We start from the raw sequence: 115,343 nt of genomic DNA on the forward strand, positions 1-115,343 counted from the left end.
ACCCTCTCGGGCTTTCCTCCGGGCGCTTCCCTTCGGTCTTGCGTTTCCGACTCTATCAGACTCTTTCGTGTCCGATTCCCAGTCGAAGTGGGATTGGTTTACCTTCCAGATCTCCGCTTTCGCGTTTATCTTTCCGGCGACTCCGACATTATCAGATCTCTCCGGGTCGGAATTCCGCCTCCCTTTCGGGAACAGGCACCCCGGCACACAAGTACTGCGGGTTCCCGTCAGGCGGAGCCGTAAACGTACTGGAGCGGGGCTGCCCGATGCAAATCGGGGAGCCCCGCTCCTGTCACTCCGTCAGACCTCGACGACGACGGGCAGGATCATCGGGCGCCGGCGGTAGTTGTCGGACACCCACTTGCCCACCGTGCGGCGGATGAGTTGCTGCACCTGGTGGGGCTCCAGGACGCCGTCCTGGGCCGACTTGCTCAGAGCCTCGTCGATCTTCGGGATCACGCCGGTGAACGCCGAGTCGTCGATGCCGGAGCCGCGGGCGTGGATGTTCGGGCCGCCCACGATCTTGCCGGTCGTGCTGTCCACGACCATGAAGACCGAGATGATGCCCTCCTCGCCGAGGATGCGGCGGTCCTTGAGATGGACCTCGGTGACGTCGCCGACCGAGAGGCCGTCGACGTACACGTAACCGGCCTGGACCTTGCCGACGATCTTGGCGACTCCGTCGACCAAGTCGACCACCACGCCGTCCTCGGCGATGACCACGCGGTCCTTGGGTACGCCGGTCAGGGCGCCCAGCTCGGCGTTGGCACGCAAGTGGCGCCATTCGCCGTGGACCGGCATCAGGTTCTTCGGCTTGCAGATGTTGTAGAAGTACAGGAGCTCGCCCGCCGAGGCGTGGCCGGAGACGTGCACCTTGGCGTTGCCCTTGTGGACGACGTTCGCTCCCCATCGGCTCAGCCCGTTGATCACGCGGAAGACCGCGTTCTCGTTGCCCGGGATGAGAGACGAGGCCAGGATCACCGTGTCGCCCGGGACGATCCGGATCTGGTGATCGCGGTTGGCCATGCGCGAGAGCGCGGCCATCGGCTCACCCTGCGAACCCGTGCAGATCAGCACGACTTCGTGGTCCGGCAGGTCGTCGAGGGTCTTGACGTCCACGACCAGGCCCGCGGGGACCTTGAGATAGCCCAGGTCGCGGGCGATGCCCATGTTCCTGACCATCGACCGGCCCACGAACGCGACGCGCCTGCCGTACTCGTGCGCCGCGTCCAGGATCTGCTGGATGCGGTGCACGTGGCTGGCGAAGCTGGCCACGATGATGCGCTTCTGGGCGTTCGCGAAGACCGTACGCAGGACGTTGGAGATGTCCCGCTCCGGCGGGACGAAGCCCGGAACCTCCGCGTTGGTCGAGTCGGAGAGCAGGATGTCGATGCCCTCCTCCCCCAGCTTGGCGAAGGTCGGCAGGTCCGTGAGGCGCCGGTCCAGCGGGAGCTGGTCCATCTTGAAGTCGCCGGTGTGGACAGCCATGCCGGCAGGCGTACGGATCGCGACGGCCAAGGCGTCCGGGATCGAGTGGTTGACCGCGACGAATTCGCAGTCGAATGGACCGATGCGCTCGCGGTGGCCCTCCGACACCTCCAGGGTGTACGGACGGATCCGGTGCTCCTGGAGCTTCGCCTCGATCAGGGCGAGCGTCAGCTTGGAGCCGATCAGCGGGATGTCGGGCTTCTCACGGAGCAGGAAGGGGACGCCGCCGATGTGGTCCTCGTGGCCGTGCGTGAGCACGATGCCTTCGATGTCGTCGAGACGGTCCCTGATGGACGAGAAGTCCGGCAGGATCAGGTCGATTCCCGGCTGCTCCTCCTCGGGGAAGAGGACGCCGCAGTCGACGATGAGCAGTCGGCCGCCGTACTCGAAGACGGTCATGTTGCGGCCGATTTCGCCGAGACCACCGAGTGGGGTGATGCGGAGGCCGCCCTTGGGCAGCTTCGGCGGGGGGCCGAGTTCAGGATGCGGATGGCTCAAAAGACTCTCCTCACCACACGCGCCACGTACCTGCTTCAGGCACGTGGCGCGCATGCATTCGTGCACTTGCTGTCGTCTGCGTTGTTGCCTATTCAGTTGTGAAGTCTGTGGTTACAGCTCTACCCCGCCGGCCGCCAGGTCGATCTTGAGCTGAGCCGTCTCCTCGGCGGTGAGCTCCACCATCGGGAGCCTCAGCGGGCCCGCCGGGAGGCCCTGGAGGGCCAGCGCCGCCTTGGTGGTGATCACGCCCTGGGTGCGGAACATACCGGTGAAGACGGGGAGCAGCTTCTGGTGGATCTCGGTGGCCTTCTGGACGTCACCGCTGAGGTGCGCCTCCAGGAGAGCGCGCAGGTCCGGCGTGACCACATGGCCCACCACGGAGACGAAGCCGACGGCGCCGACGGAGAGCAGCGGAAGGTTGAGCATGTCGTCACCGGAGTACCAGGCGAGGCCGCTGCGGGCGATGGCCCAGCTGGCGCGACCCAGGTCGCCCTTGGCGTCCTTGTTGGCGACGATCCGCGGGTGCTCGGCGAGCCGGACGATGGTCTCGGTGTTGATCGGGACGCCGCTGCGGCCGGGGATGTCGTACAGCATGACCGGCAGCCCGGTTGCGTCGGCGATCGCCGTGAAGTGCCGGAGGAGACCCTCCTGCGGAGGCTTGTTGTAGTACGGCGTCACCGCGAGGAGGCCGTGGGCGCCGGTCCGTTCGGCCGTACGGGCCAGCTCGATGCTGTGGTGGGTGTCGTTGGTCCCGATGCCTGCGACGACGTGGGCCCGGTCTCCGACGGCCTCCAGTACGGCTCGTACGAGGTCGTTTTTCTCCACGTCGCTGGTGGTCGGGGACTCGCCGGTGGTGCCGTTGATGATCAGGCCGTCGTTGCCTGCGTCCACCAGATGGGCGGCGAGCCGCTGAGCGCCGTCGAGGTCGAGTGCGCCGTCCGCCGTGAAGGGCGTGACCATAGCGGTGAGGACCCGCCCGAAGGGGGTCTGCGGAGTGGAGATCGGAGCCATGGGTAACACGCTACTCGCTGCTCAGCGCGTGGTGCCCCCTCGGGGGACCGAAGCGGTGGAGCCCGACACTGCCTGCTCGGGGGTTCAAGCAGTGCCGGGTCCGTTTGATCAGCCTAGATGAACTTCTCGAAAGCTCGCAATACGGACACTTCGCGGGGCCCGTCCGTACATCTGTGCCCTACGGGGCCACTCGGCCGTTGTTGTTGAACGCCGTGTACGTGAGGGGCATGAGCTTGGCCCAGTGCTCTTCCATCTTCTCGCCCACCATCTCGATCTCCCGCTGCGGGAAGGACGGGACGGTCGCCTGGTCGTGCTGCGTCCGCAGGCCGAGGAAGTGCATCAGCGAGCGGGCGTTGCATGTGGCGTACATCGACGAGAAGAGGCCGACGGGGAGGACGGCGCGGGCCACTTCGCGGGCCACGCCCGCGGCCAGCATCTCCTGGTACGCCTCGTACGCCTGACGGTACGAGTCCTCCATCACACGGGTGGTGAGCTGCTGCTGCTCCGGGGTCCCGTCCACGAAGACGTACTTTCCGGGCCTGCCCTCCTGGACGAGCTTGCGGTCCTCGCCCGGTACGTAGAAGACGGGCTGCAACTCGCGGTAGCGGCCGGACTCCTCGTTGTACGACCAGCCCACGCGGTGTCGCATGAACTCGCGGAAGACGAAGATGGGGGCGCTGATGAAGAAGGTCATCGAATTGTGCTCGAAGGGGCTGCCGTGGCGGTCCCGCATCAGGTAGTTGATGAGCCCTTTGGAGCGCTCCGGGTCCTTGGCCAGCTCTTCGAGGGACTGCTCTCCGGCCGTGGAGACCCGGGCGGCCCACAGCACGTCGGAGTCACCGGCGGTGTGCTTCACGAGTTCGACGGTGACGTCGCTGCGGAAGCTGGGCTTCGGGTCTGAGGCGGGGGTCTCGCTCACCGGCGGGGTCCTTCCAGTTGCATCGCTCGGGCGGCGCCCACTCTAGACCAACTTTTTCCGGCCGAAATCGGGCACCATTTGGGCCTTTTGCTCGTCTGTCCTGGTAACACCGGACCCCGTATCGCATGAGTGACCCCCTCCATGTTCCGCCGGCGAGAGCCCGTCCCGTTCGCCTTCGTCGCCGAGGCCGCCCGATTTCGCAGCAACGTCACTCCGCCACCGCGAGGGCGTGCCACGAAGTCGCAGATCGCCGGCCGCACGCTGATCGGACTGACGGTGGTGGCGGGACTGGCCGGATCTCTGCTGTTCGGACTGCCGGCGCTCGAATCGCCACAGGCACCGAGCAGGACCCAGCAGTCGGAGGCGTCCGACGGGCACTGACTCGTCCGGCCCCCTGGGGTGGTCGGTCTCCGGAGGGCTGGGTAGCCTCACCGGGCACAGCCCCATCGAGTGTGCTTGTGAGTGAGGACCAGCCGTGCCCCTGCCCTTCCTGACGGCCGACCGCGCGTTCGGCGCGGACGCCGAGAGCCCGGACGATGCCGCGCTGCCGTTCGACGACCACGACCACGACCACGACTACTGGCGGCGCCCCTACCGGCCCGGTCCCTGGCGGGTGGCGGCGGCGGCGGTGCTGCTGCTTCTGACCTCGTTCATGCTGCTGGCGACGATGATCATCGCTTTCGCGGGCGCGCTGGCCGGCGCCGGCGTGTGTCTGGGGGCCGCGGCCGCCGTCATCGGCTGCGCGCTGCGGCTGTTGCGCATGGGCGTGTGGGTGAGCCGGCACGGACTGCGCCAGGTGGGGTTCTTCGCGACGACGACCCTGCGGTGGGATCAGATCACCGGCGTACGCACGGTCCAGCAGCCGGTGCGGTGGCTCGGCCTGCCGCGCACCGTGCAGGGACAGGCCCTGGTCGTCGAGCAGCACGGCGGTGAGCAGCTGCCCGCACTGCTCACCGATCACAACGCGGACTTCCTGCAGCGCCCCGAGGCCTTCGACCGGGCGGCCGACACCGTGGAGGCGTGGGGCGCCGAGTACGGCCTCTGAGTCCGGCTGCCGGGCGCTTCAGGCCCGTACCGGCCGTCCGTCGTGCAGTGCGATCGCCCGCTGCATCGCCTTGCGGGCGCGCGGGGTGTCCCGCGCGTCGTGGTAGGCGATGGCGAGGCGGAACCACGAGCGCCAGTCGTCCGGGGCGTCCTCCGTCTCCGCGCGGCGCTTGGCGAACACGGCGTCGGCGGAGTCGCGGTCGATACGCCCGCCCGGGGTACGGGCCAACTCGTCCACGGGCAGGCCGCCTTCGGCCTCCAGCTCCTGCGCCAGCCTGTTCGCCTTGCGGGCGAACTGGGTGCTGTGCCAGAGGAACCAGCAGCCGATCAGCGGCAGGACGAGCACCGAGACACCGAAGGCGATGGTGAGCGGGGTGCCCTGCTCGATGAGAAGGACACCGCGGCTGCCGACCAGGACGAAGTAGACGACCAGGACGGCGGCCAGGCCGAAGTAAGTGATCTTTGCGCGCATGACTGTCCGGACCGTCAGTTCAGATCGAGGAAGTGTTCCAGGCCGAAGGTGAGGCCCGGAGTCGACACCACGCGGCGCGCGCCGAGCAGGATGCCCGGCATGAAGCTGCTGTGGTGCAGGGAGTCGTGTCGGATGGTGAGTGTCTCGCCCTCGCCACCGAGGAGGACCTCCTGGTGGGCGAGGAGGCCGCGCAGCCGGATGGCGTGCACCGGGATGCCGTCGACGTCCGCGCCGCGGGCGCCGTCCAGCGCGGTGACCGTGGCGTCCGGCTGAGGGGCACAGCCCGCTTCGGCGCGCGCCTCGGCGATGAGCTGGGCGGTGCGGGTGGCGGTGCCGGACGGAGCGTCGGCCTTGTTGGGGTGGTGCAGTTCGACGACCTCGACTGACTCGAAGTAACGGGCCGCCTGCTGGGCGAACTTCATGGTGAGGACCGCGCCGATGGAGAAGTTGGGCGCGATGAGGACCCCGGTCCGCGGGGACGCGTCGAGCGAGGTGCGCAGGTGGGCAAGGCGCTCGTCGGTCCAGCCGGTGGTGCCGACGACCGCGTGGATGCCGTGGCGGACGCAGAAGTCGAGGTTGCCCATCACCGAGGCGGGGGTGGTCAGCTCGATCACGACCTGGGCGCCGGCGTCCACCAGCGTCTCCAGTTTGTCGCCGCGGCCGAGGGCTGCGACGAGTTCCATGTCCTCGGCGGCCTCGACGGCGCGTACCGCCTCGGAGCCGATACGGCCCTGGGCGCCGAGAACCGCCACCCGCAGCTTGCTGCTCATGCTCGTGCTTCCTTCGTTTCCGGGTTCCGGGCGGTCGTGGCGGTCCGCGCCCCGCGGCACCGGAGGCCGCAGGGGCGGGCCGTCAGGCCACCGCTTCGTGCAGGCGGTCGGCCTGCTTGTCCTTCAGCGGGCCGATGACCGAGAGGGAGGGCTGCCGCCCCAGTACATCCTGAGCGACCGCGGTGACCTCCTCCGGGGTCACCGCAGCTATCCGGGCGAGCATGTCGTCGACCGACATCTGCTCGCCCCAGCACAGTTCGCTCTTGCCGATGCGGTTCATCAGCGCACCGGTGTCCTCCAGGCCGAGGACCGTGGATCCGGAGAGCTGACCGACGGCACGGTCCATCTCCTCGTCGGAGAGTCCGTCGGAGGCGACCCGGTCGAGTTCGTCGCGGCAGATCTTCAGTACGTCGTGGACCTGGCTGGGGCGACAGCCGGCGTAGACCCCGAAGAGCCCGCAGTCGGCGAAGCCCGAGGTGTACGAGTAGACGCTGTAGGCGAGGCCGCGCTTCTCCCGTACCTCCTGGAAGAGGCGGGAGCTCATACCGCCGCCGAGGGCCGTGTTGAGCACGCCGAGCGCCCAGCGGCGGTCGTCGGTGCGGGCCAGGCCGGGCATGCCGAGGACCACGTGGGCCTGCTCGGTCTTGCGGTTGAGCAGGTCGACCCGGCCGGCGGTCCGGATGGCGCGCGTGCCCTCGCGCGGGGTGCGCGGCGTGGCGTCCGTACGGCTGAGGGCGCCGGCCTTCTCGAACGCGGCGCGCACCTGGCGTACCACCGTGGCGTGGTCGACGTTGCCGGCGGCCGCGACGACCAGGTGCGTGGGGTCGTAGTGCTTCTTGTAGAAGCGGCGGATGCGGTCCGCGTTCAGCACGTTGACGGTGTCGACCGTGCCGAGTACCGGGCGGCCGAGGGGGGTGTCGCCGAGCATGGTGTGCGCGAACAGGTCGTGCACGCAGTCGCCCGGGTCGTCCTCGGTCATGGCGATCTCTTCGAGGATGACGCCGCGCTCGGCGTCGACGTCCTCTTCGAGGATCAGGGAGCCGGTCAGCATGTCGCAGACCACGTCGATGGCGAGCGGCAGGTCGGTGTCCAGTACACGTGCGTAGTAGCAGGTGTATTCCTTCGCCGTGAAGGCGTTCATCTCGCCGCCCACCGCGTCTATCGCAGCGGAGATGTCGAGGGCGCTGCGCTCGCGCGTGCCCTTGAAGAGGAGGTGTTCGAGGTAGTGCGTGGCGCCGTTCAGCGACGGCGTCTCGTCGCGGGAGCCGACGTGCGCCCAGATGCCGAAGGTCGCGGAGCGCACCGTGGGCAGCGTCTCGGTGACGATGCGCAGCCCGCCCGGGAGCGTGGTCCGGCGGACGGTGCCGACGCCGTCGCGGCCCTTGAGGAGGGTTTGGGTACGGGCGACGGCCCGCACCTCCGAGGAGGTGCGGGCCGTCGCCCGTGAGCTACGGGACGTCACTTGGCAGCGTCGTCCTTCGTGTCGTCCTCGGCGGCCTCTTCGCCCTCGATCACGGGGATCAGGGAGAGCTTGCCGCGCTGGTCGATCTCGGCGATCTCGACCTGCACCTTGGAGCCGATTGCGAGCACGTCCTCGACGTTCTCCACGCGCTTGCCACCGGCGAGCTTGCGGATCTGCGAGATGTGCAGCAGGCCGTCCTTGCCCGGGAGCAGGGACACGAACGCACCGAAGGTGGTGGTCTTGACGACCGTACCCAGGTAGCGCTCGCCGACCTCCGGCATGGTCGGGTTGGCGATGCTGTTGATCGTGGCGCGGGCGGCCTCGGCCTGCGAGCCCTGAGCGGCACCGATGTAGATGGTGCCGTCGTCCTCGATCGTGATGTCGGCGCCGGTGTCCTCCTGGATCTGGTTGATCATCTTGCCCTTGGGGCCGATGACCTCACCGATCTTGTCCACCGGGATCTTGACGGTGATGATCCGCGGGGCGTTCGGGGACATCTCGTCCGGGACGTCGATGGCCTCGTTCATCACATCGAGGATGTGGAGGCGGGCGTCGCGGGCCTGCTTCAGCGCGGCGGCCAGGACCGAGGCGGGGATTCCGTCGAGCTTGGTGTCGAGCTGGAGCGCGGTGACGAAGGTCTTGGTACCGGCGACCTTGAAGTCCATGTCACCGAAGGCGTCTTCCGCACCGAGGATGTCGGTGAGGGCGACGTAGTGGGTCTTGCCGTCGATCTCCTCGGAGATCAGACCCATGGCGATACCGGCGACGGGGGCCTTGAGCGGCACACCGGCGTTCAGCAGCGACATGGTGGAGGCACAGACCGAACCCATGGACGTCGAGCCGTTGGAGCCCAGCGCCTCGGAGACCTGGCGGATGGCGTACGGGAACTCCTCGCGCGTCGGCAGCACCGGCACGATGGCGCGCTCGGCGAGCGCACCGTGGCCGATCTCGCGGCGCTTCGGCGAACCGACGCGGCCGGTCTCACCGACGGAGTACGGCGGGAAGTTGTAGTTGTGCATGTAGCGCTTGCGGGTCACCGGGGAAAGGGTGTCCAGCTGCTGCTCCATGCGGAGCATGTTGAGGGTGGTGACACCCAGGATCTGGGTCTCGCCACGCTCGAACAGCGCCGAGCCGTGCACGCGCGGGATGGCCTCGACCTCGGCGGCGAGCGTACGGATGTCCGTGACGCCACGGCCGTCGATGCGGACCTTGTCCTTGATGACGCGCTCGCGGACCAGCTTCTTGGTCAGCGCGCGGTAGGCACCGGAGATCTCCTTCTCGCGGCCCTCGAACTGCGGGAGCAGCTTCTCGGCGGCGAGCTCCTTGACGCGGTCCAGCTCGGTCTCGCGCTCCTGCTTGCCGGGGATGGTGAGCGCCTGCGAGAGCTCGTCCTTGACGGCTGCGGTCAGCGCCTCCAGGACGTCGTCCTGGTAGTCGAGGAAGACCGGGAATTCGCCGGTGGGCTTGGCGGCCTTGGCGGCGAGGTCCGACTGGGCCTTGCACAGTGCCTTGATAAAGGGCTTCGCGGCCTCGAGACCGGCGGCGACGATCTCCTCGGTCGGCGCCTCGGCGCCGCCCTTGACGAGCTCGATGGTCTTCTCTGTGGCCTCGGCTTCGACCATCATGATCGCGACGTCGCCGTCCTCGAGCACGCGACCCGCGACCACCATGTCGAAGACGGCGTCCTCGAGCTCGGTATGCGTCGGGAAGGCGACCCACTGGCCCTTGATCAGGGCGACACGGGTGCCGCCGATCGGGCCGGAGAAGGGCAGGCCGGCCAGCTGCGTGGAGCAGGAGGCGGCGTTGATCGCGACCACGTCGTAGAGGTGGTCGGGGTTGAGCGCCATGATCGTCTCGACGATCTGGATCTCGTTCCGCAGGCCCTTCTTGAAGGACGGGCGCAGCGGGCGGTCGATCAGGCGGCAGGTGAGGATCGCGTCCTCGGAGGGCCGGCCCTCACGTCGGAAGAAGGAGCCGGGGATCTTCCCGACTGCGTACATCCGCTCCTCGACGTCCACCGTCAGAGGGAAGAAGTCGAGCTGGTCCTTGGGCTTCTTGGAAGCGGTGGTGGCAGACAGGACCATGGTCTCGTCGTCCAGGTAGGCCACGGCGGAGCCGGCGGCCTGACGGGCCAGACGGCCCGTCTCGAAGCGGATGGTGCGGGTGCCGAAGGAACCGTTGTCGATAACGGCCTCGGCGTAGTGGGTCTCGTTCTCCACTAGCGTTCTCTCCTCGTCTTCGTCCCTCACCCGTGTGGCGGGGGACGGTGGCGGAGAAGCGCTCCTTGTGTGCGGGCCGGTCTTCGATCGAAGCACCCGGGAGGTGGTCTTCCGGGGGCCACTACCGAGGACCGGCGGCGATGGAGGGCGCTCCTCCTCTTCGGTTGTGCGTATGTGACCAGACTACTTAGGGTCCGGTACGTCTCGCACGTACAGCAAAGGGAGCGGCCCCCTTGGTGTGGGAACCGCTCCCTTCACGGCGTCTTACTTGGCGCCCGCCGCGCCGCGGCGGATGCCGAGGCGCTCGACCAGCGCACGGAAGCGCTGGATGTCCTTCTTGGCCAGGTACTGCAGCAGGCGGCGGCGCTGGCCGACCAGGATCAGCAGACCACGGCGGGAGTGGTGGTCGTGCTTGTGGGTCTTGAGGTGCTCGGTCAGGTCCGAGATACGGCGGGAGAGCATCGCGACCTGGACCTCGGGGGAGCCGGTGTCGCCCTCCTTGGTGCCGAACTCGGTCATGATCTGCTTCTTCGTAGCGGCGTCGAGCGACACGCGTACTCCTCTTGGTCTTCGTATGGCCACCGAGTGCCCCAGGTCGAATTCTCTGGGGATCTTCCGTTACTCGGGAGGCGGGGTCCGCTGGGCGCAGCTCCCAGATACTCCGGGAACGCGTACACAAACGGCCGTCACACAGCGTACCAGCCTGCCGGACCGCGGCTGACCGCCCGGGCGGTCAGCCGCTGGTGAGCGAGCGCGCCGCGTTGAAGACGTCGAGGACGGCGAGGCAGAGCGGCACCAGGGAGAGCAGTACGGCGCCCTCGGCGAGGTCGAGGAGGCGGCCCCAGAACGGGGAGAGGCCCTTCCTCGGGATGATCAGCCCGATGGCGGTGAGCAGCGCGGCTCCGGCGGCGACGGCCGAGGAGAGCCATATCGTACGGATGTCCAGGGCGCCGCGGTCGCCGAAGCGGACGAGTTCGACCAGCAGGCCGGCCGGCGGATTGAGGGAGAGGCCGAGGATCAGCAGGCCGATCGCGGAGATGCCGGCCACCAGTACACAGGTGACCTGCGAGGTGTAGCGGAAGAGACGGGCGCGCAGCAGCATCGCGAGGCCTGTGACGAGGGCGAGGACCTGGCCCCAGATGTTGTGGGAGAAGCCGAGGACGGCGGCGCTGCCGACGACGACCGCCGCGCTGCCGCCGACCAGGCCGAGCAGCATCTCGTGGCCGCGGCGGGCCTGGGCCGCGATGCGGTCGGCGTCGACGGGCTGGGCCTCCGGGGTCTCGTCCGGGTCGGCGTTGAAGTCGTCCCCGGCAGCGCTGCGCGGGGAGGCGTAGCCGATGGGCAGCCGCGCGAAGCGTGCGGAGAGGCCGGGAAGGAAGGCGACCAGGCCGATCGCCACGGGGGCGCAGACGGCGGCGGTCGCGGTGGCCGAGGCTTCGGTGAGGATCGCGACGAACGTCGCCAGGGTGCCCGCCGTCGCGAGGAAGGTGGCGGCGACGAAGGGGGCGTCCCCGCTGGGGGTGAGCGCGACGAGGGCGACCGAGGCGAGCAGGACGCAGACGCAGCCGAGCAGGAACTGCAGCCGTCCGGGTCCGTGGCCCGCGTCGGGGCCGATGATCCCGGAGCCGGCGATGAGCAGGTGGGGCAGGCCGCCGAGGCCGAGGGCGACGGCGCTGGCGCGGTCGGCGTAGACCCGGGCCCGTACGCCGGCGAAGGCGGTCAGCAGTACACCGGCGGCGCCCGCGATGATGCCGGGCAGTCCGTGCATGTCGTGGCGGACCGGGTCGGCGAACCAGAGCACGAAGCCCATGAGGACGAGCAGCAGAACGCCGCCGACGAGGCCGGCGCCGCGCAGCAGGTCGTCGCTCCACAGGTGGCGGTCGCGTACGACGGCGGAGGCGACGGCGTCTGAGACGTCGTCGAAGACCGCGGGCGGCAGCGACTCGGCGAACGGGCGCAGGCTGAGCACTTCGCCGTCCAGGACCTGGTGGGCGACGAGCGTGCGCGCCCCGTCGAGGACCGTGCCGTCGCGGCGCACCAGGTGGTATCCGGTGGGTGTGCCCGCGGGCTGGGTCTGGCCGGTCAGCCGCAGTATCTCCGGGTAGACGTCGGCGACGGCGATGTCCTCCGGGAGGGCGACGTCGATACGGCTGTCGGGCGCTACGACAGTGACCCTGCAGAAGCCGGTCGCTGCGGTCGTACTCACCTGATGGACCCCCTGATTCGCGGTTGCGCACAATGCGCGCGCCACCCTACCGGGAGGGGTGACTGCGGTCTGCAAGTAGGATCGCCGTCGCGCGGACGGAAGTCCGCCAACAAGCAGTCACGGGGGCGCCGGTGAAGGCGAGCCGTCCGTATTCGAGGGATTGATGCTCCGGTGAGCCAGATCGTCGTCAAACGCCCGCCGCGGTCCCTGCCGCCCGAAGTGCCTTCGGAAGAGCTGCAACTTGAGGCTCCTCCGGAACTGCCGCGCGGGCAGCAGGAAGGCATGCTGATGCAGATCCTGCCGGTGCTCGGCATGGGCTCGTCGGTGGTCTTCTTCTTCTCTCCGCAGGCACCGCCCTTCATGCGCATCATGGGCGTGGTGATGCTGTTCTCGACCGTTGCGATGGTCGTCGCGCAGATCGTCAGATTCCGTCGGGGTACGCAGGGGCAAATGGCTGATGTCCGCCGCGACTACCTCAAATACCTGTCGCAGACGCGTCGTCAGGTTCGCAGGACCGCCCGTGCGCAGCGCGACGCGCAGCTCTATCTGCACCCCGCCCCCGAACAGCTGTGGTCAGTCGTCGCCGAGGGCAGCAGGGTGTGGGAACGGCGGGTGGGTGACAAGGACTTCGGGCAGGCACGGCTCGGGCTCGGTGCCCAGCAGCTGGCCACCCCGCTGATCGCACCGGACACCGCTCCGGTGGACGAACTGGAGCCGCTCAGCGCCGGCGCAATGCAGCAGTTCCTCGCGGTGCACGGCTCGCTCGACGGGCTGCCGGTGGCCGTCTCGATGCGCGCCTTCTACCACGTGACGGTGTCCGGGGAGGCGGAGTCGGCCCAGTCGTCGGCGCGCGCTCTGGTGGCCCAACTCGTCACGCTGCACTCCCCCGAGGACCTGATGGTCGCGGTGGTGGCGGCGCCCGGCGCGGTTGAGCGCTGGGACTGGACCAAGTGGCTGCCGCACACGCAGCTGCCCGGCCAGGTGGACGGCGCAGGGTCCAAGCGGCTGTTCGGCGACGACCTCGGCGAGCTGCAGCAAATGCTGGGCAGCCGGCTCGACGGGCGGCCGCGGTTCAGCCGGGACGCTCAGCCGGTGCTGGACCAGCCGCACCTGATCGTGGTGCTCGACGGCGGGATGGTTCCGCCCGACTCGGCGTTCGCCGCCCCCGAAGGGCTGCAGGGCGTCACCATCGTGGAGGTGGTCTCCGGCGATCTGGACGAGCCGCGCGGCGGTCTGTCCGTGGTGGTCCGGCCGGGCCGGCTGCGGCTCGAGTCGGGCGCCGGGGTCGCGTACGAGGGCGTACCGGACGGACTGTCGCTGCCGGCGGCCGAGGCGCTCGCCCGGCAGCTGGCGCCGCTGCGCACGGGTGGGGGCGACGACGACGAACCGCTGCTCGCCAACCTGGACTTCACGGACCTGCTGAACCTGGGCGACGCGGGCTCGATCGACGTCTCCCGTACCTGGCGGCCACGGTCGACGGGCGAGCGGTTGCGGGTGCCGATCGGTGTCGGCGAGGACGGCCAGCCCGTGATGCTCGACCTCAAGGAAGCCGCCCAGGAGGGCATGGGCCCGCACGGGCTGTGTGTCGGTGCGACCGGTTCCGGCAAGTCGGAGCTGCTGCGCACGCTGGTGCTCGGCCTGGCGGTCACCCACACCTCGGAGACCCTCAACTTCGTCCTCGCGGACTTCAAGGGAGGTGCGACCTTCACCGGCATGTCGCACATGCCGCACGTCGCCGCGGTCATCACCAACCTGGCCGACGACCTGACGCTCGTGGACCGCATGGGCGACTCGATTCGCGGTGAGCTTCAGCGCAGGCAGGAACTGCTCCGGTCGGCGGGCAACTACGCGAACATTCACGACTACGAGAAGGCGCGCGCCGCGGGTGCCCCGCTGGAGCCGTTGGCCTCGCTCGTCCTGGTGATCGACGAGTTCAGCGAACTCCTCACCGCCAAGCCGGACTTCATCGACATGTTCATTCAGATCGGCCGCATCGGCCGGTCCCTCGGCGTGCATCTGCTGCTCGCCTCGCAGCGCCTGGAGGAGGGCAAGCTGCGCGGCCTGGACACGTATCTCTCGTATCGGATCGGTCTGCGCACCTTCTCGGCCGCCGAGTCGCGCACGGCGATCGGTGTACCGGACGCGTACCACCTGCCCTCGGTGCCGGGCTCCGGCTACCTGAAGTTCGGTACGGAGCAGATGACCCGCTTCAAGGCGGCCTACGTCTCCGGTACGTACCGGACGGGCGGCCCCGACCTCTCGGTCGGGCAGTTCCCGGTCGAGCGGCGGCCCGCGGTGTTCACGGCCGCGCCGGTTCCGGTCGTGTACGCGGCGCCGGACCCCGCGCATCTGACCGCCGCGGCCCGCGCGGAGGACGACGCGCTCGCGGACACGGTGCTGGACGTAATCGTGCGGCGGCTGGAGGGCCAGGGCGTGCCCGCCCACCAGGTGTGGCTTCCGCCGCTGGAAGAGGCGCCGACGCTGGACCAGTTGCTTCCGGCCCTTACGCCGACCGCGGAGCGTGGGCTGCACGCGGACGGCTACACGCGTCCGGGCGGTCTGGTCGTACCGCTGGGTCTGATCGACAAGCCGTTCGAGCAGCGGCGCGAGGTGCTCTACCGGGACTTCTCGGGTGCGGCCGGCCACATGATGGTCATCGGCGGCCCGCAGTCCGGCAAGTCGACGCTCCTGCGGACGCTGGTCTCGTCGTTCGCCCTCACCCACACCCCGAGTGAAGTGCAGTTCTACGGGCTGGACTTCGGTGGTGGCGGGCTGACGGCCGTGGCCGATCTGCCGCACGTGGGCGGGGTCGCGTCACGCCTGGATCCGGAGCGGGTCCGCCGTACGGTCGCGGAGGTCGCGGGAGTACTCAACCGGCGTGAGGAGTTCTTCCGCGCCAACGGCATCGACTCCATCGCGACCTACCGGCGGCGCCGGGCGGCGGGTGAACTGCCGGGCGAGGCGTGGGGGGACGTCTTCCTGGTCATCGACGGCTGGGGCGCGTTCAAGAACGACTACGACATGCTCGAAGCAGTCGTGTCCGACATAGCGAGCCGAGGTCTGGGCTACGGCATCCACGTCGTGCTCTCGGCCTCGCGCTACATGGAGGTCCGGGCGGCGCTCAAGGACCAGATGCTGGGGCGGCTCGAACTGCGGCTGGGAGACGTCATGGACTCCGAGTTCGACCGCCGGGTCGCGGCGAACGTGCCGGCCGGAGTGCCGGGACGCGGGCAGGTGCCGGAGAAGCTGCACTTCATGGGTGCGTTGCCGCGCATCGACTCGGTCAGCCGGGCCGACGACCTGTCCGAGGGCACGGCGCAGTTCGTGCAGGCGGTCAAGGGCAACTGGACGGGGCCCTCGGCGCCGACGGTGCGGCTCCTGCCCCGCAAGCTGCCGGCCGAGCAGCTGCCGAAGGGCTTCGAGTTCCCGCAGCACGGCGTCGCGATCGGTATCGACGAGACGAACCTGGAGCCGGTCTTCGTCGACTTCGAGACCGATCCCTTCTTCCTCGTCTTCGGCGAGAGCGAGTCGGGCAAGACCTCGCTGCTGCGGCTGATCGCCAAGCAGATCACTGAGCGGTACACGCCGGACCAGGCGCGGATCGTGGTCGGCGACTACCGGCGCACCATGCTGGAGGCCGTACCTCCGGAGCACCTGCTGGAGTACGCGCCGATGGCTTCGGCGATGCAGATGCACATGGATGCCATCAACACGGTGATGACCAAGCGGGCCCCCAAGCCCGACATCACCCCGCAGCAGCTGCGGGACCGCAGCTGGTGGACCGGACCGCAGCTCTTCGTGATCGTCGATGACTACGAGCTGGTCGCCACGAACTCCGGTAACCCGCTCGCGGTCCTGGTCGAGAACCTGCCGTTCGCGCGGGACGTGGGCATCCGGTTCATCATCGCGCGGAGTTCGGCGGGCGCTTCGCGCTCGATGTACGAGGCGTTCATGCAGCGGGTCAAGGAGCTGGGTGCGCAGGGCGTGGTCCTGTCCGGCGACCGGAACGAGGGCGACATCCTGGGCAGCGTACGGGCGCGTCCGATGCCTCCCGGCCGCGGCACATTCGTCTCGCGCAAGCGCGGAACGCCGCTGGTGCAGCTGGGCTGGCTGCCGGACCGGTGAGCGCAGGGCGTTGACCTGCGGATCCGGGGGCCGCTCTGCGAAGCTGGCCCCCGGACATCTGGAAAGGATCCTCAACTGATGGCTGATGCACGCGAGAAGGAAGAGCTGTACGCCCTGGACATCTCGGGGGTCGAGTGGCTCAGCGCGCCCGGCGCGTCCGAGGACGAGGAGCGGGTCGAGATCGCCTACCTGCCGGCCGGCGCGGTGGCCATGCGGTCGTCCGCAGACCCGGGCACGGTGCTGCGGTACACGGAGGCCGAGTGGCGGGCCTTCGTACTCGGGGCGCGGGACGGCGAGTTCGACCTCAAGTAGCGGTGCCGGACAAGCATCACGAGGTACGCGAAAGGGTGGTTGCCCGGGGACGGGCAACCACCCTTGCTTTGTCCGTGGTGGGCCGGACTCAGAGCATGCGGAAGCGGGCGGCGTTGCCCTTGTCGGTGTCCTGGTAGCCGACGACCGACTGGTCGAGAAGCTGCGCGATCTGCAGGAGCTTGGCGTTCATCCCGGACATCTCCGTGGTCAGGTCCCGCTGGATCTCGATGTAGGCCAGCTTGGCCTCACCTTCCCAGTTCTCGGCGGTGGCCTTGACCTTGGCCATCAGGTCGTCGAGCCACTGGCTGAGCTGCTGACCCGTCAGACGGACGTCCGAGGCCGCCGTGGTCACGGTGTCGTAGTTGACCGCAGTGGTCATGTTCTCTCCTTCTTCGTGGGGTTCAGGGACAGGGCCGGGGTGGCTCAGGCCATGCCGAGAATCTTGCTCTCGCCGGCGCGGGTGTCGTCCAGCCGGCGCAGCTCGGCGATGCGCTGCTGCTCTTCCTCCGTGAACCCCTTCGAGCTCATCCGCATGGTCTCCTCGAGCTCGACAAGGCGGACCTGAATCTTCCGCGCGTGCTCGTTCACGCCGCGCTGCAGGGTGTCGTACTCCTTGCCCGCCGCGCCCTTCCAGCCGGCCTGAATCCGGTCGACGACCGAGTTGAGGGCACGGATGCGGTCGTCGAGCTTCTGCTGGAGGCTGTCGATCTCCCCGGCAAGGCCATCGTGATCGGAGGTGGTTACGTTGAGGTTTGGAGTCGCCATCTTTCCTCCTGTTGTCGGTAGCGACCGGGGTCGCTACTGAGGTTGTCGAGGACTTGCCGGCAGAGCCGGTCCCCCGTGTTGCGGATCACTCACGTGATACTACGAGTCACTCTAACCACTCGGAGTGACAGTTCCAACTGCAAAGCCTCGTACGAGACTTGGCTCACGGACAGGCCGCTGCGACGCAGCCCGGGAGGGCGGATCAGCGCCCTCCGAGGGCGATTGCGACGGGCATTTTGTCGAGACCGGGGCCCACGTTCGGCTCGGAGGGGCCGTACACCGTGGGGGCGCCGGAGTAGAGCCGGCCGTGCTCGTACGCCATCTCCGTGGAGCGGGGCGTCAGCAGCATCCCCACGTCCTGGAGATCCGGCGCCGTGAGCAGGACCTTCTCCTTACCGGTGGCGGGGTCGATGCTCAGGACCGCGCCCGGAACGTCCCCCACGAGCTGCTCGTTCTTCCGGCGCCCCGTCTCGAACACGACCGCGGTCAGGCCGTCGTCCGTGACATGACGCGCAGCGGCACACACCACACCGGAAAGCGGTATTTTCCACACCTGCTTGCCCCTCTCGGCCCGGTAACCCACCACCTCGCTGTCCAGAGTCTTGGCGAATGTCCGCTCGGTCGCCCATGTGCCCGGCGATTGCGTCACTTCGGCCACGGGCAGCCGCGGGGAGGCGATCCGGTACAGCAGTTCGCCCCGGGAGTTGGCAGGCGACTTCTCCACGGTCTCCCGCACACCACCGGAATTGGCTCCCGCCGTCGGAGCCTTCTCCTCCGTCCCCGCGGCGCCGCCTCCGCCGTCGCGTTCCCAGAGCAGCCACCCGCCACCGCACAGTCCCGCGATCAGCACGAGCGCGAGTCACACTGCACCAGAACCGTCCGGCGTCTGCCGCCGCGCTCCGGCGGCGGCGGGACGACCGGGCCGGGCGCCGTCGGCGGCAGCGGCCGAGAACGTCGGGGGCGGAGGGCCGAAACTCAACTCAGGGCCCCTCAGTCGGTGGTGCGACGCCGGCGGCGGGAGTCGCGGATCACGATGGCCGTGCCCGCGATCACCGCGACCAGGACGACGCCGATGCCCAGCACGTACGTCGCGTAACGCTCGTCGCGCTCCTGGGCGGTCTCGGTCATGGCCAGATGGGCGGCCTCCGGGGCTGGCGGTCTGGCAGGGCCCGGGTCCGGTGTCGGCGACTGCTTGGGGGTCTCGTCGCCGGTGAGGGCACGCACCGGGTCCACGACCCCCCAGCCGACGAAGTTGTCGTGGCCGTTGATGGAACGCTCCGCCGTCTGCTCGATCTGGGCGATGATCTGGGGCGGGGTCCAGTCCGGGTGCTTGGCCTTGATCAGGGCCGCGACACCGGAGACGTACGGCGCGGAGAAGCTGGTTCCGTTGTCGACGCACTGGCCGTTGCCGGGCACGGTCGAGACCATGTCGACGCCGGGCGCGGCGACCCCGACGAACGCGCCGGACTGCGAGAACTCCGCACGCTCGTTGTTGCGGTCGGATGAGGCGACGGCGAGCACGCCGTCGAATGCCGCCGGATAGGTGTTCTTCTGCTTGCCGTCCAGGCCGTCGTTACCGGCCGAGGCGACCACCAGCACGTCCTGGTCGATGGCCTTCTTCACCGCCAGCGCGAGCCGCGACGTGGCCGACAGCGGCTTGGTCGTGTCCTGCGAGATGTTGATGATGTCGGCCTTCTTGGCCAGCGCGTGCTCGATGGCCTCGGCCATCGTCTTGTCGTTGCCGCTGTTCTTCTCGTCGTTCTGCCGGATCGGGATGATCGTGGCCTCGGGTGCGAGCCCGACGAATCCGGTGCCCGCGCGCGGCCGGGCCGCGATGAGGCCGGCGACCTTGGTGCCGTGGCCGACCTCGTCGTCCGTGCCGTCCCCGCCCTTGGTGAGGAAGTCCCGGCCCGCGGAGGCGTCGACCGCGCCCTTGAGCTGGACGTTGACGTTGTCGACGCCGGTGTCGATGACCGCGACGCGTACGCCCTTGCCCTTGGTGTCCTGCCAGAGTTCGTCGAGCAGGACGCGCTGGAGCGCCCAGGGGCGGCCCTCCAGCTGCTTCTTCATCGGGAAGGTGCACTCCCCGCCGCCGTCGAGACGAGCGCGCGGGCCGTTGTCCTGCGCGCTCGACGGCGGCGCTGCCGCGAGACCGGCCAGTGCGAGGCCGGCGGCGAGCAGAGCGGTCTTCTGGGTCAACACGTGTGGTCCTCTCCCCCGTGAGACGGTGCGCTGCGGCGCGGTCACGAGCCCTGGGGCTGGCGGGCGCTGTTGGTGTCGAGGCGCGGGCCCTTCGCCAGGAACTCCGACCAGGTGATGGGCACGAGAACGGGGAGGACCTTCTCGTATCCGAGCCGGATTTGCGCCTCGCTGGGCTCGGGCCGGCCGTCCCGCTGCTTCTCCTGGTCGCCCGCGCCGATGTCCGACTGCTCGGCGTCGCTGTCGCCGTTCGCCTGTACGGCGTACCTGAGTCCGGTGTCGGTCACCAGGAAGAGGGAGCCGTCGGGCCGGGTCTGGTTGCCCTGGACCTGCGTGTACAGCAGGCCGGTTCCGGGGGTCACATAGGTGCTGGTGCCGGTGGCGGTGATCTCCGCCGGGTACTTCGGCCCCGCCCATGTGCTCAGCGTCGTACGGCCCTTGTCGTCGACCTTGCGCAGCACGCTGCAGACCGTGTCCCGGTCGCCGCCTCCGGCGGCGGAGTTGACCTGTACAGCCCTGCGCTCGGGCCACTTGAGGCCACCGGCGAACGTCTCGCCGTCCGGCCGGAAGTCCTGGAGGTCGACGTCGCGCGCCTTGCCTTCCATGTCCAGCGTCTTCGTGGCCGGAGAGGTGATGATCAGCCGCGCGGTGAACTCCGAGACGGGCTGCACCTTGCCCTGGAGTACGACGTAGTGCTGCGGTCCGGAACCGGTCTCGGTCTTCAGAACCATTCCGACCTTGTTCTCGTCCGCCGAGAGCTGTCCCTGGATACCGGCGTCCGCCCCGACCGTGCCGGGGAGTCGGGGGAAGGAGACCGGACTGCCGGTGTGCAGGGTGGCCAGCCAGTCGTCGGTGACCGACTGCGGCTCCTCGTTGCCGACGAGCGCGAGCGTCAGGGTCTCCTGCTCGGCCGGCGCACCGCCGATCGCATACTTGGTCCCGGCCGCGTCCACGAGGTAGCGGGCCTTGTTCTGCCCCTGGACGTACAGGACTTCGCCGTCCTTCAGCCGCTGCGTGCCGTCGACCCTGCCCGCCTCACGGTCGGCGAACACGAACGTCGCCTTCTGAACGGTCTTGCCCTGGCCGCCCGGCTGCTGGCAGACCGCCCATCGCTTGGCCTTGCCGGCGTCCTTCTCCCCGGGCAACCGGTCCGGGGCGTACGGGATACCGAGGATCGGGCCGCGCGGGGGCTTGCCGGCGTCCAGGATGTCGTCGCTGACCTGGATCACGGCGAACTGCCTCGGGTTGAGCAGCAATCGCGCCGAAGCGAGGTTCAGCACGGGGTGGAGCAGGGTCTTCTTGTTCTTGCCCTTGCCGGTGGAGAGCACGACGTATCGGGTGGTCGAGTTCTTGCCGACGATCACCTTGGTGCCGGGTGCGGCCCAGTCCTTGGGGGCCTTGGGCTTGAACATGCCCCAGGCGCCGAAGCCGGCCATCACGAGGGTGGCGACGATCACGCTGGGGACGACGGCACGCATCGCGCGCGGCGCCCCCTCTTCCGTGCCAGATGGTGAAGGCTGCAGAAACGCGGCCACCGTGCGCTTCTTCGCAAAGGTGTACGCGTTGAGCTCATCCCGCCGTGATGCCATGAGTGCCTGTTTCTCCCCGCGCGGCCCCAATAGTGAGCACAGCCCCGGGCCTTGGTTGTCGGACCGGCCCCCTACTATGCCTGTTGACGGTCGGCCGTTGCGGGGCGGGTAGGGTGATCCCGCCGCCAAAGCCCTTGTCGTACGGGTTGATCGGGATGAATTCGGGCCTTGTGAACTATTGGGGCCTCTTGACTACGGGGGGTGCCTTCGGGATGGCTACCGCGACGCAGACACGGGCGCGGCCCGCCGCATCCGCGACACCCCAGGGTCCCGCCGCGCCTCATCTCAAGGCGCGCCCCGGCCACTTCGGATCGTTCCGATTGCAACAGTTCGTCTTGATCGAGGCGGCCGCCGCGCTGCTGCTCGTGGCCTGGGTGCTCGACCCTCTGCTGCTCGTTCCGGCCGGTGTGATCGCCGCTGTCCTCGTGCTGTTGGCCGTCGTACGGCGGCACCACCGCTCCCTTCCCGAATGGCTGGGCACCGCCCTCGTCCTGCGGGCACGCCGCCGCCGGGCCGCCGGGTTCGTCGTCCCCGCCGGTACGGAGCCGGGGCTCGCCCCGGTGGTGGAGTGCGACCCGGCGCTGCGTACGTACACCTTCAGCGACCGCGAGCGCAGGCCCGTGGGCATGATCGGCGACGGCACATTCCTCACGGCCGTCGTGCAGGTGGAGACGGACGCGACCGCCCTGCGGCCCGATCGCGCCGCCCGGCCGCTTCCGGTCGGCCTGGTGCGGGACGTGCTGGAGGTCGACGGCATCGTGCTGGAGTCCGCGCAGATCGTCCAGCACACCCAGCCCGCTCCCGCACCCCACCTGCCCGAGCAGTCGGTGGCCGCGCGCAACTACGCCCCGCTGCAGGCCCAGACGGGCTCGCCGGCGGTGCGTCTCACCTGGATCGCCCTCAAACTCGACCCTGAGCTGTGCCCGGAAGCCGTGGGGGCGCGGGGCGGCGGGTTCGGCGGGGCGCAGCGCTGTGTGGTGCGTACGGCAGACCAGTTGGCGAGCCGGCTGACGGGTGCCGGGTTCCGGGCGACGGTTCTGACCGAGCAGGAACTGACGGCGGCGGTCGCGACTTCGTCGTGCGCCAATCCGATGGCGATCACCCAGGCGGGCCGCACCGAGACGCAGGCCCGGCGCACGGAGGAGACCTCGCGTACCTGGCGCTGCGACGACCGCAGGCACACCACGTACTGGGTCGGCCGATGGCCGCAGTTGGGCAACGGCGGTGCGCCGATGCCGCAGCTCGTCGCGCTGCTGACCTCGATTCCCGCGCTGGCCACGACGTTCAGCCTCACGCTCGGCCGAGGTGACCGCCAGGAGGTGACGGTCACCGGCCACGTGCGTATCACCGGTCGTAGCGACGAGGAGCTGGTGACCGCGCGCCGCGAACTGGAGCGCACCGCCCGGGGCGTGAAGACGGGGTTGGTCCGGCTCGACCGCGAGCAGCTGCCCGGCGTGCTCGCCACTCTGCCGCTCGGGGGAGCCCGCTGATGTCCCTGCCCACGACACCGAACCCGGCGCAGAACCGGGCAGCCAACCGCGCGGCCAACCGCGCACCAGCCCCACCGACGGGCAAGGCGCGCCTCGGGTTCGGGCTGATCGGCCCGCGCCGCGACCGGCACGCCGTCTCCGTGGACCAGCTGTCCGTACTGGCGCTGCCCGTCGGCGACGACGGTGTGGTGATCGGCGTCGACGCTGAGGGCCGGCCGGGCGTGCTGGGCATCAACCGGCCGACGCCGTACGACATCACGTTGATCGGCGGGCTGTGGACGGCACAGGTGCTGGCGCTCCGCGCGGCGGCCACCGGTGCGCGGGTGGCCGTCGAGACCGGCCGGGCGCAGGCCTGGGTCGGCCTCGCCCAGGCCGCGGGCGGCGGCCAGCCGTGCATGACGCTCCACGAGGTCGGCCGGGTACCCCCGCAGGGGGCGTCGGCCGGCAGCCCGGTACTCGTCGTGCGCGACTGCGGTATGCGGCCCCCGCGCGGGCGGGTTGTGGCCGGGCCCTGGCAGTCCGTGCTGACCCTGCTGCCATATCTGAGCCCGGTGGCACCGCGGTTGCTGGAGCAGGCCGGGCTGGTGGGCGTCCAGCGGGTCTCGCCCGACGAGGCCGCGCAGATCGGCCGCATCATGAACCTGCCGCGGGTGGAGACCGACGCGCTGTCGACACTGGCCGACGGAGTCACGCTGTGGTGCAACGCCCGCGACCGGCAGTTCGTGATGACGCAGGCCACCGACGCCGAGACCGGATTGTTGGGCGCAGCCCGCAGGATGGACTGAACTGTCCGTTCTTAGTGGGGAGATGTCTAGGACTGACCGCTTTGCCGTGCACTTTGGGCCGCGAGGGCGTCAGTTGATGGCATCTTGATGGCATGACGTGACGCAAGGGACAGCCGATCGCGGACCGCCGGGCCTGCCGGAGCGGTGCGCATGATGATTAGTCTGGGTCCGGGCGCCGCGTCAGAACCTTCGGGCAGGGCAGCAGCGTCCCAAGGGGGAGAGCCGGGCGGATCGGACGAAGGATCGGACGCCCCCACCCACGACGGCACAAGGGTGCTCGACCACACCAGGAGGCAAAGTGAACGGCGATCGGAACGAGATCCGCGGGGGATGGAACACACCCGCCGACGATCAGTCCGACGCGGATCCCGCCGAAATGACGGGTGAGTTCACCATCGACTACACCCCGCCGGCCTGGTACACCCAGAACGCCGCGGGCAGTGCGTCGGGCGGGACGGGTACGGGGGCGCAGGGCCAGGTGTCCCCGCCGCCGCCGGCCGGGTCTCCGGTGGCCGTACCCGGGCTGCCGGCCGGAAGCGGCTTTGAGCCCCACTGGGCCCCCACGGCTCCGGCGTCGGCGCTCCCTGCCGCGCCGTCCGTACCTGCGGCGGCTCAGGCGCCCGAGCCGACGGCCGCGGCCGATGGCGAGCTCGAGAGCGGGGCGACCATGCGGTTCTCGCCGGCCGCGCTGAGGCGGGAGATGGAGGCGCACACGCCCCCGGAGTCCGATGCCGCGCAGGCTCCGGTGACGGACTCGGGGCAGGCGCCCGCGTCGGCCCAGGTGGCAGACCCTGCCCCGGCTCCGGGGGCAGACCCTGCGCCCGCTCCGGAGACTGGTTCTGGGCAGGCCCCTGTGGCAGGGGCCGCGTCGGCTCCAGCGGCAGTGCCTGGGCCACAGCACGTGGCGGAGCCTGCGTCGGCCCCCGTTGCGGCGCCCGAGGTGGCTCCGGCGGCCGAGCCCGCGTCAGCCCCGGTGGCAGGCGCTGCGGAGCCGGCGGATGACGCCGAGGCCGATGTCAGTCCCGCTGCCGAACCTTCCGACGCGCAGAACACCGAGGACACCGACGGTGGTGCCGACGAGCCCGTGGCAGTCGCTGCGGAAGCGGACACGCACCAGGCCGACGGCGCGCCCACCGCACGGCCGGACGGTGACGAACCCGTGGCCGTCGCCGCCGGTGCGACCGGGCGCGGTCCCGAGCCCACTCCCGGTGAGCCCGCCGCCGATACTGCTCGTACGGCCGATACGCCTGACGCCGCTGACGGTGCCCGCGACGAAGCACCAGCGGCGGAGGTCGACGAGAGCTCCGACGAGCCGTCCGATGCCGTCCCCACCGACGAACCGCAGGACGCCGTCCCCAGCGACGCCCCGCCCGCCGCGGCGCAGCCATGGTCTCCCCCGCCGGTCCAGCAGGGCGCGCTGCCGCCGCTGCCGCCCGCCTTCCATCCGGCGGCAGGAGACGCGCAGACCTGCCCGCCCCTCCCGCACCCCGCGGCACCCACAGCCGCGCCGCAGTGGCCGGCGTCGGCGCCCGGCCACCAGCAGGCGGCGCCCGCGGCCCAGGCGCCCGGCGGCTACGGCTTCCCGCAGGCCGGCCACCACGCACCTGCCCCGCAGGACGGTTACGGCTTCCCGCCCCCGGGGCCCAACAGCCCCGCTCCTCAGAACGCCCTCCCGCAGTCCGCCGCGCCCGCCGCCCCTGCCCCCGCGCCGCAGGGCTACGGATTCCCGCAGCCCGGTGCCCACGCACCGATGCCCACGCCGCAGCCGCAGGACGGGTACGGCTTCCCGCAGGCCGGGCCCAACAGTCCTGCCGCGCAGGACGCCTCCTCGCAGTCCGCCGCGCCGGCCGCCCCTGCCCCCGCGCCGCAGCCGCAGGTGCAGCCGCAGAACGGGTACGGCTTCCCGCAGGCCCAGCATCCGCAGGGCGGTTACGGGTTCCCCCAGCCGCAGGGCGGCCAAGGGCTCCCGCGACCCGGCGCCCGGCCAGCGGCACCCGGCGCGCAGCCGCAGGCCATGCCCACCGCGCCCGCCGCCCAGCCGGGGGCCGTGCCCAACCCACCCGTGCCCCAGGCCCAGCCGCAGCCGCACGCCCAGCCGCCCGGTGGGGCCAACGCCCCGGCGGCGGCGTCCCCTTGGCCGCCGGCCCAGCCGCTGCCCGGCGCGGCGCAGTCGCCCACCGGTGCGCCCGTGCCCCCGCAGGGCGGCTACGGATTCCCGCAGTCCCCGGCTCAGGCCGCGCCCTGGCCCGCCCAGGCCCCCGCCCAGCAGGCGCCCCCGCCCGGGGCCGGCGCGCCGGCCGCGCCCGTCGACCCCCGCACCGGTGCCGCCTGGCCCACTCCGGTCGCCCACGACCAGCGCCAGCGTTCCGTGCCGGGCGCGCCGCTCGGGTACACGGCCGCCGTGGAGCTGTCCTCGGACCGGCTGCTGCGCAACAAGCAGAAGCCCAAGAGCAGTCGCAACCCGTCCGGCGCCGCCGCCCGCTTCAAGCTCGGCGGCAAGAAGGAGGAGGCCGAGCGGCAGCGCAAGCTCGACCTGATCCGTACGCCCGTGCTGTCGTGCTACCGGATCGCCGTCATCAGCCTCAAGGGCGGTGTCGGCAAGACCACGACAACCACCGCCCTCGGCGCGACCCTGGCCACCGAGCGGCAGGACAAGATCCTCGCCATCGACGCCAACCCGGACGCCGGTACGCTCGGCCGCCGCGTGCGCCGCGAGACCGGGGCCACCATTCGTGACCTGGTCCAGGCGATCCCGTATCTCAACAGCTACATGGACATCCGCCGCTTCACCTCGCAGGCGCCGTCGGGGCTGGAGATCATCGCCAACGACGTGGACCCGGCGGTCTCCACGACCTTCAACGACGAGGACTACCGGCGCGCGATCGAGGTGCTGGGCAAGCAGTACCCGATCATCCTCACCGACTCCGGCACGGGTCTGCTCTACAGCGCGATGCGCGGAGTGCTCGACCTCGCGGACCAGTTGATCATTATCTCGACGCCCTCGGTGGACGGCGCGAGCAGTGCGAGCACCACGCTCGACTGGCTCTCCGCGCATGGGTACGCCGACCTGGTCTCGCGCTCCCTCACCGTTATCTCGGGCGTCCGCGAAACCGGCAAGATGATCAAGGTCGACGACATCGTGCAGCACTTCGAGACCCGCTGCCGCGCTGTCGTCGTCGTGCCCTTCGACGAGCACCTGTCGGCCGGCGCGGAGGTGGACCTCGACATGATGCGGCCGAAGACGCGGGAGGCGTACTTCAACCTTTCCGCGCTGGTCGCCGAGGACTTCGTACGGGCGCAGCAGCAGCAGGGCCTGTGGACGGCCGACGGCAACCCGCCGCCGCATCTGGCACCGCCCATGCCCGGCGGCCAGCAGGGGTACCCCGGTGTGCCGCAGCAGCAACCGTACGGCGGCCCGCAGCAGCCCGCCGCGCAGCCGTACCCGCCGCAGCCCCAGCCGCAGCCGGGCCGGCACCAGCAGCCCCCAGCGCCCCCGCAGGGTCAGGGCGCCGTGCCGCCCGGCTGGCCGCCGCAGCAGCCGCCCCAGCAGTAGAGGCAGCAGCGAGGGCTCGTACCGGCGAAAAGCGCCGGTACGAGCCCTCGACCGATGTTCAGCGGACCTACGCCGCGTCGTACGCCTCGATCAGCTCCCGCGAGCGCTTCACGTCGTCCGCGATCGCCTCGAGCAGCGACTCGATCGAGTCGAACTTCTCCTGGCCGCGCACATAGGCGAGGAAGTCGACGGCGACGTGCAGCCCGTAGAGGTCGAGACCGACGCGGTCGATCGCGTACGCCTCGACCGTCCGCTCCGTGCCGTCGAACTGCGGGTTCGTGCCGACCGAGATCGCCGCCGGCATCCGCTCGCCCGCCGCCGTCAGCCATCCCGCGTAGACGCCGTCCGCCGGGATCGCGGTGTGCGGCAGTGTTTCGACATTGGCCGTGGGGTAGCCCAGATCCCGGCCGCGCTGCGCGCCGCGCACCACGACCCCCTCGACGCGGTGCGGACGGCCCAGGATCTCGGCCGCGCCCTCGACGTCACCCTCGGCGACCAGCCGCCGGGTCAGGGTGGAGGAGAAGGGCTCGCCGCCGCCCGCCTCGCCGCGCACGTACAGGTCGACGACCTCGACGTCGTAGTCGTATGTCGAGCCGAGCTCGGACAGGAACGCCACATTGCCGGCCGCACGGTGACCGAAGCGGAAGTTGGGTCCCTCGATGACCGACCGCGCGTGGAGCTTGTCGACGAGCACCTTCGCGATGAAGTCGGCCGGCGACAACTGCGAGAAATCAGCCGTGAAGGGGAGGATCAGCAGCGCGTCCACGCCCAGCTCCGCCATCAGCTCAGCACGCCGGTGGTGCGGTGCCAGCAGTGGCGGGTGGCTGCCCGGGCGAACGACTTCGCTGGGGTGCGGGTCGAAGGTGACCACGACGGACGGCAGGCCCAGCTCGCGGGCACGGTCCACCGCCCGGCCGATGATCAACTGGTGACCTCGGTGCACACCGTCGTAGGAGCCGATGGTGACGACGCTGCGTCCCCAGTCCTGGGGGATGTCCTCCAAGCCACGCCAGCGCTGCACTGTGACCGCTCCTCGCCCGAACCTGTAGTGATTGCCCATTACGCAGGTCTAAGACTGCCATGCTCGCGGTCGTGGGCCCGCATCGGCCCGGACGTCCCCGCGGTCGTCGGGGCACCCGACGTGCCGGGCCCACTACCGCGAGCGGCGGCCGGCCGGCCCGCGACGAGTGCGACGGAGCCCGGCACCTGGCGGACCGGTCCCGACTGCTTCAGACGTCAGGCCGGCGGTGATCAGCGGAACAGAACGCGAGTAGAACGCGCCCCCTTGTGCACCCTTGGTTCACTCCGAGCGCCTGCCCGAAGGAGTGAATACGGGGGGCGGGATGGACAGACCTCTTGCGAGGGGGATCGTGGAGCGGGGAGTACGGCCGCAGTTGCCCTACTCCCGCTCCACGGTAGTCACACCGGTGCGCCTCGGTCAGGCGAAGACCGCGAGACTCTTGGCCTTGCCGCCCTTGTTCTCCACGAGGGCGAGGAAACGCCCCTCGGGGCCGAAGACCGCGACGGGCCCCCCGGCGTACTCGTCCGGCATCTCCAGACGGACACCGTTCATCAGCAGCCTGGCCCGCTTCTCGTCGACGTCCCAGCGCGGGAAGGCGGCGGAAGCCGCTTCCGAGATCGGCATGACGGTCAGCTCCTGCTGGAGCTGGTCGAGCGTCCGGGCCCGGTCGATTTTGTACGGGCCCACCCGGGTGCGCCGCAGCGCGGTCAGGTGCCCGCCCGTGCCGAGGTCCGCGCCGAGGTCACGGGCGAGGGCCCGGATGTACGTACCGGAGGAGCAGACGACGGAGACGACAAGGTCGACGACCGGCGTCCCGTCGTCGGCGACGGCCTCGCGCATGTCGTACAGCTGAAACGACGAGACGGTCACCGGGCGGGCCGGAATCTCGAACTCCTCGCCCTCGCGGGCCCGCTTGTAGGAGCGCACGCCGTTGATCTTGATGGCGCTGACCTTCGACGGAACCTGCATGATGGCGCCGGTGAGCTTGGCGATGCCCGCATCGACGGCTTCCCGGGTCACGCCGGAGGCGTCGGTGGAAGCGGTGATGTCGCCCTCGGCGTCATCCGTGACGGTGGTCTGGCCGAGCCGGACGGTACCGAGGTACTCCTTCTCGGTCAGGGCGAGATGACCGAGAAGCTTGGTGGCCTTCTCGACACCGAGCACGAGGACGCCCGTCGCCATCGGGTCGAGGGTGCCCGCGTGGCCGACGCGGCGGGTCCTGGCGATCCCGCGCATCTTGGCCACGACGTCGTGCGATGTGAAGCCGGACGGTTTGTCGACAATGACAAGGCCGTCCTGGAGGCCCCTCCCAGCGGTGGCCGGAGGAGTGGTGGCGCTGTTCATTCCGCGGCTTCGTCCTCGCCCGGCTTGCGGTAGGGGTCGGCCTCGCCGGCGTACGCGGCGCCCGAGGACGCCTCGCGCACCGCGGCGTCCGACGCCCGTGCCTTGTCCAGCAGGTCCTCGATCGTCTTGGCGTTCTCCGGGAGCGCGTCCGCCACGAAGGTCAGGGTCGGCGTGAACTTCGTCCCCGCCGCCGCACCGACCGCCGAGCGGAGAATGCCCTTGGCGCTCTGCAGCCCCGCCGCAGCGCTCGCCCGGTCCTCGTCGTCCCCGTAGACCGTGTAGAAGACCGTCGCCTCCCGCAGGTCGCCGGTGACCCGGGTGTCCGTGATGGTCACGTTCGTACCGAGACGCGGGTCCTTGATGCCGCGCTGCAGCTTCTCCGCGACCACCTCCCGGATGAGGTCCGCCAGCTTCTTCGCCCGCGCGTTGTCGGCCACTGGTCCTTCTCCCTCTTTCTTGCTTTCTCTTGCACAGTCAGTCTTCGTCGCCGTGCAGCCGCCGTCGTACCGACAGCAGCTCCACTTCTGGCCGGGCGGCGACCAAACGTTCGCACCGGTCCAGTACGTCCGCCAGATGCCCCGTGTCCCCCGAGACCACCGCCAGGCCGATCCTGGTCCTGCGGTGGAGATCCTGGTCGCCGACTTCGGCCGCGCTCACCGCGAACTTGCGCTGGAGCTCGGCGACTATCGGCCGGACGACGGAGCGTTTCTCCTTCAACGACCGTACGTCGCCAAGGAGCAGATCGAAGGACAGTGTCCCCACATACATGCGGATCCGGATGTCCCGCCGGTACGGGATCGAGGGCCCTGCCAACACTTGGCAGGGACACAAGAACCGTACACGGAACGGCCGGGGCCGATCGACGGAAATACGCTCCGCCGACCGGCCCCGGACCGCTGTGCCGCTGTCAGCCGCGCGGCTTCTCCCGCATCTCGTACGTCGCGATGACGTCGTCGATCTTGATGTCGTTGAAGTTGCCGAGGTTGATACCGCCCTCGAACCCTTCGCGGATCTCGGTGACGTCGTCCTTGAAGCGACGCAGGCCCTGGATGTTGAGGTCCTCGGCGACGACCTTGCCGTCGCGGATGAGGCGCGCCTTGGTGTTGCGCTTGACCTCGCCGGAGCGGATGAGAACACCCGCGATGTTGCCAAGCTTGGACGAGCGGAAGACCTCGCGGATCTCCGCCGTACCGAGCTCGACCTCTTCGTACTCCGGCTTGAGCATGCCCTTGAGGGCCGCCTCGATCTCCTCGATGGCCTGGTAGATCACCGAGTAGTACCGGACGTCGACACCCTCGCGCTCCGCCATCTGCGCGGCACGGCCGGCAGCACGGACGTTGAAGCCGATGACAATGGCGTCGGAGCCCATCGCCAGGTCGATGTCGGACTCGGTGACCGCACCCACACCGCGGTGCAGGACCCGGATCTCCACCTCTTCGCCGACGTCGAGCTGGAGCAGCGAGGACTCGAGAGCCTCCACCGAACCGGACGCGTCGCCCTTGATGATGATGTTGAGATCCTGGACCAGACCGGCCTTGAGCACCTTGTCGAGGTCCTCGAGGGACACCCGGCGGGTGCGCTTGGCGAAGGCGGCGTTGCGCTCACGCGCAGCGCGCTTCTCGGCGATCTGGCGGGCCGTACGGTCCTCGTCGACGACCAGGAAGTTGTCGCCGGCGCCGGGGACGTTGGTGAGACCCAGAACCAGGACGGGGGTCGACGGACCCGCTTCCTCGACGTTGTTGCCGTTGTCGTCGAGCATCGCCCGGACACGGCCGTACGCGTCACCGGCGACCATCGTGTCACCCACGCGGAGCGTTCCGCGCTGGACGAGGACGGTGGCGACGGCGCCGCGGCCACGGTCGAGGTGTGCCTCGATCGCAATACCCTGCGCGTCCATCTGCTCGTTGGCCCGGAGGTCCAGCGAGGCGTCCGCCGTGAGGACCACGGCCTCCAGCAGGCTGTCGATGTGCAGACCCTGCTTGGCGGAGATGTCGACGAACATGGTGTCGCCGCCGTACTCCTCGGCCACCAGACCGAACTCGGTCAGCTGACCGCGCACCTTGGTCGGGTCCGCGCCCTCGACGTCGATCTTGTTGACCGCGACCACGATCGGCACGTTGGCCGCCTTGGCGTGGTTCAGAGCCTCGACCGTCTGCGGCATGACACCGTCGTTGGCCGCGACGACCAGGATCGCGATGTCGGTGGACTTGGCACCACGGGCACGCATGGCGGTGAACGCCTCGTGACCCGGGGTGTCGATGAAGGTGATCTTGCGCTCTTCACCGTTGACCTCGGTACCGACCTGGTACGCACCGATGTGCTGCGTGATACCGCCGGCCTCGCCCGCGACGACGTTCGTCTTGCGGATGGCGTCCAGCAGCCGGGTCTTGCCGTGGTCGACGTGACCCATGACGGTGACGACCGGCGGACGGGAGACGAGCATCTCCTCGCCGCCCTCGTCCTCGCCGAACTCGATGTCGAAGGACTCGAGCAGCTCGCGGTCCTCCTCCTCCGGGCTGACGATCTCGACGACGTAGTTCATCTCGTCGGCGAGCAGCTGGAGGGTCTCGTCGGAGACGGACTGCGTGGCAGTGACCATCTCGCCGAGGTTCATCATCACGGCGACGAGCGACGCCGGGTTGGCGTTGATCTTCTCCGCGAAGTCGGTGAGGGACGCACCGCGCGACAGGCGGACGGTCTGTCCGTTGCCGCGAGGCAGCATCACGCCGCCGACGGACGGGGCCTGCATGGCCTCGTACTCCTGGCGCCTCTGCCGCTTCGACTTACGGCCACGACGCGCCGGACCGCCGGGACGGCCGAACGCACCCTGTGTGCCACCACGGCCACCGGGGCCGCCGGGACGACCACCGAAGCCGGGACGACCGCCGAAGCCGCCGCCACCACCGGGAGCGCCACCGCCACCGGGACGACCGCCGAAGCCGCCGCCGCCACCGGGGCGACCGCCGCCACCGGGACCGGCCGGACGGCCGGCGAAGCCGCCGCCCGCGGGACGACCGGCGCCACCGGGACGGCCTGCGCCGCCGCCGGGACCACGGCCACCGCCGCCGCCACCGGGACCGCCACCAGGACGGGGACCGGCAGCCGGACGCTGCGGCATCATGCCCGGGTTCGGGCGGTTACCGGGAGCACCACCGGGGCCGCCGGGGCCCGGACGGGCACCCTGCGGACGAGGCATGCCACCGGGGGTCGGACGGGCGCCGCCCTGGCCCTGAGGCCGCGGAGCTCCGCCGGGGCCACCTTGCGGACGCGGGCCGCCGGGAGCACCACCGGGGCCGCCGGGGCGGGGGGCACCGCCGGGACGGGGCGCCTGAGGGCGCGCCATACCGGTGGAGCCACCAGAGGTGAACGGGTTGTTGCCGGGACGCGGACCCGCGGGACGGGCGCCGCCCGGACGCGGGGCCTGAGCGCCACCGGGACGTGCCGGGCGCTCGCCACCGGGACGGGGGGCACCCGCGGGGCGGGCACCGCCCTGGCCGGCAGCCGACGGACGCGACGCGGCGGGACGGTCCTGACGCGGACCGTCCTGGCGCGGAGCGCCGGCGCCACCGGAACGCGGAGCGGCCGGAGCCGCCGGAGGCGCGGTGAACTCGGGGGCCGCCGGAGCCGGAGCCGCCGGAGCGGGCTTCGGGGCCGGAGCCTTCGGGCCGGGACGCGGGCCGGGGGCGGCCGGAGTCACCGGGGCGCTGCTCGCGGGGGCCTCGGCGGCGGCCGGCTTGGGGGCCGGGACGCCGGGCTTCGGGGCAGCAGGACGAGCCGCCGCGGCCGGAGACGGCGCGGCGGGCTTGGCAGGCGTCGCCTTGCGAGGCGCGCCGGGCTTGGCAGCGGTCTTGCCGGCGTTGCCGCCGGGCCCCTGCAAAGCGTCAGTCAACTTGCGTACTACCGGCGCCTCGATCGTCGAGGAAGCCGAACGGACGAATTCACCGAGTTCTTGGAGCTTGGCCATGACGACCTTGCTCTCCACCCCGAACTCCTTGGCGAGTTCGTATACCCGGACCTTAGCCACTTCGCTCCTTTTAGGTCCGGGTTACGCCGGACCGTCGCTACTTCATGGGCGTACTCATCGCGTACTCATCGAGTGCTCATCGCAATCTCGACCTACTTCCAACTCGCGAGGTACCTGACCGCACGGTGTTCCGTGCCGTACTTCTTCTTACGGTGTCGCCTGCTCCGCGACTGTCCGTTCGACTGCTCGGCGCACTTCCTCGGTTCCGAGCGCCTCCCGGACCCTGAAGGCCCGGGTGAACGCCCGGCGACGGACCGCCAGGTCGATACAGACCAGGGCGGGGTGCACATACGCACCCCGGCCGGGCAGCGTACCGCGAGGATCGGGGACACATTCGCCCTCGACCGCCACGATGCGCAGCAGATCGCGCTTGGCCGCTCGCTCCCGGCATCCCACACAGGTTCGCTCAGGGCATGCGCGGGCATGCGTCCGACCAGACACGCTTAAGTCTACCTCCCCGCACCGACCTCACCCCTTTGGGGCAAAAATCGAACGGTTGTTGTCGTGATCCATTCGGAACCCCAGCGGGATGCCGGGCGGATTTATCCGCCTGAACCGGTCAGCCCTGGTCCGGACCCTGGTCCGCGGCCTGCTCGGTGTCCGGGCGGATGTCGATGCGCCAGCCGGTCAGCCGGGCGGCGAGGCGGGCGTTCTGCCCCTCCTTGCCGATGGCGAGCGACAGCTGGTAGTCGGGGACCGTCACCCGCGCGGAGCGCGAGGCCATGTCCACGATCTCGACCTTGCTGACCCGGGCCGGGGACAGCGCGTGCGCGACCATCTCCGCCGGGTCGTCGGACCAGTCCACGATGTCGATCTTCTCGCCGTGCAGCTCGGCCATGACCGCGCGCACCCGGCCGCCCATCGGGCCGATACAGGCGCCCTTCGGGTTGAGCCCGGAACGCGTGGAGCGCACCGCGATCTTCGTACGGTGCCCCGCTTCGCGGGCGATCGCCTCGATGACCACGGACCCGTCCGCGATCTCCGGGACCTCCATCGCGAAGAGCTTCTTCACCAGGTTGGGGTGCGTACGCGAGAGCGTCACGGACGGACCGCGCACACCCTTGGCCACCCGTACGACGTAAGTCCGCAGACGCAGGCCGTGCTTGTACTCCTCGCCCGGCACCTGCTCCTGCACCGGGAGCATGGCCTCCATCTTGCCGATGTCGACCAGGACGTTCTTGGGGTCCTTGCCCTGCTGAACGACGCCTGCGACGACATCCCCCTCGCGGCCGGCGAACTCACCGAAAGTGATCTCGTCCTCGGCGTCACGCAGACGCTGGAGGATGACCTGCTTCGCGGTGGTCGCGGCGATCCGGCCGAAACCGGTCGGGGTGTCGTCGAACTCCTGGGGCTCCTGGCCCTCTTCTAGGTCGGCCGGGTCCTCCTTCGCCCACACGACCACATGGCCGTTGGCACGGTCCAGCTCCACGCGGGCGCGGCGGTAGCTGCCCTCGGTGCGGTGGTACGCGATGAGGAGGGCCGACTCGATCGCCTCGACCAACAGGTCGAAGGAGATCTCCTTCTCGCGGACCAGACCCCGCAGGGCACTCATGTCGATGTCCACGGCTACGCCTCCTCTTCCTTCTTGTCCTTGCGGCTGAACTCGATCTCGACACGCGCCTTGGCGATCTCGGCGAAGATGACGCGGCGGGCGGTGGGCTTGCGCCCCTTCACGCCCGGAACCTCGAGGTCGAGCCCCTCGTCGTCCACCTGGAGGATGCGCGCGACCAGCTCGCCGTCCTCGTGCAGGTTCAGTTTGACCAGACGGCCGGTGGCCCTCACGTAATGGCGGTGCTCCGTCAGCGGGCGGTCCGCGCCCGGAGAGCTGACCTCGAGGACGTACTCGCCCTCACCCATCGCGTCCGTCTCATCGAGCTTCTCGGAGATGTCCCGGCTCAGCTCGGCACAGGCGTCCAGCTCCACGCCGTCGTCGGAATCCACGATGACCCGCAGCATCCGGCGCTTGCCCGCCCGCGACACCTCGATCTCCTCGAGATCCAGGTCCTTGGCGGTGACAAGCGGTTCCAGCAGTTCGCGCAGCCTCTCGCTTGGGGGGGTCGTACTCATCCGGGTGACTCCTCGGCCGCGTGTGCTGTTGTGGGATCGTCGCGTGTCAGCTCAAAGGGTATCCGGTCCGGGAGGGTGTTGCCGTCCGCCCTGTTCGCTGCGGCCACAGGTACGGTGATCAAGGGCTCACAGGCCCTGTCGGCCTCCCGGCACGCCTGCACACGCCCCGGACACGCCCCACGAGAAGCCACGAGGACGCCACCGTGCCGTTCACCCTGCGCAGAAGCAGAAGGAGCTTGCTGGCCGGCGCCGCCGGAGCAGCCGGCGCCGCACTGCTCGCCGGCTGTTCCGATCCCGCGACCGCCGGCGGCAAGGCCGCACGTGCCTCGGTCTCCGCCGAACGGCGGATGCGTGAGCAGGCCGCGCGCGAGAGCACGCAGCTGCTCGCGCGGTACGACGCCACTGCCGCGGCGCATCCGGCGCTGGCTGCCCGGCTGGCTCCGCTGCGGGCCGAAGTCGCGGCGCACGCACGGGCGTTCGGCGCCGCCGCGGCGAAGGCCGGGCCGCCCCCGGCGCCGACGGCCCCCGGGTCGCAGGGCACGGACACCGGCCCGGCCGGCTCCGGCCCGGCGGCCTCCGGTCCCCCGCCCGTCGGATCCACCGTTCCCGGCGAGCCGAATCAGGCGCTGGCCGCACTCGCCGCGGCGGAGCGCCGGACCGCCGACGCGCGGACCGCCGCGCTGCTCGGGGCGCCCGGCGAACTGGCCCGGCTGATGGCCTCGGTCGCGGCCGCGGGGTCCGTACACGCCTACCTGCTCACGTCAGGAGAGCCGAAGTGACCGCGAGGGCCGAACTCGACGCCGTGCAGGCCGCGCTGGCCGCCGAACACGCCGCCGTCTACGGGTACGGAGTGGTCGGCGCCCGGGCGGCCGAGAGCCGCCGGTCCGAGGCCCGGGAGGCGTACGACGCCCACCGCGCCCGGCGCGACGCGCTGGTCCGGACCGCGCGCGACCTGGGCGGCAGGCCCGCACCCTCGGGCGCGGCGTACGCTCTGCCGTTCGCGGTGGCCGACAGCGCGGCGGCCGTGCGGCTGGCCGCCGAGATCGAGGACCGGGTCGCCGGGGTCTACTCCGACCTGGTACGCGCTGCTCGGGGCCCGCTGCGCCGCGAGGCCGCGGACGCCCTGCGCGAGGCAGCGGTGCGGGCCGTGCGCTGGCGGGGCACTGGCGTAGCCTTCCCAGGGCTCGCCGAACGATCGGAAGCACCGGAAACCACCTGAAGCAGCCTGAAGGGGACCACGCACGCATGGCTTTCGAACCGCCGGAGCGGCTTGTACGGGCGCTCGGCGAGACGCTCGGGGACGCCGCCGGCGACTGGCTGGAGCAACTGCCCGGCCTGACTCAGGAGGCCCTGTCCCGGCGCGAGTTGACGGCCCAGCGGGTGCAGGTTCCGGGCGGCCGGAGCAGTCTCGTCGTCCTGGTGCGGTACGCCGACGGCACCCCGGCGACGCTGAAGGTCGCCCCGCCCGTCGCACGACCGGATCTGGAGCAGGCCGCCCTCGCGCACTGGGGCGGCTTCGGCGCGGTACGGGCACTCGACACCCGGCACGACGACGGCGCGCTCCTGCTGGAGCGGCTGCAGCCAGAGGTGTCGCTACGCTCTCTGCCCGAGGCCAAGGCCTTGCTGGAGGCGGCGGGAACGGTCCGGCGGCTGTGGGTGGAGCCGCCCCCCGCGCACCGGTTCGAGACGGTCGCCGAGCGCACCACTCGCCAGGCCGTCGCACTGAAGGAGGCTCCGGCCGAGGCGCAGCCCCTCGCCACCCAGGCCCTGGCCGTCCGGGAGGAGCTCACCGCACTCCCCGCGGAAGAGCTGCTGCTGCACGGAAACTTCCGCCAGGGCAAGGTGCTCGCCGGTGAGCGCGCACCGTGGCTGGCGGTCGGCCCCGAGCCCCTGATCGGCGAACGCGCGTACGACCTCGCGCGGCTCGTCCGTGACCGGCTGGAGGACCTGGTCGCCACCGCGGGCGGCGCTTCGGCCGCCCGCCGCCGGGTGAACAAGCTCGCCGACGCACTGGACGTGGACCGCGAGCGGCTGCGCGGCTGGACCCTGTTCCGCGCAGTCGAGTCGGGTGTGCGGGCGGCGGGCGCGGGCCGGCGACAGGACGCCGAGCTGCTGCTGGAGTTCGCCGGCTGGCTGTAGCCCTTCATGCCCGCCAGAAGGGTCGACCGAGGTGAAATCGGGGCATACCGTAGGCGTAATACCCGGCTCGGAACAGCAGGGGGCCGTCATGGTCGAGGATCTGGTGGCAGCAGGAGTGGCGGTGGGCTCGGCCGTCGTGCTGTACGCGGCCGCGGCGGCCAGGGTCGTCAAGCAGTACGAGCGAGGCGTTGTCCTCCGCTTCGGTCGGCTGCGCAGCGGGATCCGCCCCCCGGGGTTCACCCTGATCGTTCCGTTCGTGGACCGGATCCACAAGGTCAATATGCAGATCGTGACGATGCCCGTGCCCGCGCAGGACGGCATCACCCGCGACAACGTCACGGTCCGGGTGGACGCCGTGATCTACTTCAAGGTCGTCGACGCGGCCAGCGCTCTCATCAAGGTCGAGGACTACCGCTTCGCCGTCTCCCAGATGGCCCAGACATCGCTCCGCTCGATCATCGGCAAGAGCGACCTCGACGACCTGCTGTCCAACCGGGAGAAGCTCAATCAGGGCCTGGAGCTCATGATCGACAGCCCGGCGGTCGAATGGGGCGTGACCATCGACCGCGTCGAGATCAAGGACGTCTCGCTGCCGGAGACCATGAAGCGCTCCATGGCCCGGCAGGCCGAGGCGGACCGGGAGCGCCGCGCCCGCGTCATCAACGCGGACGCCGAACTCCAGGCGTCGAAGAAGCTCGCCGAGGCGGCCGGCGTCATGGCCGAGCAGCCCGCCGCGCTCCAACTCCGCCTGCTGCAGACCGTGGTGGCCGTCGCCGCCGAGAAGAACTCCACCCTCGTACTGCCGTTCCCGGTCGAGCTCCTGCGCTTCCTCGAGCGGGCCGCCCAGCAGCCCGCGCAGCCCCAGGTGCCGTCGGCCGAGCCGGCGAAGGCCAAGCCCGCTCTGGACGGGCGGCAGTCCCCCGGCGGCCAGTCCCCCGGCGCGGCGATCGACGCCCCGGCGGAAACGGCCGCGGCCGACCCGTTCCTCGGCGCCCTGACCGACACCCCGGTGGACCCGCTCGGCGCCGGGCCAGTGCCCGAGGGCAGGCAGCCCCGCGGCACGGGGGCCGCCGATACCGCCTCCGCCGAGGCGTCCCCCGGCTCTACGCCGTAAGGCGGGCGACCGCCTCCTCGACCGTCAGCTCCTCGCGCTCGCCGGTACGGCGGTCCTTCAGCTCCACCACGCCCTCGGCGGACCGGCGGCCCGCGACAAGGATCTTCGGGACGCCGATCAGCTCCGCATCGGTGAACTTCACGCCCGGCGAGACCCCGGCCCGGTCGTCGACCAGGACGCGGATGCCCGCGGCGCCCAGCTTCCCGGACACGTCGAGAGCCAGCTCGGTCTGCAGGGCCTTGCCCGCCGCGACGACATGGACGTCGGCCGGGGCGACCTCCGCGGGCCAGCACAGTCCCTGCTCGTCGGCGGTCTGCTCGGCGAGGGCCGCCACCGCACGGGAGACACCGATGCCGTACGAGCCCATCGTCACCCGGACCGGCTTGCCCTGCTGACCCAGCACGTCGAGTTGGAACGTGTCGGCGTACTTGCGGCCCAGCTGGAAGATGTGGCCGATCTCGATCGCACGGTCCAGCTTCAAGTCGCTGCCGCAGGAAGGGCAGGGGTCGCCCGGCTCGACGACGACGACGTCGAGGTAGTCGTCGACCTCGAAGTCCCGGCCGCAGACGACGTTCCTCGCGTGGGTGTCGGCCTTGTTCGCACCGGTGACCCACGCCGTGCCGGGGGCGATGCGGGGGTCGGCGATGTAGCGGACCTTGGCCAGGCCCTGGGGGCCGACGTAACCGCGTACGAGATCCGGGCGGCCCACGAAGTCCTCGGCGGTGACCAGCTCGACCACGGCGGGCGCGAGGTGCTCGCCCAGCTTGCCGAGGTCCACCTCGCGGTCACCGGGCACACCCACGGCCGTGATCTCGCCGTCGACCTTGACCAGCAGGTTCTTCAGGGTCGCCGAGGCCGGTACGCCCAGGAACTCGGCGAGCGACTCAATGGTCGGGGTGTCGGGTGTGTCCAGCTCCTCGACCGGTCCGTGGGCGCTGCCGTCCTCCGGCCCGGTGCTGAAGGTGACCGCCTCCGTATTGGCCGCGTACTCGCAGTTCGGACAGTCCACGAAGGTGTCCTCACCCGCCGCGGCCGGGGCCAGGAACTCCTCGGACGCCGAACCGCCCATCGCGCCGGAGACGGCCGACACGATGCGGTAGTCCAGGCCGAGACGGGCGAAGATCCTGGTGTACGCCTCGCGGTGCAGCGCGTACGACTGCTCCAGTCCCTCGTCCGTCGTGTCGAACGAGTACGAGTCCTTCATCTGGAACTCACGGCCGCGCAGCACGCCCGAGCGCGGACGCGCCTCGTCCCGGTACTTCGTCTGGATCTGGTACAGCATCACCGGCAGGTCCTTGTAGGACGTGCACTGGTCCTTGACGACCTGGGTGAAGATCTCCTCGTGGGTGGGGCCGAGGAGGTAGTCGCCACCCTTGCGGTCCTTGAGGCGGAAGAGCAGGTCGCCGTACTCCTCCCAGCGGCCGCTCGCCTCGTACGGCTCCTTCGGCAGCAGCGCGGGCAGGAGCACCTCCTGGGCGCCGATCGCGTCCATCTCCTCGCGCACCACGCGGGAGATGTTGTCGAGCACCTTCTTACCGAGCGGCAGCCAGGTCCAGATACCCGCGGAGTTGCGGCGCACGTAGCCCGCGCGGACGAGCAGCTTGTGGCTGAGCGTCTCGGCGTCCGCCGGGTCGTCGCGCAGTGTCTTGACCATCAGACGGGACATGCGCTGGACCTGGGCCATGGTGATACTCCTGCGTGCTGTCGGGTGATGCCAGGAGGTTAACCGGGGCGGACCGGCGGGCGGAAATCAGTTGGGTGCTGCCCGGCCTCGGAGCCCGACCTCGGAGCCCGGCCTCGGGGCCCGGTCTCGGGGCCGGCTCGGGGCGCGCTCGGGGCCCGGTCCGGCCGGCCGGACCTACCGGCGGCGCAGCGGCAGCGGGGCGCCCATCACCGCGTACGGCTGGGGAGCACTCGGGAAATGGACCTGCCGGGCGAGGTCGGTGTAGCCGAGCGCGCGGTACAGGCCGCGGGCCGGGCTCTCGATGTCGATCGCGGACAGGATCGAGCGCGGCAGCTCCGCGGTGTCGGTGATGTCGGTGATCAGTGCACGGCCGATGCCACGGCCCTGGAAGTCCGGGTGCACATGCAGCTCGGTGATGACGAACGCGTCGTCCAGCCACTCGCCCAGACCCGCGTTGCGCAGATACGGCTCGACGATCGTGGACCACCAGTGCGCACGGTCGTTGGGCATCCCGTACACGAACCCGACCAGCCGGCCGTCGGCCGTGGTCGCGCCCCGCGCCCGGGCTCCCCGGCTGGTCAGATGCCGAAGAACGATGTGCCGGCGCACCCCCATCTCGTCTTCGCTGAGACCGAAGGCGAGCGCCTGCACGGCCAGCGCCTCGTCCACACGCGTGGCGAGGTCGAGCGGGGCGACCACAACATCGTCGGGGATCCGGGGTTCCCCGGAAGAATCCAGCATGCCGGGGAGACTACCTCTCAGAACAACACGCTCATGAAGGCCCCGACCTCACGAAAGCCGACCCTGTGGTACGCCGCCCTCGCCGCCGTGTTGAAGTCGTTCACGTACAGGCTGACGACGGGCGCCACCTCGGCGAGCGCGTAGCGCAGCACGGCCGCCATGCCCGTCTCCGACAGCCCGCGGCCGCGGAACTCCGGGTCCACCCAGACGCCCTGGATCTGACAGGCCTGCGGGGTGGCCGCCCCGATCTCGGCCTTGAAGAGGACCTTGCCGTTCTCTATGCGCGCGAACGACCGCCCGGAACCGACCAATTCGGCGACCCTCGCCTGGTAGAGCAGCCCGCCGTCTCCGGCCATCGGCGAGACGCCCACCTCCTCGGTGAACATCGCCACGCACGCGGGCATGATCACTTCCATCTCGTCCTTGCGGATCCGGCGGACGAGCGGGTCCGGCTCCACCTGGCTCGCCGGCTGCTCGGTGATCATCAGTGGCTGGTTCGGGCGGACGTCCCTGGCCGGGCCCCAGCTCGGTTCGAGCAGCCGCCACAGCGGGGCCGTCGATTCGACGGGGCCGACGATCGACGAACACCGGCGGCCGGTCCTGCGGGCACGGTCGGCGAAGGCCCGTACCGCCTCGGGGGTCGCGCACATCGGTACGAGGTTGGCCCCGGCGTAGCACAGCGAGCGCAGCTCCCCGTCCGTGTACCAGCCCCACATCTCGCCGCCGAGCCGCCAGGGGTCGAGCCCCGCGACGTGCACCCGGGAGGCGACGAACGCGTTGGCGACCGGGTCGCGCCCGAGCACCTCGAGCGCGGCGTCGAGGTCGCTGGGCTCGAGGACCCGGGTGGTGGTCTGCGTCAACACGTTGCGGGGGCCTCACCATGCGGTTCTGCTGATCTCCGCACTGTACCCGGCGACACTGCGGACCGCCGCCCCCGGGAAGGTAACCCGGCAAGCGGCCCCGCCCCCGCGGAGCTGCGGGAACAGGGCCGGCCAGGCATACGCGGGCGAGGTCAGCCGACCGCGACCTCGGGCTCGCCCACCGCGTCGACCACCGGCGGGCCGGAGGGGACGCCGTCCTTCTCCATCTGCTCGGCGATCTTCATCGCCTCTTCGATGAGCGTCTCCACGATCTTCGACTCGGGAACGGTCTTGATGACCTCGCCCTTCACGAAGATCTGGCCCTTGCCATTGCCCGAGGCGACACCGAGGTCGGCCTCGCGCGCCTCGCCGGGACCGTTGACGACGCAGCCCATGACGGCGACGCGCAGCGGGACCTCCATGCCCTCCAGACCGGCGGAGACCTGGTCGGCGAGCTTGTAGACGTCGACCTGGGCGCGGCCGCAGGACGGGCAGGAGACGATTTCCAGGCGACGCTGCCGCAGGTTCATCGACTCCAGGATCTGGATGCCGACCTTGACCTCTTCCGCGGGCGGGGCGGACAGCGAGACGCGGATGGTGTCGCCGATGCCCTCGCTCAGCAGCGCGCCGAAGGCGACCGCCGACTTGATGGTGCCCTGGAAGGCCGGACCGGCCTCGGTGACACCGAGGTGCAGCGGGTAGTCGCACTGCGCGGCAAGCTGCCGGTAGGCGTTGACCATCACGACGGGGTCGTTGTGCTTGACCGAGATCTTGATGTCGCGGAAGCCGTGCTCCTCGAAGAGGGAGGCCTCCCACAGCGCCGACTCGACCAGCGCCTCGGGCGTCGCCTTGCCGTACTTCTGCAGCAGCCGCGCGTCCAGGGAGCCGGCGTTGACGCCGATCCGGATCGGGGTGCCGGCGGCGGAGGCCGCCTTGGCGATCTCCTTGACCTTGTCGTCGAACTGCTTGATGTTGCCCGGGTTGACCCGGACCGCCGCGCAGCCCGCGTCGATCGCGGCGAAGACGTACTTGGGCTGGAAGTGGATGTCCGCGATCACGGGGATCTGGGACTTCCGGGCGATGGTGGCGAGCGCGTCCGCGTCGTCCTGGGTCGGGCAGGCGACCCGTACGATCTGGCAGCCCGACGCCGTCAGCTCTGCGATCTGCTGCAGCGTGGCGCCGATGTCGGAGGTCCGGGTGGTGGTCATCGACTGCACCGAAACAGGTGCGTCCCCGCCGACGGCCACCGTGCCGACCTGGATCTTACGGCTGACCCTTCGGTCGGCGAGCTTCGTCGGAACGGACGGCATTCCGAGAGAAATTGCAGTCATCTGCTGTGCAACCCCAAGTGTGGATCAAGGTCCCGAGATCGGCGGGCTCCAGCCTTCGAGGTTACGGCACGGGGTGCGGCCGCAGCACCCCACGCCCTGGCGCCCACCCGATGGTGTGCGCCCGAACGTGAGGTGTACGCCGGGGCGCGCCGGTCCTGAACGGCACCCGATCCCCCACTTCTCACCGGTTCGTCGCCTATGTGATCCGTACGGGATTGACGACATCGGCGATGAGCACGAGCAGTGTGAAGCAGACGAAGATCCCTGCCACCACATAGGCGACCGGCATCAGCTTCGCAACGTCGAAGGGGCCCGGGTCCGGGCGCTTGAAGAGGCGCGCCAGATGGCGGCGTACGGACTCCCACAGGGCGCCCGCGATGTGCCCGCCGTCGAGCGGGAGCAGCGGCAGCATGTTGAACAGGAACAGCGAGAGGTTGAAGCCCGCGACCAGGAACAGGAACATCGCGACCTGGTTCTCCGGGGGGATGTCCAGGTTGACGATGTCGCCGCTGACCCGGGCCGCGCCGACCACGCCCATCGGGGAGTCCTGCTTGCGCTCGCCGTCACCGAAGGCCGCGTCCCACAGGTCGGGGACCTTTGAGGGAAGGGCGATCAGTGACTCGACGCCGGACTGCATCATGTCGCCCATGCGGTCCACCGACTGACCGAAGGACTGCTCGACGATGCCACTGGCCGGGCTGAAGCCGAGGAAGCCTGCGACGACGTACTGCCCTTCGACGTAGCCGCCCTCTCCGTCGGTCTCGCTGACCTGGTTCTCGATGAGGTCGGCCTTGAGGTCCAGCTGCTTCCCGGCCCGCTCGACGGTGATCGTCGCGGGGCCGATGGTCTCGCGGATGTGCTTCTGCAGCGTGCCCCAGTCCTGGGTGCGGTCACCGTTGAACGCGACGATCTTGTCGCCCGCCTTGAGGCCGGCGGCCTTGGCCGGGGCGGCCTGGTCGGTCGGCTTGCAGGTGTCGCGGTTCTCGCTCTGCTGGATGACGCAGTCGGAGACCTTGCCCACGGTGGTGGTCTGGGTGTTGATGCCGAAGGTCATCATCACGCCGAGGAAGATCGCGACCGCGAGGACCAGGTTCATGAACGGGCCCGCGAACATCACGATCACGCGCTTCCACGGCTTGCGCGCGTAGAAGAGCCGGGTCTCGTCGCCGGGCTTCAGCTCCTCGAAGGCGGCCGAGCGCGCGTCCTCGATCATCGAGCGCCAGGGCGAGGTCGAGCGGGCGGCGATCTTGCCGTCGTCCCCGGGCGGGAACATCCCGATCATGCGGATGTAGCCGCCCATCGGGATGGCCTTGATCCCGTATTCGGTCTCGCCCTTGTGCCTCGACCAGAGGGTGGGGCCGAAGCCGACCATGTACTGCGGCACGCGGATGCCGAAGAGCTTGGCCGTCGACAGGTGCCCGAGTTCGTGCCACGCGATGGAGAAGAGCAGGCCGATCGCGAAGACGACTATGCCGAGGACCGTCATCAGAATCGTCATGCGCGAGCCTCCGCTGTTGCCTTCGCCGCCAGTTCACGTGCCCTGGCCCGTGCCCAGGTCTCTGCTTCCAGGACGTCCCCGACGGTGAGTGAAGTTCCCGTACGAGGAGTGCCGTGGTCCGCGACCACTGCGGCGACCGTATCGACGATTCCGTCGAAAGGCAGGCGGCCGCCGAGAAAAGCGTCCACGCACTCCTCGTTCGCCGCATTGAACACCGCGGGGGCCGTGCCGCCCAGGTTGCCCACGAACCGGGCGAGTCCGACGGACGGGAAGGCGTCCTTGTCGAGCGGGAAGAACTCCCAGGTCGACGCCTTCGACCAGTCGAAGGCGGGGGCCGCGTCCGGGACGCGTTCCGGCCAGCCGAGGCCGATGGCGATCGGGCCGCGCATGTCGGGCGGCGTGGCCTGGGCGAGCGTCGAGCCGTCGGTGAATTCCACCATCGAGTGGACATACGACTGGGGGTGGACGACGACCTCGATTCGCTCGAACGGGATGTCGTAGAGGAGATGCGCCTCGATGACCTCCAGGCCCTTGTTGACCAGGGTCGCGGAATTGACCGTGATCACCGGGCCCATCGCCCAAGTGGGATGCGCGAGGGCGTCCTCGGGGGTGACATCGGCCAGCTCCGCCTTCGTACGGCCGCGGAAGGGGCCGCCGGACGCGGTGACGACCAGCTTGCGGACGTCGGCCCGGGTACCGGCGGCCAGGGCCTGGAAGAGCGCGGCGTGCTCGGAGTCGACCGGGATGATCTGGCCGGGCTTGGCAAGCGCCTTCACGAGCGGGCCGCCGACGATGAGCGACTCCTTGTTGGCGAGGGCGAGCGTACGGCCGGCTTCGAGGGCCGCGAGGGTGGGTGCCAGGCCGATCGAGCCGGTGATGCCGTTCAGCACGGTGTGGCAGTCGCTCGCGGCGAGCTCGGTGGCGGCGTCCGGGCCGGCCAGGATCTCGGGCGCGGGTTCGCTCCCGTACTGGGCCTTCAGCGCCTCGCGCAGCGCGGGCACGACGTCCTGCCGGGCCACCGCGACCGTGCGTACCTGCAGCCGCCGGGCCTGCTCGGCGAGCAGCCCCACGCGGCCGCCGGCCGCCGACAGCCCGGTGACCCGGAAGCGGTCGGGGTTGCGCAGCACCAGGTCGATGGCCTGGGTGCCGATGGACCCGGTGGAGCCGAGGATGACGATGTCCCGGCGGCCTTCGGCAGCGTCGAAGGTGAGATGCGGATCGGCGAGGGGGGCTGGACTGTCGCTCATGCCCTCCATTGTGGCCGCAAGTGTTCAAGGGATGGACAGGGCGTCCCCTTCGGAGCGGCGGGGTGGCCTCAGCCGCGGCGGCTGAGGCAGTACGACGTGGCCCCGTTCGCGCTGTACTCCAGGTACATGAGGTAGTCCGCGGGGCCGCAGTCCTGGTGCTCGGTTACTTCGTAGCGCTCCCCCGTGGCGTCGCACGCCACGCGCTCCAGGTCCTGCTCGGGCCAGTCGGCGTTGTTGCGTACGCACTCGCCGGCTGTGAAGCCGGTCGACTCCGGGTCGCCGCCCACGACCACACCGATTGCCATCAGGACGGTCAACGCGGCAAGGACCAGCCCGGCCGGGATCAGGAAGAGCAGGGCCTGGGGGCGCAGCGGCACCGGCTTGCCGGGGTCGAGCGGTGGGCGCCAACCGCCGTACGGCTGCGGCAACTTGCGGAAGGCGGAGCGGGCGAAGAGGTTCGCCAGCAGCGTGAACGGGGTGATGAGGGCGGAGAGCGGGCCCCACCATCCCTGGATCAGGGTGTTCGCGGTCATCCTGCGGTAGGTGGCTGTCCCGCACGGCCTGCAGAACGGTCCTTCGGCCTTGAGGAAGCGCATGATGACGAGAAACCCCTGGTGGCCTCGCACGGTCGCCGGGGACACCGGCAGAGCCCCGCAGATCCGGCAGGCGGGGACGGGGGCGGGGGCCGCTCCCCAAGGCGCCGCGTACGGGGCCGGCTGGGGCTGGGGGTGCGCGGCGTACGGATACGGGTGCGGGTTCGAACTCGGCGGCGGCGCGGCAGACATGGTGGTTCCCCCTCGGTACGTGGCGGATGCACCTTAGCCGCCGGCGGGGGAACGCACGCAAGCGTGGCCGCCGCCGGGAGGCGGCGGCCACGGCTCGTCGTGGCTCAGCGGATCGGGCGGTGGACGTTGTCCCGCCGGCTGGGGCCGGGAGTCGCGTCCGCGATCCAGGGGCCGTCGCCCGACGGGTCGAGGACTCCCTCCTCCAGCCAGGTGTACGTACCGGACAGGACTCCGTCGACGACCTTGCGGTCGAGGTCGTCGGTGTTGGTCCACAGACGCGTGAAGAGTTCGTCGACGCGGATGCGCGACTGGCGGCAGAACGCGTCGGCGAGCTGGTACGCCTCGCGGCCGTGATCGCCGGTGCTGCGCAGGAGTTCGGCCCGTACGCAGGTCGCGCTCATGGCGAACAGCTCGGCACCGATGTCGACGATCCGGCCCAGGAAGCCCTGCTTGGTCTCCATGCGCCCCTGCCAGCGCGACATGGCGTAGAAGGTGGAGCGGGCGAGCTTGCGTGCGCCGCGCTCGACGAAGCGCAGGTGAATGGACAGGTCGGGATGACCGGCAGGGTGGAACTCGGCGTACGTGCGCGGGAGTTGACCCGGCCCGGCGACGAGCTTGGGCAGCCACTTGGCGTAGAAGCCGGCTGCGCTCGCACCGGCCTTGGCCTTGTCCGAGAGGGACTTGTCGGGGTCGATGAGATCGCCGGCGACCGAGAGGTGGGCGTCGACCGCCTCGCGGGCGATGAGGAGATGCATGATCTCCGTCGATCCCTCGAAGATGCGGTTGATGCGCAGGTCGCGCAAGATCTGCTCGGCGGGGACGGCCCGTTCGCCGCGGGCCGCGAGCGACTCCGCGGTCTCGAAGCCGCGGCCGCCGCGGATCTGGACCAGTTCGTCGGCCATCAGGCAGGCCATCTCGCTGCCGTACAGCTTGGCGAGGGCGGCCTCGATACGGATGTCGTTGCGGTCCTCGTCAGCCATCTGGGACGACAGGTCCACGACCGCTTCGAGCGCGAACGTCGTCGCCGCGATAAAGGCGATCTTGGAGCCCACTGCTTCGTGCCGGGCGACCGGCCTGCCCCACTGCTCGCGTACGGACGACCACTCACGGGCGATCTTCAGGCACCACTTGCCCGCGCCGACGCACATCGCCGGCAGGGAGAGGCGACCGGTGTTGAGCGTGGTCAGAGCGATCTTGAGACCGGCGCCCTCGGGACCGATGCGATTCGCCGCGGGGACCCGGACCTGGTGGAACCGGGTGACGCCGTTCTCCAGTCCGCGCAGGCCCATGAAGGCGTTGCGGTTCTCCACGGTGATGCCGGGCGAGGCGGCTTCGACGACGAACGCCGTGATGCCGCCCTTGTGCCCCTCGGATTTGGGAACGCGGGCCATGACCACGAGCAGGTCGGCGACGACGCCGTTCGTCGTCCACAGCTTCACCCCGTCGAGGATGTAGTCGTCCCCGTCGGGGACCGCGCTCGTGGCGAGGCGGGCCGGGTCGGAGCCGACGTCCGGCTCGGTGAGCAGAAAGGCGCTGATGTCGGTGCGGGCGCAACGGGGCAGGAACGCCTCCTTCTGCTCCTGGGTGCCGAACATCTTCAGCGGCTGTGGTACACCGATGGACTGGTGGGCGGAGAGCAGCGCGCCCAGGGCGGGGCTGACGGAGCCGACCAGGGCCAGCGCCTTGTTGTAGTACACCTGGGTGAGGCCGAGGCCCCCGTACTTGATGTCGATCTTCATACCGAGGGCGCCGAGCTCCTTGATCCCGTCGACCGTCTCGTCGGGGATCCGCGCCTCGCGCTCGATGCGGGCGCTGTCGATCTTCGTCTCGCAGAAGTCGCGGAGCTTGGTGAGGAACTCCTCACCGCGCCGCGCGTCCTCGCCGGCGGGCATCGGGTGGGGATGGATGAGGTCCAGGCGGAACCGCCCCAGGAAGAGTTCCTTGGCGAAGCTTGGCTTCCGCCAGTCCTGCTCGCGGGCGGCCTCGGCCACCTGGCGGGCTTCGCGCTCGGTCACCTTGGGAGCCGAGGGCGTCGTGCCCGCGGTGGTCGCGGAGGGCTCGTGGGGCCTGGAGGTCTCGTCGGGCCTGGAGGTCTCGGATGGTGCGGACATGAGGAGGCTCACCTCGCCGCTGCGTCGATGTCAGGGGCCGGCGCCGGTGTGGCTACCGGTCAGTGCTACCTGTGAGTCTCTACCCGATTCGTACATGTTGCACCAGCCGTGGCGCAGGTACGGCAAACGGCCGGAGCCCCCGCACAGTGGGCTCCGGCCGCGTTCTTGGGCCGTACGAATCCGTCGTCCGGATCCGCCGTACAGGTCAGAGGTCGAGTCCGGTGAGGACCAGAACCCTCTCGTACGTGTAGTCGTCCATCGCGTAGCGCACGCCCTCACGGCCCACGCCGGACAGCTTGGCGCCGCCGTACGGCATCTGGTCCGCGCGGTACGAGGGGACGTCGCCGATGATCACGCCGCCGACCTCGAGCGCGCGGTGGGCGCGGAAGGCGGTCTGCACGTCGTGCGTGAACACGCCGGCCTGGAGGCCGTACTTCGAGTCGTTGACCGCGGCGAAGGCCTCGGCCTCGCCGTGGACCTTCTTCAGCGTCAGGACCGGGCCGAAGACCTCCTCGCAGGAGATCGTGACGTCCGCCGGAACCTCGGCGAGCACGGTGGGCGCGTAGGTCGCGCCGTCGCGCTTGCCGCCGGTCAGCAGCCGGGCGCCGGCGTTCACGGCCTCGTCGACCCAGGACTCGACACGCTTGGCGGCGTCCTCGCTGACCAGCGGGCCGACATCGGTCTTGGCGTCCGACGGGTCACCGGTGACCTGTGCCTCGACCGCCGCGACGACCTTCGGGACGAGTCGGTCGTAGACCGAGGCGTCGGCGATCACTCGCTGCACGGAGATGCAGGACTGGCCGCCCTGGTAGTTCGAGAAGGTGGCAATACGGGTGGCCGCCCAGTCGAGGTCCGCCTCTGAGGCGAAGTCGCCGAGGACGACGGCCGCGCCGTTGCCGCCGAGCTCCAGGGTGCAGTGCTTGCGTGGCACCGAGTCCATGATCGCGTAACCGACCGTCTCGGAACCGGTGAAGGAGATGACCGGCAGGCGCTCGTCCTGGACCAGGGCCGGCATCCGGTCGTTGGCGACGGGGAGCACGGACCACGAACCGGCCGGCAGCTCGGTCTCGGCGAGCAGCTCGCCGAGGACGAGGCCCGACAGCGGGGTGGCCGGGGCGGGCTTGAGAATGATCGGGGAGCCGACGGCGATGGCCGGGGCGACCTTGTGGGCGCACAGGTTCAGCGGGAAGTTGAACGGCGCGATGCCGAGCACGGGGCCCTTGGGGAAGCGGCGGGTCAGTGCGAGGCGACCGACGCCGCCGGCATCGGTGTCCAGGCGCTGGGCCTCGCCGCCGTTGAAACGGCGTGCTTCCTCGGCGGCGAAACGGAACACGGACACGGCGCGGCCGACCTCGCCGCGCGCCCACTTGATCGGCTTGCCGTTCTCGGCGGAGATCAGCTGGGCGATCTCCTCGGTGCGCTCGGTGAGCCGGCGCGACACGTGGTCGAGGGCAGCTGCGCGGACGTGCGCAGGGGTCGCCGCGAACTCTGCGGTGACGGCCTGCGCGGCGGCGACGGCCTCCTCGACCTGGGCGTCGGTCGGAACGCTGACCTTGCCGACGACACGGCCGTCCCAGGGAGAGGTGACGTCGAAGCTGTCCTCGCCGGTGGCCTGGCGGCCGGCGAGCCAGAAGGCGTGGGTGGAAGTCACTGTGATTCCGGCCCTTCCGAAGATTGGGGGTCCTGTCGCCACCACGGTAGGGGCGGGACCGCGAGTTGGCGTTTGTCCGAGGTGGAGTGGTAGGCGTGGGACGCCTGCCGGTTTGTCGGTGGCGGTACTGCTTGCCCCGGCCGGGCCGCGGGTCACGCCGGCTCCTCGCCGCACCAGGGCGCTTCGCCGCTCCGGCCGCGGGGCGCGCCCGGGATCCGGAGCTCGCTCCGGGCCGGGTGCTCCAGCCCGGGGAGAGCGGGGGCTTCCCCTCATGGCCGGGTCACGCAGGCGTCGTGGCCTTCAGGGCCAGCCACAGTTCCATCCGGACGTCCGGGTCGTCCAGCGAGCGGCCCAGGATCTCCTCCACCCGGCGCATCCGGTAGCGCAGCGTGTGCCGGTGGACGCCCAGGTCCGCGGCGGCCGCGTCCCACTGGCCGTGGCGGGAGAGCCATGCGCGCAGCGAGGCCACCAGATCGCCCCGGCCTGTCGCGTCGTGCTCGTGCAGGGCCCTGAGCATGCCGTCGGCGAAGGCCCGTACCGCGTCGTCGGCGAGCAGAGGCAGCACCGAGCCGGCCGCCACCTCCTCGTGCTCGACCAGCGTGCGGCCGCGGCGGCGGGCGACGGCCAGGGCCTGGTCGGCCTGTTTGTACGCGGCGGCTGCGGCGATCGGGCCGGCCGGCGCGGAGAGTCCGACGACGATCTCGTCCGGCTCGGCCGGCTCGTGCGGCCGGGATGCCGCCCCCCGCCGGGCCTCCACCGCGTCGGCGTACTCGGCGCAGGCGGTGACCGCCGCGCCGCCGTCGGTGGCGAGAACGACGAGGCGTTCGCCCTCCGGCACCAGGAGCAGTGATTCGCCGGCCCGGGCCGCCGCGCTCTCCAGCGCGTCCGCGAGCGCCGCGAGGGGGTCGGGGGCGGGCTCGGCCGGAGGGCCCTCGCCGGCTGCCGCCGCTTCGGCGATGACCAGGCGGAAGGGAGCGTCCAGCAGCGCGCCGTAGAGGTCACCGGCGACGGCCCGCGCGTGGTCCGGCTCCCCGGCGAGCAGCATCTTCAGGATCGCCGCACCGAGGCGGGTCTCCGCCTCCTGCAGCGAGCGCGAGCGCTCGGTGCCGAGAGTGAGCAGCGCGACCGCCGAGTGCACGGCATAGCGTTCGGCCGTGCCGAGCGGGGCGCCCGTGCCCACCGCGAGCGCGCCGCGAGCACGCCGTCCGGTGCCGAGCGACTGCAGCTCCACCCGGTCCTCGGAGCCGCCGACGACGGCGCTCGCGGGAGCGGGTCGCTCCCGCAGCCGTTCGACGTCGCCGGTGAGGCGGGCCGCCCGGCGCGCGGCCCAGTCGGGTGCGGCGGCGACGACGGCGCCCGAGGTGTCGTACAGCGCGGCCCAGCCGTGGACGTGCGCGGCGAGCCGGGCGAGGAGTTCGGCAGGTCCGTCCGCCGAGAGCGCGGCCCGGGTCAGCTCGCGCTGAGCCTCGAAGCCGGCGGTGACGGCCCTGTACTGGTCGGCGGCGTTGGCGGCCGAGACCGCCTTGCTGATCGCGAGGAAGGGCGTGCGCTGCGGTACTTCGAGCAGCGGAAGGTCCGCCTCCTTGGCGGCATCCACCAGCGGCTGCGGAATGTCCTCGTAGTACACCCCGACCGCGAAGCCCAGCCCGACGACGCCGGCGCCCACCAGTCGCCGTACGTAGCGGCGCATCGCCTCGGCGTCCTCGGCGTCCAGTTTCATCGCCGTGATGAGGAGCAGCTCGCCGCCCTCCATGTACGGGACGGGGTCGGCCAGTTCGCTGACGTGGGCCCAGCGCACGGGCGTCTCCAGCCGGTCCCCACCCGCGCGCACGGTGAGTTTGAGCGCGGAGTGATGGACGAGGGAGGCAAGCGTGGGCGGCATGGGAGACCTTCGGCGATCTGCAGACGATTTAGCCGACCTGTATGAACGGCTACTGCCGATTCTGCCAGGGCGTACGGATCCCCCGCACCGGGACCGGGTGTCCCGCAGGTCCCTGTCCGGCGATCCTCGAACCCTCCCGGACATGGCCATGTGAGACAGGGCCATGTGATCAGTACACCTGGCCCCGCGGAACACCTAGCCCACACCTAGTGCTGCGACCGGAAAGGTTCACCGGCTCGCGACGCCCGGCACGGCGCCTCGTCGCGTTGTCGCATCACCCGAGTACATCCAGTACGCGGGCGATGCTCCGCCTTGCGATGCACCGCACCGGACGCCGCGAGCTTCCCGGCCAACCTTTCCGGTCACAGCACTAGCCCCGCAGATCCACCAGCAGGGGCGCCGCGTGCTCTCCCCGTACCGTCGTCAGCGACAGCACCGCATGCCCCACGGGCACGGCGTGGGCGAGGTCGGAGGCCGACCACCGCTCGCGTTCGACCTTCCGCACGGTGATCGCGTCCGTCGTCACGGCCTTCCCGGTGACCAGCTTGCGGAAGGCATGGACGGCCCGGGTGAGCGGCTGGTCCGCGAAGACGGTACGGCTGGTGACGTCCCGGGTCTCCACCCACTCGGTTCCCCAGGCCTCGGCGAACCGCTTCCCGTCCCACGTGGTCACCCCGGAGAACGCCATCCGGCATCCGACCGCGCCAAGCACCGCCGTACGCAGCCCCTCCGGAACGTCGTCGAGCGTACGCAGCGTGAGCACCGCTCCCGCGTTGGCCGAGCGGAGCCGCTGGATGCCGCGGACGGTCTCGGCGGTGAGGGCGTGCGAGGCGTCGTCGAGGACGAGGCAGGCGAACAGCGAACGGTCCCCCCGGGCCGCGGCGCTCGCCGTGAACTGCGCGAGGACGAGCCGGGCCAGCATCCGCGACGCCTCGGCGTGCCCGCGCTCCGGCAGGTCGATCCGGACCCGGAGCGGGTGTTCGAGGGAGCGCAGCGAGAACGGGCGGGCGTGGCCGCCGGTGTCGAAGAAGCCCGTGAAGGCGGGCCGGTCCAGGAGTGCCACCCGGTCGGCGAGCAGTACACCGGGATCGCCGGGCGCACCCGACTGGCGGGCGCGCGCGTCCAGCTCGCGCTGGAGGGAGTAGTGCCCGCCCCCGTCCAGCGCCTCGCGCAGGGTGGCGAGCGCGGCCGGCACCCCGTCAAGGAGTTCGCGCAGCTCCGGTACGGACGGGAAGCGGCCGTGGGCCGCGCGGAATGGGCCGAGCAGTTGCGCGAGCGCGGTGGCCGCGCGACGGCTGTCGACGTCCGGAAGGTCGCCGATGAAGGCTTCGGCCAGCATGGCCGCGGCCTCGTCCGGGTCGGTCGTACCGCCGTACAGGTCCAGGTCGTAGGCGGAGGCGGGGTCACCCAGCTTGACCACCACGTCGTACGCGTCGTCGGGCCCGAGCTGCGCGCCGACGGCGCCCACCGCGATGACCGCGGCCTGACCGGCGATCGCCTGCAGGGCCAGCGACTCCACCACCGGCCGGACCAGATGGCCGGTCTTCCCGGCACCCGGCGGGCCGACCGCCAGCAGAGACGTGCCGAGGAGAGCCGGGTCGAGGGCGACGGCGGTGCCGCGCCGGGCGTAGGGGTTGCGTTCGCTCCCGTCGGCCGCACCGATCCGCACCTGGCGTACGAAGAGGTCGTGCCGGGCGGCGCGGACGGGCAGGTCGCGCGCCCCGGAGGGGTGCGTGCACGCTGCGGCGCCCTGCCGCAGCACGGCGCCGGTGAACGCGTCCAGCCGGGAGGGGTCCGCCTGTACCGACTGCCAGGCGCGGCGGATCCGTACGAGGTCGACGTCGTTCATCCGCCCGGACCGCACCTCCTCCGCGAGCCGGTCCGCAACGGCGGCCTGCCGCGCGCCGCGCAGCTCCGGCCACTCGGCGGGGTCGACTGCCGGCCCGGTCACCGCCCCCGGCTGCGGGGCGGCGGGGCGGACGCCGCGGAAGAGCGGCAGAAGCCAGCGCCGGCCCAGTTCGGCCCAGCGGCCGACCCGGCCGAAGATCATGGCGAGCAGCCCGGCGAAGAGGACGTAGTAGAGGTTGGTCACGACGGCGTAGGCGACCGGCGGCTCGGTGACGTCGAGGTACCAGTCGTCGGGGATCACCCAGAACAGCGGGTCCATCCAGAAGCCGATGTAGCCGTTCCAGCACAGGGACCAGACAAGCAGGGCGGTGAGGAACGAGATCAGCGCGCCCGTGACCAACTGACGGTCCGGGATCCGCTCCGGCTCCTCGGCCGGGCGCGGCACGTACCCGTAGCGCCAGACGCCCGGCTCCGCCTCCGGGCGCGGGGTACGCAGCCACTCCGTCAGGGAAGGGCCGGTGGCAGGTGGCAGGGAGGGCATGGGCGGCGGGCCGGCCGGGCGGGGCACCTGGCCGGCCCGTGTGCCGCGTGCGTCGTACGTGCCCTCGGTGTCCATGTGCTGCCCCTCGTCCCCTGACCAGCGGTATGCGTGCGTACGGGCTCAATCTAGTGCTGCGGCCTGGGCAGTTCACCGATCCGCGCCGCGGTCCCGCCCTCCTGCCGCGCCCACGCGGAGGCGCGGCGGAGAGGATGCGCCGCTATGTCCGCCGCGGACAACGACACAGGCGCACTTCTCCCGAACGGAACATGCCGGACCCCCCGCACCACGCCTAGCCTGCGGAAGAAAGAGCGTCCCGATCCAGCCCCCAGCATTCCCCCAGGAGCCCCTCATGACCGCAATCCCGCAGGAGCGCCGCGTCGTCACCGCCATTCCCGGCCCGAAGTCGCAGGAGCTTCAGGCCCGACGTACGGCCACGGTGGCCGGTGGAGTGGGGTCCGTGCTGCCCGTCTTCACCGCGCGCGCCGGCGGCGGGATCATCGAGGACGTCGACGGCAACCGCCTCATCGACTTCGGTTCCGGCATCGCCGTGACCTCCGTGGGTGCGAGCGCCGAGGCCGTCGTGCGCCGCGCGTCCGCCCAGCTGGCCGACTTCACCCACACCTGTTTCATGGTCACGCCCTACGAGGGGTACGTCGAGGTCTGTGAGGCGCTGGCCGAGCTGACTCCGGGCGACCACGCGAAGAAGTCCGCCCTGTTCAACTCGGGCGCCGAGGCCGTCGAGAACGCCGTCAAGATCGCCCGTGCGTACACCAAGCGCCAGGCGGTCGTCGTGTTCGACCACGGCTACCACGGCCGGACGAACCTGACGATGGCGCTGACCTCGAAGAACATGCCGTACAAGCACGGCTTCGGCCCGTTCGCCCCAGAGGTCTACCGCGTCCCGGTGGCTTACGGCTACCGCTGGCCCACCGGCCCGGAGAACTGCGGTCCCGAGGCCGCCGCCCAGGCCATCGACCAGATCAGCAAGCAGATCGGTGCGGAAAACGTCGCGGCGATCATCATCGAGCCGGTGCTCGGCGAGGGCGGCTTCATCGAGCCGGCCAAGGGCTTCCTCCCGGCGATCGTGAAGTTCGCCAACGACAACGGCATCGTCTTCGTCGCCGACGAGATCCAGTCCGGCTTCTGCCGCACCGGCCAGTGGTTCGCCTGTGAGGACGAGGGCATCGTCCCGGACCTCATCACCACCGCCAAGGGCATCGCGGGCGGTCTGCCGCTCGCCGCCGTGACCGGCCGCGCCGAGATCATGGACGCTCCGCACGCGGGCGGCCTGGGCGGCACGTACGGCGGCAACCCGGTCGCCTGCGCCGGTGCGCTCGGCTCCATCGAGACGATGCGCGAGGAGGACCTCAACGGCAAGGCCAAGCGCATCGAGGAGGTCATGAAGGGCCGCCTGGCCGCGATGGCCGAGAAGTTCGAGATCATCGGTGACATCCGCGGCCGCGGGGCGATGATCGCGATCGAGCTCGTCCAGGACCGGGTGACCAAGGAGCCGAACCCGGCCGCGGCCGGCGCGCTGGCGAAGGCCTGCCACGCCGAGGGGCTGCTCGTTCTGACCTGCGGCACATACGGCAACGTGCTGCGCTTCCTGCCGCCGCTGGTCATCGGCGAGGACCTGCTGAACGAGGGCCTGGACATCCTGGAGACCGCTTTCTCCGGAGTGTGACCATGCAGTAACGGTCAGGCATTGTGAAGAAGCTGTGGGAGGCCGATGGCGGGATGGAGATCCGTCTGTCGGTCCCCCGCGCCCTGCCGTACGGTTTCTGCAGATGAGAGAAACACCCCGCCCGCGGGAAATCGCGGGCGATGCCAGGCCGGGGCTTCCCCAGTTTCGACCTGGCTGTGCCTTCGCGCACACTGACGGAGCCTCTGGCTCCGGATCTCCTCACCGATCGGACGGCCGCCCGCCCCAAACCCCCCGGGGCGCGCGGTTCACCGATCCAGGCGGCCGCCTCGGAACCACCCCCCCTGTTCCGGGGCGGCCGGCTTCTCGCCCCTCCTCGCGCCGTTCGGCCTCCGCCTGGCTCTTCGCACTCTGCGCCGTGATCTTCGCGCTGGTGACCTGGCAGGTCGTTGCCGACGGCCCGCTGCGTGCCGCCGACGAACGGTTCGGCAGGACCCTCTTCCTCCGTGGCCCCTCAAGACTTGCCGAGGTCTGCGCCGACCTCGGCAGCATCGTCGTCGCCGGGCCGGTGCTGGCCGCGGCGGTCGCGTACACCTTCTGGCGCGGACGACAGTGGCGGCCGGTGTTCTCCGCGGTCCTGGCCGTGGCCGCCGTGCCCGCGCTGGTCATTCCGCTCAAGGCCTGGACTGCCCGCCCGGGCCCGCTCTCGACGGGCACCGGCTGGTATCCGTCGGGCCATACGGCGACCGCGACGGTGGCCTACTGTGCGGCGGCTCTGCTCCTCGCCCCGCACGTCCGCAGAAGCCCGCTGCCCGCCGCGATCGCGCTGAGCACGGCGGCGGGCATCGGGCTGGTGCTGCGCGGCTATCACTGGCCACTGGACGTGGCCGCCAGCTACTGCCTGAGCGTGATGCTCCTGACGGTCAGCTACCGAAGTACGCGTCGAAGTTCCTCGAGAACTCCCATTGGCCGAAGCGGTCCCAGTTGATCGACCAGGTCATCAGCCCGCGCAGGGCGGGCCAGGTGCCGTGGGTCTGGTACGAGCCGCAGTTGGTCCTCTTCGTCAGGCAGTCCAGCGCCTTGTCGACCTCGGCCGGCGAGGTGTGGCCGTTGCCCGCGTTGACCGACGCCGGCAGCCCGATCGCGACCTGTTCGGGCCGCAGGGCAGGGAAGACCCGGGAGAGGTTCCCCGCCACCGGGAAACCGGTGAGCAGCATGTCGGTCATCGCGATGTGGAAGTCGGCGCCGCCCATCGAGTGGTACTGGTTGTCCAGGCCCATGACCGGGCCCGAGTTGTAGTCCTGGACGTGCAGCAGTGTGAGGTCGTCGCGCAGGGCGTGGATCACTGGCAGGTAGGCGCCGGCGCGCGGATCCTGGCCGCCCCACTGACCCGATCCGTAGAACTGGTAGCCGAGCTGCACGAAGAAGGTCTCCGGCGCCATGGTGAGGATGAAGTCCTCGCCGTACTTGGCCTTCAGGGACTTCAGCGCCGCGATGAGGTTGACGATGACCGGCGTCGTCGGGGAGCGGAAGTCCGAGTCGCCGGTGTTCAGGGAGAGCGAGTGGCCCTCGAAGTCGATGTCGAGGCCGTCCAGACCGTATTCGTCGATGATCTTGCTCACCGAGCTGACGAAGGTGTCGCGCGCGGCCGTGGTGGCGAGCTGGACCTGGCCGTTCTGGCCGCCGATGGAGATCAGGACCTTCTTGCCGGCCGCCTGCTTGGCCTTGATGGCCGCCTTGAAGTCGGCGGCCGATTCGACGTTGGGGCATTCACCGACCGGGCAGAGGCTGAAGCGGATGTCGCCCGAGGTGACCGAAGTGGGTTCGCCGAAGGCGAGGTTGATGACGTCCCAGGAACCGGGCACGTCGGCCATACGGGTGTATCCGGAACCGTTGGCGAAGCTCGCGTGCAGGTAGCCGACAAGGGCGTGGGCAGGAAGCTCCGAGCCGCCTCCGCCGCCCCCGCCGGTGGTCGTGGCCGTCACGGCCGGGGACTTGGCGGACTCGCCGGCGGCGTTGGTGGCGCCGACCTGGAAGCTGTACGAGGTGCTCGGCGCCAGGCCGGTTACCGTGGCCGACGTCCCGCTCACCTCGGTGACCTTGGTGCCGTTGCGGTAGACGGTGTAGCCAGTGGCTCCGGTGGCCGCGGCCCAGGACAGCCCGACCGTGGTGGAAGTGGTCGCGCCGGCCGTCAGCCCGGTGGGAGCGGCGGGCGGCTGAACGGGGTCGCCGCCGGGGCCCATGAGCGTGAGGTCGTCGACGTGGTAGGCGGGCGTCCCGTACCAGCCGTGGGTGTAGACGGTCACCGAAGCGGTCGCGGCGCCGGTCCGGAAACTTGTCGTGAGCCTCTGCCAGGTGCCCGCCGACTGGGTCCACGTGGAGACGTCGGTGGTGCCGGTGCCGGAGGCGCCGAGGTAGGCGTATCCGCCCTGCACCCAGGCACTGAGGGTGTACGTGGAGTCCGGCCTGACCGTGACGGCTTGCGAGCACTTGGCGTTGTCCTGGCCCGCGGGGGTCGCCTTGAGCGCGGAAGTCCCGCCGTGCACGGGTGTGCTGACGACGGTTCCGCTGCCCGCCGAACAACTCCAGCCGTCCAGGCCGGATTCGAAGCCGCCGTTGCGGGCGAGGTCGGTGTCGGCCGCGGCGGCCGGCCGGCCCGCGGCGACCAGGCCGGTCGCGGCGAGGGCGGCCGCCATGAGTGCGGTCAGGACGACGCGCAGGGCGGGGGGTCTGGTGGTGCGGTCCACAACTGCCTCCGGGCGTGGGGGATGAAGAGGCGGAGCGCACACAACATGGTCCAGACCAATCATCTTGTCAAGACCGCCGGCACCGACCGCGTGCGGCCTCGGTCCCCGGGTCGGAGGGTGTCGTCCCTGGCTCAGGAGGTGTCCTCCCCCGCCAGACAGGCCGCCGCTTCGTGCATCGCGAGTTCCAGTACTGCCGGGTCCGTGAGCGTGCCCGTGCCGTCCGGCAGGATCAGCCAGCGGACGCCGCCGGAGGTCCGGCCCGGGTACGGGACGACTATCCAGGTGCCACGGCCGGCGCCCCGTACGCCCGTGCCGATCCAGCGTGCCGCCGTCCCCGGGGGCACGAAGAAGCCCATCCGGGCATCCCCGAAGCCGGCGAGGACCGGCCCCGGCCGGGCGAGGATGCGAGTCAGCACGTCGAGCGTGGGATAGCCCAGCTCGCCGGGCATGATGAGGACGTCCCAGCGCCGGCCGGCGGGCAGGAGCGCCACCCCGAGGGGGTTGTGCTCCCACTCCCACCGGCACGCGTCGGGATCCGGCGCCACCGATGCCAGCCATTCGACCGCTGTCTCCGCCCCCGAGTCAGTCATCACCGAGTCTCCGTTTCCGTGTGCACTGCCGGAATCGGCAGAACGCTTCACACGGTGGGAGTGGGCACGTCGGCGGCTATGACGCGGGTTTCACCACCTGCTGGTAGTGAGCCGGGGCATACCTTGATCGCAGTAGTGCGCCCCCCGCGCACAGGGGCGCACCGGAGGCTCAGCGCTCAACCGCTCCGCGGGCTCACAGGCTCAGCTGTCGAAGCCCAGGCCGAGGCGGTCCATGGCCTTCAGCCACAGATTCCGCCGCCCGCCGTTCTCGTCGGCGCGGGCCAGGGACCACTTGGTCATGCTGATGCCGGTCCAGGCCAACGGCTCGGGCGGGAACGGCATCGGCTTGCTGCGGACCATCTCCAGCTCGGTGCGCTCGGTGTGCTCGCCCGCGAGCAGGTCCAGCATCACATCCGCGCCGAAGCGGGTCGCCCCGACTCCGAGTCCGGTGAAACCCGCCGCGTACGCGACCTTGCCCTTGTGGGCCGTGCCGAAGAAGGCCGAGAAACGCGAACAGGTGTCGATCGCGCCACCCCAGGCGTGGCTGAACCGCAGGCCCTCCAACTGGGGGAAGCAGCGGAAGAAGTGGCCGGCGAGTTTGAGGTAGGTCTCCGGGCGGTGGTCGAGGTCGGCGCTGAGCCGGCCGCCGTAGGGGTAGACCGCGTCGTAGCCGCCCCACAGGATCCGGTGGTCGGGGGTGATCCTGAAGTAGTGGAACTGGTTGGCGCTGTCACCGAGCCCCTGCCGGTTCTTCCATCCGACGGAGGCGAGCTGCTCGTCGCTGAGGGGTTCGGTCGTCAGCGCGTAGTCGTAGACGGGGACGATGTACGGGCGAACCCGCTTGACCAGCGACGGAAAGATGTTGGTGCCGAGCGCGACACCGCGCGCGAAAACCCTGCCGTAAGGAGTGCGTACCGCCATCCCGGCTCCGGAGGCAGCCAGGTCCAGGCCCGGGGTGTGCTCGTAGATCCGTACCCCGAGGCCGAGGCAGGCCTCCTTCAGGCCCCAGGCGAGCTTCGCCGGGTTCAGCATGGCGACGCCGTGCCGGTCCCAGACCCCGCCGAGGAACGTGGGCGAGTCGACCTGGGCGCGCACCGCGTCCCGGTCGAGGAACTCGGATCCGCCGAAGCCGAGTTCCTCGGCCTCTCGCTGCATCTCCCGCAGCTCTTCGACCTGGTGGGGTTCGGTGGCGACGTCGATCTCGCCGGTGCGTTCGAAGTCGCAGTCCATGCCGTAGCGGGCGACCGCCGCCTCGATGGCGTCGAGATTGCGTGCGCCGAGTTCCTCCAGCTTCGCCAGCTCGCCGGGCCAGCGGGCCAGTCCGTTGGCGAAGCCGTGGGTGAGGGACGCGGCGCAGAAGCCGCCGTTGCGGCCCGAGGCGGCCCAGCCCGCCTCGTGGCCCTCGATCAGTACGACGTCGCGCCGTGGGTCTCGCTCCTTGGCGAGGAGTGCGGTCCACAGTCCGCTGTAGCCGGCGCCGACGACGAGCAGGTCGCAGTGCTCGTCACCGGTGAGGGCGGGCTGTGGTGCCGGCCTGCCCGGGTCGTCCAGCCAGAAGGAGACGGGCCGGGCTTCGGAAAGGGATGAGGCGGGGGTCATGGCGGCTGGGGCCATGGTTTCCACTCCTTCAGCGGTTGCCGGGGACAGGTTGTCCCTAGGGTTGTGCGCTCTTCTTCCGCCGGTTGCTGATGAGCTGGCCGGCGACCACGATCAGTACGGCTATGGCGAACATGGCCGTGCCGATGACGTTGATCTGGACGGGCGTCCCGCGCTGGGCCGAGCCCCACACGAACATGGGGAAGGTGACGGTGTTGCCCGAGTTGAAGTTGGTGATGATGAAGTCGTCGAACGAGAGCGCGAACGCGAGCAGCGCACCGGCGGCGATACCGGGTGCGGCGATCGGCAGCGTGACGCGTACGAACGTCTGCACCGGACCGGCGTAGAGATCGCGCGCGGCCTCTTCGAGGCGGGGGTCCATCGACATCACCCGTGCCTTGACCGCCACCACGACGAAGCTCAGGCAGAACATGGTGTGCGCGATGAGGATGGTCCAGAACCCCAGCTCGGCGCCCAGGTTGAGGAAGAGGGTGAGGAGCGAGGCGGCCATGACCACTTCCGGCATCGCCATGGGCAGGAAGATCAGTGAGTTGATCGCGCCGCGCGCCCGGAAGCGGTAGCGGACGAGCGCGAAGGCGATCATCGAGCCGAGAACGGTCGCTCCGACCGTCGCCCAGAAGGCGATCTGGAGGGACAGGGACAGCGAGCCGCACAGGTCGGCGACACCGCATGGGTCCTTCCAGGCGTCGGTGGAGAACTCCTGCCAGGAGTAGTTGAAGCGCCCGGCCGGCTTGTTGAACGAGAACACCATCACGACGATGTTCGGCAGGATGAGGTACGCCAGCGTGAACACGCCCGCGATGACGACGAGGTTGCGCCGTATCCATTGCGTCGACTGTCGCATCAGACGAGGTCCTCCGTCCCGGCCCGGCGGATGTAGAAGGTGACCATGATCAGCACGACCGCCATGAGAATGAAGGACAGCGCGGCCGCGGTCGGGTAGTCGAGCACCCGGAGGAACTGCGACTGGATGACGTTGCCGACCATCTTGGTGTCGGTGGAGCCGAGGAGCTCGGCGTTGACGTAGTCGCCACTGGCCGGGATGAAGGTCAGCAGCGTTCCGGAGACGACGCCCGGCATCGACAGCGGGAGGGTCACCTTGCGGAAGGTGGTGGCGGGCTTCGCGTACAGGTCGCCCGCCGCTTCGTGCAGCCGCGGATCGATCCGCTCCAGTGATGTGTAGAGCGGCAGGATCATGAACGGCAGGAAGTTGTAGGTGAGGCCGCAGACCACCGCGAACGGCGTGGCCAGCAGCCGGTTGCCCTCGGTCATGCCCAGCCAGCTGGTGACGTCCAGGAAGCCGACGCTGCCCAGCACGTCGACCACCGGTCCGCCGTCCGCGAGGATCGTCTTCCAGGCGAGGGTGCGGATCAGGAAGCTGGTGAAGAAGGGCGCGATGACCAGGACCAGCAGCAGATTGCGCCACCGGCCCGCCTTGAAGGCGATCAGGTACGCCAGCGGATAGCCGAGCAGCAGACACAGGACCGTCGCCGTGCCGGCGTACAGCACCGAGCGCAGGAACTGCGGGTAGTACTCGGCCAGCGCGTCCCAGTAGGTCTGGAAGTGCCAGGTGACCTTGAAACCCTCCTCCAGGGACCCCGTCTGTACGGAGGTGGAGGCCTGGTAGACCATCGGCAGCGCGAAGAAGACGACCAGCCACAGCATGCCGGGCAGCAGCAGCCAGTAAGGCACGAACTTGCGGCGGACGGAGGGCTTGTGGACGACCGGCTCGGCGGCGGGTGGCCGGGCCGCCGGTGGTGCTTCGGTGACGGTCATGCGCTCTCCCCGACCGTCTCCACGCCCGCGTCGATGGCCTGAGCCGCGTCGAGGCCGAAGGTGTGCGCCGGGTTCCAGTGCAGGACGACCTCGGCGCCCGGGGCGAAGCGCGCGTCCCGCTCGATGTTCTGTACGTACACCTCCAGCTCCGGGCAGACCGGACTGTCGATGACGTACTGCGTCGAGACGCCGATGAAGCTGGAGTCGGCGATCCTGCCGGTGATGCGGTTGCGGCCGTCGGCGAGGGAGTCGGCGTCGTCAGCGTGCGCCAGCGAGATCTTCTCCGGGCGCACCCCGACCAGCAGTTTCCCGCCGGTGCGGGGCTGGGTGGAACACCGGCCGGCCGGCAGCCGCAGCTTGGAGTCGGCAGCCGTGACCACGATGTCGCCTCCGCTCGTCTCGGCCACTTCGGCCTCGATGAGGTTGGAGGTGCCGAGGAAGTTGGCGACAAAGGTGGTCTGCGGGTTCTCGTACAGCTCCGCGGGCGCGCCCAGCTGCTCCACCCGGCCGCCGTTCATCACCGCGACCGTGTCGGCCATGGTCATGGCCTCCTCCTGGTCGTGGGTGACATGGACGAAGGTGATGCCGACCTCGGTCTGTATTCGCTTCAGCTCGAGCTGCATCTGGCGGCGCAGCTTGAGGTCGAGAGCGCCGAGCGGCTCGTCGAGCAGGAGCACCTGCGGGTGGTTGATCAGCGCGCGGGCGACGGCGACGCGCTGCTGCTGGCCGCCGGAGAGCTGGTGCGGCTTGCGCTGCGCGAAGTCGCCGAGCTGGACGAGGTCCAGCATGTCGCCGACCTGCTTCTTCACCGACTTGACCCGGCGGCGGAGGAGGCCGAACGCGATGTTCTCGTAGATGTCCAGGTGCGGGAAGAGCGCATAGCTCTGGAAGACGGTGTTGACCGGACGCTTGTACGGCGGGAGCCCGGTGACATCCCTGTCGCCGAGGAAGACGGAGCCGGATGTGGGGTCCTCCAGTCCGGCGATCATCCGCAGGGTGGTGGTTTTCCCGCAGCCGGAGGCCCCGAGCAGGGCGAAGAAGGAGCCCTGCGGGACGGTCAGATCGAGCGGCTGTACGGCGGTGAAGGAGCCGTAGGTCTTGCTGATCCCGGAGAGGCGGACGTCGCCGCCCTCGGTCTTCGAAGCAGTCATGGGTCGCTGTCCCAGTGGTGTCGGGGGGAGAAGGGGGAGGTCAGGCGCCGATGAGCTTGGCGAACTTCTCTTCGTACGCCGTCTCTTCCTTGCTGGTGAGGGAGCGGAAGGCGCGTGACTTGGCTGCCATGGCCTTGTCCGGGAGGATCAGCGTGTTCGAGGCGAGATCCGGATCGATCTTCGCGAGTTCGGTGGCGACGCCCTCGACCGGGCAGACGTAGTTGATGTACGCGGCCAACTGCGCGGCGACCGGCAGCTCGTAGTAGTAGTCGATGAGCCGCGTGGCGTTCTGCTTGTGCCGGGCGTTGGCCGGGACCAGCAGGTTGTCGCTGGAGGTGATGTAACCGGCCGCCGGGATCGTGTACTTGATGTCCGGGTTGTCGGCCTGGAGCTGGATGATGTCACCGGCCCAGGCGAGACAGGCGGCGAGGTCGCCCTTGTCGAGGTCGGACGTGTAGTCGTTGCCGGTGAAGCGCCGGATCTGCTTCTTGTCGACGCCCTTCTGCAGCCGGCCGATGGCGGCGTCGTAGTCGGCGTCGGTGAACTTCCCCGGGTCCTTGCCCATGTCGAGGAGGGTCATGCCGACCGAGTCACGCATCTCGGTGAGGAACCCGACGCGGCCCTTGAGGGCGGGGTCGTCCAGCAGCTGCGTGACGGAGTCGACCCTGCGGCCGCCGGTCGCCTTGGAGTTGTAGGCGATGACCGTCGATATACCGGTCCAGGGGTAGGAATAGGCGCGCCCGGGATCCCAGTCGGGACTGCGGAACTGGGCGGACAGACTGGCGTACGCGTGCGGCAGCAGCGACGCGTCGAGCTTCTGCACCCAGCCCAGCCTGATCATCCGGGCGGCCAGCCAGTCGGTGACGCAGATCAGGTCGCGACCGGTGTCCTGGCCTGCGGCGAGCTGCGGCTGGATCTTGCCGAAGAACTCGACGTTGTCGTTGATGTCCTCGGTGTACTTGACCTTGATCCCGGTGCGTTTGGCGAACGCCTCCAGGGTGGGACGGCTCTTCTCGTCCTCACTGACGTCCATGTACTCGGTCCAGTTGGAGAAGCTGATCTGCTTCTCCTTGTCCGAGTGGTCGTCGGAGGCCGCTGATTCGCCCTCCCGCTTGGCGGGCGGGATACCGCAGCCGCTCAGCAGGCCGGCGCCGCCGACCGCGAGCGCGCCGACGCCCGAAGCGCGCAGCAGCGAACGGCGGGAGAGGGCTCCTCGCCCGCTCGTCAGGCTGCGCCGCGCTGCGGCCAGTTGGGCCGCGGAGAGGCTGTCGGGCTCGTACTGCTCCATGCGCTGTTCCCTCTCGGGTGGGATGTGGCTGCTGGTCGGGCGGCTGGGTGCCACGCGGCGGTAGCCGCACTTCGCTACGGTCGGTCCCCGAAGATCGTGCGGTGCCAGTCCTTCCTGACCACCGCGGTGTTGTCGTACATCACATGCTTGACCTGCGTGTACTCCTCGAAGGAATACACCGACATGTCCTTTCCGAACCCACTGGCCTTGTAGCCGCCGTGCGGCATCTCGCTGATGATCGGGATGTGGTCGTTGACCCAGACGCAGCCCGCCTTGATCTCGCGGGTTGCGCGGTTGGCGCGGTAGACGTCGCGGCTCCAGGCGGAGGCGGCGAGGCCGTACGGGGTGTCGTTGGCGAGGCGGATGCCCTCGTCGTCGGAGTCGAAGGGCAGGACCACCAGGACCGGCCCGAAGATCTCGGACTGTACGACCTCACTGTGCTGGGCCGCCCCCGTGATGAGGGTGGGGCGGTAGTAGGCGCCGTCCTTGAGATCCCCGCCCGGGGCTTCGCCACCGGTGACGACGGTGGCGTAGGCACGGGCCCGGTCGACGAATCCGGTGACCCGGTCACGCTGCGCGTGCGACACGAGCGGGCCGAGGTCGGTGGCGGGGTCGAACGGGTCGCCGAGGCGGACCGTCGCCATGAGGTCGGCCACCCCGCTCACGAAGGCGTCGTACAGCGGGCGCTGAACGTACGCGCGGGTAGCGGCGGTACAGTCCTGGCCGCTGTTGATCAGCGAGCCCGCGACCGCCCCGTGCACGGCGGCGTCCAGGTCGGCGTCGTCGAACACCACGAAGGGGGCCTTGCCGCCGAGTTCGAGGTGGAGCCGCTTCACGGTGGAGGTGGCGATCTCCGCGACCCGCTTGCCGACCGGCGTGGAGCCGGTGAAGGACGTCATGGCCACGTCCGGGTGGCCGACGAGGTGCTCGCCCGCGTCGCGACCCGCTCCGGTGACGATGTTGACGACGCCGTCGGGGATGCCCGCGCGCTGGGCGGCCTGCGCGAACATCAGCGAGGTGACGGGCGTCAGCTCGGCGGGCTTGAGGACGACGGTGTTTCCCGCGGCGACGGCCGGCAGGACCTTCCACGCGGCCATCTGCAGGGGGTAGTTCCAGGGGGCGATGGAACCGACGACTCCAATGGGCTCACGGCGGACGTACGAGGTGTGGTCCCCGCTGTACTCGCCTGCCGACTGGCCCTGGAGGTGGCGTGCGGCGCCCGCGAAGAAGGCGGTGTTGTCAACCGTGCCGGGCACGTCGAACTCCGTCGTCAGCTTGATCGGCTTGCCGCACTGGAGCGACTCGGCGTAGGCAAAGTCCTCGGCCTGCTCGGCCAGGACGCCGGCGAAGCGGTGCATGGCGTCCGAGCGCTCACCGGGGGTGCTGCCCGCCCAGCCCGGGAAGGCCTCGCGGGCGGCGGCCACGGCCGCGTCGACCTCGGCGGTGCCGGCCAGCTCGTACGTCAGGACGTTCTCGCCGGTGGCCGGGTTCACGACTGTGTACTCATGTCCCGAAGTGCCGGGCCTGAGCTGCCCGCCGATGTACTGCGCGCCGGCCGCGAAGCGGTCTTGCACCTGGAAGCGGTTGCCCATCACGCTCTCCGTAGCTTCAGCTCGAATTGAGTGCCGATCCTGGCAGAGCGGCTCCTACGCAACAAGGGATTCCGTTGTTGCCTTTTGGTTACGCGACGGATTCGGTCGACCATGTGTCGACCGGACCCGCGAATCCCGTACGAAGTGTCAGTGGCGGCTGCCATGCTCGCGTGCATGGGGAAGATCGATGAACTGATCGAGCAGGTCAGCAGGGGTTCGCGGATCAAGTATCTGCACTTCTGGGGGCACGCGCCGAGGCGCGACGGAGTGATCGGCGCGAGCTGCCTGAGCCAGTGGTGGCAGTCGCCGTTCACCGTCGACCGCGTCGAGTACGCGACGGCCGAGCACTGGATGATGGCGGCCAAGGCCCGGCTTTTCGGGGACGCCGAGGCGGAGCGCAAGGCGGTGGCGGCGGGAAATCCCGCCCTGGCGAAGAAGGCCGGGCGGCTGGTCCGCGGTTTCGACGAGGAGATATGGCAGCGCGAGCGGTTCGCGATCGTGGTCGCCGGCAGTCTGCACAAGTTCGGTCAGCACGCGGACCTGCGGGAATTCCTGCTGGGCACCGGTGACCGGGTGCTCGTCGAGGCCAGTCCGCGGGACCGGGTCTGGGGCATCGGGCTGGCCACGGACGACGAGCGGTCGCAGGATCCCGCGAGCTGGCGCGGACTCAACCTGCTCGGCTTCGCGCTGATGGAAGCGCGCGAGCAGCTGCGGGTTCAGGAGCGGCGGCTCGCGGCGTCGTCGACGACCAGCGAGGTGGAGAAGGGGTCCTCCTCGTAGCTGTCGGAGTCCTCGTCGGTGAAGGAGCCACCCGCGATGACCAGGGCGAACATACCCGCCCCCAGGACGATGCCGACGATACCGAGAATGATCCCGGCGAGCGCCTGGCCGCCATTGGTCGCCTCACCGCGGCTGACCCGGCCCCGCCCGACCATGCCGAAGATGATCGCGACCACACCGAACACGACAGCGATGATCGAGCTGCAGAAGATGCACACCGAGATGATCCCGAGCACCAGCGCGGTGACCCCCATGCCGTTCTGCGGCTGCGGCATCACGCCCCACCCCCCGTGGGCGTATCCGGGGTAGCCCTGGTACCCCGTTCCCGGGTAGTCCGGATACCCCTGGTAGCCCGGGTAGCCCTGGGGTGTGCCGTAGGGAGCGCCGTACGGAGCACCCGGCCCGCCGGCATCCGGGTAGGCCGGATAGCCGTAAGGTCCCGGTGCGGGCTGCCCCGGTCCGTTGGGCCCGATCGGCGGCGGGGGTACGGCGCCCTGGCCGGCTCCCGTGCCGCTGTCCGGGCCGGCGGCGGACATCGCGGTGACCGTGGGCTGGTCGTACACCGGGGGTATCGGCGGCGGCGCGGCCGCCGGGGGCTTGTCGAGCAACGGCTTGTCGAGCGGCACCTTCCGCTCGGGGGGCGCCCAGGGATCCAGCGGCTCGGGTTCGCCCGACGGCGGCCGGGTGTTGTCTGACATGTGCCTCCCCCATCTACGTTCCGTCATGCTAAGGCCTGGCGCCGTACCGGCACCGGCCTGCCTACGATGATCCCCGACGACCGCTTCGCTGGTAGCTCCGGAGGACCCCATGCCCGACCTGCACCCCTTCATCGCGGGACTGCCCAAGGCGGAGCTGCACGTGCACCACGTCGGGTCCGCGTCCCCGCGCATCGTCTCCGAACTGTCCGCCCGGCACCCCGACTCCAAGGTCCCCACCGACCCGGAGGCGCTGGCCGACTACTTCACCTTCACCGACTTCGCTCACTTCATCGAGGTCTACCTCTCCGTGGTGGACCTCATCCGCGATCCCGAGGACGTCCGGCTGCTGACCTTCGAGGTCGGCCGGGACATGGCCCGGCAGAACATCCGCTATGCCGAGCTGACCATCACCCCGTACAGCTCGACCCGCCGCGGCATCGACGAGCAGACCTTCATGGACGCCATCGAGGACGCGCGCAAGGCTGCCGAGGCCGAGCTCGGCGTCGTCCTGCGCTGGTGCTTCGACATCCCGGGCGAGGCCGGTCTGGAAGCGGCCGAGGAGACGGCCCGGCTCGCGGTGGACCTGCGACCGGACGGGCTGGTCTCCTTCGGGCTCGGCGGGCCCGAAATCGGTGTGCCACGCCCGCAGTTCAAGCCGTACTTCGACCGTGCGATCGCCGCCGGGCTGCACAGCGTCCCGCACGCGGGCGAGACAACGGGGCCGCAGACCATCTGGGACGCGCTCGTCGACCTGCGCGCCGAGCGCATCGGCCACGGAACCAGCGCGACGCAGGACCCCAAGCTGCTCGCCCACCTTGCCGAGCAGCGCATCGCTCTGGAGGTCTGTCCCACCTCGAACCTCGCGACCCGCGCGGTCACCGACCTCAACGCGCACCCGGTCAAGGAGATGGTCGAGGCAGGCGTGCTGGTCACCATCAACAGTGACGACCCGCCGATGTTCGGCACCGACCTGAACAACGAGTACGCGGTCGCGGCCCGGCTGCTCGGCCTGGACGAGCGGGGTCTGGCGCAGCTCGCGAAGAACGCCGTCGAGGCCTCCTTCATGGACCCGGCGGGCAAGGCGAAGCTGTCCGAGGAGATCGACACGTACACGACCACCTGGCTCGCTGGGTAGGGGGCGCCTCATGCGCACCGTCACCGCCGTGGCCCACCGCGGCGACCCGTACCGCGTCAGGGAGAACACCCTGCCGTCGCTCCGCTCCGCGCTGGCGCGGGGCGCCGACGCGGTCGAGATCGACGTGCGGGTGACGTGGGACGGCATTCCCGTACTGGTGCACGACGAGTCGCTCAAACGCCTGTGGGGCCATGACCGGCTGCTGACGCAACTGCACGCCCACGAGGTGCACACGCTCTCGGCCGGCGAAATGCCGACCCTGAGCGATGCGCTGGCCGCGACCGGGACGGCCCGCGTCATGATCGACCTTCCGGGCGCCTCCGAGGCCGCGGTGCGGACTGTGGTCGGGGTGGTGCGCGAGTGCGGGGCGCGGGACCGCGCGTACTACTGCGCGGGCCCGGCCACCATGCTGAGGGTCCGCGCCGCCGATCCGGGCGCCCAGATCGCCATGACCTGGACATCGCTGTGCCCGCCCCGCCCCGTCCTGGTCGACGCGGTGGCTCCGCGCTGGCTCAACTACCGCTTCGGCCTGGTGAGCCGGGAGCTGACCGACCGCGTCCACGCGGACGGCATGCTGGTCTCCGCCTGGACCGCCGACACCAAGCACACCATGCGCCGGCTGGTGGACCTGGGCGTCGACTCGATCACCACCAACCGTATCGACGCGCTGCGCGCCGTCCTCAGGGGCGGCTGACGGGGGCCGCTCTCCGAATGGCGTACCGCATCGCCGTACTCCTCTGCCTGAGTTGGTACGGAAGCGAGACCGGGAACCCCAGGAACACCAGGAACCGCGAAGCGCAAAGCCGCCGGGCGGCGCGGCTCCTCAGAGTCCCACGATCGCGTTCCACTCCTTGGCAAACGTCTGCCTCTCCTGCGACGTGATGTCCCGCGCGATCGCGAGGCCATCTCCTGCACCCAGTCCAGCCGTACGAAGCGGGCGGCCATCCAGTCGCTGACGACGATCACGTCCCGGCCGGTCTCCTGGTGGTTCATCAGCGCGGGACTGATCTTCCCGAAGAACTCGTCGTTGTCGTTGATCTCCTCGGTGTAGCGGACGGAGATCCCGGTGCGCTCACTGAAGGCGTCGAGCGTCGGCCGCCGGGTGGCGTCATCGTCACCGGTGTCGATGTACAGCGGCCAGTTGGCGAAGTCCAGGCTCTTGTCCCGGCCCGAACGGTCCACCGCCCCGCGGTCGCCGTGTTCGACGTACGCCGCCGGGACACCGCAGCCTGTCAGCGCCGCCACCACCGCGCCTCCGCCGAATCCGCGGAGCAACGCACGTCGGGAGAAACCGAGTTCAGCCATGCTCCCACCCTCGGTCCACGCCAACGGGGCGGGCAATAGACACAGTGTCTACTGCCCGCCCCGCAGAAGGGATCAGTGCGCCGAGCGGTGTCAGCTGTTGAGCGAGGTCATCACGTGCTTGATGCGCGTGTAGTCCTCGAAGCCGTACGCCGAGAGGTCCTTGCCGTAGCCGGACTTCTTGTAGCCGCCGTGCGGCATCTCCGCGACGAGCGGGATGTGGGTGTTGATCCACACACAGCCGAAGTCGAGGTTCTTGGACATGCGCATCGCGCGCCCGTGGTCCTTGGTCCACACCGAGGAGGCGAGGGCGTACTCGACGCCGTTCGCCCACTCCAGGGCCTGCGCCTCGTCCGAGAAGGACTGGACGGTGATGACCGGGCCGAAGACCTCGTTCTGGATGATCTCGTCGTCCTGCTTGAGGCCGGAGACGACGGTCGGGGCGTAGAAGTAGCCCTTGTCGCCGACCTGGTGGCCGCCCGCCTCGACCTTGGCATGAGCCGGCAGCCGCTCGATGAAGCCGCTGACCTGCTTCAGCTGGTTGGCGTTGTTGAGCGGGCCGTACAGCACGTCCTCATCGTCCGGCTGACCCGTCTTGGTGTCGGCGGCGGCCTTCGCCAGCGCCGACACGAACTCGTCGTGGATCGAGGCCTGGACGAGAACTCGCGTCGCGGCCGTACAGTCCTGGCCGGCGTTGAAGAAGCCCGCCACCGTGATGTCCTCGACGGCCTTGGCGATGTCGGTGTCCTCGAAGACGACGACCGGCGCCTTGCCGCCCAGCTCCAGGTGGACCCGCTTGACGTCCTTGGCCGCGCTCTCGGCGACCTGCATGCCGGCCCGCACGGAACCGGTGATGGAGGCCATCGCCGGTACCGGGTGCTCGACCATCGCCCTGCCCGTGTCGCGGTCGCCGCACAGGACGTTGAAGACGCCCTTCGGCAGGATCGAGTCCATGATCTCGGCGATCAGGACGGTCGACGCGGGGGTGGTGTCGGACGGCTTGATCACCACCGTGTTGCCCGCGGCGAGCGCCGGGGCGAACTTCCACACGGCCATCATCATCGGGTAGTTCCACGGCGCGACCTGCGCGCAGACACCGACCGGCTCGCGCCGGACGATCGAGGTCATGCCCTCCATGTACTCGCCGGCCGAGCGGCCCTCGAGCATCCGGGCCGCGCCCGCGAAGAAGCGGATCTGGTCGACCATGGGCGGGATCTCTTCGCTCGCGGTGAGGGCGAGCGGCTTGCCGGTGTTCTCCGACTCGGCGGCGATCAGCTCGTCCGCGCGTGCCTCGAAGGCGTCGGCGATCTTCAGCAGTGCTTTCTGCCGTTCGGCGGGCGTCGTGTCGCGCCAGGCCGGGAACGCGGCCGCGGCCGCGTCCATGGCGGCGTCGACGTCAGCCTGTCCGGAGAGCGGCGACGTGGCGTACACCTCGCCGGTGGCCGGGTTGACCACGTCGATGGTCCGGCCGTCGGCGGCGTCCCGGAACTCCCCGTTGATGTAGTTGCGCAGACGGCGCAGCTCGGTGGTCACTGCCACCCCTCCTGTCAGATGTCCGATGGGTGAGACATCCACCCTAGTCGCTTCGGTGACGCTTTCGACATACCCAGCAGCAACGAACTACGGATTCGGTGATATTCGAAGCCGCGAACAACGAATTTCAATGGTTATGGCTTGCGGAACCGACGAGTCCTCGTGCACAGTGAGGTCGTGGTCAGTCGAAGCGCAGATTCCAGGAACAGGTCCGGCTCCCCGTCGATCGATGCTGTCTCCCTGGCGATCATCGAGCAACTGCAGGAGGACGGACGCCGTCCCTACGCCGCCATCGGCAAGGCCGTCGGCCTCTCCGAGGCGGCGGTACGCCAGCGCGTACAGAAGCTGCTCGACCAGGGCGTCATGCAGATCGTCGCCGTCACCGACCCGCTCACCGTTGGTTTCCGGCGGCAGGCGATGGTCGGCATCAACGTCGAGGGCGATCTGGACTCCGTGGCGGACGCGCTGACGGCCATGGCCGAGTGCGAGTACGTGGTGATGACCGCGGGCTCGTTCGACCTCATGGTGGAGATCGTCTGCGAGGACGACGACCACCTGCTCGAAGTGATCAACAAAAGGATCCGCTCGCTCCCCGGCGTGCGTTCCACCGAGAGCTTCGTCTACCTGAAGCTGAAGAAGCAGACCTATATGTGGGGAACCCGATAGCCGTGAGCAAGGACCTCTCCAAGACCGCGTACGACCACCTGTGGATGCACTTCACCCGCATGTCGTCGTACGAGAACGCACCCGTGCCCACCATCGTGCGTGGCGAGGGCACCTACATCTACGACGACAAGGGCAAGCGCTACCTCGACGGTCTCTCCGGCCTGTTCGTGGTCAACGCCGGCCACGGCCGCCACGAGCTCGCCGAGGCCGCCTACAAGCAGGCCCAGGAACTCGCCTTCTTCCCGGTGTGGTCCTACGCCCACCCCAAGGCGGTCGAGCTGGCCGAGCGTCTCGCGCAGCACGCCCCGGGCGACCTGAACAAGGTCTTCTTCACCACGGGTGGCGGCGAAGCCGTCGAGACCGCCTGGAAGCTTGCCAAGCAGTACTTCAAGCTCCAGGGCAAGCACACCAAGTACAAGGTCATCTCACGCGCGGTCGCCTACCACGGCACCCCGCAGGGCGCCCTGTCCATCACCGGTCTGCCGGCCCTCAAGGCCCCCTTCGAGCCGCTGGTCCCCGGCGCGCACAAGGTCCCGAACACCAACATCTACCGGGCGCCGATCCACGGCGACGACCCCGAGGCCTTCGGCCGTTGGGCCGCCGACCAGATCGAGCAGCAGATCCTCTTCGAAGGCCCGGACACGGTCGCGGCCGTCTTCCTCGAGCCGGTGCAGAACGCCGGCGGCTGCTTCCCGCCGCCGCCCGGGTACTTCCAGCGGGTCCGTGAGATCTGCGACCAGTACGACGTGCTGCTCGTCTCGGACGAGGTCATCTGCGCCTTCGGCCGTCTCGGCACGATGTTCGCGTGCGACAAGTTCGGCTACGTACCGGACATGATCACCTGCGCCAAGGGCATGACGTCGGGCTACTCCCCGATCGGTGCCTGCATCATCTCGGACCGTCTCGCCGAGCCGTTCTACCAGGGCGAGAACACCTTCCTGCACGGCTACACCTTCGGCGGCCACCCGGTCTCCGCGGCGGTCGGCCTGGCCAACCTCGACATCTTCGAGAAGGAAGGCCTCAACCAGCACGTGCTGGACAACGAGGGTGCCTTCCTCTCCACGCTGCAGAAACTGCACGACCTGCCGATCGTCGGCGACGTCCGCGGAAACGGCTTCTTCTACGGCATCGAGCTGGTGAAGGACAAGGCCACCAAGGAGACCTTCACCGACGAGGAGACCGAGCGCGTCCTCTACGGCTTCCTCTCGAAGGCGCTGTACGACGCCGGTCTGTACTGCCGGGCCGACGACCGCGGCGACCCGGTCGTCCAGCTGGCCCCGCCGCTGATCTCCAACCAGGACACCTTCGACGAGATCGAGGGCATCCTGCGCGGCGTCCTCACGGAGGCCTGGACGAAGCTCTAGCAGCCAGACGCCAAGCGGCACCCGGCAGAGACCCCGGCGGCAACCCTCACCGCCGCCGGACCACACGGCCCGGATGCGCCCGTTCGAGTGAGAACGAGCGCGTCCGGGCCGTGTGCTGTCCGCACTCCGCAGGTTCGGATCCTTACGGTGCCTTCACGGCCCAGTGACCGACCGGCTTCGGCATCGTTCCCTCGTACGGGGGAACCGGGCAGACAGCCCGCATGCGAAGTCTCATCCGAACCGAGGTGTACGCCATGGTGGCCCCGCCTGACAACGATGTGCTCTGGGCACGCTCCCTGCACTACTCCTACAGCGGCTCGCCCGCGCTCACCGGCGTATCGCTCGGTGTCCGCGAGGGCGAGATCCTCGCCGTGAACGGACCACGCGGCTGCGGCAAGACCACCCTTCTGCGGTGCCTCTCCGGGCAGCTCGTGCCCCACGAGGGCGAGGTGTGGTTCAACAGCGCGCCCGTCCACACCATGGGTCCGCTGCTCCGGGAGCGGCTGCGCAGGGAGCGCTTCGGCTGGATCGGTCCGGAGCCCCAGCTCGTTCCGGAGCTCGCCCTCTGGGAGAACGCGGCCCTCCCGCTGCTCCTGCGCGGTGCTTCACGACGGGCCGCCAGGACCTCGGCGACGGAATGGCTGGAACGCCTCGACATCGGGGGGGAGTCCGCCCGCAAACGCCCGCACGAGGTCCCGCAGGCGCAGCGCCAGCGCGTGTCCCTCGCCCGCGCCCTGGTCACCATGCCGGCAGTGCTCTTCGCCGACGAGCCCACCGCGCCGCTGCACCGCACCGACAGCGCGCACGTGCTGCGGACCCTGACCACCGCCGCACGCTCCCACGGCCTCACCGTGCTCCTCGCCACGCATGACGCGGAGGTGGCGGGGCTCGCCGACCGGGCGGTGTCGCTGCTCGACGGGCGCCGCGTCGGCACCGGCCTGTCCACCGAGCCGGAAGGCCGTACCGCGTGCTCGCTCTCCGCCTAGCGCGTGGCTCACACCCCCTGGCCCAGCTGCGCCGGCTGATGGTGGCCGCCGCCTCGGCGGGGGTCGGCTTCCTGCTCCTGTGCACTCTGGGGAACGCGATGGCCCAGCCCGAGGGCTCTCTGGTGCGCCTGCTCTGGTGCATTGTCCCGCTGGCCGCGACCGTGCACCTCGCCGTGGCCGTCGCCCGTACGGATCCCAGTACGCGCCCCCGGCCCGGTCTCTCCGCCATCGGTCTCGGCCCGGCCAGGCTCAGCGCGGTCGCCGCCGCCTCGACCGCCGTGTCCTGCACGCTCGGCAGCATGGTGGCCCTGCTCCTCTTCCTTCACCTGCGCGGCGACCTCACCGGACTGCCCTTCGACGGCGCGGCCGCCGAACTGCTGGCGGCGGACCGCCCGCTGCCGCTCGCCGGAGCGCTGACGCTGCTGAGCCTGGTTCCACTGTGCGCGGCGACGGCCAGCGCCCTCGCGCTGCGCCCGCGCCGCGTCCCCCCGGCCGAGTCGGAGGCCGAGACCGTCACACGGCAACCGGACGGGCTGCCCTGGGGCATGGCGCTGGTCGCGGCGGGCCTGGCGGTGGAGGCGTACGCGAGCCGGGGCGGGACCGGCGCGGCGGTCGCCCTGCCGGGCCGGCCGGACGCCGGCCCGACGGGGGTCCTGGCGGGCTGGGCGCTCACGGCGCTCGGGCTGGCCCTGGCCGGCCCCGGCCTGACCTACTTCTGCGGCCGTCTGCTGCAGTCCGCCCGGCCGGGCGCGATGCGCCTGCTCGCGGGACGCGCGCTCCAGCAGGAGGCCGGCCGCATCGGCCGCCCCCTCGGGGTGCTGTGCACGGCCCTGTCCGGCGCGCTCGCCCTGGCCACCCTGTACGACGCCGGCTCGGGCGCCGACGTCCTCGGGCCGCTCACCGGCCTCGGCGTGGCCCTGGTCATGGGCTGCGCCACGGCGACACTGCTGACGGCGACCGTGGAGGCGAGGCATGCCCGTACCGAGACTACGGAAACGCTGCTGCGGCTGGGCACCCCAGTGAAACTCCTCCGCGGAGCGGCCGTGCTCCGAGCGGCAGCCCTGCTGGCTGTCTTCGCCCCGGTGACCTGGTCGATCGCCCACCTGGCAGCCCTTCCGCTGACCACTTGAGGCCCTCCCCCGGGCCCGGGCCGGGCGGTGGGGGCGGATCGCCGCACGGTTATCGTGGCGGCGTGGCTTCCGAAGACTTCGAAATCGAGACCCTGGCCGAGTTCGACCGGGTAGTCGCCCGCGGCTCGCTCAGCGGATACCGCATCCAGTCCGTCGACCTGAGCGGGCGCACGTTGCCCCTCCTGTCCGCGGACACCATGAACGCCGTCTTTCTCGGCTGCCCCATGGAGCCCGACGCCCTCGCCAAGGTGCGCGCGGACGGCGCGCTGGTCTTCCCGCCTCTCCCGGATCTGCCGTTCAATCCCTACCGCGGGCTGCTCTACACCGCGGACGAGCTGTTCGCCGGTCTCGGAACCGGCTACGAGAACACCCCCGACGCCCACGCCTACGCCTGGTTCCAGCAGGCCAAGGCGGACGGCGACATCTTCTCCTCGATGCTGCGGACCATCCACGACGACGCGATCTCCGACGCCCTCGACGAGCGCCTCCTCGACGCCCGCGTGGTGGGCGTGATGGGCGGGCACGCCATGGCACGCGGAACCGACGAGTACGCCGGGGCCGCCCGTCTCGCCCGCGAGCTGGGCCGCCGCGGCCTGACGATAGCCACCGGCGGAGGCCCGGGCGCGATGGAGGCGGCGAACCTCGGCGCGTACACCGCGCCGTTCGAGGACGAGGTGCTGGCCGAGGCGCTGGAGCTGCTCGCCAAGGCGCCGTCCTTCGTCCCGTCCGTCACCGACTGGGCGCAGGCCGCCTTCGAGGTACGCACGCGCTGGCCGCGCGGCGGCGATTCCATTGGAATCCCCACCTGGTTCTACGGGCACGAGCCGCCGAACGCCTTCGCCGGCCACATCGCCAAATACTTCGCGAACGCCACCCGCGAGGACGGCCTGCTGGCCCGCTGCACCGCCGGCGTGATCTTCCTGCCGGGTGCGGCCGGCACGGTGCAGGAGATATTCGACAACGCCACGCCGAACTACTACGAGTCGCGCGGCGAACCGACCCCGATGGTGCTGGTCAATCGCGCCCACTGGACGGAGCGGCTGCCCGCCTGGCCGCTGCTGCAGTCTCTGGCGAAGGAACGCCCGATGGCGTCGCGGATCGCCCTGGTCGACAGCGTCGCGGAAGTACCGGACGCCCTCGCGGAGCTGTCCGCTCAGCGGCAGAAGCAACTTCCGCACCGAAACGCACGTCTGGCAGTCGGAGCGGGCCCCACCCGCCCCGCCTGACCGCACGTGAACGGAGCTTTCGGTGCTCATCGGCCTTCTGACCGCTGTCGCGGCCTCGATCTGTTACGGCACGGGCTCCGTGCTGCAAGCCGTGGGCTCCCGCAAGTCCGCCCGGCGGGAGGCGGCGGCCGACGGGCTGACACAGCACGGCGGACCCAACCTGTCCTCCACCGCCAAGGCGGTGATGACCTGGGAGTTCATCGTCGGCACCATTCTGGACTTCGTCGGCTTCGGCCTCGGCGCACTGGCCGCCCGGATGCTGCCGCTGTTCCTCTCCCAGACGGTCATCAGCGCCAATCTGGTGATCACGGCAGTGCTGAGCGTCAAGCTGCTCGGGATCACTCTGACCCGCAGGGAGTGGACCTCCATCGGCGTCGTCTGCTCGGCTCTGGTGCTGCTGGCCACGGCGGCCGGCCCGGAAGGCAGTGGCCACACCCCCCTCTCCACCCACTGGTGGCTGCTGGCGGTCTCGGTGCTGCTGATGGCCGGCGGCACGGTGCTCGTACGGCTCCTCGGCGGACGCGCCGCGATCTTCGCCGGACTCCTCTCCGGCCTCGGGTTCGGCGCGCTCGGAGTGGGCGTCCGCATCCTGAACGGCATCGATCCGTACGACCTCGGCGCCCTCCTCTCGGACCCCGCCCTCTACGCGATCCTTGTGGCCGGCACCGGCGGTATGTACCTGCACACGGTCGCGCTGCAGATCGGCTCCGTGAACGGGGCCACGGCGGCGCTGGTGGTCGGCGAGACCGTACTGCCCGGCATGGTCGGCGTCTGGTGGCTGGGCGACGCCTCTCGACCCGGCTTCGCCTGGCCGGCGGTCGCCGGGTTCGCCCTGGCCGTCGCGGGGGCGGTGGCGGTGGCGTGGTTCGGTGCACCCGAGGGCGGCGAGACCGTACCGGACAAGGCGGCGCCCCGGCCGGAGCCGCACGAGTTGCTCACCCGCTGAGCGACGGACCCACGGCGACCGCCGAAAGCCGGGGACCTCGACAACCCACTGAGCGGGACCGCGCCCCCGGACCCGGGTAACCGCGCGGCTGTCAGAGGCGCCGGCCGGACTTCCGCGGGCCGCCGCTACTGCCGGCGCCCTGCGGCGGGTGGCCGCCGGGCGGCAGAACGACCACGTCCCCGGCCTCGAAGGTCACCCCCACCGTGGTCCCCTGCTCCGGGGCGTCCCGCAGCGAGCACTCCGCCTCGAGGACGGGCGCGTCGTCGGGACGCAGGAGCACGGCGACATGGGTGCCCCGGAAGGTACGCGCCTCCACCGTGCAGCGCAGGCCGTCCGACGGCGGTACCAGCCGGACGCCGGCAGGACGCACGAGGAGCCGGCAGTCGCCCTCGGGTGAGCCGTCCGGCACCGGGACCTTGCCCCAGGGGGTGTCGGCGGCCGCGCCGCTCACCGTCGCACCGACAACATTGTCGAAGCCGAGGAAGCGGGCCACGAACTCCGAGGCGGGCCGCTGCCAGACCTCCAGCGGGGAGCCGGCCTGGGCGATGCGGCCGTCCTGCATGACGACGACCCGGTCGGCGAGCGCGAAGGCCTCGCCCTGGTCGTGGGTGACGGCGAGCACGGTCGTGCCCAACCGGCCGAACAAAGCGCGCAGTTCGACGACGAGCCGTTCACGCAGACCACGGTCGAGCTGTCCGAGCGGTTCGTCGAGCATCAGCAGCTTCGGCTGCGGCGCGAGCGCGCGTGCCAGCGCGACGCGCTGCTGCTCGCCGCCGGACAACGAGGCCACGGCCCGTCGCTGGGCACCCGGCAGGCCGACGAGGTCGAGCAGCTCCTCCACCTTGCGTGCCTGTCCGGCCCGGCCCTCGCCGTGCATGCGCAGCCCGAACGCTACATTCGAGCCCACGTCCCGTTGCGGGAACAGCTGGTGGTCCTGGAACATCAGCCCGACGCCCCGGCGGTGGACGGGCACCGAGGTCTGGTCCTCGCCCGCCAGCAGCACCCGTCCCGACGCCTCCTGGAGCCCGGCGACCACGCGCAGCAGGGTCGACTTGCCGCTGCCGCTCGGCCCCAGCACGCACACGATCTCGTGTTCGGCGACCTCCAGGTCCACCGCGTCGAGCACCGCCCGCTCGCCGAACCGTACGGTCACGGAATTCAGCCGCAGCAGCGCGTCGGCATCAGCCATCAGAACTCCCCGGAGCTTTGGGTACGGATGCGTTCCAGCGCGAGCAGCGCCGCCGCGCAGACCAGCATCAGAATCGTGCTGAGGGCCATCGCCTGCCCGTAGTTGAGCTCCCCGGCCCGCCCCAGCAGCCGCGCCACCGCAACCGGAAGCGTCGGGTTGTCGGGCCGGGCGATGAAGACGGTCGCCCCGAACTCGCCCAGGGAGACCGCGAAGGCGAAGCCGGTGGCGATCAGCACCGCCCGGCGCACCATCGGCAGATCGACCTCCCGCCAGACCCGCAACGGGGACGCCCCGAGCACCGCCGCCGCTTCACGCAGCCGCCCGTCGACCGCGCGCAGTACGGGCAGCATCGTCCGTACGACGAAGGGGACGCCCACCAGCGCCTGCGCAAGCGGAACCAGGATCCAGGAGGCCCGCAGATCCAGTGGCGGCTCGTCGAGGGTGATCAGGAAGCCGAAGCCCACGGTCACGGCCGAGACGCCGAGCGGAAGCATCAGCAGCGCGTCGAAGCCGCGTACGAACCGTCCCGCGCGCCGGGTCAGCGCGGCGGCCGCGAGCCCCCCGACGACCAGGGCGATGAGCGTGGCCACCAGCGCGTACTGCAGTGAGTTCCCGACGGCTGCCAGCGGGGGGACCAGGAACGTTCCGCCGTCCGCCGAGTCCAGTGCCCGGTAGAAGGCGAAGCCGTACCCGCCCGGCCCGTCGAGCGAGCGCTCGACCAGCACACCGAGCGGCAGCAGGATCAGCACCAGTACGGTGGCGAGGACCGCGCCGAGCAGTGCCCGCTGGCCGGCGCCACTCGGCCGGTGGGCCGTCCGCGCGGGATCCACCAGCTGCAGCGCACTCTCCCGTCTGCGTACGGTCCAGGCGTGCACCGCGAGGACCGCGCCGACCGCCGCGAACTGCACCAGCGTCAGCACGGCGGCGGTGGGCAGGTCGAGCAGCTGCGCGGTCTGCCGGTAGATCTCCACCTCCAGCGTCGAGAACGCCGGGCCGCCCAGGATCTGGACGACTCCGAAAGAGGTGAAGGTGAAGAGGAAGACCATGAGCGCGGCGGCGGCCACGGCGGGGCCGAGCGCGGGCAGCGTCACTCGCCGCCAGGCCGCGAAGCGGCCGGCGCCGAGCACCCGGGCGGCTTCCTCCTGGCGCGGGTCGAGCTGGGACCAGAGACCTCCGACGGTCCGGACGACCACGGCGTAGTTGAAGAACACGTGCGCCAGCAGAATCGCCCACACCGTGGTGTCGAGCCGTACGCCCCAGGTCTCGTCCAGCAGGCCGCCGCGCCCCAGCAGGGCGAGGAACGCGGAGCCGGCCACGACCGTCGGCAGCACGAAGGGCACGGTCACGACCGCCCGCAGGAGCTGCTTGCCGGGGAAGTCGAAGCGGGCGAAGACATAGGCGCCGGGGAGCGCGAGGAGCAGTGTCAGCCCCGTGGACGCGAGCGCCTGCCACGTGGTGAACCACAGCACCTGGACGATGCCCGGCTCGCTCACCACCTCGCCGATCCGCCCGAACCGCCAGACGCCGTCGGCCTTCAGTCCACGGGCGACGATCGCAGTCACGGGATAGGCGAAGAAGACCGCGAAGAACGCGACGGGCACGGCCATCAGGCCGAGCCGCGCCGCGCTCCCGCGTCCGGCCCTCGCCGCGCCGGCGGGCCGGACGGCCTCGTCGGCCTTGTCAGTCCCTACTTCAGGACGAGCGAGGACCATGACTTGACCCACTGCTCACGGTTCTCGGCGATCTTCTCCGGAGCCACGGTCTCGGGCTTCTCGATCACCACACCGTGCTTGGTGAACAGCTCGGGCAGCTGGGCGTCCTTGACCACCGGGTTCACGAACATGTTGAGCGGCATGTCCTCCTGGAACTTCTTGCTCACCAGGAAGTCCAGCAGTGCCTTGCCGCCGGCCTCGTTCTTCGCGCCCTTCAGCAGGCCCGCGAACTCCGTCTGCCGGAAGCAGGTGCCGGTGGAGACACCGGTCGGGGCTTCCTGCGGCTGCGGCTCGGAGTACAGCACCTCGACCGGCGGGCTGGACGCGTACGAGACGACGAGCGGCCGGTCGCCCTTGGCCTTCTTGCCGCCGGCGGAGCCGGAGAAGCGCTCGTTGTACGCCTGCTCCCAGCCGTCGACGACCTCGACGCCGTTGGCCTTGAGCTTCTTCCAGTAGTCCTGCCAGCCGTCGTCGCCGTACCTGCCGGCGGTGGCGAGCAGGAAGCCGAGACCGGGCGAGGACGTCGCGGCGTTCTCGGTGACGAGCAGGTTCTTGTACTCGGGCTTGATCAGGTCGTCGAAGGACTGCGGCGGGGCGAGCTTCCTGTCCGCGAAATACTTCTTGTCGTAGTTGACGCAGATGTCACCGGTGTCGACGGGCGTGACGCGGTGCTGCTCCCGGTCGAGCTGGAGCTCCGCGGCGACCCGGTCCAGACCCTGCGCCTCGTACGAGGTGAAGAGGCCGTTGTCGAGGGCGCGCGAGAGCAGCGTGTTGTCGACGCCGAAGAAGACGTCGCCGCGCGGGGAGCCCTTGGTGAGGATCTCCTGGTTGAGGGCGGCGCCCGCGTCGCCGCTCTTCAGCACCTTGACCGTGAAGCCGGTCTCCTTGGTGAACTCCTTCAGCACGGCCGGGGAGGCGAGGAAGGAGTCGTGGCTGACGAGAGTGACGGTCCCGGACTTCGAGCCGCCGTCCGTGGCGGAGTCCTTGGACTCCCCGCAGGCGGCGAGCGTCGAGGCGCCGACAGCGGCGGCTATGGCGGTAGCCGCCAGCTTCTTGGTGGTGCTCACTGAAATTCCTCCTGGGGTGACCAGGAAGAGACGCGGCCCCGCTCACACGAGGTGAGCAGGGCGCAACAGCTTGAGTGATGACCGAACTTCCTACCCAGAATGACCTGGGCAAGGTTCAGAGGGTCTGCGACCTGACGGTTGTCGCACTCTCAGCGCTGTGGCGCTCCCCTGTCGGAATATGCAAATGTCCGACGTCAGACTACCGCTCGGACGCCGCGAGCTGGCCGCACGCTCCGTCGATCTCCTGGCCCCGGGTGTCCCGCACGGTCACGGGGACGCCGTGGGCCGCGATGGCCTCGACGAACGCCTTCTCGTCCTCGGGCCGGGAGGCGGTCCACTTGGACCCCGGCGTCGGATTCAGCGGGATGAGGTTCACATGGACCCGCTTGCCCTTGAGCAGCCGGCCGAGCAGGTCGCCCCGCCACGCCTGGTCGTTGATGTCGCGGATCAGGGCGTACTCGATGGAGATCCGGCGGCCGGACTTCTCGGCGTACTCCCAGGCGGCGTCCAGCACCTCACGTACCTTCCACCGCGTGTTCACGGGCACCAGGGTGTCGCGCAGCTCGTCGTCCGGGGCGTGCAGGGAGACCGCGAGACGGCACTTGAAGCCCTCGTCGGCGAAGCGCAGCATGGCCGGGACCAGGCCGACGGTCGAGACCGTGATGCCGCGCTGGGACAGGCCCAGGCCGTCCGGCTCCGGGTCGGTCAGCCGACGGACGGCACCGACGACCCGCTTGTAGTTGGCGAGCGGCTCGCCCATCCCCATGAAGACGATGTTGGAGAGCCGCGCCGGGCCGCCCGGGACCTCGCCGTCGCGCAGGGCGCGCATGCCGTCCACGATCTGGTGCACGATCTCGGCGGTGGACAGGTTGCGATCGAGGCCCGCCTGTCCGGTCGCGCAGAACGGGCAGTTCATTCCGCAGCCGGCCTGCGAGGAGATGCACATCGTCACCCGGTCCGGGTAGCGCATTAGGACCGACTCGACGAGCGTCCCGTCATGCAGCTTCCAGAGCGTCTTGCGGGTGGTGTCGTTGTCGCAGCTGATGTGCCGCACCACATTCATCAGGTCCGGCAGCAGCTCGCTCTGGAGCCTCCCCCGCGCCGCGGCGGGGATGTCGGTCCACTCGGCCGGGTCGTGCGCGTACCGCGCGAAGTAGTGCTGCGACAGCTGCTTGGCCCGGAACGGCTTCTCGCCGATCGCGGCCACGGCCTCGCGGCGTTCGGCGGGCGTGAGGTCGGCGAGGTGCCGCGGGGGCTTCTTGGCTCCCCGAGGCGCGACGAAAGTGAGTTCTCCAGGTACAGGCATGGTTCATCCAGTGTCGCAGATCAACTTGGGGCGCCCAGGTCAGAGGGGTGAGCGGCCGGTCACTCGCGGTCGCCCTCCGTCATAGTCGGCCAACCTCGCACGGCCCAGGGACGGCCCAGATAGCGGTTCGCAAGCAGGTGACGTCAACGTACGGGTACGCGTGGAACCCGCGTCACTGTCCTGTGTGGCCTACGTGGGAACAACGACAAGGACACCGCGACGCCGCGGAAGTCGACGGGTGCGACGGCGGACACGTGCTCATACCACTCGACCCGCGTCGGCTACAAGATGTGCTGACCGGCCGCCCGTAGATCGCCTGCAAAAGCGCCCGCCCTTCACCGGGGGCGGGCGCTTCGCTATGCGGGGTCGTACTGGTGCCGTCGGCCGCCGCGCCATTCGATGAGCACCGAGTGGATGAGCTCCTCCGGCTCCTCGGCTCCGGCCCGGCGCAGGAACTCGGCGAGGTCGGCGTCGCTGTAGGCGATGCCGAGGATTTCCCCGTCGATGCGCACGCGCCGGCCGCCGGTGGGTGACGGCGGGTAGACGATGACGGGCATGGCGACCATGGGTCAGCGCTTTTGCTACATGGCTTCCCTTTGCGGGCGGAGGTCGTGCACTTTGGCGGTGAGGGTGCCGTCGTGCTGCTCGTAGTGGGAGAGTGCCAGCCCGAGGCCGAAGAAGGTGGGCGCCCATTCGCCAACGAATATTCCCCACCGGTCGGCGCGGGCGAGGCCGGTTCCGGGTTCGGCGGTGAGTGATACGGCCCAGGTGGCGATGGATAGGCCGATGGACAGGAACGCCGCGGTGTAGGCGTGTTCGCTGCGTATGCCTTTCTCATGCATCATCTGGATCATCGTGGTTCTCCTGGTCTGTGAGGGGGCACGGCACCTCCACCAGAGTCACCCGGCTGGCGGACACTCGCACCTGGAGGCCGGTGTGCAGATCCTGCACACGCCCTCAACGCCCGCCTACTCCAGGATTGCAAACCAACTCGGTCGGGGGCCTTTCTTACACGGGAAGACACGACCACCTTCTGATCCGTAGCTCTAGCTACTAGCCAGACAGTGCGCGACCTCGCGGAGTGGTCGTCATCGGTCATCGTCGGCCACTGCCGAGCGGCCTTGAGCCCGGTCGGGCACTGAGGGTCACACGTGGGTCGCCTGGCTACGCAAGAGCGCCCGAATGGCGCCATATAGGCAGTCCGAATAATCATTTTATATCGGATTTAACTGCACCTCGCCGGGTACCTGAGGGTTCTAGAACCTGCTCAAAGTAGGAGGCGATCTTGTCCAGCTCCGTTCACCCGACCATAGAATCCCACCCCGACATCCAGGAGTTGCGTGCCCGTCATGAGCGGGCAGCGACGACACCGCGGGCACAGGCGATCGAAGCCATGGGCTTGATTACCGGCCTATACCTCGCCGCCTCGCCTTGGATCTTGGGCTTTAACGATTTCTCCACTCTGGCCGTCACCAACCTGATCACGGGTCTGGCGTATGCGCTGCTCATGGGCGGTTTCGGGCACGCCTACGAGCGCACGCACAGCATGGCCTGGGCTGCTGCCGCACTCGGCGCATGGACCGTCGTCGCACCTTGGGTTGTGGCAGGTGACGTCGACACCGCTCGGACCGTTACCAACAACATCATCGTCGGCCTGCTCGCCCTGATGCTGGCGCTCGCCGCTGCTTCCGCAGCAAGCATGCGTTCTGCCGAACGTGGGCGTCGTGCCGCATCGGGGTACGGTGCGCGCACCTGAGCGGCGATACCCGAAGTGCCCCACCGCAACTGGAGTGGGGCACTCTCCGGCGCGCTCTGACGATGGCGGACAGCTGGCGACGAGGTCGGCTGCGGGCCAGCAGATCTCGTGATCGGAACGTCGCTGTCCAGCTCAGCGGCTTGCCGCTGTTCGCAGTCCATGGTTCATGCTCGGGGCTGCTGGTGTCAGCCGGCGATGTCTCTGATCTTGACTCGGTGAGCACCGCTCGATGACTGCTTACTGGTCGTCATAAGAGCAAGTCGTTCCCGGACCGTCAGAAGCGCCGGGCAGAAGAGTGGTTGGCCGAGACAGCTGCCGAAATGTCCCGTGGTCAGTACGTCGACCCGAGAGCCGCCCGAATCACGTTCCAGCAGTACGCGGAACGCTGGATCGCCGGTCAGACAACCGACCCAACCACGCGCATCGCCGTTGAGACCCGCCTACGGCTGCACGCCTTTCCTCGTATCGGCGCGCGCCCGCTCGGGTACTTCCGTCCAGTCCACATCCGCGAGTGCGTGCGCGACTTGGAGAACGACCCGATGGCCGGCACCTAACGCCCGCACCATCCACTCCAACGTCCGCGCGGTGGTCTCGGCCGCCGTGGACGACGCACCTGGCACGAAATCCGTGCTCCGCGGCCTCCGTTCGGCCGCCCGCCGTCTCCGCCACCCGGGTCGTGCCCCGGCTCCCCTCCCAGGTTCGTGCGGTCCACGACGCACTGCCCGAGCGCTACCGGGCCATGGTCGACGTGGGCAGCGGCTGCGGACTCCGGCAGGGCGAGATCCTGGGCCTTGCAGAAGACGCTGTGCAGCTCGACAGCGACACCCTTCGGGTCACCACTCAGATCAAGCTGATCCGGGGCTCCGCCATCTTTGCGCCGCCCAAGGGCAACAAGGAGAGGGACGTCCCGCTACCGTCGTCGGTCGCCTCCGCCCTGCGACGGCACATGGAGAATCACCCGCCCGTGGGAATCAAGCTCCCGTGGATGCGGCCGGACGGGCCGCTCGTCGAGCGGCGTCTGATCTTCACCAATACCACTGACGGGATCGTCTGGCGGAGCGACGTCAACATCCAGGATTGGAAGCCCTCCCTCGCAGCCGCGGGCCTTATCCCGACTCCCGAACCCGGCGAGCCGTACGCCTCCGCCCAGCAGCACGGGATGCACGCCCTGCGCCACTTCTACGCCTCGGGCATTCCGACCCCGCGATGACGCTGCGGGTGTACGCGCAACTCATGCCTGGCAGCCGCGAACGCCCACGTAGAGCGGTGGACACAGTCCTCCGAGCCACCTGACATCCTCAGATCCAGCCTGCTCGGGGTAGGTGGGCCGGGACGGTTGTGCTCGTTGAAGCGGACCAGCGCTGCCACGCCACTTTCGGTAACCCCTTGGATACATTAAGTTTGTTACTTCTGTGATCGAAAGCGGTTGAGCATTATGGGCTACGCGTGATGTCGGCGTCATCGGCCGCGGCCGACAACGCCGCGGAACCTCTCGTCTCGCCGGTCAGTTCACACAACGAGTGGGACCCGCTGGAGGAGATCATCGTTGGGCGTCTCGACGGCGCGACGATCCCCTCCAACCATCCGGTCGTGGCCTGCAACGTCCCGCGAGGGGCGGCGCGGTTGCAGGGGCTCGCCGCCGGCTTCAAGTATCCGCGCATGCTGATCGAGCCGGCGCAGCATGAGCTCGATCAGTTCGTTACTCTCCTGCAGTCCCTCGGCATCACGGTCACGCGACCGGACGCGGTCGACCACAGGCAAAGGTTCGGCACCCCGGACTGGTCGTCGCGCGGTTTTTGCAACAGCTGTCCGCGTGACAGCATGCTCGTGATCGGCGACGAGATCATCGAGACCCCGATGGCATGGCCGTGCCGATATTTCGAGACCCACTCCTATCGCACGATCCTCAAGGACTATTTCCGGCGCGGCGCGCGCTGGACGGCGGCACCGAAGCCGCAGCTCACCGACGCACTCTTCGAGGCGGATTTCCGTATCCCCGAGGTCGGCGAGCCTATGCGCTACATCGTCACCGAGTTCGAGCCGGTGTTCGATGCGGCGGATTTCGTCCGCGCGGGACGCGACCTGTTCGTCATGCGGAGCAACGTCACCAACCAAATGGGCATCGATTGGTTGCGCCGCCACCTCGGACCCGGCTATCGCATCCATGAGATCGAGAGCCGCTGTCGCACGCCGATGCACATCGACACGACGTTCCTCTTGCTCTCGCCCGGCAAGGTTCTGATCAATCCCGAATACATCGACGTCAACCGCCTGCCCGACGTCCTGAGCTCGTGGGACATCCTGATCGCCCCCGAGCCCAACCCGATCGACGAGCGCTTGCTCAAGATCAGCTCGATGTGCGGCAAGTGGCTCAACATGAACATTCTCATGATCGACGAAAAACGGGTGATCGCGGAGCGGCACCACACCGACATGCTGCGCGCGCTCGAAGAGTGGGGGTTCGAGCCGATCCCCTGCGATCTGCTGCACTACGCGCCGTTCGGCGGCTCATTCCACTGCGCGACGCTCGATATCCGGCGTCGCGGCACGCTCGAATCCTATTTCCATTGACCGGCCGTTTCCTGCCTGCGACCGCTGTTCCGCGCCAAACGCACCCGCGCATAGGGCGCACAGGGCGCATACGAAAGGGGCTCGTCGTCCGTCGGACGGCGAGCCCCTTTCCTGCCTTTTCGGCAACTCCTCGCAGGCTCTGGACAGCGCGAAGGGTCAACTGGCTCCTACGAACACCACCAGCAGCAGCCACACCACCGGAGCGGTGGGCAGCAGCGAGTCCAGCCGGTCCATGATGCCGCCGTGACCCGGCAGCAGCGTGCCCATGTCCTTGATGCCCAGGTCGCGCTTGATCATCGACTCGCCCAGGTCGCCGAGCGTGGCGCTGACGGCCACGGCGAAGCCGAGCAGCAGCCCCTGCCACCAGGTGCCTCCGTCGATCGCGAACTCCATGCAGAGCGCGCCGGCCCCCATCGCGAAGGCCACCGCCCCGAACAGCCCTTCACGCGTCTTCCCCGGACTGATCCGGGGTGCCAGCTTGTGGGTACCGAAGCGCCACCCGACGGCGTACGCCCCGGTGTCGCTGACCACCGTCAGGACCAGGAACGTGAGCACCCGCCACGACCCGTCCTCGGCCGCCAGCATCATGGCGACGAAGGTGGCCAGGAAGGGCACGTAGAACGCCGCGAAGACGCCTGCCGTGACGTCCTTCAGGTAGCCCTCCGGCGGCTCGGTCATTCGCCAGACCAGCACCGCCAGTGCCGTGAGGGCCATGGCGACCCAGGCCCCCTCGGGCCCACGCGCATAGCCGGCCACGACCATCGCCGCACCGCCGACGGCCAGCGGCACGAGCGGGGCCTTGATGCCCCTCTTCTCGTCCAGCCGGGACGTCAGCTCCCAGAGCCCGACGACCACCGCTACCGCTATCACGCCGACGAAGACGGCCTTCACGATGAAGAGTGATGCGACGATCACCGCACCGAGGCCGACCCCCACCCCTATCGCGGCTCGCAGATCACGGCCCGCACGCTTCTTCGGGGGTGGCTGCGGGGCCGGCGTGGGGCTGGGCATGGGCTCCTGCGGCATCTCTTCACGGAACAGGGGACCGCCCAGCTGAGCGGACCCCCGGTCGCGTTCGTCGTGGTCGTCGAAGTCTCTGCCTGCGTCGGGCACGATGGGCATGGGCCGAGTCTGCTGGGCGTTATGCGCATCGTATGCGGGACCCGCCGGGACAGGCCCCTGGTCGGACGGCAGCCGGCCGCCCGCGTAACCGGCGCTCGGCGGGGCCCCCCAGGAAGAGTCGTTCATCAGACCTCGAGCAGCTCGGCTTCCTTGTGCTTGAGCAGCTCGTCCACCTGCGTGACGTACTTCGCGGTGGTGTCGTCGAGCTCCTTCTCCGCGCGGCGGACCTCGTCCTCGCCGGACTCCTTGTCCTTGACGAGCTTGTCGAGGGCTTCCTTCGCCTTGCGGCGGACGGAGCGGATCGAAATCTTCGAGTCCTCGGCCTTGCTCTTCGCGACCTTGATGTAGTCGCGGCGGCGCTCCTCGGTCAGCTCCGGAAAGTTGACCCGGATGATGCGACCGTCGTTGCTCGGGTTGACGCCTAGGTCGGAGTCGCGGATCGCCTGCTCGATATTGCGCAGCGCGCTCGCGTCGAAGGGGGTCACCACGGCCATCCGCGGCTCGGGGACTGCGAAGGAGGCGAGCTGGTTGATGGGCGTCAGCGCACCGTAGTAGTCCGCCACGATCTTGTTGAACATCGCCGGGTGCGCACGACCGGTGCGGATCGCGGCGAAGTCCTCCTTGGCGACCACGACGGCCTTCTCCATTTTCTCCTCGGCCTCGAGGAGGATTTCTTCGATCACCACTAGCTCCTGCATGTCTTGTATGGGTCCGTCAGTGCTCAGGCCCGGTGAACGTGGGGTCGCGTCTCTCCTGCACGGTGTCCCACCGGCAGGACATTGTCCATCCCCGTGGGGACGGTCCCGGATCAGGCCCGGGTGCCCTGGTCGTTCACGAGAGTGCCGATCTTCTCACCCTTGACGGCCCGCGCGATATTGCCCTCGGTCAGCAGCTCGAACACGAGGATCGGCAGCTTGTTGTCGCGACAGAGGGTGATGGCGGTGGCGTCGGCGACCTTGAGGTCGCGGGCGATCACCTCGCCGTACTCCAGCGCGTCGAACTTCACCGCGTCGGGATTCGCCTTGGGGTCGGAGTCGTAGACCCCGTCCACGCCGTTCTTCCCCATGAGGAGCGCCTCGGCGTCGATCTCCAGCGCACGCTGAGCGGCGGTGGTGTCGGTGGAGAAGTACGGCATGCCCATACCGGCGCCGAAGATGACGACGCGGCCCTTCTCCAGGTGCCGCACGGCGCGCAGCGGGATGTACGGCTCCGCGACCTGGCCCATGGTGATGGCGGTCTGGACGCGGGAGTCGATGCCCTCCTTCTCCAGGAAGTCCTGGAGGGCAAGGCAGTTCATGACCGTACCGAGCATGCCCATGTAGTCGGAGCGCGCCCGGTCCATGCCGCGCAGTTGCAGCTCTGCGCCGCGGAAGAAGTTGCCGCCGCCGATGACGACCGCGATCTCCGCGCCGTCCCGGACAACGGCGGCGATCTCGCGGGCGATGGCGTGGACGACGTCGGGGTCGACGCCGAGGCCTCCGCCGCCGGAGAAGGCCTCACCCGACAGCTTCAGCATGAAGCGACGGGCCTTCGTGTGGTCGCTCTTGTAGTCGGAAGCCTTGTGGGGGTCCGCGCCCTGATTCATGGAGATCTCCTCGTGCACATACGAAGAAGGCCATTGCCGGTGGGTCTTGCGTCCCTGTGCGGCAATGGCCTCCTCGTCAGATCTGCGGTCGTCCTGCGCGTGCGAGGCGACTGCATCAGACCCTATCGGGGTCCTCGGTCGATCGCGTACGGACTCAGATGCCGACCTTGATGCGCGTGAAGCGCTTCAGGGAGACACCGGCCTCGTCCAGGACCTTCTGGACCGACTTCTTGTTGTCCTTGGCGAACGCCTGCTCCAGCAGGACGACGTCCTTGAAGAAGCCGTTGACCCGGCCTTCGATGATCTTCGGCAGGGCGGCCTCGGGCTTGCCCTCCTCGCGCGAGGTGGCCTCGGCGACGCGGCGCTCGGCCTCGACGACCTCGGCGGGAACCTCGTCACGGGAGAGGTACTTCGGGGTGAACGCGGCGATGTGCTGCGCGACGTCCTTCGCGACCTCGGCGTTGTCCTTGTCGAGCTCGACGAGAACACCGATCTGCGGGGGCAGGTCGGGCATGGTGCGGTGCATGTACGCGGCGACGTAGCCACCGTCGAACTGCGCGAAGCGGTCCAGGACGATCTTCTCGCCGAGGTTGGCGTTGGCCTCGTCGACGTATGCCTGGACGGTCTTGCCGGGCTCGATCTCAGAGGCGAGCAGCGTCTCCAGGTCTGCCGGGGACGTTGCGGCGACGTGCTCCGCGAGCGAGTTGGCCACGGACTGGAACTTCTCGCCCTTGGCGACGAAGTCCGTCTCGCACTTCAGCTCGAGCAGGACGCCGGAGGTCTTGTCCTCGGAGATGAGGGAGACGACCGCGCCGTTCTCGGCAGAACGGCCTTCGCGCTTGGCGACGCCCTTCTGCCCCTTGATGCGCAGAGCCTCGACAGCCTTGTCGACGTTGCCGTCGGCCTCGTCGAGCGCCTTCTTGCAGTCCATCATGCCGGCGCCGGTGAGCTCACGGAGCTTCTTGACGTCAGCGGCGGTGTAGTTCGCCATGATCTGTGAATCTCTCTCAGAAGTCGTAGATCTACGGGTGGACGGCGGGGGCGGCGCTCGTGGCACCGTCCCCCGCCGTCGTCAGCCGTGCTGAGGTCGTCCGGAGAAGACTCCCCGGACGCTCGCGGTGGGTCAGGCCTGCTGGGCGTCCGCGGCCGGAGCCTCGGCAGCGGGGGCCTCGGCGGCAGCCTCGGCCGGGGCCTCGGCGGGGGCCTCGGCGGGCTTCTCGGCAGCGTCCTCGGCCGGAGCCTCGGCAGCCTGCTCGTCAGCCTTCTTGTCGCCCTCGAGCAGGTCGCGCTCCCACTCGGCGAGCGGCTCGCCGGCGGCCTTCTCGCCCGGCTTGGAGTCGCCGGTGGCGACGCCGGAACGGGCGATGAGGCCCTCGGCGACGGCGTCGGCGATCACGCGGGTGAGCAGGGTGACGGAGCGGATCGCGTCGTCGTTGCCCGGGATCTTGTAGTCGACCTCGTCGGGGTCACAGTTGGTGTCGAGGATCGCGACAACCGGAATCTTGAGCTTGCGCGCCTCACCGACGGCGATGTGCTCCTTCTTGGTGTCCACGATCCAGACGGCGCTGGGCACCTTGGACATCTCGCGGATACCGCCGAGGGTCTTCTCCAGCTTGGCCTTCTCGCGGGAGAGAACCAGGAGCTCCTTCTTGGTGAGGCCGGAGGCGGCCACGTCCTCGAAGTCGATCGCCTCAAGCTCCTTCAGACGCTGAAGGCGCTTGTAGACGGTGGAGAAGTTGGTGAGCATGCCGCCGAGCCAGCGCTGGTTGACGTACGGCATACCGACGCGCGTCGCCTGCTCGGCGATGGCCTCCTGGGCCTGCTTCTTGGTACCGACGAACATGATGGAGCCGCCGTGCGCGACGGTCTCCTTGACGAACTCGTAGGCGCGGTCGATGTACGACAGCGACTGGAGCAGGTCGATGATGTAGATGCCGTTGCGCTCGGTGAAGATGAAGCGCTTCATCTTCGGGTTCCAACGGCGGGTCTGGTGACCGAAGTGGACGCCGCTTTCCAGCAGCTCCCGCATCGTGACGACGGCCATGGCCGTACTCCTTGAGGTGCTCGGTTATCGCGTCCGCCGGACGACGGTCGCGCCTGACGCCCCGACGCGCCGTGCCACAAGGGACCGAGGAGCGCGGCCACCGGCCGATAAGGGGCTGGTGGCGGGGCGTGCGAAGTCGACCCGGTGACCCGGATCGCCACAAGAAGTGTACGGGACCCGGACAGTGCCGGGTGACGAGCCTGTCCACAACGACCCGGTTGCCCACAGATACCGACCAAGATCCACATGGGCCCGGGTCCCCGGCCAGTCTGGACGGCATGCACACCCTGTCGATCGTAGGTCTCCTCCTGCTCGTGCTCGGCGGCCCCGCGGTTTCCGCGACGAGTCCCCCGAGCATGCCGGTGGCACCCGTCGGACCAGTGACACCAGCGCCGGCAGTGGCACCGGTGCCACCGGTGCCACTGGTGCTCCTGCGTGGCTGGGAGCCGCCGTCGTCGCCGTACGCCGCGGGCCACCGCGGGGTGGACCTGGCGGCCGTGCCGGGCACGGCGGTACGGGCCGTCAGGGCGGGTCTCGTCTCCTACGCGGGCCGGGTGGCGGGCCGCGGCGTACTGTCCATCGCCCTGACGGGTACGGGCGACCCGCCGCTGCGCACGACGTACGAACCGGTGCGCCCCCTGGTGGCCGAAGGCGAGGAGGTCGCGGCCGGCCAGGTGGTGGCAGTGCTGGCGGACGGCCCCTTCCACTGCCCGTCGGGCTGCCTGCACTGGGGTCTGCGCCGCGCCGACGAGTACGTCAACCCGCTGTCACTCCTACGCCGCGGCCCGTCCCGCCTGCTGCCGGTGTTCGAGGTACCGGAGCCGTTCGGAGTCGGGGAACCGGCGACCCGGGACAGGGGTCCGCGCCGGGGCAGGGGCAGGTCCCGACGGCCAGGGGCGAAGGTCCGGCGGGCAGGGGCAAGGGACAGAGGTCCGACAGTCCGGCGGTCCGGCAGTCCGGCAGTCCGGCAGTGCGGGGCAGGGGGGCCGGCGCGGCGGTCCGTCGGCCAGTGGCCGGCAAGGGTCCGGCGGAGTAGGCGGCGTCGGGGAGCACCGAGCGGACGACTGGGGAGTGCGAGCAGGTGAGGGAAGCGGCGGCCGATAAGGGGAACCCCCGCAGGGCCGGGGCTGCCCGCGAAGCGGGGCTGCCGCCCAGCCAGGGGCTGGGCGGCAGCCCCTGGCTGGGAAGCGGGGTCAGCCCCGGACGCCCCGCAGTGCCATCGCCACGGCCGCGTCCGTGATCTGGATGGGGTCCTCCGCCGCGCCGAGCTCGATCCGGCGGACCGCGGCGTCCACGACACCCTGGAGCAGCATCGCCGCGAGCCGCGGCTGCTCGTGCCCGAGGGCACGCAGCGCCTCGCCGATCATCGTGACGAGCCCGCCGTGCGCCGCGCGGATCTTCTCCCGCGCGCCCGCGTCCAACTCGCTCGCCGAGATGGCGACAACCGCCCGGTGCCGGCGATCACCGACAAGCGCCAGCTGCTGCCGCACATACGCCTCGATCTTGCCCTCGGGCGACTCGGCCGCCTCCATCGCGGCCTCGACCTCGGCCGCCCAGACGGGAAAGTCGACCGCGCACAGCTCCTCGACGACGGCCGCGCGCGATCGGAAGTACTCATAGACGGAGGACCGGGCAAGTCCGGTGCGCTCGGCGAGGGCGGGGAAGGTCAGTGCGTCCGTTCCGCCTTCGGACAGCAGGGAACGCGCGGCATCCAGCAGGGCGCCGCGCTGCATCGTCCTGTGCTCGGCCACGGAGGCCGCTCGAATCCTGGGCACGGGTCCACTTTACGGAAGCACCGCCCCCAGGACGATGCGGCAGGGACGATTCAGCGTCCGACGTCGGCCAGCTTCGCCCGCAGCTGCAGCACCGACTTCGTGTGGATCTGGCTGACCCTGCTTTCGGTGACGCCGAGTACGTTGCCGATCTCGGCGAGCGTGAGGCCCTCGTAGTAGTAGAGGGTGACCACGGTCTTTTCGCGCTCGGGGAGCGTGTTGATGGCCCGTGCGAGCAGCCGCCGCAGCTCTCGGTCCTCCGCGACCTCCACCGGATCGTCGGCCGCGGTGTCCTCGAGCGTGTCCATGAGGCTGAGCCGGTCGCCGCCCTCTCCGCCGACGTGCAGCAGCTCTTCCAGCGCCACGACGTTCGCCAGCGACAACTGGCTGAAAACCGCGTGCAGTTCTTCGAGCGCGATGCCCATCTCGTCCGCGACTTCGCTCTCGGTGGGCGTGCGCCGCAGCTGCGCCTCCAGCGTGGCGTACGCCCGCTCGACGGCCCGCGCCTTCTGCCGCACGGAGCGAGGAATCCAGTCCAGGGCCCGCAGTTCGTCGATCATCGCGCCCCGGATCCGGGTGATCGCGTATGTCTCGAATTTGATGGACCGCTCGATGTCGAACTTCTCGATGGCGTCGATGAGTCCGAACACGCCGGAAGATACGAAGTCCGCCTGCTCGACGTTGGCCGGCAGCCCGACACTCACTCGGCCCGCGACGTATTTCACCAACGGCGAGTAGTGCAGGATCAGCTGCTCCCGCAGCCGCTCGTCGCCCGATGTCTTGTACGACCGCCACAGCTCGTCGAGCGACGAGGGCGCGGGGGGCCGCACGCTGCCGCGAGCAGCGGGGGGCACTGCGGCGCGGTCAGACCCGGAGGTGTGCTGGGGCATGCGTTGCCTTGAGCCGTTCTGCTGTGATCCGAGTGGGGACTTGTTTCTGGGGTCGAATCCTCGTGAGCGTAGCGTGACTGAAGAGTTGCAGTGCGCGAAGGGTATGGGATCGTACAGCGCGGATGCCGTACGCGGACCGGACCCGCGCAGGACGGCCGCAGCCATGTGCGCAGGCCCGGAGGGTGGCACCGAAATGACCGGACATCTCATCGGGATCACCCTTTCACCGGATCGCCCCAGGTCAAGGACCGCCTCGCCACACGATCGGGGCCTGTGCGGCAGGGGCAGTCAACTGCCAGCTGTCGCCGTGCCGTTCGACGAACCCCAGGGAGTGAAGTTCGTACAGTCTGCCGATGGTTTCGTCGGTGGTCGTACCGGCGCCCAGCGCCGCTTCGCGGACCCCGACCGGCCGTCGGCACGGCATCGCCTCGAGTACCCGAGCGGCGACGGGATCCAGCAGGTCCCGGGCCAGCACGGGTCCTCGGCGGGCGGGGGCGAGCTCGCCCATGTCACCCACTAGTTCGATCACCTCGGCGGCATCGGTGACGAGAACCCCCTCGCCACGGAGGAGTTCATGCACCCCTGCCGAGAGTCCGCTGGTGGCGGGCCCGGGCACGCCCATGGTGAAGCGGCCCAGCTTCTGCGCACTGCGCGCAGTGACGAGCGAACCGCTGCGGTACTCGGCCTCGACGACGACCGTGCCCCTCGTCAGCGCGGCGATCACGCGGTTGCGGAGGATGAACCGGCTGGGCGTGGGGTGGGCGCCCGGCGGCAACTCGCCGATGACCAGACCCTGTTCCGCGATCCGGCCGATCAACTCGGCATGCCCGCGCGGGTAGCCGACGTCCACGCCGCAGGCCAGCACGGCGACAGTCGCCCCGTCCGCCGCCAGCACCCCCCGGTGCGCCGCGCCGTCGACTCCGAAGGCCGCCCCCGACACCACCACCCAACCCCGCTCGGCGAGCCCGGTGCCGAGCGCCGCCGCCATGTGCGCCCCGTACGGCGTGCAGGCTCTGGCCCCCACGACGGCCACGGAGCGCAGGGCCCATGTCCGCAGGCTGGGCCGCCCCCGCAGCCACAGCCCGACGGGCCGGGCATCACCCAGGTCGTCGAGCTGCCCCGGCCATTCCAGGTCGCCCGGACAGATGAAGCGGCCCCCGACGGCCTCCACCGCGTCCAGGTCGCGCTCGGGGACGGCCGCGGCCGCCCGTATCCGATATCCGCCGAACCGCCGCTCCCCGACCCCGGCCGGCGCTTCCGACTCTCCGTCCGGGGAGGTCAGCCGGCGCATGAGTTCCACGGGGCCGATTTTCCTCAGCCAGCGCCCCCCGTGCTCGTCGCCGGGCTCCAGCACGCGCGTGAGCGCGGCCCTCGCCAAGCGCTCCGCCTCGGCCATGCCCCCGCCCACGCCACCGTCTTGGGTGCGGTGCGCAGCTGTGGCGACTTCCGGGGTCATACGCCTCCTCCCGCCGGGAGCGGCACCCCGCGGGCGATCCCGGTCCGCAGTTCCAGTGCCGCGGCGACATCATGCGTGTCGGGCCGCGCCTTCCCGGCGAGGTCCGCCACGGTCCAGGCGACCCGCAGCACCCGGTCCAGACCGCGGGCGGTGAGCAGTCCGCGCTCGAGGTCCCGCTCAGCCGCCATCAGAGCTCCGGGAGCGGTCTGCCAGCGGGTGCGCAACTCGTGCCCCGGGACCTCGCTGTTCGTGGTCCACGGAGTGTCCGCCAGCCGCATGGCGGCCCTCGCTCTCGCCTCCCGCACCCGCGCCGCCACTTCGGCGGTGGACTCACCACGCCCGCCCCGGCCCATGAGGTCCGAGCGGTTGACGGGCTCCACTTCGACCCGCAGATCCACCCGGTCGAGCAGCGGACCGGACAGCCGCGACTGGTAGCGGCGGATCACGGACACCGGGCACTCGCATCCGGAGCCGTGCAGCGTGTGGCGGCCGCAGGGGCAGGGGTTCGCCGCCAGCACCATGAGGAAACAGGCGGGCAGCCGTACGACTCCGGCGCTGCGTGCCACCACGACATGCCCCGACTCGAGCGGCTGGCGCAGCGCGTCCAGGGCCCGGCCGCTGAACTCCGGCGCTTCGTCGAGGAAGAGGATCCCGCGGTGGGCCAGCGAAACGGCTCCCGGCCGGGGCAACCCGTTCCCCCCGCCCACGAGCGACTGCATGGTGGCGGAGTGGTGCGGGGCGCAGTAGGGCGGAGCACTGACCAGTGGCTCACCCGGCGGAAGGATTCCCGCCACCGAGTGGACCGCCGTGACCTCCAGGGACTCCTGCTTGGTGAGAGGCGGCAGGATGGCGGGCAGCCGCTCGGCGAGCATCGTCTTGCCAGCCCCGGGGGGACCCGAGAGGAACAGGTGGTGCCCGCCTGCCGCGGCGACTTCCAGCGCCTGGCGCGCTGCCCGCTGCCCGGCGACGTCGGCAAGGTCCGGCCGGTGCCCGTCGCCCTCTCCCGGCGGCCCGGCCAGTCCCGTACCGATACCGGCCCCCGGCACCATGAGCCCGGCGAGCATGGCGTCCGGCCGGCCCTCCTCCGCGGCCGCCGTCTCCTCCGGCACAGTGGAGCCCGTAAGCACCGCGATGAGCTGCCGCAGGCTGCGGACGCCGAGCACCGAGACACCGGGCACCAGGGAGGCCTCCGCCGCGGTCTTCTCCGGCACGACCACGTGCCGGTATCCGGCGTCTGCCGCGGCGAGCACAGCGGGGAGGATCCCGCGCACAGGTCGGACCCGGCCGTCGAGGCCCAACTCGCCGATCATGACCAGGTCGGCGATCTCCTTCGGGTCGATCTTCTCCGCCGCACCGAGGACCGCGCAGGCCACCGCGAGATCAAAACCTGATCCGCTCTTGGGTACCGAAGCGGGGCTGAGCCCCACGGTGAGCTTTTTCTGCGGCCACTCGGCGCCGAAGTTCACCACGGCCGCCCTGACCCGGTCCCGGCTCTCGACCAGGCTCTTGTCCGGCAGCCCCACCAGCGTGAAGGCCGCGACCCCGGGCTCCAGATCGGCCTGCACCTCGACCACCACGCCCTCGACGCCCACCAGCGCCACCGAGCACGCACGGGCGAACCCCATCAGGCCACCCCCCGGGCGTGCTCGACCACCGGTGCTCCGCGCCGCGGCAGCAGCACTCCCACGAGGTCGATGCGGACCCCGCCCTGCGGCGGGCCCCCGTGGTCCTGCAGCCAGCGCTCGGCCAGCCGTCTCAGCCGGGCCGCCTTCACCGGCGTGACGCCCGCCATCGGGTGTTCGAACGCCCCCGCTCTGCGGGTCTTGACCTCGCAGACGACCAGGGCGTCACCGTCCCGGGCCACGATGTCGATCTCCCCGGCCCGGCAGCGCCAATTGCGCTGGATCACCGTCATCCCGGCCTCTGCCAGGCGACGCGCGGCCAGGTCCTCGCCGTACTGTCCGAGTGCGCGTCGGGCTTGCTGAGCGTTCATGTCGGCACCACCTCCGGCACCGACTCTGGCGCAACCGCCGCCCGCTAGTGGATCTTGGTGGACAACTCGCCCGTTGTGGAAAACTCAGCCACTCGGAAGTTCGAGATCGCTCTTGTTGAGCTCCTCGATATTCACGTCCTTGAACGTCAGCACCCTCACCTGCTTGACGAACCTGGCCGGCCGGTACATGTCCCAGACCCACGCGTCGGCCATCGAGACTTCGAAGAACACCTCACCCTGGACCGAGTGCACCTGCATCTCGTAGTCGTTCGTGAGGTAGAAACGCCGCTCGGTCTCGATCACGTATTTGAACAGCCCGACGACATCGCGGTACTCCCGGTAGAGCTTCAGCTCCATCTCGGTCTCGTACTTCTCGAGGTCCTCGGCGCTCATGGCATGTTCCCCTTCAGCCGTGCGTCCCCCTATTGTGCGCCAGCCCCGTACGCCCCTAAACGATTTCGGGGCCCAGGACCACCGGCTCACCCGGAGGACCCTCGTCGAGCAACCTACGCAGCAGCTCGGCGAGTCTGGTCGGGTACACCGTCTCATGGGCGGCGGACAGTTCAGCGGAGGTCCACCACCTGAGGCCCTTGAGGCTGCGCAGCTCCAGCTCCGTGTGCCCGGCAGCGAAGTCCGCCGCGGTCAGCGTCTGCGTGGTCCGTGCCAGGAAGTACCACTCGTCCTGGTCCCAGCGCCGCCCGTCAAAGGGAAACGAGCAGACCCGGCGCCACAGCACGGGCCCGAGCTCGACCTCCGTGATCCCCGTTTCCTCCGCCACCTCGCGCAGCGCGGCCTGCTCCCGGCTCTCGCCGGCCTCCAGCCCGCCGCCGGGGGTGAACCACCAGCTGTCCGACGGGTCTCCGGGCTCGTAGCCGTGCAGCAGCAGAATGCGGTCCGCCGGGTCCAGCAGGACGACCCGCGCCACCTTCCGCAGCTCACGGGCAGGCTCGCCGGCCTGTTCAGCGGGCACCGGCCCGCTCCTGCCGCCTGCGCTCCGCCCGCTTCGCCAGCGGCCCGTAGGCGGCCCCGCCGAAAATCAGGACCGCGCCGGCCACGATCGAGATCATCACCAGCCGCGCGGGACCGGGCTGCGAGATGCCGCCGGGCAGCTCGGCGAAGGCCTGCGGCCGCTCGATCGTCCCGCCGAGCGGCCACGCCGTGGCATCCACCCGGGCGCTCACCGCGCTGCGCGGTACGGCGCCCTGCCCCGCCTCCTGAAGGTGCACTCGGGAGTCGAGTGAGCCGCTGCGCTCGTCGCCCAGCAGGAACAGCTGGCCCTCGGGGACCTTGGCCTCGAACGCGGTTGTCGAGGCCCTGACCTGGTCCTGCAGATACGGTTCGTCAAGCACCTTGCCGTTGAGGGTCAGCTTGCCGTCCGCGCCGCAACAGGCGACGGTGTCGCCGCCGATCCCGACCACACGCTTCACCATCGGCATGTCACTCCACACCGAATCGGTGAAGATCACGACGTCGCCGCGTTTCACCTCGCTGCCGTCTATCCGCTCCGCGAGCACCCGGTCACCGGCGTTCACGGTCGGCGTCATGGAATCACTGGGCACGGTGTACGGCTGGTACACGAGCGCGCCCCAGACGAACCCGCCCAGGAAGAGCACACAGCCGACGGCCACGGCCAGCCCCGACAGCACACTGCCGAGGCGGCCGTGGCCGTCGCCCGTACGTCCTGTTCCGCTCATCCCAGCGCCCCCACATCCGGAGTCGACAATCGCTGATCTGAGTCGGCACCCTACCCGGCGGTACGTCCCCCGGTCAGCCTCCGCTTGCGCCACATCACCAACGGCACCGCTCCGGCCACGCTCAGCGCGCCCGCGGGTGCCATCGACACCGCGGCACTGAGCCCCGGCTGGTCGAAGGTGTCCGGGATCGGCAGCGTCGCCCAGCGGCTGACCGGCCAGGCCACCACGACGGCGCGTCCGACGACCTTGTCGACCGGTACGAAGCCCTCGTTGGCGTCCTGCATGTGGTAGCGGGAGTCCAGCGAGTTCTGCCGGTGGTCACCCATCACCCAGATCTTGCCGTCGGGCACCTTGAGCGGGCCGAACGGGCTGTCGTCGCACGGGGTGTCGCCGGGGAAGATGTACGGCTCGTTGAGCGCCTTGCCGTTGACCTTGACCGGACCGCCCTTCTTGCACTCGACGGTGTCTCCGCCGACCGCGATGGTCCGCTTGATCAAGTCCTTCTCCTCGGCCGACGGCATCAGGCCGATGAAGCTCAGAAACTTCTGCACCGGGTTCGGCTCGGGGGTCGGTTCACCGTCCAGCCAGCCGCCCGGGTCGTGGAACACAACGACCTCGCCCCGCTCCGGCTCGGCGCCGAACCACGGGGTGAGTTTGTCGACCAGTACCCGGTCACCCTGCTGCAGTGTGTTCTGCATCGAGTCGGAGGGGATCGAGAACGCCTGCACCAGGAAAGTCTTGATCAGCAGCGCCAGCAGCAGGGCGATACCGATGAGCAGGGGCAGCTCCTTCCAGAACGACCGCTGCTTCTTCACGGCTCCGTCACTCCCGTCGGTTCCGTCCGGGTCGCCCGCGCCGTCCGTCGCACTCACGGGTGACTCGGCGTGCTGATCGGGCCGCTCCTCGGGTTCGCCGTGTCCGGATCGTGCGCCGACCGCCAAATCCCCCACATCCACTCCTCACTCCGTTCCACCGCCTGCACCGAAGACGGCGCAGGCCCACCACTCCCATAACGAGCGGGAGTTCCGCAGGGCTCGGGAGCCGGATCATTCCGTTCAGATCCTGAGTAGACACACTATTCGACGGGCCGGGCGCCGCGGTCACGCCGTTACGCCCGTCGGGCACCGACGCGTACGTCTGACGCTCCTCCAGCTTTCGCCAGTTGCCGACAGGCCAGGCGATGACGACGGCTCTCCCGACGACCTCCTCCTCCGAGACCGTGCCCTGAAACCCCTCGTCGAGGTGGAAGCGGGAGTCGGCGGAGTTGGAGCGGTGATCGCCCATGACGAAGAGGCGCCCGGCCGGGACCTTCACATCGAACTTGATTTCCGAAGGAGCGTTTCCGCGGTTTACGTACGGCTCAGTGAGCGGAAGGCCGTTGACGCTGACCCGGCCGTCCTTGTCGCAGCACTTCACGCTGTCCCCGCCGACCGCGACGACGCGCTTGATCAGGTCCTGCTCGTCCTCCGACGGCAGCAGTCCGATGAAGGTGAGGCCCTGCTTGACCTGCTTGACGACCACCGGGTCGTCCTTCCTGGCCGACTGCTCCTGCTCGAGCCAGCCGCCGGGGTCCTTGAACACGACGACGTCCCCGCGCTGCGGTTGCGAGCCGAACCACGGCGTCAGCTTGTCCACCAGCACCCGGTCGCCGATCCGGATCGTCTGCTCCATCGAGCCCGAGGGGATTACGAACGCCTGCACAAGAAACGTCTTGAGGACCAGGGCTATCAGCAGAGCCACGGTTATCAGGATCGGGATCTCTTTCACGGCCGACCTGCGCCGCCGCCGCTTGACCCTGCGTGCGAGCTTGCGCCGGTCCGCCCGCCCGGGCAGGACCGGTCCCGTCGTCGGCCGGCTGCCCGTGGGCAGCCGGGTGTCCGCCCGGTGGTGCGCGCGCGGCCGACCTCGGTTACCCATGGGCTCCGCCGAGTGGTCGTACGCCGCTGAACGCGCCGGGTCTGTCCAGCGACGTCCACCGGCTGAGCGGCCAGCCGATCCAGTCGGCGCGTCCGATCACCTGGTCGACCGGAACCATGCCGCCGCCCGGCTCCCCGAGGTGGTCCCGCGAGTCGCGAGACTGCGAGCGGTGGTCGCCCAGGACCCACAGGGTCTCCAGAGGCACCACGATGTCGAACGGCACCTGTGACGGGGCGTCTCCCGGGAACAGGTACGCCTCGTCTACCGCCACTCCGTTCACGTGGACCCTCCCCTGCTTGTCGCAGCAGACCACCCGGTCACCGCCCACGCCGACCACACGCTTGACGAAGTCGGCGTCGGTCGGCTCCCCCTGTACGAAGGACCCGGTGCCGTCGAACACGACGACATCCCCGCGCTGCGGCTCGGCACCGAAACGGTACGCCAGCTTGTTGACGAGCACCCGGTCCCCGACCTGAAGGGAGGGCTCCATCGAGCGGCTGGGGATCAGGAAGGGCTGTACGACAAAAGTACTCAGCAGCAGGAGCAGCACTGTGCCCAGGCCCGCGGCGAATGCGGCCCCGCGCCACGACGAACGCGCAGAGCGCGACCCCTCGGCCGTCCCCTCGTCGGGGTCGGAAGAGTGGTCGCGCTCTGTGAGTTCAGCTTCGGTGTCCATCGGGGCCTGAGCCTATCCGGCCCGCCCGGTGGACCCGGGCGCAAGCTCAGTTGTCGCGCTTCTCCTTGATCTTCGCGGCCTTGCCGCGCAGCTCACGGAGGTAGTACAGCTTCGCGCGGCGGACGTCACCGCGGGTGACGAGCTCGATCTTCTCGAAGATCGGGCTGTGCACGGGGAAGGTGCGCTCGACGCCGACGCTGAAGGAGACCTTGCGGACCGTGAAGGTCTCGCTGATGCCCGAGCCCTGGCGGCGGATGACGACGCCCTTGAACTGCTGGATACGGGAGCGGTTGCCCTCGATCACGCGGACGTGAACGTTGACGGTGTCACCGGCGCGGAAGGGCGGAAGGTCGCTGCGCAGCGAGGCGGCGTTGACGTCGTCGAGCAGGTGAGACATGTTTTCGTCTGCTTTCTTCGCACGATGCCACAGGTCATCGGGCGGGAGATCGTAATGAGAGTCGGGTGCCGCTTCGCCGGGCGGGCGTCTTTCCCCCTGTGGCAGGGGCGCACGCCGGACGTACAGCAGCGGCCTATTCTTCCACGGCCTCCGGCCTGCGCCAAAATCGACCGTCGGGACCGGGCCGCCATCCGAGGATGCTCAGCATCTCCCGGTCCTTCTTGTCGAAGGCGGACGCCTCGCAACGCTCGATCAGATCCGGCCTGTTGAGTGCGGTACGCCGGAAGGCCTCGTCCCGGCGCCAGCGGGCGATCTTCCCGTGATGGCCGCTGAGCAGCACATCGGGAATCGTGCGTCCGCGCCACTCCGGCGGCTTCGTGTAGACCGGGCCCTCCAGCAGGTTGGCCATCTCGCCGGGCGCGAAGGAGTCGTCCCGGTGCGATTCGGCGTTACCGAGGACTCCCGGCAGCAGCCGCGCCACAGCCTCCGTGATCACCAGGACCGCGGCTTCCCCGCCGGCCAGCACATAGTCCCCGATGGACACCTCGTACACGGGCATCCTGGTCGCGTACTCCTCGACCACGCGCCGGTCGATGCCCTCGTACCGGGCGGGGGTGAAGACCAGCCAGGGGCGCTCGGACAGTTCGACCGCGAGTTCCTGCGTGAACGGGCGGCCGCTGGGCGTGGGCACCACGAGGACCGGGCCGTGCGCACCCGCCTCGTAACCGGAGGCCAGAGCGTCGTCGAGCGCCTCTCCCCAGGGCTCCGTCTTCATGACCATGCCAGGGCCGCCACCGTAGGGGGTGTCGTCGACCGTGTTGTGCCGGTCGTACGTCCATTCCCGCAGGTCGTGAACGTGTACGTCGAGACGGCCACGGGCGCGGGCCTTACCGACCAGGGAGACCTTCAGGGGTTCCAGGTACTCGGGGAAGATCGTGACGACGTCGAGCCGCATCAGTCTTCGTCCCGGCTCGAGTCGATCACCGCGCGGTCGTCGATCAGCCCGGGCGGCGGGTCGATGACCGCCCGCTGGGCCTCCAGATCGATCCCGGTCACGATCTCCTCCACGAAGGGGATCATCACCTCGCTGCCGTCGGGCCGCTCCACGATGAAGAGGTCCTGGGACGGCAGATGCGAGATCTCGGTGATGCGGCCGACCTCTGTGCCGTCCGCGAGCACGACGTCCAGGTCCATCAGCTGGTGGTCGTAGTACTCCTCGGGGTCCTCCGGCATCTCCTGCGGGTCGACGTCGGCGATCAGCAGCGTATTCCGCAGGGCCTCGGCAGCCGTACGGTCCTTGACGCCCTCGAAGCGCAGCAGCAGCCGGCCGCTGTGCACCCGGCCGGCCTCGATGGTCAGCGGTCCCACGGAGGCGGGGTCGGTGGCGAGCACCGCACCGGGACCGAGCCGCAGCTCCGGCTCGTCCGTACGCACCTCGACGGTGACCTCACCCTTGATTCCGTGGGCGCGGCCGATCCGCGCGACTACCAACTGCACTCTGACCCCTCTTTGCGGCTGAACCGCCGCCGCTCTCGCGGAGGCGGTTGATCTCCATCGTGGTTACTCAACGGATGGTTTCGGGCGACTGATGGTTAGGGACGACAAAGGCCGGGGCGGGCCCGCAGGCCCTCCCCGGCCCGAGCCGGTGTCCAACTTTGTTCAGCGGACCTGATCCACGTCGACGAGGTCGACGCGGATGCCACGGCCGCCGATGGCTCCCACGACGGTGCGCAGGGCGCGTGCGGTGCGGCCGTTGCGGCCGATCACCTTGCCGAGGTCATCGGGGTGGACCCGGACCTCGAGCACACGCCCGCGGCGCAGGTCGCGTGAGGCGACCTGAACTTCGTCCGGGTTGTCGACGATGCCCTTCACGAGGTGCTCGAGAGCCTCCTCGAGCATGCTCAGGCCTCGGTCGACTCGGTGGACTCGGCTGCGTCCGCAGCCTCGTCCGCCTTCTTGTCGGCCTTCTTCGCCTTCGGGGTGATCGCCTCACCCTTCGGCTCGTCGCCCTCGAGGCCCTTGGCGAAGGCGTCGAACGCGGCACGCTTGTCGGCCTTGGGCTCGGCGACGAGCAGCGGCGCCGGGGCCGGCAGGCCCTTGTGCTTCTGCCAGTCACCGGTGAGCTTGAGGATTGCGAGAACCGGCTCGGTCGGCTGCGCGCCGACACTCAGCCAGTACTGCGCACGCTCCGAGTCGACCTCGATGCGCGACGGGTTCTGCACCGGGTGGTACAGGCCGATCTCCTCGATGGCCCGGCCGTCACGGCGGGTACGGGAGTCGGCGACGACGATGCGGTAGTGAGGCGAACGGATCTTGCCCAGACGCTTCAGCTTGATCTTGACTGCCACGGAAGTGGTGTCTCCTGGTCTTGACGTGGTTGGGCACAACAAGATGCCACGTGGGGTTGCGGTACTCGGGTGCCCGATGGACGCGTCAGCCGGAGGCGAGAGGGTTCCTGTGCGGCTGTCGAGTACAGCTAGCCATTGTGCCACACACCAGCGGCGCGTCCTTACGCAGCGCCCTTGCGCAGCGCCCCTACCCCGCGGCGCCCACAGCCACGGCTTCCGGGATGCGGAAAGGCTTGCCGCATCCGCCGCAGACGATCGGCGCCTGGGCGAGCACGGACGGGACGACCCGCACATTGCGTCCGCAGTCGCAGACCGCCTTCACCCGGACACCGCCTCCGGAGGACCCGTGCCGGGCGGCCGGTCCGCGGAAGCTGCGCTTGGTGTCGGCGGCCGTCGCCGCGGTGTGCGCCTTGAGGGCCTTCTGCAGCCGGTCCATGGTGGGCCGGTAGCGCTTCTTCGCCTCGGGATTGAGCGTGACCAGGGAGAAACCGCTGCTCGGGTGCGGCTCCTCGGAGTGGTCGAGCCCCATCTCCTCGGCGATCGCCAGGAATCTGCGGTTGTGGTAGCGGCCGGCGCGCGAGGTGTCGCGGACCCCCCGGGCGGCGGCGATGCCATGGACTGCCTCGTGCAGCAGTCGTTCGAAGGAGAGCTCGGCGCCGCAGGCGGACGAGGACTCTCCGATCAGGGACTCGGGCGCGGCAAGGTCCGGCAGCTCGGGGTGGTACCGCTGAATATCGGCCCACGCCCCTGCCAGCTCTGCGGCGAGAACAGGTGGTGTCGTGCTCACGTCGTGACAACGAGCCGAGGTGCCCTGGTGTTCCGATTCCGGGCCATCCCAAATAATTTGCACGTACCCGTCAGTTGCCGCTCATGCGTCGCGACGAGGGCGGGTGCGCCGATCTGCGGAGGAGTCGCGCAGCTCGCAACAAGCCGGTACGTACCGGCGCGTACGCCCCGGCGCGTAGACAAAGTCCGCACACCGAGGCGTCGGTTCCCCCCATTACGTCCGGGGCGGAACAGCAGACTCAGTAGGCACGCGCCACGATGGCGACAGTACCCGGGGCGTCGTCCGCCCCCGGTACCGAACCGTCCTCCGCGACGAGACACCGTACGGACACCGCCTGCTCGGCGAGCTTCGCCTCACCCTCCGGGCCGAGGTCGGCCCACGGGATGCGTGCCCAGCCGCCCGCGACGGCGGCCTCCGCGGCCTCCTCGATGGTGCGTACGTCGCTGGTACGGGACTCGCGGCGCTCCCGCGACTCGAGCAGCAGTTGCGCCTGGTCCTCCTCCAGGACCTTGGGGAGCAGGTCGGCCAGTGCCTCGATCTGCACGGGAGTCTTGCCGCCGGGAATGCGGCGGGCCAGCATCGCGGTGCCCGCCTCGAGGTCGCGGGGGCCGACCTCGATCCGCACGGGCACACCCTTGAGCTCCCAGTCCACCGCGCGGCGCCCGAAAGGGGTGTCGGTGCGGTCGTCGACCTGTACACGCAGGCCTGCCGCCCTCAGCCGGTCGCCGAGCTCCCGGACCTTGGCGACCGCCTCGTCACCCTTGATGGCCATGACGACGACCTGGACGGAGGCGAGACGCGGCGGGACGCGCAGCCCGTTGTCGTCGCCGTGCGACATGATCAGCCCGCCGACCATGCGGGTCGAGGTGCCCCACGAGGTCTGCCACACCAGCTCCTGCTTGCTGTCCTTGGACAGGTACTGCGTGTTGAAGGCCTTGGCGAAGTTCTGGCCGAGTTCGTGGCTCGTACCCATCTGCAGCGCCTTGCCGTCGCCCATCATCCCTTCGAGGGTGAGGGTGTTGATGGCGCCCGCGAAGCGCTCCCTGGCGGTCTTGCGGCCGAGAACGACGTCGATGCCGAGAACATTGACCATGAAGTCGGCGTAGACGTTGCGGTGGATGTGCGCGGCGTAGTCGCGGGCGTCCTCGTACGTGGCGTGCGCGGTGTGGCCCTCCTGCCAGAGGAATTCGGTCGTCCGGAGGAAGACGCGCGGCCGCATCTCCCAACGCACCACATTCGCCCACTGGTTGATGAGGAGGGGCAGGTCCCGGTAGCTCTGCACCCACTTCGAGAAGTACTCGTTGATGATCGTCTCGGAGGTCGGCCGGACGACGACGGGCTCCTCCAGCTCTTTGCCGCCGCCGTGCGTGACGACCGCCAGCTCGGGCGCGAAGCCCTCGACGTGCTCGGCCTCCCTCGTCAGGTACGACTGCGGGATGAAGAGCGGGAAGTACGCGTTCTGGGCGCCGGCGTCCTTGATGCGGGCGTCCATCTCCTGCTGCATGCGCTCCCACAGCCCGTAGCCGTACGGGCGGATGACCATCGTGCCGCGTACCGGGCCGTTGTCGGCCAGCTCGGCCTTGTTGATCAGGTCCTGGTACCAGCGGGGGAAATCCTCCGCCTGGGGCGTGAGAACGGGAGCCTTTGCCATGGCGCGAATGGTACGGCTCCGGCGCCCGCGAGCGTGAATCGAGCCGCCCCACTGGACGCGGGCGCGAATGCGCAGTTCCCTGGCATACAGGGGGAAGCACGAGCGCACATACAACGGGGGGCTGTCCACTTTCGGGGCACAGCTGACCTCTCGGCGGATTGGGGCGCTTTCTATGACACCTACGCTCGTCCGGCACCATCCGGTTGCGGCAGCGGCTTCCAGCGGGGAGCGGGCCGCACAGGCCCGTGACTGGGCCGAAATCCAGGAACGGATGCTGGTGCCGCTCTACGAAGCGGTGTACGAACGGCTGGAGGTCGGCCGTGACACGCGGCTGCTCGGCCTCAGCTGCGGTTCCGGGCTCGCGCTGCTCCTGGCGGCGTCCCGTGGCGTTCGGGTCACGGGCGTCGACGCGGACGGCGAGCGCCTCGCGCTGGCGCGCGAGCGGCTCGCCCCGGAGCGGACCGAGGGCGCGCGCGACGATGCCGCGCACCTGGTGCAGGGCGGACCCGCCGAAGCCGCGGAGGCCGGCGGTCCCGCCTACAACCTGGTGACCGCCTTCCAGCCCATCGGCTGTGCGGCTGGTGACAGCGAGGGCCTGGTGCCCTCGCTGGAGGCCGCGGCCGGGCTGGCGGAGCGGGGCAGCTCGGTGGTGCTGGCCGGCTGGGGTCCGCCGGAGCGCTGCACCACCTCGGCGGTGCTACGGGTGGCGACCCGGCTCTCGGACCGGATGCGTACGCCCGGCGGGTGGCGGCCCGCCCTCCGGGACGACCTGGAGGACGTGGCCCAGCGCGCAGGACTGAAACCGGACGGCTCGGGCCGGGTGGCATGCCCGTTCGGCTACGCGGATTTGGATAGCGCGATACGGGGGCTCCTGTCGACCGGCCTGTTCGAGGCCGCCCGTCGGGCCACCGACCAGGCGCAGGTGGAGAAGGAGCTCACCGAGGCGCTGCACCCGCATGTGCGCCGCGACGGCACCGTGTGGATGCCGAACGTCTTCCGCTACCTGATCGCCCGTACGCACTAGAGACGCGAAAGGAGCCCACGACCCCTGGGGGTCGTGGGCTCCTTTCGCGTTCGGTGCGTCAGCCCATGAACTTCTTGAACTCGTCCGGGAGTTCGAAGTCCTGGGTCTGCTGCCCGGCCGGCAGGCCGAAGGCGCCACCCGCCTGGGCGGCCTCCTCGCGGCGCGCGGCCGCGGCCTGCTCCTCGGCCTTGCGCTTCATCGGGTTACCGCTCTTGCGCTTGCCCTTGGCCTGCTTCTGCTGCTTCTTCTGCCGGCCCGGACCGCCACCCATGCCCGGCATCCCCGGCATGCCCGGCATACCGCCGCCCTGGGCCATGCGCGACATCATCTTGCGCGCCTCGAAGAACCGCTCCACCAGGTTCTTCACCGCGCTGACGTCGACACCCGAGCCCTTGGCGATACGCGCCCGGCGCGAGCCGTTGATGATGGTCGGGTCCTGGCGCTCGCCCGGCGTCATCGACTTGATGACCGCGGCCGTGCGGTCCACGTCCCGCTCGTCGATGTTGTTGATCTGGTCCTTGATCTGTCCCATGCCGGGCAGCATCCCGAGCAGCTTCGAGATCGACCCCATCTTCCTGACCTGCTCCATCTGAGCCAGGAAGTCGTCGAGCGTGAACTCCTTGGGGCCCTTCGCCAGCTTGGCCGCCATCTTCTCGGCCTCGGCCTGGCTGAAGGTCTGCTCGGCCTTCTCGATCAGGCTGAGCATGTCGCCCATACCGAGGATGCGGGACGCCATGCGGTCCGGGTGGAACGCGTCGAACTCGTCCAGCTTCTCGCCGTTGGAGGCGAACATGATCTGGCGGCCGGTGACGTGCGCGATCGAGAGCGCGGCACCACCACGGGCGTCGCCGTCCAGCTTGGACAGCACCACACCGTCGAAGCCGACGCCGTCACGGAACGCCTCGGCCGTGTTGACCGCGTCCTGACCGATCATCGCGTCGACGACGAAGAGCACCTCGTCGGGGCTGACGGCGTCGCGGATGTCCGCGGCCTGCTGCATCAGCTCCTGGTCGATGCCGAGGCGGCCGGCGGTGTCGACGACGACGACGTCGTACTGCTTGGAGCGGGCGTACTCGATGGAGTCCTTGGCGACCTGGACCGGGTCACCGACGCCGTTGCCGGGCTCCGGGGCGTACACGGCGACGCCGGCGCGCTCCGCGACCACGCTCAGCTGGTTGACCGCGTTGGGGCGCTGAAGGTCACACGCGACGAGCAGCGGCGTATGGCCCTGGCCCTTCAGCCAGAGGCCGAGCTTTCCGGCGAGGGTCGTCTTACCGGCACCCTGCAGACCCGCGAGCATGATCACGGTCGGAGCGGTCTTGGCGAATCGCAGCCGGCGGGTCTCGCCGCCGAGGATGCCGACGAGCTCCTCGTTGACGATCTTGATGACCTGCTGGGCTGGATTCAGTGCCTGTGAGACCTCGGAGCCGGCCGCCCGCTCCTTCACCTGCTTGATGAAGGCCCGTACCACGGGAAGCGCGACGTCCGCCTCGAGCAGGGCGATGCGGATTTCCCGTGCCGTGGCGTCGATGTCCGCCTCGCTGAGGCGCCCCTTCCCCCGGAGGTTCTTGAACGTCGCTGCAAGGCGGTCGGAGAGGGTATCGAACACAGTGGTCGCAGATCCTCGGCTCGGTGGCGGTGGTCGGCCTCCAGGGTATCTGGCGCGAGCAACAAGAGACCCTCGCCCACCGTATTCGGCGGGCGAGGGCGGGACCCCCGCGTGGGCGGGGAGCAATGTCGCATCCATGTCGGCCTAGGACAGCCGGCCCGGATCACCCCCGCATCGGCGGGGACACAACTGTCCAACGCCCGGCACGGCGAGGAGTTACGCGCGCAGCGCCTCCTCCAGCGTCCGGGCGACTTCCGCGGCGTCCTTCTCGGAGAGGGGTGCGCCTTTCGCGCCCGTGACGTAAAACGCATCCACCGCGTTCGCGCCCAGCGTGCTCACGTGGGCGCTGCGGACCCGTACCTCCGACGACTCCAGCGCCCGGCCGATCCGGTGCAGCAGGCCAGGCGCGTCCTGTGCCCGCACCTCGATCACCGTCGCGAGCCTGGAACCCGCCGGCGCGACCGTCACCCGTGGCGGCGGAGCCGTCACCCCGCGCCGCCGGGGATAGGCCGCCTCCCGCTCGGCGAGCCGGGCCGGGATGTCAAGCGAGCCGTCCAGAGCCCGGACGAGGTCGGCGCGGAGCCGCGCCGGCTGCGGCAGCGAGCCGAACTCCGCGGCCACCCGCCAGCTCAGCAGCAGGACACCGCCCGTGGCGGCCGGCTCTCCGAGCTCCCCGGGCAGCTCGACGGACCGGAGGTCCGCCGCGCGCACGGTCAGCCGGTGCAGCGCCAGGACGCCGGCCGCCGCCGGGAGGACACCGGGCTGGTCCGGCACGGCGATGAGCAGCTCGACGCCGACCGGTTCCGGCTCGCCGCCCTGCGTGGCCTCCGCCTGGGCATGCAGCGCCAGGACGGCCGCCCCCGTGCGGTGTGCCTCGATCGCGAGCCGTTCCTGTTCCGCGCTCGGAGCCACCTCGTCGGGCGCGTCGGGCTCGTCACCGGCCAGCACCGCCGCGACCCGGGTGACCAGGTCGGCGACGAGCGAACCCCGCCAGGTGCTCCATGCCGCCGGCCCGGTGGCCAGCGCGTCGGCCTCGGTGAGGGCGTGCAGGAGCTCCAGCGTTCCGACAGACCCGACGGCGGAGGCCACCGCACGCACCGTGGCCGGATCGTCCAGATCCCGCCGGGTGGCGGTCTCGATCAGCAGCAGGTGGTGGCGCACCAGGGTGGCGAGCACCGCCACGTCGTTCCGGTCGAAGCCGATCCGCGCGGCCACGTCCCGGGCGATGACCTCTCCGGCGACGGAGTGGTCACCCGGCCAGCCCTTGCCGATGTCGTGCAGCAGGGCTGCCACCAGCAGCAGGTCGGGGCGGCCGACCCGCCGCGTCAGCGAAGAAGCCCGTACCGCCGTCTCCACCAGGTGCCGGTCGACGGTCCAGGTGTGTACGGGGTTGCGCTGCGGCCGGCACCGGACCCGCTCCCAGTCCGGCAGCAGCCGGGTGATCAGGCCCTCGGCCTCCAGCGCCTCCCACACGGCGACAGTCGGCTCACCCGCGCCGAGCAGGGTGACGAGCTGCTCGCGCGCCTCGGCGGGCCAGGGCACGGGCAGTGGCCGAGCCAGGTTGAGCCGGCGGACCGCGTGCATCGAGATCGGCAGCCCGGACTGGGCGGCGGCCGCGGCGGCACGCAGCGGCAGCACGGGGTCGCGTTCGGGCCGTGCCGCGAGGGCGAGTACGACTTCGCCGTCCTGCTCGACGACGCCCTCGGCGAGCGGGGCGCGCTCCGCGGCGGCCTTCGGCCCGCCTCCGAGGAGGGTGCGCAGCCGCGGCCGGGACGACCGGGAGCGCAGTACCCGGTTCACCTCGCGCCAGGTGACGTCACTGGCGTACGAGACGGTGCGTGCCGCCTCGTACACCTGGCGGAGCAGGGCGTCGGCGTCCAGCAGCCCCAGATCCCGAGCGACCTGCTCCTGTTCCTGGAGGGCGAGCCGGTCGGTGGCCCGTCCGGTGGCGAGGTGCAGCGCGTCCCGTGCGTCGAGCAGCTTCCGCCGCGCCTCGGCCAGCCCCTCGCGGGGCGCGTCGGCGAGCCATGACGCGGCGACAGCACGCAGGGCCGTGGCGTCCCGCAGGCCGCCGCGGGCCTCCTTGAGGTCGGGCTCCAGCAGGAACTGGAGCTCGCCCTGCCGCTCGGCGCGTTCCTGGCACAGCTCGTTCAGTTGGGGCAGCCGCTTGGGCGCCTGGTTGCGCCAGTCGGCAAGTACGGCCGTCCGGAGTCCGGCGGTGAGCCCGAGGTCACCGGCGACCGGCCGCGCGTCGAGCAGACCCAGCTGGACCTTCAGATCCTCGCCGGCGGTCTTACGTGCCTCAGCGGGCGTCCTTACGGAATGGTCGAGGGCGAGGCCCAGATCCCACACGGGGTACCAGATCCGGTCCGCCAGCGAGGCCAGCGCGCCGGCGTCGCCACTGCCGTCGTGCAGCAGAAGCAGATCGAGGTCGCTGCGCGGGGACAGTTCGCCGCGCCCGTACCCGCCGACGGCGACCAGCGCCGCGCCGCGTACTCCCGTCTCCTGCGCCGCGCCCGTGAACAGCGCGGACAGCCAGTCGTCGGTCAGCCCGGCCAGCCCGGAACGGCGCGGCGGCCCGGACCGCGACTCCTCCTGGAGGAGTCGCAGCCGGGCCGCCGCATAGCCGCTGGGTCCCGAGTCTGCTTGCTCAGTGGTGTCTTCGAGGCTCGTCACCCAGTAGCTCCGTTTCGTGGCCGATTCTGCGAGTCAGAGCGCGTCCGGGCCGCGCTCGCCCGTCCGGACCCGGACGGCCGTCTCGACCGGCACGCTCCACACCTTGCCGTCACCGATCTTGCCGGTACGGGCGGCCTTGACGACGACTTCGATGAGCTGTTCGGCGTCCTCGTCCTCGACCAGCACCTCGATGCGGATCTTCGGTACGAGATCGACGGTGTACTCCGCGCCGCGGTAGACCTCGGTGTGGCCGCGCTGCCGTCCGTACCCGCTGGCCTCCGTCACCGTGAGCCCGTGAACGCCGAAGGCCTGCAGGGCCTCCTTGATCTCGTCCAGCCGGTGCGGCTTCACGACTGCTGTGATGAGCTTCATGCGTCCACCTTCTTGTTCTGCGGCGCGGCCGCCGCCGTCTCGTCCTGGACCGGGGCGGTGACGGCCGTACTCCGGGAGGACGAGCCGCCGCCGGCTCCGCTGAAGTCGTACGCGGTCTCGGCGTGCTCGACCTGGTCGATGCCGGAGACCTCGTCGTCCTCGGTGACCCGCATCCCCATCGTCTTGTCGATCAGGAGGGCGAGAACCGCGGACGCGACCAGAGAGTAGGCCAGGACGGAGAAGACACCGATGGCCTGCTTGCCGAGTTGCTCCAGCCCGCCGCCGTAGAAGAGGCCCGCGACGTCGGACTGCACACCGCCGGTGGCGAAGAGGCCGACGAGGAGCGAGCCGGCGACACCGCCGACGAGGTGGACGCCGATGACGTCGAGGGAGTCGTCGTATCCGAACTTGTACTTCAGGCCCACTGCCATGGCGCACAGGACGCCGGCGATGGCTCCGACGGCGATCGCGCCGAGGGGGCTGACCGCACCGCCGGACGGGGTGATCGCGACGAGGCCCGCGACCGCACCGGAGGCGGCGCCGAGCGTGGTGAACGAACCGTGGCGCAGCTTCTCGTAAGCCAGCCAGGCGAGCATCGCCGCGGCGGTGGCGACCTGCGTGTTGACGAACATCACCGCGCCGACACCGTCGTCGTTGCCGAGCCAGGAGCCCGCGTTGAAGCCGAACCAGCCGAACCACAGGAGACCGGCACCGAGCATCACCAGCGGGAGGCTGTGCGGACGCATCGGGTCCCGCTTGAAGCCG

At 70.1% G+C, this 115,343-nt stretch carries 102 protein-coding genes, 2 pseudogenes and 1 riboswitch (1 of these 105 running past the window's edge); of the genes and pseudogenes, 27 read left to right on the forward strand and 77 right to left on the reverse strand.

Annotated features, from left to right (window positions below):
- Positions 1 to 300: 300 nt before the first annotated feature.
- From AB0M62_RS20165 to thyX, 3 genes are all read right to left on the reverse strand, one after another.
- Positions 301 to 1,986: a ribonuclease J gene (locus AB0M62_RS20165; RefSeq protein ID WP_366075614.1), complete on the reverse strand. Its 1,686-nt coding sequence runs from the start codon at positions 1,984 to 1,986 to the stop codon at positions 301 to 303.
- 111 nt (positions 1,987 to 2,097) lie between these two features.
- Positions 2,098 to 2,997, reverse strand: a complete 900-nt coding sequence (gene dapA, locus AB0M62_RS20170) for a 4-hydroxy-tetrahydrodipicolinate synthase (protein WP_366075615.1) — start codon at positions 2,995 to 2,997, stop codon at positions 2,098 to 2,100.
- A 178-nt stretch (positions 2,998 to 3,175) separates the two neighbouring features.
- Positions 3,176 to 3,916 (reverse strand): FAD-dependent thymidylate synthase, encoded by a 741-nt coding sequence (gene thyX / locus AB0M62_RS20175; RefSeq protein ID WP_366075616.1) that lies wholly within the window; start codon positions 3,914 to 3,916, stop codon positions 3,176 to 3,178.
- 141 nt (positions 3,917 to 4,057) lie between these two features.
- On the opposite strand from thyX, the gene AB0M62_RS20180 reads away from it, so the two are divergent.
- Both AB0M62_RS20180 and AB0M62_RS20185 read left to right on the forward strand, forming a co-directional pair.
- The gene (locus AB0M62_RS20180) at positions 4,058 to 4,297 is read left to right on the forward strand and encodes a hypothetical protein (protein WP_366075617.1); all 240 of its coding nucleotides are present in this window, start codon (positions 4,058 to 4,060) and stop codon (positions 4,295 to 4,297) included.
- Between the two features lie 94 nt (positions 4,298 to 4,391).
- On the forward strand, positions 4,392 to 4,961 hold the full coding sequence (locus AB0M62_RS20185; protein WP_366075618.1) for a PH domain-containing protein: 570 nt from the start codon (positions 4,392 to 4,394) through the stop codon (positions 4,959 to 4,961).
- Positions 4,962 to 4,979: 18 nt separating this feature from the next.
- On the opposite strand, the gene AB0M62_RS20190 is transcribed toward AB0M62_RS20185, so the two are convergent.
- The 6 genes from AB0M62_RS20190 to eccD form a co-directional block, all read right to left on the reverse strand.
- A complete protein-coding gene (locus AB0M62_RS20190; protein ID WP_366075619.1) occupies positions 4,980 to 5,432 on the reverse strand; it encodes a hypothetical protein in 453 nt (150 codons plus the stop codon).
- Between the two features lie 14 nt (positions 5,433 to 5,446).
- A complete protein-coding gene (gene dapB / locus AB0M62_RS20195) occupies positions 5,447 to 6,202 on the reverse strand; it encodes a 4-hydroxy-tetrahydrodipicolinate reductase (protein WP_366075620.1) in 756 nt (251 codons plus the stop codon).
- An 82-nt stretch (positions 6,203 to 6,284) separates the two neighbouring features.
- The gene (locus AB0M62_RS20200) at positions 6,285 to 7,664 is read right to left on the reverse strand and encodes a pitrilysin family protein (protein WP_366075621.1); all 1,380 of its coding nucleotides are present in this window, start codon (positions 7,662 to 7,664) and stop codon (positions 6,285 to 6,287) included.
- Positions 7,661 to 9,883, reverse strand: a complete 2,223-nt coding sequence (locus AB0M62_RS20205; protein WP_366075622.1) for a polyribonucleotide nucleotidyltransferase — start codon at positions 9,881 to 9,883, stop codon at positions 7,661 to 7,663. The genes AB0M62_RS20200 and AB0M62_RS20205 overlap by 4 nt, the downstream gene beginning before the upstream one ends.
- A gap of 264 nt (positions 9,884 to 10,147) precedes the next feature.
- The gene (rpsO, locus tag AB0M62_RS20210; protein WP_254373939.1) at positions 10,148 to 10,435 is read right to left on the reverse strand and encodes a 30S ribosomal protein S15; all 288 of its coding nucleotides are present in this window, start codon (positions 10,433 to 10,435) and stop codon (positions 10,148 to 10,150) included.
- Positions 10,436 to 10,616: 181 nt separating this feature from the next.
- Positions 10,617 to 12,089: a type VII secretion integral membrane protein EccD gene (gene eccD / locus AB0M62_RS20215; RefSeq protein WP_366075623.1), complete on the reverse strand. Its 1,473-nt coding sequence runs from the start codon at positions 12,087 to 12,089 to the stop codon at positions 10,617 to 10,619.
- 171 nt (positions 12,090 to 12,260) lie between these two features.
- Here eccD and eccCa point away from each other — a divergent pair, with 171 nt between their 5' ends.
- Positions 12,261 to 16,214 (forward strand): type VII secretion protein EccCa, encoded by a 3,954-nt coding sequence (eccCa, locus tag AB0M62_RS20220; RefSeq protein ID WP_366075625.1) that lies wholly within the window; start codon positions 12,261 to 12,263, stop codon positions 16,212 to 16,214.
- Between the two features lie 78 nt (positions 16,215 to 16,292).
- Entirely contained in the window at positions 16,293 to 16,526 is a 234-nt protein-coding gene (locus tag AB0M62_RS20225; protein ID WP_366075626.1) for a DUF397 domain-containing protein, read from the forward strand.
- 88 nt (positions 16,527 to 16,614) lie between these two features.
- Here AB0M62_RS20225 and AB0M62_RS20230 read toward each other — a convergent pair whose 3' ends face one another.
- From AB0M62_RS20230 to eccB, 5 genes are all read right to left on the reverse strand, one after another.
- Positions 16,615 to 16,905, reverse strand: a complete 291-nt coding sequence (locus AB0M62_RS20230) for a WXG100 family type VII secretion target (protein WP_366075627.1) — start codon at positions 16,903 to 16,905, stop codon at positions 16,615 to 16,617.
- 44 nt (positions 16,906 to 16,949) lie between these two features.
- Positions 16,950 to 17,291, reverse strand: coding sequence for a WXG100 family type VII secretion target (locus AB0M62_RS20235; protein ID WP_366075628.1), 342 nt, complete (start codon positions 17,289 to 17,291; stop codon positions 16,950 to 16,952).
- 202 nt (positions 17,292 to 17,493) lie between these two features.
- Positions 17,494 to 18,141: a hypothetical protein gene (locus AB0M62_RS20240; RefSeq protein WP_366075629.1), complete on the reverse strand. Its 648-nt coding sequence runs from the start codon at positions 18,139 to 18,141 to the stop codon at positions 17,494 to 17,496.
- A gap of 140 nt (positions 18,142 to 18,281) precedes the next feature.
- Positions 18,282 to 19,493, reverse strand: a complete 1,212-nt coding sequence (mycP, locus tag AB0M62_RS20245) for a type VII secretion-associated serine protease mycosin (RefSeq protein ID WP_366075630.1) — start codon at positions 19,491 to 19,493, stop codon at positions 18,282 to 18,284.
- Positions 19,494 to 19,534: 41 nt separating this feature from the next.
- On the reverse strand, positions 19,535 to 21,079 hold the full coding sequence (gene eccB / locus AB0M62_RS20250; RefSeq protein WP_366075631.1) for a type VII secretion protein EccB: 1,545 nt from the start codon (positions 21,077 to 21,079) through the stop codon (positions 19,535 to 19,537).
- A 212-nt stretch (positions 21,080 to 21,291) separates the two neighbouring features.
- On the opposite strand from eccB, the gene eccE reads away from it, so the two are divergent.
- From eccE to AB0M62_RS20265, 3 genes are all read left to right on the forward strand, one after another.
- A complete protein-coding gene (eccE, locus tag AB0M62_RS20255) occupies positions 21,292 to 22,569 on the forward strand; it encodes a type VII secretion protein EccE (protein WP_366075632.1) in 1,278 nt (425 codons plus the stop codon).
- Positions 22,569 to 23,354 (forward strand): hypothetical protein, encoded by a 786-nt coding sequence (locus AB0M62_RS20260; protein ID WP_366075633.1) that lies wholly within the window; start codon positions 22,569 to 22,571, stop codon positions 23,352 to 23,354. The genes eccE and AB0M62_RS20260 overlap by 1 nt, the downstream gene beginning before the upstream one ends.
- A gap of 298 nt (positions 23,355 to 23,652) precedes the next feature.
- Positions 23,653 to 26,907, forward strand: a complete 3,255-nt coding sequence (locus tag AB0M62_RS20265; protein WP_366075634.1) for an SCO5717 family growth-regulating ATPase — start codon at positions 23,653 to 23,655, stop codon at positions 26,905 to 26,907.
- 67 nt (positions 26,908 to 26,974) lie between these two features.
- Here AB0M62_RS20265 and AB0M62_RS20270 read toward each other — a convergent pair whose 3' ends face one another.
- The 8 genes from AB0M62_RS20270 to rimP form a co-directional block, all read right to left on the reverse strand.
- A complete protein-coding gene (locus AB0M62_RS20270) occupies positions 26,975 to 27,928 on the reverse strand; it encodes a bifunctional riboflavin kinase/FAD synthetase (protein WP_366075635.1) in 954 nt (317 codons plus the stop codon).
- 417 nt (positions 27,929 to 28,345) lie between these two features.
- A complete protein-coding gene (gene truB, locus AB0M62_RS20275) occupies positions 28,346 to 29,272 on the reverse strand; it encodes a tRNA pseudouridine(55) synthase TruB (protein ID WP_366075636.1) in 927 nt (308 codons plus the stop codon).
- Entirely contained in the window at positions 29,269 to 29,709 is a 441-nt protein-coding gene (gene rbfA, locus AB0M62_RS20280) for a 30S ribosome-binding factor RbfA (RefSeq protein ID WP_366075637.1), read from the reverse strand. Before rbfA ends, truB begins: the two co-directional genes overlap by 4 nt.
- A 37-nt stretch (positions 29,710 to 29,746) precedes the next feature.
- Positions 29,747 to 30,040, reverse strand: a complete 294-nt coding sequence (locus AB0M62_RS20285; RefSeq protein ID WP_366075638.1) for a DUF503 domain-containing protein — start codon at positions 30,038 to 30,040, stop codon at positions 29,747 to 29,749.
- A gap of 139 nt (positions 30,041 to 30,179) precedes the next feature.
- Positions 30,180 to 33,296: a translation initiation factor IF-2 gene (gene infB / locus AB0M62_RS20290; protein ID WP_366075639.1), complete on the reverse strand. Its 3,117-nt coding sequence runs from the start codon at positions 33,294 to 33,296 to the stop codon at positions 30,180 to 30,182.
- A gap of 147 nt (positions 33,297 to 33,443) precedes the next feature.
- Complete coding sequence (locus AB0M62_RS20295) at positions 33,444 to 33,737, reverse strand: YlxR family protein (RefSeq protein WP_366075640.1); 294 nt, start codon at positions 33,735 to 33,737, stop codon at positions 33,444 to 33,446.
- 118 nt (positions 33,738 to 33,855) lie between these two features.
- On the reverse strand, positions 33,856 to 34,860 hold the full coding sequence (gene nusA, locus AB0M62_RS20300) for a transcription termination factor NusA (RefSeq protein ID WP_366075641.1): 1,005 nt from the start codon (positions 34,858 to 34,860) through the stop codon (positions 33,856 to 33,858).
- A gap of 2 nt (positions 34,861 to 34,862) precedes the next feature.
- Entirely contained in the window at positions 34,863 to 35,363 is a 501-nt protein-coding gene (gene rimP / locus AB0M62_RS20305; RefSeq protein WP_366075642.1) for a ribosome maturation factor RimP, read from the reverse strand.
- 203 nt (positions 35,364 to 35,566) lie between these two features.
- On the opposite strand from rimP, the gene AB0M62_RS20310 reads away from it, so the two are divergent.
- The 4 genes from AB0M62_RS20310 (at position 35,567) to AB0M62_RS20325 (ending at position 38,616) form a co-directional block, all read left to right on the forward strand.
- On the forward strand, positions 35,567 to 36,142 hold the full coding sequence (locus AB0M62_RS20310; RefSeq protein WP_366075643.1) for a hypothetical protein: 576 nt from the start codon (positions 35,567 to 35,569) through the stop codon (positions 36,140 to 36,142).
- Positions 36,139 to 36,582, forward strand: coding sequence for a ferritin-like domain-containing protein (locus AB0M62_RS20315; protein ID WP_366075644.1), 444 nt, complete (start codon positions 36,139 to 36,141; stop codon positions 36,580 to 36,582). The genes AB0M62_RS20310 and AB0M62_RS20315 overlap by 4 nt, the downstream gene beginning before the upstream one ends.
- A gap of 26 nt (positions 36,583 to 36,608) precedes the next feature.
- The gene (locus tag AB0M62_RS20320) at positions 36,609 to 37,502 is read left to right on the forward strand and encodes an aminoglycoside phosphotransferase family protein (RefSeq protein ID WP_366075645.1); all 894 of its coding nucleotides are present in this window, start codon (positions 36,609 to 36,611) and stop codon (positions 37,500 to 37,502) included.
- Positions 37,503 to 37,590: 88 nt separating this feature from the next.
- Positions 37,591 to 38,616, forward strand: a complete 1,026-nt coding sequence (locus AB0M62_RS20325) for an SPFH domain-containing protein (RefSeq protein WP_366075646.1) — start codon at positions 37,591 to 37,593, stop codon at positions 38,614 to 38,616.
- On the opposite strand, the gene AB0M62_RS20330 is transcribed toward AB0M62_RS20325, so the two are convergent.
- The 11 genes from AB0M62_RS20330 to AB0M62_RS20380 all read right to left on the reverse strand — a co-directional run bounded on the left by AB0M62_RS20330 (position 38,606) and on the right by AB0M62_RS20380 (position 54,870).
- A complete protein-coding gene (locus AB0M62_RS20330; protein WP_366075647.1) occupies positions 38,606 to 40,300 on the reverse strand; it encodes a proline--tRNA ligase in 1,695 nt (564 codons plus the stop codon). The genes AB0M62_RS20325 and AB0M62_RS20330 overlap by 11 nt on opposite strands.
- A 174-nt stretch (positions 40,301 to 40,474) precedes the next feature.
- Complete coding sequence (locus AB0M62_RS20335) at positions 40,475 to 41,041, reverse strand: GNAT family N-acetyltransferase (protein WP_366075648.1); 567 nt, start codon at positions 41,039 to 41,041, stop codon at positions 40,475 to 40,477.
- Between the two features lie 17 nt (positions 41,042 to 41,058).
- Entirely contained in the window at positions 41,059 to 41,904 is an 846-nt protein-coding gene (locus AB0M62_RS20340) for a GNAT family N-acetyltransferase (RefSeq protein WP_366075649.1), read from the reverse strand.
- A 149-nt stretch (positions 41,905 to 42,053) separates the two neighbouring features.
- The gene (ispG, locus tag AB0M62_RS20345; protein ID WP_366075650.1) at positions 42,054 to 43,232 is read right to left on the reverse strand and encodes a flavodoxin-dependent (E)-4-hydroxy-3-methylbut-2-enyl-diphosphate synthase; all 1,179 of its coding nucleotides are present in this window, start codon (positions 43,230 to 43,232) and stop codon (positions 42,054 to 42,056) included.
- A gap of 196 nt (positions 43,233 to 43,428) precedes the next feature.
- Positions 43,429 to 44,730, reverse strand: a complete 1,302-nt coding sequence (locus AB0M62_RS20350) for a site-2 protease family protein (RefSeq protein ID WP_366075651.1) — start codon at positions 44,728 to 44,730, stop codon at positions 43,429 to 43,431.
- Complete coding sequence (dxr, locus tag AB0M62_RS20355; RefSeq protein ID WP_366075652.1) at positions 44,727 to 45,986, reverse strand: 1-deoxy-D-xylulose-5-phosphate reductoisomerase; 1,260 nt, start codon at positions 45,984 to 45,986, stop codon at positions 44,727 to 44,729. Before dxr ends, AB0M62_RS20350 begins: the two co-directional genes overlap by 4 nt.
- A 59-nt stretch (positions 45,987 to 46,045) precedes the next feature.
- Positions 46,046 to 46,762, reverse strand: a complete 717-nt coding sequence (locus AB0M62_RS20360; RefSeq protein ID WP_366075653.1) for a hypothetical protein — start codon at positions 46,760 to 46,762, stop codon at positions 46,046 to 46,048.
- Between the two features lie 104 nt (positions 46,763 to 46,866).
- Positions 46,867 to 48,777, reverse strand: coding sequence for an acyl-CoA dehydrogenase family protein (locus tag AB0M62_RS20365; protein ID WP_366075748.1), 1,911 nt, complete (start codon positions 48,775 to 48,777; stop codon positions 46,867 to 46,869).
- A 301-nt stretch (positions 48,778 to 49,078) separates the two neighbouring features.
- A complete protein-coding gene (locus AB0M62_RS20370) occupies positions 49,079 to 50,524 on the reverse strand; it encodes an aldehyde dehydrogenase family protein (RefSeq protein WP_366075654.1) in 1,446 nt (481 codons plus the stop codon).
- A 280-nt stretch (positions 50,525 to 50,804) separates the two neighbouring features.
- Positions 50,805 to 52,406 carry a PucR family transcriptional regulator gene (locus AB0M62_RS20375; RefSeq protein ID WP_366075655.1) on the reverse strand — a complete coding sequence of 534 codons (1,602 nt, stop codon included), beginning with the start codon at positions 52,404 to 52,406 and terminating at the stop codon, positions 50,805 to 50,807.
- 370 nt (positions 52,407 to 52,776) lie between these two features.
- On the reverse strand, positions 52,777 to 54,870 hold the full coding sequence (locus tag AB0M62_RS20380; protein WP_366075656.1) for an ATP-binding protein: 2,094 nt from the start codon (positions 54,868 to 54,870) through the stop codon (positions 52,777 to 52,779).
- A 274-nt stretch (positions 54,871 to 55,144) separates the two neighbouring features.
- Between AB0M62_RS20380 and gabT the strand changes: the two genes are divergently transcribed.
- Both gabT and AB0M62_RS20390 read left to right on the forward strand, forming a co-directional pair.
- Positions 55,145 to 56,479 carry a 4-aminobutyrate--2-oxoglutarate transaminase gene (gene gabT / locus AB0M62_RS20385; protein WP_366075657.1) on the forward strand — a complete coding sequence of 445 codons (1,335 nt, stop codon included), beginning with the start codon at positions 55,145 to 55,147 and terminating at the stop codon, positions 56,477 to 56,479.
- A 376-nt stretch (positions 56,480 to 56,855) separates the two neighbouring features.
- Positions 56,856 to 57,425, forward strand: coding sequence for a phosphatase PAP2 family protein (locus tag AB0M62_RS20390; RefSeq protein ID WP_366075658.1), 570 nt, complete (start codon positions 56,856 to 56,858; stop codon positions 57,423 to 57,425).
- Here the strand turns inward: AB0M62_RS20390 and AB0M62_RS20395 are convergent.
- The 8 genes from AB0M62_RS20395 to AB0M62_RS20430 all read right to left on the reverse strand — a co-directional run bounded on the left by AB0M62_RS20395 (position 57,361) and on the right by AB0M62_RS20430 (position 67,198).
- The gene (locus tag AB0M62_RS20395; RefSeq protein WP_366075659.1) at positions 57,361 to 59,184 is read right to left on the reverse strand and encodes a glycoside hydrolase family 18 protein; all 1,824 of its coding nucleotides are present in this window, start codon (positions 59,182 to 59,184) and stop codon (positions 57,361 to 57,363) included. The two genes, AB0M62_RS20390 and AB0M62_RS20395, sit on opposite strands and share 65 nt — an antisense overlap.
- A 131-nt stretch (positions 59,185 to 59,315) precedes the next feature.
- Positions 59,316 to 59,774 (reverse strand): hypothetical protein, encoded by a 459-nt coding sequence (locus tag AB0M62_RS20400; RefSeq protein ID WP_366075660.1) that lies wholly within the window; start codon positions 59,772 to 59,774, stop codon positions 59,316 to 59,318.
- 201 nt (positions 59,775 to 59,975) lie between these two features.
- Positions 59,976 to 61,388, reverse strand: coding sequence for an FAD-dependent oxidoreductase (locus AB0M62_RS20405; RefSeq protein WP_366075661.1), 1,413 nt, complete (start codon positions 61,386 to 61,388; stop codon positions 59,976 to 59,978).
- Positions 61,389 to 61,428: 40 nt separating this feature from the next.
- The gene (locus AB0M62_RS20410) at positions 61,429 to 62,235 is read right to left on the reverse strand and encodes an ABC transporter permease (protein WP_366075662.1); all 807 of its coding nucleotides are present in this window, start codon (positions 62,233 to 62,235) and stop codon (positions 61,429 to 61,431) included.
- Positions 62,235 to 63,167 carry an ABC transporter permease gene (locus AB0M62_RS20415; RefSeq protein ID WP_366075663.1) on the reverse strand — a complete coding sequence of 311 codons (933 nt, stop codon included), beginning with the start codon at positions 63,165 to 63,167 and terminating at the stop codon, positions 62,235 to 62,237. The genes AB0M62_RS20410 and AB0M62_RS20415 overlap by 1 nt, the downstream gene beginning before the upstream one ends.
- Positions 63,164 to 64,318 carry an ABC transporter ATP-binding protein gene (locus AB0M62_RS20420; protein WP_366075664.1) on the reverse strand — a complete coding sequence of 385 codons (1,155 nt, stop codon included), beginning with the start codon at positions 64,316 to 64,318 and terminating at the stop codon, positions 63,164 to 63,166. Before AB0M62_RS20420 ends, AB0M62_RS20415 begins: the two co-directional genes overlap by 4 nt.
- A 40-nt stretch (positions 64,319 to 64,358) precedes the next feature.
- Entirely contained in the window at positions 64,359 to 65,606 is a 1,248-nt protein-coding gene (locus AB0M62_RS20425) for a spermidine/putrescine ABC transporter substrate-binding protein (protein ID WP_366075665.1), read from the reverse strand.
- Positions 65,607 to 65,680: 74 nt separating this feature from the next.
- Positions 65,681 to 67,198 carry a gamma-aminobutyraldehyde dehydrogenase gene (locus AB0M62_RS20430; protein WP_366075666.1) on the reverse strand — a complete coding sequence of 506 codons (1,518 nt, stop codon included), beginning with the start codon at positions 67,196 to 67,198 and terminating at the stop codon, positions 65,681 to 65,683.
- A gap of 174 nt (positions 67,199 to 67,372) precedes the next feature.
- On the opposite strand from AB0M62_RS20430, the gene AB0M62_RS20435 reads away from it, so the two are divergent.
- Positions 67,373 to 67,978 (forward strand): NADAR family protein, encoded by a 606-nt coding sequence (locus tag AB0M62_RS20435; RefSeq protein WP_366075667.1) that lies wholly within the window; start codon positions 67,373 to 67,375, stop codon positions 67,976 to 67,978.
- Here AB0M62_RS20435 and AB0M62_RS20440 read toward each other — a convergent pair.
- A complete protein-coding gene (locus tag AB0M62_RS20440) occupies positions 67,915 to 68,676 on the reverse strand; it encodes a DUF4190 domain-containing protein (RefSeq protein WP_366075668.1) in 762 nt (253 codons plus the stop codon). The genes AB0M62_RS20435 and AB0M62_RS20440 overlap by 64 nt on opposite strands.
- A 109-nt stretch (positions 68,677 to 68,785) precedes the next feature.
- Between AB0M62_RS20440 and AB0M62_RS20445 the strand changes: the two genes are divergently transcribed.
- Positions 68,786 to 69,811: an adenosine deaminase gene (locus AB0M62_RS20445; RefSeq protein ID WP_366075669.1), complete on the forward strand. Its 1,026-nt coding sequence runs from the start codon at positions 68,786 to 68,788 to the stop codon at positions 69,809 to 69,811.
- Positions 69,812 to 69,821: 10 nt separating this feature from the next.
- Positions 69,822 to 70,505, forward strand: coding sequence for a glycerophosphodiester phosphodiesterase (locus tag AB0M62_RS20450; RefSeq protein WP_366075670.1), 684 nt, complete (start codon positions 69,822 to 69,824; stop codon positions 70,503 to 70,505).
- Positions 70,506 to 70,567: 62 nt separating this feature from the next.
- Here AB0M62_RS20450 and AB0M62_RS20455 read toward each other — a convergent pair.
- Together AB0M62_RS20455 and AB0M62_RS20460 are read right to left on the reverse strand one after the other, a co-directional pair.
- A pseudogene (locus AB0M62_RS20455) lies at positions 70,568 to 71,116 on the reverse strand (spermidine/putrescine ABC transporter substrate-binding protein); the annotation flags it as partial.
- 90 nt (positions 71,117 to 71,206) lie between these two features.
- Complete coding sequence (locus AB0M62_RS20460; RefSeq protein WP_366075671.1) at positions 71,207 to 72,646, reverse strand: gamma-aminobutyraldehyde dehydrogenase; 1,440 nt, start codon at positions 72,644 to 72,646, stop codon at positions 71,207 to 71,209.
- 162 nt (positions 72,647 to 72,808) lie between these two features.
- On the opposite strand from AB0M62_RS20460, the gene AB0M62_RS20465 reads away from it, so the two are divergent.
- The 6 genes from AB0M62_RS20465 to AB0M62_RS20490 all read left to right on the forward strand — a co-directional run bounded on the left by AB0M62_RS20465 (position 72,809) and on the right by AB0M62_RS20490 (position 78,964).
- Positions 72,809 to 73,312 carry an Lrp/AsnC family transcriptional regulator gene (locus AB0M62_RS20465; protein WP_366075749.1) on the forward strand — a complete coding sequence of 168 codons (504 nt, stop codon included), beginning with the start codon at positions 72,809 to 72,811 and terminating at the stop codon, positions 73,310 to 73,312.
- The gene (locus AB0M62_RS20470) at positions 73,297 to 74,676 is read left to right on the forward strand and encodes an aspartate aminotransferase family protein (protein ID WP_366075672.1); all 1,380 of its coding nucleotides are present in this window, start codon (positions 73,297 to 73,299) and stop codon (positions 74,674 to 74,676) included. The genes AB0M62_RS20465 and AB0M62_RS20470 overlap by 16 nt, the downstream gene beginning before the upstream one ends.
- Positions 74,677 to 74,930: 254 nt before the next feature.
- The gene (locus AB0M62_RS20475; RefSeq protein WP_366075673.1) at positions 74,931 to 75,662 is read left to right on the forward strand and encodes an ATP-binding cassette domain-containing protein; all 732 of its coding nucleotides are present in this window, start codon (positions 74,931 to 74,933) and stop codon (positions 75,660 to 75,662) included.
- Positions 75,644 to 76,792 (forward strand): hypothetical protein, encoded by a 1,149-nt coding sequence (locus AB0M62_RS20480; protein WP_366075674.1) that lies wholly within the window; start codon positions 75,644 to 75,646, stop codon positions 76,790 to 76,792. The genes AB0M62_RS20475 and AB0M62_RS20480 overlap by 19 nt, the downstream gene beginning before the upstream one ends.
- A gap of 62 nt (positions 76,793 to 76,854) precedes the next feature.
- A complete protein-coding gene (locus AB0M62_RS20485) occupies positions 76,855 to 78,018 on the forward strand; it encodes a Rossmann fold nucleotide-binding protein (RefSeq protein WP_366075675.1) in 1,164 nt (387 codons plus the stop codon).
- A 22-nt stretch (positions 78,019 to 78,040) separates the two neighbouring features.
- Positions 78,041 to 78,964, forward strand: a complete 924-nt coding sequence (locus AB0M62_RS20490) for a hypothetical protein (RefSeq protein WP_366075677.1) — start codon at positions 78,041 to 78,043, stop codon at positions 78,962 to 78,964.
- 91 nt (positions 78,965 to 79,055) lie between these two features.
- On the opposite strand, the gene AB0M62_RS20495 is transcribed toward AB0M62_RS20490, so the two are convergent.
- The 6 genes from AB0M62_RS20495 to AB0M62_RS20520 all read right to left on the reverse strand — a co-directional run bounded on the left by AB0M62_RS20495 (position 79,056) and on the right by AB0M62_RS20520 (position 85,092).
- A complete protein-coding gene (locus AB0M62_RS20495) occupies positions 79,056 to 80,153 on the reverse strand; it encodes an ABC transporter ATP-binding protein (protein ID WP_366075678.1) in 1,098 nt (365 codons plus the stop codon).
- Entirely contained in the window at positions 80,153 to 81,760 is a 1,608-nt protein-coding gene (locus tag AB0M62_RS20500; protein WP_366075750.1) for an iron ABC transporter permease, read from the reverse strand. The genes AB0M62_RS20495 and AB0M62_RS20500 overlap by 1 nt, the downstream gene beginning before the upstream one ends.
- Positions 81,761 to 81,840: 80 nt before the next feature.
- Positions 81,841 to 82,932: a thiamine ABC transporter substrate-binding protein gene (locus AB0M62_RS20505; protein ID WP_366075679.1), complete on the reverse strand. Its 1,092-nt coding sequence runs from the start codon at positions 82,930 to 82,932 to the stop codon at positions 81,841 to 81,843.
- 69 nt (positions 82,933 to 83,001) lie between these two features.
- Positions 83,002 to 83,112, reverse strand: a riboswitch (TPP riboswitch).
- 19 nt (positions 83,113 to 83,131) lie between these two features.
- A complete protein-coding gene (gene rlmN / locus AB0M62_RS20510; RefSeq protein WP_366075680.1) occupies positions 83,132 to 84,238 on the reverse strand; it encodes a 23S rRNA (adenine(2503)-C(2))-methyltransferase RlmN in 1,107 nt (368 codons plus the stop codon).
- Positions 84,239 to 84,594: 356 nt separating this feature from the next.
- The gene (locus AB0M62_RS20515; RefSeq protein ID WP_366075681.1) at positions 84,595 to 84,804 is read right to left on the reverse strand and encodes a hypothetical protein; all 210 of its coding nucleotides are present in this window, start codon (positions 84,802 to 84,804) and stop codon (positions 84,595 to 84,597) included.
- A gap of 15 nt (positions 84,805 to 84,819) precedes the next feature.
- Positions 84,820 to 85,092, reverse strand: coding sequence for a hypothetical protein (locus AB0M62_RS20520; RefSeq protein WP_366075682.1), 273 nt, complete (start codon positions 85,090 to 85,092; stop codon positions 84,820 to 84,822).
- Positions 85,093 to 85,523: 431 nt separating this feature from the next.
- On the opposite strand from AB0M62_RS20520, the gene AB0M62_RS20525 reads away from it, so the two are divergent.
- The 3 genes and pseudogenes from AB0M62_RS20525 to AB0M62_RS20535 all read left to right on the forward strand — a co-directional run bounded on the left by AB0M62_RS20525 (position 85,524) and on the right by AB0M62_RS20535 (position 88,565).
- Positions 85,524 to 85,994 (forward strand): SPW repeat protein, encoded by a 471-nt coding sequence (locus tag AB0M62_RS20525; protein WP_366075683.1) that lies wholly within the window; start codon positions 85,524 to 85,526, stop codon positions 85,992 to 85,994.
- A 251-nt stretch (positions 85,995 to 86,245) separates the two neighbouring features.
- A pseudogene (locus AB0M62_RS20530) lies at positions 86,246 to 87,287 on the forward strand (site-specific integrase); the annotation flags it as partial.
- A 156-nt stretch (positions 87,288 to 87,443) separates the two neighbouring features.
- Entirely contained in the window at positions 87,444 to 88,565 is a 1,122-nt protein-coding gene (locus tag AB0M62_RS20535; RefSeq protein ID WP_366075684.1) for an amidinotransferase, read from the forward strand.
- A 156-nt stretch (positions 88,566 to 88,721) separates the two neighbouring features.
- Here the strand turns inward: AB0M62_RS20535 and AB0M62_RS20540 are convergent, their stop codons facing one another.
- The 5 genes from AB0M62_RS20540 to rpsB form a co-directional block, all read right to left on the reverse strand.
- Positions 88,722 to 89,813, reverse strand: coding sequence for a phosphatidate cytidylyltransferase (locus AB0M62_RS20540; protein WP_366075685.1), 1,092 nt, complete (start codon positions 89,811 to 89,813; stop codon positions 88,722 to 88,724).
- Complete coding sequence (frr, locus tag AB0M62_RS20545) at positions 89,813 to 90,370, reverse strand: ribosome recycling factor (RefSeq protein WP_366075686.1); 558 nt, start codon at positions 90,368 to 90,370, stop codon at positions 89,813 to 89,815. The genes AB0M62_RS20540 and frr overlap by 1 nt, the downstream gene beginning before the upstream one ends.
- A gap of 125 nt (positions 90,371 to 90,495) precedes the next feature.
- Positions 90,496 to 91,272: a UMP kinase gene (gene pyrH, locus AB0M62_RS20550; protein WP_366075687.1), complete on the reverse strand. Its 777-nt coding sequence runs from the start codon at positions 91,270 to 91,272 to the stop codon at positions 90,496 to 90,498.
- Between the two features lie 154 nt (positions 91,273 to 91,426).
- Positions 91,427 to 92,263, reverse strand: a complete 837-nt coding sequence (gene tsf / locus AB0M62_RS20555; RefSeq protein ID WP_366075688.1) for a translation elongation factor Ts — start codon at positions 92,261 to 92,263, stop codon at positions 91,427 to 91,429.
- A gap of 132 nt (positions 92,264 to 92,395) precedes the next feature.
- A complete protein-coding gene (gene rpsB / locus AB0M62_RS20560) occupies positions 92,396 to 93,316 on the reverse strand; it encodes a 30S ribosomal protein S2 (RefSeq protein WP_366075689.1) in 921 nt (306 codons plus the stop codon).
- A gap of 356 nt (positions 93,317 to 93,672) precedes the next feature.
- Here rpsB and AB0M62_RS20565 point away from each other — a divergent pair, with 356 nt between their 5' ends.
- Positions 93,673 to 94,401 (forward strand): M23 family metallopeptidase, encoded by a 729-nt coding sequence (locus AB0M62_RS20565; protein ID WP_366075751.1) that lies wholly within the window; start codon positions 93,673 to 93,675, stop codon positions 94,399 to 94,401.
- 108 nt (positions 94,402 to 94,509) lie between these two features.
- Here the strand turns inward: AB0M62_RS20565 and AB0M62_RS20570 are convergent, their stop codons facing one another.
- The 18 genes from AB0M62_RS20570 to proS all read right to left on the reverse strand — a co-directional run bounded on the left by AB0M62_RS20570 (position 94,510) and on the right by proS (position 108,897).
- Complete coding sequence (locus AB0M62_RS20570) at positions 94,510 to 95,067, reverse strand: helix-turn-helix domain-containing protein (RefSeq protein WP_366075752.1); 558 nt, start codon at positions 95,065 to 95,067, stop codon at positions 94,510 to 94,512.
- 74 nt (positions 95,068 to 95,141) lie between these two features.
- Positions 95,142 to 95,978, reverse strand: coding sequence for an RNA polymerase sigma factor WhiG (gene whiG, locus AB0M62_RS20575; RefSeq protein ID WP_366075690.1), 837 nt, complete (start codon positions 95,976 to 95,978; stop codon positions 95,142 to 95,144).
- Between the two features lie 241 nt (positions 95,979 to 96,219).
- Positions 96,220 to 97,374 (reverse strand): DNA-processing protein DprA, encoded by a 1,155-nt coding sequence (gene dprA / locus AB0M62_RS20580; protein WP_366075753.1) that lies wholly within the window; start codon positions 97,372 to 97,374, stop codon positions 96,220 to 96,222.
- 56 nt (positions 97,375 to 97,430) lie between these two features.
- Positions 97,431 to 99,059, reverse strand: coding sequence for a YifB family Mg chelatase-like AAA ATPase (locus AB0M62_RS20585; protein WP_366075691.1), 1,629 nt, complete (start codon positions 99,057 to 99,059; stop codon positions 97,431 to 97,433).
- Positions 99,059 to 99,427, reverse strand: coding sequence for a YraN family protein (locus AB0M62_RS20590; RefSeq protein ID WP_366075692.1), 369 nt, complete (start codon positions 99,425 to 99,427; stop codon positions 99,059 to 99,061). Before AB0M62_RS20590 ends, AB0M62_RS20585 begins: the two co-directional genes overlap by 1 nt.
- An 84-nt stretch (positions 99,428 to 99,511) precedes the next feature.
- Entirely contained in the window at positions 99,512 to 99,820 is a 309-nt protein-coding gene (locus AB0M62_RS20595) for a DUF2469 domain-containing protein (protein WP_003993268.1), read from the reverse strand.
- A gap of 55 nt (positions 99,821 to 99,875) precedes the next feature.
- Complete coding sequence (locus AB0M62_RS20600) at positions 99,876 to 100,397, reverse strand: NUDIX hydrolase (RefSeq protein WP_366075693.1); 522 nt, start codon at positions 100,395 to 100,397, stop codon at positions 99,876 to 99,878.
- A complete protein-coding gene (gene lepB / locus AB0M62_RS20605; RefSeq protein ID WP_366075694.1) occupies positions 100,387 to 101,121 on the reverse strand; it encodes a signal peptidase I in 735 nt (244 codons plus the stop codon). The genes AB0M62_RS20600 and lepB (AB0M62_RS20605) overlap by 11 nt, the downstream gene beginning before the upstream one ends.
- Before the next feature lie 50 nt (positions 101,122 to 101,171).
- Entirely contained in the window at positions 101,172 to 102,062 is an 891-nt protein-coding gene (gene lepB, locus AB0M62_RS20610; protein WP_366075754.1) for a signal peptidase I, read from the reverse strand.
- Positions 101,944 to 103,038 carry a signal peptidase I gene (lepB, locus tag AB0M62_RS20615; RefSeq protein ID WP_366075695.1) on the reverse strand — a complete coding sequence of 365 codons (1,095 nt, stop codon included), beginning with the start codon at positions 103,036 to 103,038 and terminating at the stop codon, positions 101,944 to 101,946. Before lepB (AB0M62_RS20615) ends, lepB (AB0M62_RS20610) begins: the two co-directional genes overlap by 119 nt.
- Positions 103,031 to 103,714 (reverse strand): signal peptidase I, encoded by a 684-nt coding sequence (gene lepB / locus AB0M62_RS20620; RefSeq protein WP_366075696.1) that lies wholly within the window; start codon positions 103,712 to 103,714, stop codon positions 103,031 to 103,033. Before lepB (AB0M62_RS20620) ends, lepB (AB0M62_RS20615) begins: the two co-directional genes overlap by 8 nt.
- A 46-nt stretch (positions 103,715 to 103,760) precedes the next feature.
- Entirely contained in the window at positions 103,761 to 104,111 is a 351-nt protein-coding gene (gene rplS / locus AB0M62_RS20625) for a 50S ribosomal protein L19 (RefSeq protein WP_366075697.1), read from the reverse strand.
- Positions 104,112 to 104,244: 133 nt separating this feature from the next.
- Complete coding sequence (gene trmD, locus AB0M62_RS20630) at positions 104,245 to 105,066, reverse strand: tRNA (guanosine(37)-N1)-methyltransferase TrmD (RefSeq protein ID WP_366075698.1); 822 nt, start codon at positions 105,064 to 105,066, stop codon at positions 104,245 to 104,247.
- Positions 105,066 to 105,608 (reverse strand): ribosome maturation factor RimM, encoded by a 543-nt coding sequence (rimM, locus tag AB0M62_RS20635; RefSeq protein ID WP_366075699.1) that lies wholly within the window; start codon positions 105,606 to 105,608, stop codon positions 105,066 to 105,068. The genes trmD and rimM overlap by 1 nt, the downstream gene beginning before the upstream one ends.
- Before the next feature lie 162 nt (positions 105,609 to 105,770).
- On the reverse strand, positions 105,771 to 106,010 hold the full coding sequence (locus AB0M62_RS20640) for an RNA-binding protein (RefSeq protein WP_362211881.1): 240 nt from the start codon (positions 106,008 to 106,010) through the stop codon (positions 105,771 to 105,773).
- 2 nt (positions 106,011 to 106,012) lie between these two features.
- Positions 106,013 to 106,459 (reverse strand): 30S ribosomal protein S16, encoded by a 447-nt coding sequence (gene rpsP / locus AB0M62_RS20645; protein WP_366075700.1) that lies wholly within the window; start codon positions 106,457 to 106,459, stop codon positions 106,013 to 106,015.
- A gap of 187 nt (positions 106,460 to 106,646) precedes the next feature.
- Positions 106,647 to 107,246: a hypothetical protein gene (locus tag AB0M62_RS20650; RefSeq protein WP_366075701.1), complete on the reverse strand. Its 600-nt coding sequence runs from the start codon at positions 107,244 to 107,246 to the stop codon at positions 106,647 to 106,649.
- 238 nt (positions 107,247 to 107,484) lie between these two features.
- A complete protein-coding gene (gene proS, locus AB0M62_RS20655) occupies positions 107,485 to 108,897 on the reverse strand; it encodes a proline--tRNA ligase (RefSeq protein WP_366075702.1) in 1,413 nt (470 codons plus the stop codon).
- Between the two features lie 172 nt (positions 108,898 to 109,069).
- Between proS and AB0M62_RS20660 the strand changes: the two genes are divergently transcribed.
- Positions 109,070 to 109,921, forward strand: coding sequence for an SAM-dependent methyltransferase (locus AB0M62_RS20660; RefSeq protein WP_366075703.1), 852 nt, complete (start codon positions 109,070 to 109,072; stop codon positions 109,919 to 109,921).
- A gap of 58 nt (positions 109,922 to 109,979) precedes the next feature.
- Here the strand turns inward: AB0M62_RS20660 and ffh are convergent, their stop codons facing one another.
- The 4 genes from ffh to AB0M62_RS20680 form a co-directional block, all read right to left on the reverse strand.
- Positions 109,980 to 111,530: a signal recognition particle protein gene (gene ffh, locus AB0M62_RS20665; protein ID WP_366075704.1), complete on the reverse strand. Its 1,551-nt coding sequence runs from the start codon at positions 111,528 to 111,530 to the stop codon at positions 109,980 to 109,982.
- A 216-nt stretch (positions 111,531 to 111,746) separates the two neighbouring features.
- Positions 111,747 to 114,206: a [protein-PII] uridylyltransferase gene (locus AB0M62_RS20670; RefSeq protein WP_366075705.1), complete on the reverse strand. Its 2,460-nt coding sequence runs from the start codon at positions 114,204 to 114,206 to the stop codon at positions 111,747 to 111,749.
- 33 nt (positions 114,207 to 114,239) lie between these two features.
- Positions 114,240 to 114,578 carry a P-II family nitrogen regulator gene (locus AB0M62_RS20675; RefSeq protein WP_318102864.1) on the reverse strand — a complete coding sequence of 113 codons (339 nt, stop codon included), beginning with the start codon at positions 114,576 to 114,578 and terminating at the stop codon, positions 114,240 to 114,242.
- Positions 114,575 to 115,343, reverse strand: the 3' portion of a protein-coding gene (locus AB0M62_RS20680; protein ID WP_366075706.1) for an ammonium transporter. Its footprint extends 599 nt past the window's final position; the window shows 769 of its 1,368 coding nt (coding positions 600–1,368); the start codon falls outside the window, past its right edge; the stop codon is at positions 114,575 to 114,577. Before AB0M62_RS20680 ends, AB0M62_RS20675 begins: the two co-directional genes overlap by 4 nt.

The sequence above is a fragment of the Streptomyces sp. NPDC051219 genome, assembly GCF_040682335.1.
In the GTDB taxonomy this organism is placed as follows: Bacteria; Actinomycetota; Actinomycetes; order Streptomycetales; family Streptomycetaceae; genus Streptomyces.

Coding starts and splice junctions, on each gene's coding strand:
- dapA (WP_366075615.1), bottom strand. CDS start 2,997: ATGGCTCCGATCTCCACTCCGCAGACCCCCTTCGGGCGGGTCCTCACC.
- AB0M62_RS20180 (WP_366075617.1), top strand. CDS start 4,058: ATGTTCCGCCGGCGAGAGCCCGTCCCGTTCGCCTTCGTCGCCGAGGCC.
- AB0M62_RS20190 (WP_366075619.1), bottom strand. CDS start 5,432: ATGCGCGCAAAGATCACTTACTTCGGCCTGGCCGCCGTCCTGGTCGTC.
- dapB (WP_366075620.1), bottom strand. CDS start 6,202: ATGAGCAGCAAGCTGCGGGTGGCGGTTCTCGGCGCCCAGGGCCGTATC.
- AB0M62_RS20225 (WP_366075626.1), top strand. CDS start 16,293: ATGGCTGATGCACGCGAGAAGGAAGAGCTGTACGCCCTGGACATCTCG.
- AB0M62_RS20230 (WP_366075627.1), bottom strand. CDS start 16,905: ATGACCACTGCGGTCAACTACGACACCGTGACCACGGCGGCCTCGGAC.
- AB0M62_RS20235 (WP_366075628.1), bottom strand. CDS start 17,291: ATGGCGACTCCAAACCTCAACGTAACCACCTCCGATCACGATGGCCTT.
- eccB (WP_366075631.1), bottom strand. CDS start 21,079: ATGGCATCACGGCGGGATGAGCTCAACGCGTACACCTTTGCGAAGAAG.
- eccE (WP_366075632.1), top strand. CDS start 21,292: ATGGCTACCGCGACGCAGACACGGGCGCGGCCCGCCGCATCCGCGACA.
- AB0M62_RS20260 (WP_366075633.1), top strand. CDS start 22,569: ATGTCCCTGCCCACGACACCGAACCCGGCGCAGAACCGGGCAGCCAAC.
- truB (WP_366075636.1), bottom strand. CDS start 29,272: ATGAACAGCGCCACCACTCCTCCGGCCACCGCTGGGAGGGGCCTCCAG.
- AB0M62_RS20285 (WP_366075638.1), bottom strand. CDS start 30,040: ATGTATGTGGGGACACTGTCCTTCGATCTGCTCCTTGGCGACGTACGG.
- rimP (WP_366075642.1), bottom strand. CDS start 35,363: ATGAGTACGACCCCCCCAAGCGAGAGGCTGCGCGAACTGCTGGAACCG.
- AB0M62_RS20320 (WP_366075645.1), top strand. CDS start 36,609: ATGGCTTTCGAACCGCCGGAGCGGCTTGTACGGGCGCTCGGCGAGACG.
- AB0M62_RS20325 (WP_366075646.1), top strand. CDS start 37,591: ATGGTCGAGGATCTGGTGGCAGCAGGAGTGGCGGTGGGCTCGGCCGTC.
- AB0M62_RS20330 (WP_366075647.1), bottom strand. CDS start 40,300: ATGGCCCAGGTCCAGCGCATGTCCCGTCTGATGGTCAAGACACTGCGC.
- AB0M62_RS20335 (WP_366075648.1), bottom strand. CDS start 41,041: ATGCTGGATTCTTCCGGGGAACCCCGGATCCCCGACGATGTTGTGGTC.
- ispG (WP_366075650.1), bottom strand. CDS start 43,232: ATGACTGCAATTTCTCTCGGAATGCCGTCCGTTCCGACGAAGCTCGCC.
- AB0M62_RS20350 (WP_366075651.1), bottom strand. CDS start 44,730: ATGACGATTCTGATGACGGTCCTCGGCATAGTCGTCTTCGCGATCGGC.
- dxr (WP_366075652.1), bottom strand. CDS start 45,986: ATGGAGGGCATGAGCGACAGTCCAGCCCCCCTCGCCGATCCGCATCTC.
- AB0M62_RS20360 (WP_366075653.1), bottom strand. CDS start 46,762: ATGTCTGCCGCGCCGCCGCCGAGTTCGAACCCGCACCCGTATCCGTAC.
- AB0M62_RS20375 (WP_366075655.1), bottom strand. CDS start 52,406: ATGCCGCCCACGCTTGCCTCCCTCGTCCATCACTCCGCGCTCAAACTC.
- AB0M62_RS20380 (WP_366075656.1), bottom strand. CDS start 54,870: ATGGACACCGAGGGCACGTACGACGCACGCGGCACACGGGCCGGCCAG.
- gabT (WP_366075657.1), top strand. CDS start 55,145: ATGACCGCAATCCCGCAGGAGCGCCGCGTCGTCACCGCCATTCCCGGC.
- AB0M62_RS20400 (WP_366075660.1), bottom strand. CDS start 59,774: ATGACTGACTCGGGGGCGGAGACAGCGGTCGAATGGCTGGCATCGGTG.
- AB0M62_RS20405 (WP_366075661.1), bottom strand. CDS start 61,388: ATGGCCCCAGCCGCCATGACCCCCGCCTCATCCCTTTCCGAAGCCCGG.
- AB0M62_RS20410 (WP_366075662.1), bottom strand. CDS start 62,235: ATGCGACAGTCGACGCAATGGATACGGCGCAACCTCGTCGTCATCGCG.
- AB0M62_RS20415 (WP_366075663.1), bottom strand. CDS start 63,167: ATGACCGTCACCGAAGCACCACCGGCGGCCCGGCCACCCGCCGCCGAG.
- AB0M62_RS20420 (WP_366075664.1), bottom strand. CDS start 64,318: ATGACTGCTTCGAAGACCGAGGGCGGCGACGTCCGCCTCTCCGGGATC.
- AB0M62_RS20425 (WP_366075665.1), bottom strand. CDS start 65,606: ATGGAGCAGTACGAGCCCGACAGCCTCTCCGCGGCCCAACTGGCCGCA.
- AB0M62_RS20430 (WP_366075666.1), bottom strand. CDS start 67,198: ATGGGCAACCGCTTCCAGGTGCAAGACCGCTTCGCGGCCGGCGCGCAG.
- AB0M62_RS20435 (WP_366075667.1), top strand. CDS start 67,373: ATGGGGAAGATCGATGAACTGATCGAGCAGGTCAGCAGGGGTTCGCGG.
- AB0M62_RS20440 (WP_366075668.1), bottom strand. CDS start 68,676: ATGTCAGACAACACCCGGCCGCCGTCGGGCGAACCCGAGCCGCTGGAT.
- AB0M62_RS20445 (WP_366075669.1), top strand. CDS start 68,786: ATGCCCGACCTGCACCCCTTCATCGCGGGACTGCCCAAGGCGGAGCTG.
- AB0M62_RS20450 (WP_366075670.1), top strand. CDS start 69,822: ATGCGCACCGTCACCGCCGTGGCCCACCGCGGCGACCCGTACCGCGTC.
- AB0M62_RS20475 (WP_366075673.1), top strand. CDS start 74,931: ATGGTGGCCCCGCCTGACAACGATGTGCTCTGGGCACGCTCCCTGCAC.
- AB0M62_RS20495 (WP_366075678.1), bottom strand. CDS start 80,153: ATGGCTGATGCCGACGCGCTGCTGCGGCTGAATTCCGTGACCGTACGG.
- AB0M62_RS20500 (WP_366075750.1), bottom strand. CDS start 81,760: ATGGCCGTGCCCGTCGCGTTCTTCGCGGTCTTCTTCGCCTATCCCGTG.
- rlmN (WP_366075680.1), bottom strand. CDS start 84,238: ATGCCTGTACCTGGAGAACTCACTTTCGTCGCGCCTCGGGGAGCCAAG.
- AB0M62_RS20515 (WP_366075681.1), bottom strand. CDS start 84,804: ATGGTCGCCATGCCCGTCATCGTCTACCCGCCGTCACCCACCGGCGGC.
- AB0M62_RS20520 (WP_366075682.1), bottom strand. CDS start 85,092: ATGATCCAGATGATGCATGAGAAAGGCATACGCAGCGAACACGCCTAC.
- AB0M62_RS20535 (WP_366075684.1), top strand. CDS start 87,444: ATGTCGGCGTCATCGGCCGCGGCCGACAACGCCGCGGAACCTCTCGTC.
- AB0M62_RS20540 (WP_366075685.1), bottom strand. CDS start 89,813: ATGAACGACTCTTCCTGGGGGGCCCCGCCGAGCGCCGGTTACGCGGGC.
- pyrH (WP_366075687.1), bottom strand. CDS start 91,272: ATGAATCAGGGCGCGGACCCCCACAAGGCTTCCGACTACAAGAGCGAC.
- tsf (WP_366075688.1), bottom strand. CDS start 92,263: ATGGCGAACTACACCGCCGCTGACGTCAAGAAGCTCCGTGAGCTCACC.
- rpsB (WP_366075689.1), bottom strand. CDS start 93,316: ATGGCCGTCGTCACGATGCGGGAGCTGCTGGAAAGCGGCGTCCACTTC.
- AB0M62_RS20565 (WP_366075751.1), top strand. CDS start 93,673: ATGCCGGTGGCACCCGTCGGACCAGTGACACCAGCGCCGGCAGTGGCA.
- whiG (WP_366075690.1), bottom strand. CDS start 95,978: ATGCCCCAGCACACCTCCGGGTCTGACCGCGCCGCAGTGCCCCCCGCT.
- dprA (WP_366075753.1), bottom strand. CDS start 97,374: ATGGCCGAGGCGGAGCGCTTGGCGAGGGCCGCGCTCACGCGCGTGCTG.
- AB0M62_RS20585 (WP_366075691.1), bottom strand. CDS start 99,059: ATGGGGTTCGCCCGTGCGTGCTCGGTGGCGCTGGTGGGCGTCGAGGGC.
- AB0M62_RS20590 (WP_366075692.1), bottom strand. CDS start 99,427: ATGAACGCTCAGCAAGCCCGACGCGCACTCGGACAGTACGGCGAGGAC.
- AB0M62_RS20595 (WP_003993268.1), bottom strand. CDS start 99,820: ATGAGCGCCGAGGACCTCGAGAAGTACGAGACCGAGATGGAGCTGAAG.
- lepB (WP_366075694.1), bottom strand. CDS start 101,121: ATGAGCGGAACAGGACGTACGGGCGACGGCCACGGCCGCCTCGGCAGT.
- lepB (WP_366075695.1), bottom strand. CDS start 103,038: ATGGGTAACCGAGGTCGGCCGCGCGCGCACCACCGGGCGGACACCCGG.
- lepB (WP_366075696.1), bottom strand. CDS start 103,714: ATGGACACCGAAGCTGAACTCACAGAGCGCGACCACTCTTCCGACCCC.
- rplS (WP_366075697.1), bottom strand. CDS start 104,111: ATGTCTCACCTGCTCGACGACGTCAACGCCGCCTCGCTGCGCAGCGAC.
- trmD (WP_366075698.1), bottom strand. CDS start 105,066: ATGCGGCTCGACGTCGTCACGATCTTCCCCGAGTACCTGGAACCCCTG.
- AB0M62_RS20640 (WP_362211881.1), bottom strand. CDS start 106,010: ATGCTCGAGGAGGCTCTCGAGCACCTCGTGAAGGGCATCGTCGACAAC.
- proS (WP_366075702.1), bottom strand. CDS start 108,897: ATGGCAAAGGCTCCCGTTCTCACGCCCCAGGCGGAGGATTTCCCCCGC.
- AB0M62_RS20660 (WP_366075703.1), top strand. CDS start 109,070: ATGACACCTACGCTCGTCCGGCACCATCCGGTTGCGGCAGCGGCTTCC.
- AB0M62_RS20675 (WP_318102864.1), bottom strand. CDS start 114,578: ATGAAGCTCATCACAGCAGTCGTGAAGCCGCACCGGCTGGACGAGATC.